Annotated in this window: 107 protein-coding genes, 4 tRNA genes, 1 pseudogene and 1 riboswitch (1 of these 113 only partly in view); of the genes and pseudogenes, 61 read left to right on the forward strand and 51 right to left on the reverse strand. The window is 70.3% G+C overall.

The window, feature by feature from the left end:
* Positions 1–289 (forward strand): annotated as a pseudogene (locus ABT300_RS00005) (dehypoxanthine futalosine cyclase); the annotation flags it as partial.
* 20 nt (positions 290–309) lie between these two features.
* On the forward strand, positions 310–972 hold the full coding sequence (locus ABT300_RS00010) for an amidohydrolase family protein (RefSeq protein WP_351669689.1): 663 nt from the start codon (positions 310–312) through the stop codon (positions 970–972).
* 114 nt (positions 973–1,086) lie between these two features.
* On the opposite strand, the gene ABT300_RS00015 is transcribed toward ABT300_RS00010, so the two are convergent.
* A complete protein-coding gene (locus ABT300_RS00015) occupies positions 1,087–2,157 on the reverse strand; it encodes a chitinase (RefSeq protein WP_351669692.1) in 1,071 nt (356 codons plus the stop codon).
* Positions 2,158–2,488: 331 nt separating this feature from the next.
* Here ABT300_RS00015 and ABT300_RS00020 point away from each other — a divergent pair, with 331 nt between their 5' ends.
* Entirely contained in the window at positions 2,489–3,184 is a 696-nt protein-coding gene (locus ABT300_RS00020; RefSeq protein ID WP_351669695.1) for a demethylmenaquinone methyltransferase, read from the forward strand.
* A 33-nt stretch (positions 3,185–3,217) separates the two neighbouring features.
* Here ABT300_RS00020 and ABT300_RS00025 read toward each other — a convergent pair whose 3' ends face one another.
* Both ABT300_RS00025 and ABT300_RS00030 read right to left on the reverse strand, forming a co-directional pair.
* Complete coding sequence (locus ABT300_RS00025; RefSeq protein WP_351669698.1) at positions 3,218–3,532, reverse strand: PASTA domain-containing protein; 315 nt, start codon at positions 3,530–3,532, stop codon at positions 3,218–3,220.
* Positions 3,533–3,664: 132 nt separating this feature from the next.
* Positions 3,665–4,171: a GNAT family N-acetyltransferase gene (locus ABT300_RS00030; protein ID WP_351669701.1), complete on the reverse strand. Its 507-nt coding sequence runs from the start codon at positions 4,169–4,171 to the stop codon at positions 3,665–3,667.
* Positions 4,172–4,269: 98 nt separating this feature from the next.
* Here ABT300_RS00030 and ABT300_RS00035 point away from each other — a divergent pair, with 98 nt between their 5' ends.
* Positions 4,270–5,577 (forward strand): geranylgeranyl reductase family protein, encoded by a 1,308-nt coding sequence (locus ABT300_RS00035; protein ID WP_502977848.1) that lies wholly within the window; start codon positions 4,270–4,272, stop codon positions 5,575–5,577.
* Positions 5,578–5,918: 341 nt separating this feature from the next.
* Here the strand turns inward: ABT300_RS00035 and ABT300_RS00040 are convergent, their stop codons facing one another.
* On the reverse strand, positions 5,919–6,719 hold the full coding sequence (locus tag ABT300_RS00040) for a C40 family peptidase (protein WP_351669704.1): 801 nt from the start codon (positions 6,717–6,719) through the stop codon (positions 5,919–5,921).
* Between the two features lie 739 nt (positions 6,720–7,458).
* On the opposite strand from ABT300_RS00040, the gene ABT300_RS00045 reads away from it, so the two are divergent.
* The 15 genes from ABT300_RS00045 (at position 7,459) to recQ (ending at position 25,796) form a co-directional block, all read left to right on the forward strand.
* A complete protein-coding gene (locus tag ABT300_RS00045; RefSeq protein ID WP_007383963.1) occupies positions 7,459–7,818 on the forward strand; it encodes an NADH-quinone oxidoreductase subunit A in 360 nt (119 codons plus the stop codon).
* A 14-nt stretch (positions 7,819–7,832) separates the two neighbouring features.
* A complete protein-coding gene (locus ABT300_RS00050; protein WP_057584832.1) occupies positions 7,833–8,387 on the forward strand; it encodes a NuoB/complex I 20 kDa subunit family protein in 555 nt (184 codons plus the stop codon).
* Positions 8,384–9,157: an NADH-quinone oxidoreductase subunit C gene (locus ABT300_RS00055; RefSeq protein WP_351669708.1), complete on the forward strand. Its 774-nt coding sequence runs from the start codon at positions 8,384–8,386 to the stop codon at positions 9,155–9,157. The genes ABT300_RS00050 and ABT300_RS00055 overlap by 4 nt, the downstream gene beginning before the upstream one ends.
* Positions 9,154–10,491, forward strand: coding sequence for an NADH-quinone oxidoreductase subunit D (locus ABT300_RS00060; protein ID WP_351669711.1), 1,338 nt, complete (start codon positions 9,154–9,156; stop codon positions 10,489–10,491). Before ABT300_RS00055 ends, ABT300_RS00060 begins: the two co-directional genes overlap by 4 nt.
* Positions 10,488–11,360, forward strand: a complete 873-nt coding sequence (gene nuoE / locus ABT300_RS00065) for an NADH-quinone oxidoreductase subunit NuoE (RefSeq protein WP_351669714.1) — start codon at positions 10,488–10,490, stop codon at positions 11,358–11,360. The genes ABT300_RS00060 and nuoE overlap by 4 nt, the downstream gene beginning before the upstream one ends.
* Positions 11,357–12,709, forward strand: a complete 1,353-nt coding sequence (nuoF, locus tag ABT300_RS00070) for an NADH-quinone oxidoreductase subunit NuoF (RefSeq protein ID WP_351669717.1) — start codon at positions 11,357–11,359, stop codon at positions 12,707–12,709. The genes nuoE and nuoF overlap by 4 nt, the downstream gene beginning before the upstream one ends.
* A complete protein-coding gene (locus ABT300_RS00075; protein WP_351669720.1) occupies positions 12,706–15,210 on the forward strand; it encodes an NADH-quinone oxidoreductase subunit G in 2,505 nt (834 codons plus the stop codon). The genes nuoF and ABT300_RS00075 overlap by 4 nt, the downstream gene beginning before the upstream one ends.
* Positions 15,207–16,568, forward strand: a complete 1,362-nt coding sequence (gene nuoH, locus ABT300_RS00080; protein ID WP_351669723.1) for an NADH-quinone oxidoreductase subunit NuoH — start codon at positions 15,207–15,209, stop codon at positions 16,566–16,568. The genes ABT300_RS00075 and nuoH overlap by 4 nt, the downstream gene beginning before the upstream one ends.
* Positions 16,561–17,202, forward strand: coding sequence for an NADH-quinone oxidoreductase subunit NuoI (gene nuoI / locus ABT300_RS00085; RefSeq protein ID WP_351669725.1), 642 nt, complete (start codon positions 16,561–16,563; stop codon positions 17,200–17,202). The genes nuoH and nuoI overlap by 8 nt, the downstream gene beginning before the upstream one ends.
* Positions 17,199–18,053: an NADH-quinone oxidoreductase subunit J gene (locus ABT300_RS00090; RefSeq protein ID WP_351669728.1), complete on the forward strand. Its 855-nt coding sequence runs from the start codon at positions 17,199–17,201 to the stop codon at positions 18,051–18,053. Before nuoI ends, ABT300_RS00090 begins: the two co-directional genes overlap by 4 nt.
* A complete protein-coding gene (nuoK, locus tag ABT300_RS00095) occupies positions 18,050–18,349 on the forward strand; it encodes an NADH-quinone oxidoreductase subunit NuoK (protein ID WP_003974374.1) in 300 nt (99 codons plus the stop codon). Before ABT300_RS00090 ends, nuoK (ABT300_RS00095) begins: the two co-directional genes overlap by 4 nt.
* Before the next feature lie 15 nt (positions 18,350–18,364).
* Positions 18,365–20,278 (forward strand): NADH-quinone oxidoreductase subunit L, encoded by a 1,914-nt coding sequence (gene nuoL, locus ABT300_RS00100; protein WP_351669733.1) that lies wholly within the window; start codon positions 18,365–18,367, stop codon positions 20,276–20,278.
* A gap of 5 nt (positions 20,279–20,283) precedes the next feature.
* Positions 20,284–21,855, forward strand: a complete 1,572-nt coding sequence (locus ABT300_RS00105; protein ID WP_351669736.1) for an NADH-quinone oxidoreductase subunit M — start codon at positions 20,284–20,286, stop codon at positions 21,853–21,855.
* Entirely contained in the window at positions 21,852–23,510 is a 1,659-nt protein-coding gene (gene nuoN / locus ABT300_RS00110) for an NADH-quinone oxidoreductase subunit NuoN (RefSeq protein ID WP_351669739.1), read from the forward strand. Before ABT300_RS00105 ends, nuoN begins: the two co-directional genes overlap by 4 nt.
* A 219-nt stretch (positions 23,511–23,729) precedes the next feature.
* Entirely contained in the window at positions 23,730–25,796 is a 2,067-nt protein-coding gene (gene recQ / locus ABT300_RS00115) for a DNA helicase RecQ (protein WP_351670232.1), read from the forward strand.
* Positions 25,797–25,939: 143 nt separating this feature from the next.
* Here recQ and ABT300_RS00120 read toward each other — a convergent pair whose 3' ends face one another.
* The 8 genes from ABT300_RS00120 to fahA all read right to left on the reverse strand — a co-directional run bounded on the left by ABT300_RS00120 (position 25,940) and on the right by fahA (position 35,902).
* Positions 25,940–28,798 carry a fumarate reductase/succinate dehydrogenase flavoprotein subunit gene (locus ABT300_RS00120; protein ID WP_351669742.1) on the reverse strand — a complete coding sequence of 953 codons (2,859 nt, stop codon included), beginning with the start codon at positions 28,796–28,798 and terminating at the stop codon, positions 25,940–25,942.
* An 11-nt stretch (positions 28,799–28,809) separates the two neighbouring features.
* Entirely contained in the window at positions 28,810–29,733 is a 924-nt protein-coding gene (locus ABT300_RS00125; RefSeq protein WP_351669745.1) for an ABC transporter ATP-binding protein, read from the reverse strand.
* A complete protein-coding gene (locus ABT300_RS00130) occupies positions 29,717–30,649 on the reverse strand; it encodes an ABC transporter permease (protein ID WP_351669748.1) in 933 nt (310 codons plus the stop codon). The genes ABT300_RS00125 and ABT300_RS00130 overlap by 17 nt, the downstream gene beginning before the upstream one ends.
* A complete protein-coding gene (locus ABT300_RS00135) occupies positions 30,646–31,989 on the reverse strand; it encodes an ABC transporter substrate-binding protein (RefSeq protein ID WP_351669751.1) in 1,344 nt (447 codons plus the stop codon). Before ABT300_RS00135 ends, ABT300_RS00130 begins: the two co-directional genes overlap by 4 nt.
* Positions 31,990–32,005: 16 nt before the next feature.
* On the reverse strand, positions 32,006–32,233 hold the full coding sequence (locus ABT300_RS00140) for a 4Fe-4S dicluster domain-containing protein (protein WP_020130156.1): 228 nt from the start codon (positions 32,231–32,233) through the stop codon (positions 32,006–32,008).
* Positions 32,234–32,372: 139 nt separating this feature from the next.
* Entirely contained in the window at positions 32,373–33,161 is a 789-nt protein-coding gene (locus ABT300_RS00145) for a GntR family transcriptional regulator (protein WP_351669754.1), read from the reverse strand.
* Between the two features lie 142 nt (positions 33,162–33,303).
* On the reverse strand, positions 33,304–34,242 hold the full coding sequence (locus tag ABT300_RS00150; RefSeq protein ID WP_351669757.1) for a M56 family metallopeptidase: 939 nt from the start codon (positions 34,240–34,242) through the stop codon (positions 33,304–33,306).
* Between the two features lie 448 nt (positions 34,243–34,690).
* A complete protein-coding gene (fahA, locus tag ABT300_RS00155; protein WP_351670235.1) occupies positions 34,691–35,902 on the reverse strand; it encodes a fumarylacetoacetase in 1,212 nt (403 codons plus the stop codon).
* A gap of 399 nt (positions 35,903–36,301) precedes the next feature.
* On the opposite strand from fahA, the gene ABT300_RS00160 reads away from it, so the two are divergent.
* Positions 36,302–37,126: an HAD family hydrolase gene (locus ABT300_RS00160; protein WP_351669760.1), complete on the forward strand. Its 825-nt coding sequence runs from the start codon at positions 36,302–36,304 to the stop codon at positions 37,124–37,126.
* Positions 37,127–37,328: 202 nt separating this feature from the next.
* Here ABT300_RS00160 and ABT300_RS00165 read toward each other — a convergent pair whose 3' ends face one another.
* Complete coding sequence (locus ABT300_RS00165) at positions 37,329–37,811, reverse strand: transglycosylase SLT domain-containing protein (protein ID WP_351669763.1); 483 nt, start codon at positions 37,809–37,811, stop codon at positions 37,329–37,331.
* Positions 37,812–37,815: 4 nt separating this feature from the next.
* Positions 37,816–38,017, reverse strand: a riboswitch (cyclic di-AMP (ydaO/yuaA leader).
* A 758-nt stretch (positions 38,018–38,775) separates the two neighbouring features.
* Between ABT300_RS00165 and ABT300_RS00170 the strand changes: the two genes are divergently transcribed.
* The 4 genes from ABT300_RS00170 to ABT300_RS00185 all read left to right on the forward strand — a co-directional run bounded on the left by ABT300_RS00170 (position 38,776) and on the right by ABT300_RS00185 (position 43,679).
* Positions 38,776–39,786 carry a polyprenyl synthetase family protein gene (locus ABT300_RS00170; RefSeq protein ID WP_351669766.1) on the forward strand — a complete coding sequence of 337 codons (1,011 nt, stop codon included), beginning with the start codon at positions 38,776–38,778 and terminating at the stop codon, positions 39,784–39,786.
* A 378-nt stretch (positions 39,787–40,164) separates the two neighbouring features.
* A complete protein-coding gene (locus ABT300_RS00175; RefSeq protein WP_351669769.1) occupies positions 40,165–41,448 on the forward strand; it encodes a LolA family protein in 1,284 nt (427 codons plus the stop codon).
* A 148-nt stretch (positions 41,449–41,596) separates the two neighbouring features.
* Positions 41,597–42,592, forward strand: a complete 996-nt coding sequence (locus ABT300_RS00180) for an ABC transporter ATP-binding protein (RefSeq protein ID WP_351669772.1) — start codon at positions 41,597–41,599, stop codon at positions 42,590–42,592.
* A 154-nt stretch (positions 42,593–42,746) separates the two neighbouring features.
* Complete coding sequence (locus ABT300_RS00185) at positions 42,747–43,679, forward strand: ABC transporter permease (RefSeq protein ID WP_351669775.1); 933 nt, start codon at positions 42,747–42,749, stop codon at positions 43,677–43,679.
* A gap of 45 nt (positions 43,680–43,724) precedes the next feature.
* Here the strand turns inward: ABT300_RS00185 and ABT300_RS00190 are convergent, their stop codons facing one another.
* The 3 genes from ABT300_RS00190 to ABT300_RS00200 all read right to left on the reverse strand — a co-directional run bounded on the left by ABT300_RS00190 (position 43,725) and on the right by ABT300_RS00200 (position 46,275).
* Positions 43,725–44,312 (reverse strand): flavodoxin family protein, encoded by a 588-nt coding sequence (locus ABT300_RS00190; protein WP_351669778.1) that lies wholly within the window; start codon positions 44,310–44,312, stop codon positions 43,725–43,727.
* Positions 44,313–44,471: 159 nt separating this feature from the next.
* A complete protein-coding gene (locus tag ABT300_RS00195) occupies positions 44,472–45,701 on the reverse strand; it encodes an amidase family protein (protein WP_351669781.1) in 1,230 nt (409 codons plus the stop codon).
* Positions 45,702–45,756: 55 nt separating this feature from the next.
* The gene (locus tag ABT300_RS00200) at positions 45,757–46,275 is read right to left on the reverse strand and encodes a DUF6668 family protein (protein WP_351669784.1); all 519 of its coding nucleotides are present in this window, start codon (positions 46,273–46,275) and stop codon (positions 45,757–45,759) included.
* Positions 46,276–46,488: 213 nt separating this feature from the next.
* Between ABT300_RS00200 and ABT300_RS00205 the strand changes: the two genes are divergently transcribed.
* A complete protein-coding gene (locus ABT300_RS00205; protein ID WP_351669787.1) occupies positions 46,489–48,102 on the forward strand; it encodes a tetratricopeptide repeat protein in 1,614 nt (537 codons plus the stop codon).
* 106 nt (positions 48,103–48,208) lie between these two features.
* Here the strand turns inward: ABT300_RS00205 and ABT300_RS00210 are convergent, their stop codons facing one another.
* From ABT300_RS00210 to ABT300_RS00225, 4 genes are all read right to left on the reverse strand, one after another.
* Positions 48,209–49,162 (reverse strand): M28 family metallopeptidase, encoded by a 954-nt coding sequence (locus ABT300_RS00210; RefSeq protein ID WP_351669790.1) that lies wholly within the window; start codon positions 49,160–49,162, stop codon positions 48,209–48,211.
* A 213-nt stretch (positions 49,163–49,375) separates the two neighbouring features.
* Positions 49,376–49,906, reverse strand: a complete 531-nt coding sequence (locus ABT300_RS00215; RefSeq protein WP_452988131.1) for a VOC family protein — start codon at positions 49,904–49,906, stop codon at positions 49,376–49,378.
* Positions 49,907–49,969: 63 nt separating this feature from the next.
* Entirely contained in the window at positions 49,970–50,920 is a 951-nt protein-coding gene (gene rarD / locus ABT300_RS00220) for an EamA family transporter RarD (RefSeq protein WP_351670241.1), read from the reverse strand.
* A gap of 145 nt (positions 50,921–51,065) precedes the next feature.
* A complete protein-coding gene (locus ABT300_RS00225) occupies positions 51,066–51,923 on the reverse strand; it encodes an SDR family oxidoreductase (RefSeq protein WP_351669793.1) in 858 nt (285 codons plus the stop codon).
* Between the two features lie 95 nt (positions 51,924–52,018).
* Here ABT300_RS00225 and ABT300_RS00230 point away from each other — a divergent pair, with 95 nt between their 5' ends.
* Positions 52,019–52,408, forward strand: coding sequence for a winged helix-turn-helix transcriptional regulator (locus ABT300_RS00230; RefSeq protein WP_351669796.1), 390 nt, complete (start codon positions 52,019–52,021; stop codon positions 52,406–52,408).
* 74 nt (positions 52,409–52,482) lie between these two features.
* On the opposite strand, the gene ABT300_RS00235 is transcribed toward ABT300_RS00230, so the two are convergent.
* From ABT300_RS00235 to ABT300_RS00255, 5 genes are all read right to left on the reverse strand, one after another.
* Positions 52,483–53,565 (reverse strand): 2-oxoacid:ferredoxin oxidoreductase subunit beta, encoded by a 1,083-nt coding sequence (locus tag ABT300_RS00235; RefSeq protein WP_351669799.1) that lies wholly within the window; start codon positions 53,563–53,565, stop codon positions 52,483–52,485.
* Entirely contained in the window at positions 53,558–55,501 is a 1,944-nt protein-coding gene (locus ABT300_RS00240; RefSeq protein WP_351669802.1) for a 2-oxoacid:acceptor oxidoreductase subunit alpha, read from the reverse strand. Before ABT300_RS00240 ends, ABT300_RS00235 begins: the two co-directional genes overlap by 8 nt.
* Before the next feature lie 282 nt (positions 55,502–55,783).
* Entirely contained in the window at positions 55,784–56,443 is a 660-nt protein-coding gene (locus tag ABT300_RS00245; protein WP_502977853.1) for a LuxR C-terminal-related transcriptional regulator, read from the reverse strand.
* Positions 56,444–56,801: 358 nt separating this feature from the next.
* Entirely contained in the window at positions 56,802–58,241 is a 1,440-nt protein-coding gene (locus tag ABT300_RS00250; protein ID WP_351669808.1) for a sensor histidine kinase, read from the reverse strand.
* Between the two features lie 148 nt (positions 58,242–58,389).
* Positions 58,390–59,613: a sensor histidine kinase gene (locus ABT300_RS00255; RefSeq protein WP_351669811.1), complete on the reverse strand. Its 1,224-nt coding sequence runs from the start codon at positions 59,611–59,613 to the stop codon at positions 58,390–58,392.
* A 200-nt stretch (positions 59,614–59,813) separates the two neighbouring features.
* Here ABT300_RS00255 and ABT300_RS00260 point away from each other — a divergent pair, with 200 nt between their 5' ends.
* From ABT300_RS00260 to ABT300_RS00320, 13 genes are all read left to right on the forward strand, one after another.
* Complete coding sequence (locus tag ABT300_RS00260) at positions 59,814–60,221, forward strand: NADH-quinone oxidoreductase subunit A (RefSeq protein ID WP_057584717.1); 408 nt, start codon at positions 59,814–59,816, stop codon at positions 60,219–60,221.
* On the forward strand, positions 60,212–60,880 hold the full coding sequence (locus tag ABT300_RS00265; protein WP_351669815.1) for an NADH-quinone oxidoreductase subunit B: 669 nt from the start codon (positions 60,212–60,214) through the stop codon (positions 60,878–60,880). Before ABT300_RS00260 ends, ABT300_RS00265 begins: the two co-directional genes overlap by 10 nt.
* The gene (locus tag ABT300_RS00270) at positions 60,877–62,604 is read left to right on the forward strand and encodes an NADH-quinone oxidoreductase subunit C (RefSeq protein WP_351669818.1); all 1,728 of its coding nucleotides are present in this window, start codon (positions 60,877–60,879) and stop codon (positions 62,602–62,604) included. Before ABT300_RS00265 ends, ABT300_RS00270 begins: the two co-directional genes overlap by 4 nt.
* On the forward strand, positions 62,601–63,569 hold the full coding sequence (locus ABT300_RS00275; protein WP_351669821.1) for a complex I subunit 1/NuoH family protein: 969 nt from the start codon (positions 62,601–62,603) through the stop codon (positions 63,567–63,569). The genes ABT300_RS00270 and ABT300_RS00275 overlap by 4 nt, the downstream gene beginning before the upstream one ends.
* A 2-nt stretch (positions 63,570–63,571) precedes the next feature.
* Entirely contained in the window at positions 63,572–64,240 is a 669-nt protein-coding gene (locus tag ABT300_RS00280; protein ID WP_351669824.1) for a NuoI/complex I 23 kDa subunit family protein, read from the forward strand.
* Positions 64,237–64,914 (forward strand): NADH-quinone oxidoreductase subunit J family protein, encoded by a 678-nt coding sequence (locus ABT300_RS00285; RefSeq protein WP_351669827.1) that lies wholly within the window; start codon positions 64,237–64,239, stop codon positions 64,912–64,914. Before ABT300_RS00280 ends, ABT300_RS00285 begins: the two co-directional genes overlap by 4 nt.
* Positions 64,914–65,315 (forward strand): NADH-quinone oxidoreductase subunit NuoK, encoded by a 402-nt coding sequence (nuoK, locus tag ABT300_RS00290; RefSeq protein ID WP_351669830.1) that lies wholly within the window; start codon positions 64,914–64,916, stop codon positions 65,313–65,315. The genes ABT300_RS00285 and nuoK (ABT300_RS00290) overlap by 1 nt, the downstream gene beginning before the upstream one ends.
* A complete protein-coding gene (locus ABT300_RS00295; RefSeq protein WP_351669833.1) occupies positions 65,312–67,306 on the forward strand; it encodes an NADH-quinone oxidoreductase subunit 5 family protein in 1,995 nt (664 codons plus the stop codon). The genes nuoK (ABT300_RS00290) and ABT300_RS00295 overlap by 4 nt, the downstream gene beginning before the upstream one ends.
* A 6-nt stretch (positions 67,307–67,312) precedes the next feature.
* Positions 67,313–68,887, forward strand: a complete 1,575-nt coding sequence (locus ABT300_RS00300; protein ID WP_351669836.1) for a complex I subunit 4 family protein — start codon at positions 67,313–67,315, stop codon at positions 68,885–68,887.
* Positions 68,884–70,419 (forward strand): NADH-quinone oxidoreductase subunit N, encoded by a 1,536-nt coding sequence (locus tag ABT300_RS00305; RefSeq protein WP_351669839.1) that lies wholly within the window; start codon positions 68,884–68,886, stop codon positions 70,417–70,419. Before ABT300_RS00300 ends, ABT300_RS00305 begins: the two co-directional genes overlap by 4 nt.
* Before the next feature lie 200 nt (positions 70,420–70,619).
* Positions 70,620–71,483 (forward strand): zinc metalloprotease HtpX, encoded by an 864-nt coding sequence (gene htpX / locus ABT300_RS00310; RefSeq protein WP_351669842.1) that lies wholly within the window; start codon positions 70,620–70,622, stop codon positions 71,481–71,483.
* Positions 71,480–71,872, forward strand: a complete 393-nt coding sequence (locus ABT300_RS00315) for a YccF domain-containing protein (protein ID WP_351669845.1) — start codon at positions 71,480–71,482, stop codon at positions 71,870–71,872. Before htpX ends, ABT300_RS00315 begins: the two co-directional genes overlap by 4 nt.
* A gap of 229 nt (positions 71,873–72,101) precedes the next feature.
* Complete coding sequence (locus ABT300_RS00320; RefSeq protein ID WP_351669848.1) at positions 72,102–72,368, forward strand: GlsB/YeaQ/YmgE family stress response membrane protein; 267 nt, start codon at positions 72,102–72,104, stop codon at positions 72,366–72,368.
* Positions 72,369–72,435: 67 nt separating this feature from the next.
* Here the strand turns inward: ABT300_RS00320 and ABT300_RS00325 are convergent, their stop codons facing one another.
* Positions 72,436–72,924: a YajQ family cyclic di-GMP-binding protein gene (locus ABT300_RS00325; RefSeq protein WP_351669851.1), complete on the reverse strand. Its 489-nt coding sequence runs from the start codon at positions 72,922–72,924 to the stop codon at positions 72,436–72,438.
* A gap of 226 nt (positions 72,925–73,150) precedes the next feature.
* Here ABT300_RS00325 and ABT300_RS00330 point away from each other — a divergent pair.
* A tRNA-Tyr gene (locus ABT300_RS00330) sits at positions 73,151–73,232 on the forward strand.
* Between the two features lie 154 nt (positions 73,233–73,386).
* Here ABT300_RS00330 and ABT300_RS00335 read toward each other — a convergent pair.
* The 13 genes from ABT300_RS00335 to ABT300_RS00395 form a co-directional block, all read right to left on the reverse strand.
* Positions 73,387–74,751 carry a tyrosine-type recombinase/integrase gene (locus tag ABT300_RS00335; RefSeq protein ID WP_351669854.1) on the reverse strand — a complete coding sequence of 455 codons (1,365 nt, stop codon included), beginning with the start codon at positions 74,749–74,751 and terminating at the stop codon, positions 73,387–73,389.
* Complete coding sequence (locus tag ABT300_RS00340; RefSeq protein ID WP_351669856.1) at positions 74,748–74,957, reverse strand: helix-turn-helix transcriptional regulator; 210 nt, start codon at positions 74,955–74,957, stop codon at positions 74,748–74,750. The genes ABT300_RS00335 and ABT300_RS00340 overlap by 4 nt, the downstream gene beginning before the upstream one ends.
* Before the next feature lie 187 nt (positions 74,958–75,144).
* Positions 75,145–76,407 carry a DUF3631 domain-containing protein gene (locus ABT300_RS00345; RefSeq protein ID WP_351669859.1) on the reverse strand — a complete coding sequence of 421 codons (1,263 nt, stop codon included), beginning with the start codon at positions 76,405–76,407 and terminating at the stop codon, positions 75,145–75,147.
* Entirely contained in the window at positions 76,404–76,829 is a 426-nt protein-coding gene (locus tag ABT300_RS00350) for a hypothetical protein (protein WP_351669862.1), read from the reverse strand. Before ABT300_RS00350 ends, ABT300_RS00345 begins: the two co-directional genes overlap by 4 nt.
* Complete coding sequence (locus tag ABT300_RS00355; protein WP_351670244.1) at positions 76,826–77,734, reverse strand: bifunctional DNA primase/polymerase; 909 nt, start codon at positions 77,732–77,734, stop codon at positions 76,826–76,828. Before ABT300_RS00355 ends, ABT300_RS00350 begins: the two co-directional genes overlap by 4 nt.
* 29 nt (positions 77,735–77,763) lie before the next feature.
* Positions 77,764–79,041 (reverse strand): DNA cytosine methyltransferase, encoded by a 1,278-nt coding sequence (locus ABT300_RS00360; RefSeq protein WP_351669865.1) that lies wholly within the window; start codon positions 79,039–79,041, stop codon positions 77,764–77,766.
* Between the two features lie 89 nt (positions 79,042–79,130).
* Entirely contained in the window at positions 79,131–79,586 is a 456-nt protein-coding gene (gene ssb, locus ABT300_RS00365) for a single-stranded DNA-binding protein (RefSeq protein WP_351669868.1), read from the reverse strand.
* A 20-nt stretch (positions 79,587–79,606) separates the two neighbouring features.
* Complete coding sequence (locus ABT300_RS00370; protein WP_351669871.1) at positions 79,607–79,912, reverse strand: hypothetical protein; 306 nt, start codon at positions 79,910–79,912, stop codon at positions 79,607–79,609.
* Between the two features lie 222 nt (positions 79,913–80,134).
* On the reverse strand, positions 80,135–82,318 hold the full coding sequence (locus ABT300_RS00375; protein WP_351669874.1) for an ATP-binding protein: 2,184 nt from the start codon (positions 82,316–82,318) through the stop codon (positions 80,135–80,137).
* A gap of 3 nt (positions 82,319–82,321) precedes the next feature.
* Entirely contained in the window at positions 82,322–83,866 is a 1,545-nt protein-coding gene (locus ABT300_RS00380; protein WP_351669876.1) for a hypothetical protein, read from the reverse strand.
* A 276-nt stretch (positions 83,867–84,142) separates the two neighbouring features.
* Complete coding sequence (locus ABT300_RS00385) at positions 84,143–85,195, reverse strand: hypothetical protein (RefSeq protein ID WP_351669879.1); 1,053 nt, start codon at positions 85,193–85,195, stop codon at positions 84,143–84,145.
* A 40-nt stretch (positions 85,196–85,235) separates the two neighbouring features.
* Positions 85,236–85,565 (reverse strand): hypothetical protein, encoded by a 330-nt coding sequence (locus tag ABT300_RS00390; protein WP_351669882.1) that lies wholly within the window; start codon positions 85,563–85,565, stop codon positions 85,236–85,238.
* Entirely contained in the window at positions 85,562–85,855 is a 294-nt protein-coding gene (locus tag ABT300_RS00395; RefSeq protein ID WP_351669885.1) for a hypothetical protein, read from the reverse strand. The genes ABT300_RS00390 and ABT300_RS00395 overlap by 4 nt, the downstream gene beginning before the upstream one ends.
* A 755-nt stretch (positions 85,856–86,610) precedes the next feature.
* On the opposite strand from ABT300_RS00395, the gene ABT300_RS00400 reads away from it, so the two are divergent.
* Together ABT300_RS00400 and ABT300_RS00405 are read left to right on the forward strand one after the other, a co-directional pair.
* A complete protein-coding gene (locus ABT300_RS00400) occupies positions 86,611–87,336 on the forward strand; it encodes an XRE family transcriptional regulator (protein WP_351669888.1) in 726 nt (241 codons plus the stop codon).
* Between the two features lie 3 nt (positions 87,337–87,339).
* Entirely contained in the window at positions 87,340–87,813 is a 474-nt protein-coding gene (locus ABT300_RS00405; protein ID WP_351669891.1) for an NUDIX domain-containing protein, read from the forward strand.
* Here the strand turns inward: ABT300_RS00405 and ABT300_RS00410 are convergent.
* Both ABT300_RS00410 and ABT300_RS00415 read right to left on the reverse strand, forming a co-directional pair.
* The gene (locus tag ABT300_RS00410; RefSeq protein WP_351669894.1) at positions 87,801–88,367 is read right to left on the reverse strand and encodes an HD domain-containing protein; all 567 of its coding nucleotides are present in this window, start codon (positions 88,365–88,367) and stop codon (positions 87,801–87,803) included. The two genes, ABT300_RS00405 and ABT300_RS00410, sit on opposite strands and share 13 nt — an antisense overlap.
* A gap of 1 nt (position 88,368) precedes the next feature.
* Complete coding sequence (locus tag ABT300_RS00415) at positions 88,369–88,830, reverse strand: GntR family transcriptional regulator (protein ID WP_351669897.1); 462 nt, start codon at positions 88,828–88,830, stop codon at positions 88,369–88,371.
* Between the two features lie 226 nt (positions 88,831–89,056).
* Here ABT300_RS00415 and ABT300_RS00420 point away from each other — a divergent pair, with 226 nt between their 5' ends.
* Together ABT300_RS00420 and ABT300_RS00425 are read left to right on the forward strand one after the other, a co-directional pair.
* On the forward strand, positions 89,057–89,641 hold the full coding sequence (locus tag ABT300_RS00420; RefSeq protein ID WP_351669900.1) for a hypothetical protein: 585 nt from the start codon (positions 89,057–89,059) through the stop codon (positions 89,639–89,641).
* A gap of 11 nt (positions 89,642–89,652) precedes the next feature.
* Positions 89,653–90,273, forward strand: a complete 621-nt coding sequence (locus ABT300_RS00425) for a hypothetical protein (RefSeq protein WP_351669903.1) — start codon at positions 89,653–89,655, stop codon at positions 90,271–90,273.
* 452 nt (positions 90,274–90,725) lie between these two features.
* On the opposite strand, the gene ABT300_RS00430 is transcribed toward ABT300_RS00425, so the two are convergent.
* From ABT300_RS00430 to ABT300_RS00455, 6 genes are all read right to left on the reverse strand, one after another.
* Positions 90,726–91,169, reverse strand: a complete 444-nt coding sequence (locus ABT300_RS00430) for a hypothetical protein (RefSeq protein WP_351669906.1) — start codon at positions 91,167–91,169, stop codon at positions 90,726–90,728.
* Complete coding sequence (locus ABT300_RS00435; RefSeq protein ID WP_351669909.1) at positions 91,159–92,202, reverse strand: hypothetical protein; 1,044 nt, start codon at positions 92,200–92,202, stop codon at positions 91,159–91,161. The genes ABT300_RS00430 and ABT300_RS00435 overlap by 11 nt, the downstream gene beginning before the upstream one ends.
* Before the next feature lie 289 nt (positions 92,203–92,491).
* Positions 92,492–93,550: an HNH endonuclease gene (locus ABT300_RS00440; protein ID WP_351669912.1), complete on the reverse strand. Its 1,059-nt coding sequence runs from the start codon at positions 93,548–93,550 to the stop codon at positions 92,492–92,494.
* A 183-nt stretch (positions 93,551–93,733) separates the two neighbouring features.
* Entirely contained in the window at positions 93,734–94,099 is a 366-nt protein-coding gene (locus ABT300_RS00445; RefSeq protein ID WP_351669915.1) for a hypothetical protein, read from the reverse strand.
* Entirely contained in the window at positions 94,099–96,090 is a 1,992-nt protein-coding gene (locus ABT300_RS00450; RefSeq protein WP_351669918.1) for a hypothetical protein, read from the reverse strand. The genes ABT300_RS00445 and ABT300_RS00450 overlap by 1 nt, the downstream gene beginning before the upstream one ends.
* A 586-nt stretch (positions 96,091–96,676) precedes the next feature.
* On the reverse strand, positions 96,677–96,973 hold the full coding sequence (locus ABT300_RS00455) for a hypothetical protein (RefSeq protein ID WP_351669921.1): 297 nt from the start codon (positions 96,971–96,973) through the stop codon (positions 96,677–96,679).
* 107 nt (positions 96,974–97,080) lie between these two features.
* On the opposite strand from ABT300_RS00455, the gene ABT300_RS00460 reads away from it, so the two are divergent.
* Positions 97,081–97,293 carry a hypothetical protein gene (locus ABT300_RS00460; protein ID WP_351670247.1) on the forward strand — a complete coding sequence of 71 codons (213 nt, stop codon included), beginning with the start codon at positions 97,081–97,083 and terminating at the stop codon, positions 97,291–97,293.
* 186 nt (positions 97,294–97,479) lie between these two features.
* Here the strand turns inward: ABT300_RS00460 and ABT300_RS00465 are convergent, their stop codons facing one another.
* Positions 97,480–98,136 (reverse strand): SDR family oxidoreductase, encoded by a 657-nt coding sequence (locus ABT300_RS00465; RefSeq protein ID WP_351669924.1) that lies wholly within the window; start codon positions 98,134–98,136, stop codon positions 97,480–97,482.
* A gap of 186 nt (positions 98,137–98,322) precedes the next feature.
* Positions 98,323–99,588: an amidohydrolase family protein gene (locus tag ABT300_RS00470; RefSeq protein ID WP_351669927.1), complete on the reverse strand. Its 1,266-nt coding sequence runs from the start codon at positions 99,586–99,588 to the stop codon at positions 98,323–98,325.
* A gap of 289 nt (positions 99,589–99,877) precedes the next feature.
* Between ABT300_RS00470 and ABT300_RS00475 the strand changes: the two genes are divergently transcribed.
* From ABT300_RS00475 to ABT300_RS00500, 6 genes are all read left to right on the forward strand, one after another.
* Positions 99,878–99,950 (forward strand) — tRNA-Thr (locus ABT300_RS00475).
* A gap of 46 nt (positions 99,951–99,996) precedes the next feature.
* Positions 99,997–100,069 (forward strand) — tRNA-Met (locus ABT300_RS00480).
* A gap of 89 nt (positions 100,070–100,158) precedes the next feature.
* A complete protein-coding gene (gene rpmG / locus ABT300_RS00485; protein ID WP_003948671.1) occupies positions 100,159–100,323 on the forward strand; it encodes a 50S ribosomal protein L33 in 165 nt (54 codons plus the stop codon).
* 121 nt (positions 100,324–100,444) lie between these two features.
* Entirely contained in the window at positions 100,445–100,915 is a 471-nt protein-coding gene (locus ABT300_RS00490; RefSeq protein ID WP_351669930.1) for an FAS1-like dehydratase domain-containing protein, read from the forward strand.
* An 8-nt stretch (positions 100,916–100,923) separates the two neighbouring features.
* On the forward strand, positions 100,924–101,352 hold the full coding sequence (locus ABT300_RS00495; RefSeq protein WP_319277185.1) for a MaoC family dehydratase: 429 nt from the start codon (positions 100,924–100,926) through the stop codon (positions 101,350–101,352).
* 107 nt (positions 101,353–101,459) lie between these two features.
* Positions 101,460–102,515, forward strand: coding sequence for a UDP-N-acetylmuramate dehydrogenase (locus tag ABT300_RS00500; RefSeq protein WP_351669934.1), 1,056 nt, complete (start codon positions 101,460–101,462; stop codon positions 102,513–102,515).
* Positions 102,516–102,589: 74 nt separating this feature from the next.
* Here the strand turns inward: ABT300_RS00500 and ABT300_RS00505 are convergent, their stop codons facing one another.
* A complete protein-coding gene (locus ABT300_RS00505) occupies positions 102,590–103,621 on the reverse strand; it encodes an adenosine deaminase (protein ID WP_351669937.1) in 1,032 nt (343 codons plus the stop codon).
* Between the two features lie 123 nt (positions 103,622–103,744).
* Positions 103,745–104,971, reverse strand: coding sequence for a pyridoxal phosphate-dependent aminotransferase (locus tag ABT300_RS00510; RefSeq protein WP_351669940.1), 1,227 nt, complete (start codon positions 104,969–104,971; stop codon positions 103,745–103,747).
* 227 nt (positions 104,972–105,198) lie between these two features.
* Between ABT300_RS00510 and ABT300_RS00515 the strand changes: the two genes are divergently transcribed.
* The 10 genes from ABT300_RS00515 to rpoB all read left to right on the forward strand — a co-directional run.
* Positions 105,199–105,271 (forward strand) — tRNA-Trp (locus tag ABT300_RS00515).
* A gap of 114 nt (positions 105,272–105,385) precedes the next feature.
* A complete protein-coding gene (secE, locus tag ABT300_RS00520; protein ID WP_351669943.1) occupies positions 105,386–105,670 on the forward strand; it encodes a preprotein translocase subunit SecE in 285 nt (94 codons plus the stop codon).
* A gap of 80 nt (positions 105,671–105,750) precedes the next feature.
* Positions 105,751–106,614, forward strand: a complete 864-nt coding sequence (nusG, locus tag ABT300_RS00525; RefSeq protein WP_319277177.1) for a transcription termination/antitermination protein NusG — start codon at positions 105,751–105,753, stop codon at positions 106,612–106,614.
* Between the two features lie 170 nt (positions 106,615–106,784).
* Positions 106,785–107,219 (forward strand): 50S ribosomal protein L11, encoded by a 435-nt coding sequence (rplK, locus tag ABT300_RS00530; protein WP_005481290.1) that lies wholly within the window; start codon positions 106,785–106,787, stop codon positions 107,217–107,219.
* Between the two features lie 84 nt (positions 107,220–107,303).
* Positions 107,304–108,029, forward strand: coding sequence for a 50S ribosomal protein L1 (rplA, locus tag ABT300_RS00535; protein ID WP_319277175.1), 726 nt, complete (start codon positions 107,304–107,306; stop codon positions 108,027–108,029).
* A 149-nt stretch (positions 108,030–108,178) separates the two neighbouring features.
* Positions 108,179–109,093 (forward strand): SCO4651 family lipoprotein, encoded by a 915-nt coding sequence (locus tag ABT300_RS00540; protein WP_351669949.1) that lies wholly within the window; start codon positions 108,179–108,181, stop codon positions 109,091–109,093.
* 93 nt (positions 109,094–109,186) lie between these two features.
* The gene (locus ABT300_RS00545; protein ID WP_351669952.1) at positions 109,187–109,978 is read left to right on the forward strand and encodes an SCO4651 family lipoprotein; all 792 of its coding nucleotides are present in this window, start codon (positions 109,187–109,189) and stop codon (positions 109,976–109,978) included.
* 318 nt (positions 109,979–110,296) lie between these two features.
* Entirely contained in the window at positions 110,297–110,827 is a 531-nt protein-coding gene (gene rplJ, locus ABT300_RS00550; RefSeq protein WP_057584693.1) for a 50S ribosomal protein L10, read from the forward strand.
* Between the two features lie 126 nt (positions 110,828–110,953).
* A complete protein-coding gene (gene rplL / locus ABT300_RS00555; RefSeq protein ID WP_351669956.1) occupies positions 110,954–111,334 on the forward strand; it encodes a 50S ribosomal protein L7/L12 in 381 nt (126 codons plus the stop codon).
* A 579-nt stretch (positions 111,335–111,913) separates the two neighbouring features.
* Positions 111,914–112,563, forward strand: the 5' end (the start) of a protein-coding gene (gene rpoB, locus ABT300_RS00560) for a DNA-directed RNA polymerase subunit beta (protein ID WP_351669959.1). The gene runs 2,836 nt beyond the window's last position; only the first 650 of its 3,486 coding nucleotides appear in the window; the start codon lies at positions 111,914–111,916; its stop codon lies beyond the right edge, outside the window.

Below are 112,563 nucleotides of genomic sequence, written 5' to 3' on the forward strand. Positions count from 1 at the left end.
CCAGCTCTCCCTGCACTACGGCGCCGACGACCTCGGCTCGATCATGCTGGAGGAGAACGTCGTCTCCTCGGCCGGCGCCAAGCACCGCTCCAACCGCCTGGAGATCATCGACCTGATCAGGAAGGCGGACCGGGTCCCGGCCCAGCGCGCTACGACATACGAGCACCTCGTCGTGCACGACGACCCGGCGAACGACCCGGTCGACGAGCGGGTGATGTCCCACATCTCGTCCACGGCGATCGAGGGCGGCACGGCTCACCCCGAGCTGAAGCTGCTCGCTTCCAACTAGCCGCCGCACCCGCCTCTCGCATGCTGACGATCCACGCCGCGCCCCTGGTCCTGCCGGTCGGCGCGGCGCCCCTCCCGGACGGCGCCGTCGCCGTGGACGGCGGCCGGATCGCGGCCCTCGGTCCGTACGACGAGGTCGTCGCCGCGGCCCCCGGCGCCCGCGTCCGCCGCTGGCCCGGCGTCCTGACCCCCGGACTGCGCCAGTGGCACGGCCTGTGGCTGCTGCGCCGCTGCTACCACCCCGACCCGCGTGAGTACGACGAACTCGGCGAACTCCCGCTGTGGGGCGAGCGCCTGGCAGCCCTGGACCTGACCGAGACCCGCTGGTCGGGCAGTGTCCGCCGCGGCCTGCAGCGGATGCTGAGGCACGGGACCACGGCACTGGCCTCGCCCGGCGCCCGCTTCACCGACCCCCTGGTGGCGCAGGCGGTGGCCCGCTCCGGCCTGAGCGTCGTCCCGGTCACCGGCGCTCCCGGCGGGATGCTCCTGGGCGACCACCCCGACCTGGACCCCTTCTCCGAGGGCCTCGACCTGGCGGGCACGGTCCACGGCCCCCTGGAGGTCGGCGCCCGGGCCGATCTGGCGGTCTTCGACGCGCAGGACGAGGCGACCCTGACGGCGAAGGGCGCGGGCGCCTGTGTGGCCACCGTGATCGAGGGCAGGCTGCTGTACCGGTCCAGGTGAGCCGCCGAAGGGGCGCGGGCGCCTACGCGACGCACCTGCCCCGGCGGCGACGCACCAGCTCCCGCGGCGACGCACCTGCACCCTGCGCACCACAGGCGCCCTCGCCACCGCCCCCTACCTCGAGAACGCCTCCGCGAACGCCCCCGCATGCTGCGGCACCCCGCTGCAATTGGTCAGGGCGTCATCCGTGTCCGTCCCGGCGGCGCACTGCCGATCCCGGAACGTCGACCACATCGACACCCATGCGATGCCCTTCTCCTCGGCGAACGCCCGCACCTGGGCCGCGTCGGCGAGCGTGAACGTCTCGTTGTCGACGTCGTTCGTGCCGATCATCGACGTCAGCGCCATCCCGCGCCACGCGGCGGAGTCGTCCGTCCCGAACGCCTTCTTCAGCTGCGCCTGCGCGGCGGTCGCCGAGGCGATCGCGTAGCCGCCCATGTCGCCGGCGTACGACTCGGCGTAGTTCATCGTCATGAGGTTGACGGTGGAGACCTTGACGTCGTACCTGTTCGCCGAGGCCAGCAGCGCCAGGCCGGCGGAGTCCAGTCCGGAGGGCATCACCGGGAGGGTGAAGGTGACCTCCAGGTCCGGGCGCTCCTTCTGCAGTGCCGCGATCGCCGCGGAACGCCGGGCGACCGAGCCGGAGTCCGTCAACTCGTCGCCCTCGACGTCGAAGTCGGCCTGTGTGGAGCCGGCCGCGTCGAGCGCGTCCCCGTACGCCTTCGCGAGGGCCGGCGCGTTGTCGCAGGCGGCCGCCAGTTCCGTGCCGGAGGCTCCGCCGAAGGAGACCCGCACCGTGGCGCCCGTCCTCTTCAGCGTGGAGACACGGGACTTCACCGCCTTGTCCCCGAGGGCGTGGACGCCGTTCCACTTCGGCGTGCAGTCACGGCCGTCGGCGATGACGAACGCCAGGTTGTACGTCGTCGGCGAGCCGGCGGCATCGTTGGCGGAGGCCTCGTCCGCGCTCACGTAGGGCGCGTAGGCGGTGCCGGCGCGGGCGCCGGGCTTCCCGGCACGCATCGACGGCGAGGCGTCCGCGGACTGTCCTCCTGCCCGATCGGCGGCCCGGTCGGCGGCCACGGGCGCCGCGTCGTCCGGCGCGCCCCCGGACTGCGCGGAGCACCCCGTCAACGTCAGGGATATCAGGCAGGCGACCCCGGCCGTCGGCACCAGGAGACTCCTCATTGTGTCAGCACCCGCTTTCGTGATTTCCGCCCCGGCCGGGAAACGCCGTGCGTTCCCGAACGGGGAATGTCCCACATCCCGGCGGGCCGCGCGGGAATCGCGGGAACACAGTCGGATCAGGGCTGCAAGCGTGCAGGACGCGACATCCGTCCGCCGGACAAAGCCTTTCTGAGACCTGGTGAATGCCGTCCGAGCCCGCAATCGAAAGACGATCGGGTCACGCCGGAGGACGACGGGAGGCGGTCGCCCTCGTCGAGCGGGCCGTGGCGGCGCGCGGGAGGCCGAGGCTCCTGCCGTGAGCCGGCGGGGGAGGGGCTGACACAATGACCGGGTGACCCGTGCTTCCCTGAACAAGCAGCCCCACGAAGTCGCCTCGATGTTCGACCGCGTGGCGGAACGGTACGACCTGACCAACGACGTCCTGTCGCTCGGCCAGGACCGGCGGTGGCGCAAGGAGGTCGCGAAGGCGGTCGACGCCCGCCCGGCGCAGAAGGTCCTGGACCTCGCCGCCGGCACGGCGACCTCCTCCCTCCCGTTCGCGCAGACCGGCGCCTACGTCGTCCCCTGCGACTTCTCTCTCGGCATGCTCCAGGTCGGCAAGAGGAACCACGCCTGGCTGCCCTTCACCGCCGGGGACGCGACGAAGCTGCCTTTCAAGGACGACTCGTTCGACGCCGTCACCATCTCCTTCGGCCTGCGCAACGTGCAGGACTTCGACGCGGCCCTGCGCGAGATGCACCGGGTGACCCGGCCCGGCGGGCGCGTCGTGATCTGCGAGTTCTCGCACCCGACCTGGGCGCCTTTCCGGACCGTCTACACCGAGTACCTGATGCGCGCGCTGCCCCCCGTCGCCCGCGCGGTCTCCTCGAACCCGGACGCCTACGTCTACCTCGCCGAGTCCATCCGCGCCTGGCCCGACCAGCCCGCCCTCGCCGAGCACCTGCGCAAGGCAGGCTGGTCGAAGGTCGCCTGGCGCAACCTGACGGGCGGCGTGGTGACCCTGCACCGGGGCTTCAAGGAAGCCTGACGGGCCTGACGGCCCTGACGGGCCCGACGGCCGTCACCCGGTGATCGCCGCGAAGGGGGCCTTCGGCCGGTCCAGCTCGCGCTCCAGCCCGCCCCCGCCGGGTCGCGGCACGCGCGGTTCGCGCACGCCCGCGCCTCCGCCGCCCTCCCCGTCGCGGAACTCGAACCACACGGTGACGACGGCGCCCCGAGGCACCTCGACGCCCGGCGGGGGGTACTGCCGTACGACGTAGTCGACGACCGTGCGATGGAAGTCGGGCCGGTCCGGCGCGGCCAGCAGCACACCGTGCGCCGCAGCCGCCTCGCGCGCGTCCACGGCCATCAGACCGACGAACCTGGGCACACGCACTTCGGGTGTTTTGGGTGGTATGAGCACAGATGTCACCCCCAGCGGTACTGGAAGGGTAACCGCCCGGGGGCGCCGTCCGGAAGCGTCAGGTGTCTTTCCGTAGCCGACGACTGCGGGGAGTGACCGACGTCGTCACCAGGCGAGGCGGTAGCAGTGTGACTCCCGCGTCGACTGCGGCCTCGCGTACGTCTCCGCGAGCCGCATCCCCAGCCGCTCGGCGACGGCGATGGACCGCTGGTTGCCCGCGTCGACCATGGCCACCACTTCCGGCACCCCGGCCGCCCGCACCCGCTCCAGCGTCGACCGGGCGGCCGCCGTCGCGTACCCCCGGCCCCAGTGCTCCCGCCCCAGCCGCCACCCGATCTCGATCTCTCCCCGGGGACCCCAGTCCCGCGGCCACGGCTGCGCGCCGGTGAACCCGATGACCCGGTCGTCCGCGTCCAGCAACGTCCACAGGCAGAAACCGTGCTCGGCGTCGTGCCGGCGCTGGCGGGCGGTGAGCTCCTCGTAGACCGAGAGCTCCGCGGATCTCCCGCCGAAGAACTCCATGACGTCCGGATCGTCGAAGACCCGGTGCCAGGCGACCGCGTCCTCGTCCGTGGGGACGCGCAGCCGTACGACGGGGAGAGCTCGGTTCACGGGGGCAGCCCTTCAGCCGGGTGATCAATGCTGCTGAATAGACTGCCCGTGTCCAGTGCCGGTCGGCACGCAGATTCCGAACTTGGGGAGATCCCGCCGTGACCGCCGTGACCGAGCCCCACTCCGAGCCCTTCACCGCGAACACCGCCGACGTCATCGTCGTCGGCGCGGGACCGGCCGGCTCCACGACCGCCTACTACCTCGCCAAGGCCGGACTCGACGTACTCCTGCTGGAGAAGACCGAGTTCCCGCGCGAGAAGGTCTGCGGGGACGGCCTCACCCCGCGCGCCACCAAGCAACTGGTGGCCATGGGCATCGACATCTCCGAAGAGGCCGGCTGGCTGCGCAACAAGGGTCTGCGCATCATCGGCGGCGGCGTCCGGCTCCAGCTGGACTGGCCCGATCTGGCCTCCTTCCCCGACTACGGCCTCGTCCGCAAGCGCGACGACTTCGACGAGCAGCTCGCCCGCCAGGCCCAGAAGGCGGGCGCCCGCCTCCACGAGCGCTGCAACGTCGGCGCCCCGATCGTCGACGACCGCACCGGCCGCATCACCGGCGTGCACGCCAAGCTGGGGGAGGACAAGCGCGAAGTCACCTTCCACGCCCCGCTCGTGGTCGCCGCCGACGGCAACTCCACCCGCCTCTCCCTGGCGATGGGCCTGCACCGCCGTGAGGACCGTCCGATGGGCGTCGCCGTCCGCACCTACTTCACCTCCCCGCGCCACGAGGACGACTACCTCGAGTCCTGGCTGGAGCTGTGGGACCGCCGCGGCCCCGGCGAGGACCGGCTGCTGCCCGGCTACGGCTGGATCTTCGGCATGGGCGACGGGACGTCGAACGTCGGCCTCGGCGTGCTCAACACCTCCGACTCCTTCAAGGAGCTCGACTGGCGCGAGGTCCTCAAGGCGTGGTGCGCGTCCATGCCGGAGGACTGGGGCTACACCCCCGAAAACATGACCGGCCCGATCCGCGGCGCCGCCCTCCCCATGGCCTTCAACCGCAAGCCCCACTACACCAAGGGCCTGCTGCTCGTCGGCGACGCCGGCGGCCTGGTGAACCCGTTCAACGGCGAGGGCATCGCCTACGCCATGGAGTCCGGACAGCTCGCCGCCGACGTCATCGTGCAGGCCCACGCCCGCGCCACGCCCGGCCAGCGCGAACTCGCCCTGCAGCGCTACCCGCAGATCCTCGCGGACGCCTACGGCGGCTACTACACGCTGGGCCGCGCCTTCGTGAAGCTCATCGGCAACCCGAAGGTCATGAAGATCGCGACCCAGCGCGGCCTGACCCACCCGATGCTGATGAAGTTCACGCTGAAGATGCTCGCCAACCTGACGGACCCCACCGGCGGCGACGCGATGGACCGCATCATCAACGGCCTGAGCAAGGTGGCCCCGAAGGCCTGACCGGCCGGTGAACGCGGCGGGCCCGACCACAGGGCGGGGGCCCGCCGTTCGGCCGCCGCAGCGGGGGGCCGCTCCCCCCTCGTCCGCCTAATGCTGAAGTGCCCGACATGTCGGGCATCTTGGCCGCCTCGTCGGTCGTGAACGAACGGCCGTGCGTCGACGCCCCGTCCGGCGGCGCCGTGACGCGCGCTCCCGCGGCGGCGCACCGGATGACGGGCCGGCCGCTCGTGCCGCCCGGGCGAGCGCGCCCGCAGAGCCCGGGAACAGCCCGAAGGGCCGCTGCCCCCGAGCGGCTGCGGCCCTTGCGTGCGTGAGGCGCCCTCAGAGGCGCCCGGGAGCGGTCAGAGCACCCTCACCGCGCCGCTCGGCGGGTCGTACGACAGCGGCTTCTCGGCCACGCCGGTGGACGGGTTCTGCGCGCCGACGAACATGCCGTCGCCGACGTAGACCGCCACGTGGTAGGCGCTGCCCGCGCTGCCCCAGTAGAGGATGTCGCCGGGCTGCAGGTTGTCCAGCGACACCCGGGTGCCGGCCGTCGACTGGTCCTGCGAGACACGCGGCAGGTCGATGCCGACCTGCTTGAAGGCGGTCTGCACCAGGCCCGAGCAGTCCCACGAGTTGGGTCCGGTGCCGCCGGACACGTAGGCGTCGCCGATCTGCGCCTTCACGAAGGCGATGACGGCCGCGGCCGAACCCGTCGCCGTGGAGGAGCTCGTGCTGCTGAAGGCCTTGGCCGACGTCGAGGTCAGCGTGGTGCGCTCGGCGGAGCGCGTGGCCCGCTCGGCGGCGGCCCTGCGGGCGGCCTCCGCCTTCTTCTTCGCCTCGGCCTTGGCCTCGGCGAGGTCCTTCTTGGCTTCCTTGGCGGCGGACGCGGCAGCCGCGTCACGCTCCGCGTGGAGCTGGTAGTTCGCCGCGGCCTGCTGCGTGGCCTGGGCGGACTGCGCGACCTGGGCGGCCAGGTCGCCGGTGAGCACGGGCAGTTCGAGCGTCTGCGTCACCGGTTCGGCGGCGTTGGCCGAGCCGGCTGCTGTGGCGACGGCCAGCGTGCCGAGAACACCACTGGCGACTCCGGCCCGCATCGCGATCGTCGACGCGCTGCGGCGGGGTTTCCGGTGGCTGCGTATGTGAGCGGTGAGGGACATGGGTACAACCGGTATCAGGGGCTCCTCCATACCTTCAAGAAACGTGTGGTGCGCCACAGTTGTTCAACGGACGCCCCAAATTCCCCGCCTCGGGTTCTTTATTGACGCCGTAACGGACATTGCGGACGCACGTGATCAAGCCTGTGATCATGGTGTTTCGCGGTTACGCCCGAATTGTCATGCGCCTACCACCGGTCGAGACAGTTGGCCAAGCCCCGCTCTTGGGGGCCCTCGCGGGTGTGGCGGAGGTCACGGAACGGTTACCGGGACGCCCGCGTCTCGCGCCCGCGGCATGACGGCTTCCGCTCGTGAACGCGTGCACGCGTCCATGTCCGGCCCCTCCCTCCCCCTGATGTGTGAACGCGGTCCTCTATCAGCCCTTCGCGTCCAGCTCCAATTTGCATGCAAGGGAAGCCTCTTGATATGGAGACGCCTCTCCGGCCTGCGATGACGAGCGCAAATGTCACTTCTTGTGATCACTCTGACGCTTCGCGTACGAAGATCACCGCTGATACGACTTCATGATCGTTCGTCAGGTGGTGGAGATCACAAAGCTTGTGTAATACCCCGTGTCGCAGATCACAGAGCGGCGGGCATAGGATGCGAGGCAGTTGGGCTTGTGACCTGCTTCACATGTTCGCGATCTTCGTCTGGACGGGCGGTGTTCGCGGGCCTGCGGGCCAGCGCGAGTCCGATGTCATCGCCAGCAGTCAGTGCCGACTGAGAGGAGCGAGGAGCGGTGAACGCGTATGCGCCCATCCTCGTACTGGGAGCCCTCGGGGCAGGCTTTGCGATCTTCTCCGTGGTCATGGCCACGCTGATCGGGCCGAAGCGGTACAACCGCGCCAAGCTCGAGGCCTATGAGTGCGGTATCGAGCCGACCCCCACGCCGGCCGGCGGCGGGCGCTTCCCCATCAAGTACTACCTGACGGCGATGCTCTTCATCGTCTTCGACATCGAGATCGTCTTCCTCTACCCCTGGGCCGTCACCTTCGACGCCCTGGGTGTCTTCGGGCTCGTGGAGATGCTGCTCTTCGTGCTCACCGTCTTCGTGGCGTACGCGTACGTGTGGCGGCGCGGCGGCCTGGAATGGGACTGAGGGGCCTTTAAGTCATGGGACTCGAAGAAAAGCTGCCGAGCGGTTTCCTGCTGACCACCGTCGAGCAGGCCGCGGGCTGGGTGCGCAAGGCGTCCGTCTTCCCCGCCACGTTCGGTCTGGCCTGCTGCGCCATCGAGATGATGACGACCGGCGCCGGCCGCTACGACCTGGCGCGCTTCGGCATGGAGGTCTTCCGCGGTTCGCCCCGCCAGGCCGACCTCATGATCGTCGCCGGCCGGGTGAGCCAGAAGATGGCTCCGGTGCTCCGCCAGGTCTACGACCAGATGCCCGCTCCGAAGTGGGTCATCTCCATGGGCGTCTGCGCGTCCTCGGGCGGCATGTTCAACAACTACGCGATCGTCCAGGGCGTCGATCACATCGTGCCCGTCGACATCTACCTTCCGGGCTGCCCGCCGCGGCCCGAGATGCTGATGGACGCGATCCTCAAGCTCCATCACAAGATCCAGAACTCCAAGCTGGGCGTGAACGCCGAGGAGGCGGCCCGCGAGGCGGAGGAGGCGGCGCTGAAGGCCCTGCCCATGATCGAGATGAAGGGGCTGCTGCGGTGAGCGACGCGAACGGCGCCCAGGGCGCGAACGGCGCGAACGGCTCCTCGAACGGGGTGAACCCCGAGAAGGACCTCTCCGCGTCCAACCTCCCCGGCCAGCGTGGCCAGGGCGGGGAGGAGGTCCGCGTCCAGCGCGGCATGTTCGGCGCCGACAACGGCGGCGACACCTCCGGCTACGGCGGCCTGGTGCGGTCGATCCGGCTCCCGGGGGCGGCGAGCCGGCCCTACGGCGGCTGGTTCGACGAGGTCGCCGACGAACTGGAGGGCGCGCTGGAGGAGCAGGGTCTCCTCCCCGGCAACGCGATCGAGAAGACGGTCGTCGACCGCGACGAGCTCACCTTCCACATCGAGCGCGAGCACCTGCTCCGCGTCGCCCGCACCCTGCGCGACGACCCGGCCCTGCGCTTCGAGCTCTGCACCGGCGTCAGCGGCGTGCACTACCCGCACGACAAGGGGCGCGAGCTGCACGCCGTCTACCACCTGCGCTCGATCACCCACAACCGGCTGATCCGCCTGGAGGTCAGCGCCCCGGAAGGCGACCCGCGCATCCCGTCCCTGGTCCCCGTGTATCCCACCAACGACTGGCACGAGCGCGAGACCTACGACTTCTTCGGGATCGTCTTCGACGGTCACCCGGCCCTCACGCGGATCATGATGCCGGACGACTGGCCGGGCCATCCGCAGCGCAAGGACTATCCCCTCGGCGGCATCCCCGTCGAGTACAAGGGCGCCCAGATCCCGGCTCCGGACCAGCGGAGGTCGTACTCGTGAGCAGCACGCAGTCATCAGCCGCGTCCGCCTCGGCGCGCGAGACCACAGAGGGCACCGTCTACACGGTCACCGGCGGCGACTGGGACGAGGTCGTCCAGTCAGCGGCCCGCGCCGACGACGAGCGCATCGTCGTCAACATGGGCCCCCAGCACCCCTCCACCCACGGGGTGCTCCGGCTCATCCTGGAGATCGAGGGCGAGACCGTCACCGAGGCCCGTTGCGGCATCGGCTACCTCCACACGGGCATCGAGAAGAACCTCGAGTACCGCACGTGGACGCAGGGCACCACGTTCGTGACGCGCATGGACTACCTGACGTCCTTCTTCAACGAGACCGCGTACTGTCTCGCCGTCGAGAAGCTCCTCGGCGTCGAGGACCAGATCACCGAGCGAGCCAAGATCATCCGGGTGCTCCTGATGGAGCTGAACCGGATGTCGTCGCACCTGGTGTGCATCGCCACGGGCGGCATGGAACTCGGCGCCACCACGATCATGATCTACGGATTCCGTGATCGTGAAATGATTCTCGACATCTACGAGCTCATCACGGGCCTGCGGATGAACCACGCGTACATCCGCCCCGGCGGACTCGCCCAGGACCTGCCGCCCGGCGCGGTGGACCAGATCCGCGAGTTCGTGAAGAAGATGAAGAAGAACCTCCCCGAGTACGACAAGCTCGCGACCGGGAACCCCATCTTCAAGGCCCGCATGCAGGACGTCGGCTACCTCGACCTCGCGGGCTGCATGGCCCTAGGCGCCACCGGCCCCATCCTGCGTTCCACCGGTCTGCCACACGACCTGCGCAAGACCCAGCCCTACTGCGACTACGAGACGTACGACTTCGACGTCCCGACCGCCGACTCCTGCGACTCCTACGGCCGCTTCCTGATCCGGCTGGAGGAGATGCGCCAGTCGCTCGGGATCGTCGAGCAGTGCCTGGACCGGCTGCAGCCCGGCCCGGTCATGGTCGCCGACCGGAAGATCGCCTGGCCGGCCCAGCTGGCCCTGGGCCCCGACGGTCTCGGCAACTCCCTCGACCACATCAAGAAGATCATGGGCACGTCCATGGAGGCCCTGATCCACCACTTCAAGCTGGTCACCGAGGGCTTCCGCGTGCCGCCGGGCCAGGCGTACGCGGCGGTCGAGTCGCCCAAGGGCGAGCTCGGGGTGCACGCCGTGTCCGACGGAGGCACCCGCCCCTACCGGGTCCACTTCCGGGACCCGTCCTTCACCAACCTGCAAGCCATGGCGGCGATGTGCGAGGGCGGCCAGGTCGCCGACGTCATCGTCGCCGTCGCGTCCATCGACCCCGTGATGGGAGGCGTCGACCGGTGACCACCTCTTCTTCCGAGCGGGGCGTCAGCCTGGGCATGCCCGAACTGCCCGCGCCCGCCTACCCGGACGACGTCCGAGCCCGGCTGGAGGCGGACGCGCGCGAGATCATCGCCCGCTACCCCGACTCCCGGTCCGCGCTCCTGCCGTTGCTGCACCTCGTGCAGTCGGAGGAGGGGCACGTCACGCGCACCGGAATGCGCTTCTGCGCCGACGTGCTGGACCTCACCACCGCCGAGGTCACCGCGGTCGCCACCTTCTACACCATGTACCGGCGCCGACCCAGCGGCGACTACCAGGTGGGCGTCTGCACCAACACGCTGTGCGCGGTGATGGGCGGCGACGCGATCTTCGACGAGCTCCAGGAGTACCTGGGTGTCGGCAATGGAGGCACCACCGACGACGGAAAGATCACTCTGGAGCACATCGAGTGCAACGCGGCCTGCGACTTCGCGCCGGTCGTGATGGTCAACTGGGAGTTCTTCGACAACCAGACCGTCCAGAGCGCGAAGCGCCTGGTGGACGACCTGCGCAGCGGCGCCACGGTGTCCCCGACGCGCGGGGCGCCGCTCTGCTCCTTCAAGGAGACCGCCCGCATCCTGGCGGGCTTCCCCGACGAGCGGGAGGGGGCCGTCGAGGCGAGCGGCAGTGCGGGACCGGCGTCACTGGTGGGTCTTCGCCTGGCGAAGGGAGAGACCGCACCCGCGCGCGTGGTCCATCCGCGAGACGGCGGGCCGCACGACGAGCCGCGGGACCGGGCCGTCCACGAGCCGTCGCCCACCGAGCACCTGAGTTCGCACGACGCGCCACAGGACACGTCGGCCTCCGACCCGGCTCACCCGGCAGGGCCTACCGCCGAGGAGGGGGAGTGATGACCTTGGCACCCGAACTGAAAGGCGGCAGCCCCGAGAAGCTGCTCGCACCCGTGCTGTCGGCCTTCTGGGACGAGGACAGGGCCTGGAGCCTGGACGTCTACCGAAGGCACGAGGGATACGAGGGCCTGCGCAAGGCGCTCGCCATGTCGCCGGACGAACTGATCGCGTTCGTCAAGGACTCCGGTCTGCGCGGACGGGGCGGCGCGGGATTCCCGACGGGAATGAAATGGCAGTTCATTCCCCAGGGGGATGGAAAGCCGCACTATCTAGTTGTCAACGCCGACGAATCGGAGCCCGGGACCTGCAAGGACATCCCGCTCCTCTTCGCGAACCCGCACAGCCTCATCGAGGGCATTGTGATCGCGTGTTACGCCATCAGGTCGTCTCATGCCTTCATCTATCTGCGTGGCGAAGTCGTCCCCGTTCTGCGGCGGTTGCACGAGGCCGTGCGCGAGGCCTATGCGGCGGGCTACCTCGGCGAGAACATCCTGGGCAGCGGACTCGACCTCCAGCTCACCGTGCACGCCGGCGCCGGCGCGTACATCTGCGGTGAGGAGACCGCGCTGCTCGACTCGCTCGAAGGCCGCCGTGGTCAACCGCGGCTTCGTCCCCCCTTTCCTGCGGTCGCGGGCCTCTATGCGTGCCCGACTGTGGTGAATAACGTCGAGTCGATCGCGTCAGTTCCCGCCATCCTGCAAAAAGGCAAGGAATGGTTCAGGTCGATGGGAAGCGAGAAGTCCCCGGGCTTCACGCTCTACTCCCTCAGCGGCCACGTCGCGAGCCCCGGCCAGTACGAGGCCCCGCTCGGCATCACCCTGCGCCAGCTCCTCGAGATGAGCGGCGGCATGCGACCCGGGCACCGGCTCAAGTTCTGGACGCCGGGCGGCTCCTCGACGCCGATGTTCACCGACGAGCACCTCGACGTCCCTCTTGACTACGAAGGAGTGGGCGCCGCGGGTTCCATGCTCGGCACGAAAGCACTGCAGTGCTTCGACGAGACGACCTGCGTGGTGCGTGCCGTGACCCGGTGGACCGAGTTCTACGCACACGAGTCCTGCGGCAAGTGCACACCGTGCCGCGAAGGCACGTACTGGCTCGTGCAGCTGCTGCGCGACATCGAGGCCGGCAAGGGCGCGATGTCCGACCTCGACAAGCTCAACGACATCGCCGACAACATCAACGGCAAGTCCTTCTGCGCCCTCGGCGACGGCGCCGCATCGCCGATCTTCTCCTCGCTCAAGTACTTCCGCGAGGAGTACGAGCAGCACATCACGGGCCGCGGCTGCCCCTTCGACCCGGCCAAGTCGACGGCGTGGGCGGACAAGCACACGGAGGTGAACGCATGACGGTGACCACCAGCGCTCCCTCCGGAGGCGGCGAGGCGGCGGTCCCGCCGGAAGATCTCGTGACGTTGACGATCGACGGCGCCGAGATCAGCGTGCCCAAGGGCACCCTGGTCATCCGGGCCGCCGAGCAGCTCGGCATCGAGATCCCCCGCTTCTGCGACCATCCCCTCCTCGACCCCGCAGGCGCCTGCCGCCAGTGCATCGTCGACGTCGAGGGCCAGCGCAAGCCGATGGCGTCCTGCACGATCACGTGCACGGACGGCATGGTGGTGAAGACGCACCTCACCTCGCCGGTCGCCGAGAAGGCGCAGCACGGCGTGATGGAGCTGCTCCTCATCAACCATCCGCTGGACTGCCCGGTCTGCGACAAGGGCGGCGAGTGCCCCCTGCAGAACCAGGCCATGTCGCACGGCCAGGCCGAGTCCCGCTTCGAGGGAAGGAAGCGGACCTACGAGAAGCCCGTGCCGATCTCCGCCCAGGTGCTCCTCGACCGGGAGCGGTGCGTGCTGTGCGCCCGCTGCACCCGGTTCTCGAACCAGGTGGCGGGCGACCCGATGATCGAGCTGATCGAGCGCGGGGCGCTGCAGCAGGTGGGCACCGGCGAGGGCGACCCCTTCGAGTCGTACTTCTCCGGCAACACCATCCAGATCTGCCCGGTGGGCGCGCTGACCTCGGCGGCGTACCGGTTCCGCTCCCGGCCGTTCGACCTGGTCTCCTCCCCGTCGGTGTGCGAGCACTGCTCCGGCGGCTGCGCCACCCGCACCGACCACCGCCGCGGCAAGGTCATGCGACGGCTGGCCGCCGAGGACCCCGAGGTCAACGAGGAGTGGCTGTGCGACAAGGGACGCTTCGCGTTCCGCTACGCGCAGCAGCGGGACCGGCTCGACACGCCCCTGGTGCGCAACGCCGAGGGGGACCTCGTACCGGCTTCCTGGCCGGAGGCCCTGCAGATCGCGGCTCAGGGTCTGCTGGCGTCACGCGGCAGGACCGGCGTGCTGACCGGCGGCCGTCTCACCGTCGAGGACGCCTACGCGTACAGCAAGTTCGCGCGCGTGGCGCTCGACACGAACGACATCGACTTCCGCGCGCGGGTGCACAGCAGCGAGGAGGCCGACTTCCTGGCCGCCCACGTCGCCGGCCGCGGCCGCGATCTCGACGGTACGGGCGTCACGTACTCCTCCCTGGAGAAGGCGCCCGCCGTCCTGCTGGTCGGGTTCGAGTCGGAGGAGGAGGCGCCCGGCGTCTTCCTGCGACTGCGCAAGGCCTGGCGGCGGCACGGCCAGCGAGTGTTCTCGCTGGCCACGCATGCCACCCGTGGCCTGGAGAAGGCGGGCGGCACCCTGCTGCCGGCCGCTCCGGGCACCGAGACGGAGTGGCTGGACGCGCTGGCGAGCGGCTCCGGCCTGGCGGACGCCGGCGCCACGGCCGCACAGGCGCTGCGGGCCGAGGGCGCGGTGATCGTCGTCGGCGAACGGCTGGCGGCGGTGGCGGGCGGGCTGACCGCCGCGGCCCGGACCGCCTCGGCGACCGGCGCCCGGCTGGTGTGGATTCCGCGCCGGGCGGGGGAGCGGGGCGCGATCGAGGCGGGCGCCCTGCCGTCGCTCCTGCCGGGCGGCCGTCCGGCGACCGACCCCCGCGCGCGTGAGGAGGTCGCCGCGGCCTGGGGCCTGGCCGAACTCCCGCACCGGTACGGCCGGGACACCGGGCAGATCGTCGAGGCCGCCGCCTCCGGCGAACTGCAGGCGCTGCTCGTCGCCGGCGTCGAGATCGCGGATCTGCCCGACCCGGCACGCGCGCGTGAGGCGCTGGCCGAGGCCGGCTTCGTGGTGTCGCTGGAGCTGCGGCCAGGTGAGGTCACCGAGCACGCCGACGTCGTCCTCCCGGTGGCCGCGGTCGCCGAGAAGCCGGGCGCCTTCCTCAACTGGGAGGGTCGGGTCCGCTTCTTCGAGGCGGCACTGAAGCCCGACCAGATGACCCGCCGTGTGGCGCCCGCCGACGCCCGCGTGCTGCAGATGCTCGCCGACGCCATGGACGTCCATCTCGGCCTGCCGGATCTGCGCACCGCGCGTGCGGAGCTCGACCGGCTCGGGGCCTGGGAGGGTCCCGGGGCCGCCGAGTCCACGGAGCAGGCCGCGCAGTTGCCGCGGCCCGCCGCCGGGGAGGCCGTCCTCGCCGGGCACCGTCTGCTGCTCGACCAGGGCGTCCTCCAGCAGGGGGACGAGGCGCTCGCCGGGACCCGGCACGCGGCACGCGCGCGTGTCTCGGCCGCCACGGCAGCCGAGGCGGGTGTCGCGGACGGCGACCTGCTCGCCGTCACCGGACCCGCCGGAACGGTCGCACTGCCGCTGCAGATCACCGTGATGCCCGACCGGGTCGTCTGGCTCCCGCTGAACTCCACCGGCCGGGGCGTCGCCTCCGACTCCGGGGCCACGCCCGGCTCCCTCGTACGCATCGGCCCGGCGAAGCTCACCGCCGACGCCCCCAAGGAGGTGGAGGCATGAGCCCGTACTTCGCCGCTGAGGACCTCTCGATGTTCGGCCGCGACCCCTGGTGGCTGGTCGTCGTCAAGGCGGTCTTCTGCTTCGCCTTCCTGATGGTGACCGTGCTGTTCTCCATCGTGTGGGAGCGCAAGGTCGTCGCCTGGATGCAGTTGCGCATCGGTCCCAACCGGCACGGTCCCTGGGGCATGCTCCAGTCCCTCGCCGACGGCATCAAGCTGATGCTGAAGGAGGACCTCGTCGTCAAACGCGCGGACAAGGTGGTGTACATCCTCGCGCCGATCGTCGCGGCCATCCCGGCCTTCATGGCGATCGCGGTGATCCCCTTCGGTCCGGCCGACAACGAGGTCTCGATCTTCGGTCAGCGCACCACGATGCAGCTGACCGACCTGCCGATCGCGATGCTCTACGTCCTCGCGGTCGCCTCCGTCGGCATCTACGGCATCGTGCTGGCCGGCTGGAGCTCCGGCTCCACGTACCCGCTGCTGGGCGGCCTGCGGTCCTGCGCGCAGATGATCTCCTACGAGATCGCCATGGGCGCGGCGTTCGCCTCGGTGTTCCTCTACTCGGGGTCGATGTCGACCTCGACCATCGTCGAGCAGCAGCAGGACCGCTGGTACATCCTCCTGCTGCCGGTCTCCTTCGTCCTCTACATCATCACGATGGTCGGCGAGACCAACCGCGCCCCCTTCGACATGCCGGAGTCCGAGGGCGACCTGGTCGGCGGCTTCAACACCGAGTACTCGTCGATCAAGTTCGCGATGTTCATGCTCGCCGAGTACGTGAACATGGTGACGGTCTCCGCCGTGGCGACCACGCTCTTCCTCGGCGGCTGGCGCGCCCCCTGGCCGATCAGCGGTTTCTGGGAGGGCGCGAACCACGGCTGGTGGCCGATGCTCTGGTTCGTCGTCAAGGTGCAGCTGCTGCTGTTCTTCTTCATCTGGCTGCGCGGCACGCTTCCCCGCGTCCGGTACGACCAGCTGATGAAGCTGGGCTGGAAGGTCCTGATCCCGGTGTCGGTGACGTGGCTGATGCTCGTCGCGACCGTACGGACGCTGCGCAACGAGAACTACGACTTCACCGACATCGCCCTCTACGTGTGCGGCGGCGTCCTGGTCCTGCTGTTGCTGTCCTTCGTCGCGGACATGTTCCGCAACGCGCGGAAGGAGGCTCAGGCCCCCGCCGAGCCGGCCGACTTCGACCCGATGGCGGGCGGATTCCCCGTGCCGCCGCTGCCGGGGCAGGAGCTGCCGCCGGTGCCGAGGCGTCGCCCGAGCCGGGAGCGGGAGCTCATTGTCAGTGGTGGAGTGGACACTGTGAGTGACGGATCGCTGGATGGAAAGGAGGCGTCCGATGGCTGAGGAGCCCAAGGAGACCAAGCCCGGTTTCCAGAACCCCGTGGCCGGCTTCGGCGTGACCTTCAAGGCCATGTTCAAGAAGCGGCTGACCGAGCAGTACCCGGAGCAGGAGAAGACCACAGCTCCCCGGTTCCACGGACGGCACCAGCTCAACCGTCATCCGGACGGCCTGGAGAAGTGCGTCGGCTGTGAGCTGTGCGCCTGGGCCTGCCCGGCCGACGCCATCTACGTGGAGGGCGCGGACAACACCGACGAGGAGCGCTACTCCCCGGGCGAGCGGTACGGGCGCGTCTACCAGATCAACTACGCCCGCTGCATCCTGTGCGGCCTGTGCATCGAGGCGTGTCCCACGCGCGCGTTGACGATGACCAACGAGTTCGAGCTGGCCGACTCCAGCCGCGCCAACCTGATCTACACCAAGGAGCAGCTGCTCGCCGGCCTCGACGAGGGCATGGTCGACTCGCCGCACGCCATCTACCCGGGCACCGACGAGCAGGACTACTACCGGGGGTTGGTGACGGAGGCCGCGCCCGGCACGGAACGCCAGACGGCCGTCTCCAAGGGCGAGGGCCCGCAGGAGGCCGCGTCCACGTCCGGACCGGGCGAGTCGGCGTCGGAGGAGGTGGTGGGCCGATGAGCGCGCAGCTCGCCGCCTACGCCACCTCGACCGGCGAGGCCTTCCAGTTCTGGGTGCTCGGCACGGTCGCGGTGGCCGGCGCCCTGTGCACCGTCTTCATGAAGAAGGCCGTGCACAGTGCGCTCTGTCTCGCCGGCACCATGATCGTCCTGGCGGTGTTCTACCTCGCCAACGGCGCCTATTTCCTCGGCATCGTGCAGATCGTCGTCTACACCGGCGCGATCATGATGCTCTTCCTGTTCGTGGTGATGCTCGTCGGCGTCACCGCGGCGGACTCGCTGAAGGAGACCATCAAGGGGCAGCGCTGGCTGGCGCTGCTGTGCGGCCTCGGCTTCGGCGTCCTGCTGATCGCCGGCATCGGCAACGCCTCCCTGACGGAGTTCAACGGCCTCACCGAGGCGAACGCCCACGGCAACGTGGAGGGCCTCGCCGCCCTCATCTTCACGAAGTACGTCTTCGCCTTCGAGATCACCGGCGCCCTGCTCATCACGGCGGCCGTGGGCGCCATGGTGCTCACCCACCGCGAGCGCACCGAGCGGCCCAAGACCCAGCGGGAAATGGCCGAGCAGCGCGTCCGCGAGGGCAAGCACGTTCCGCCGCTGCCGGCCCCCGGCGTGTACGCACGGCACAACGCGGTGGACGTCCAGGGCCTGCTGCCCGACGGCACCCCGTCGGAGCTCACGGTCAGCAGCACGCTGCGCGAGCGCGGCCAGATCAGGGACGTGTCCGCCGAGGCGCTGAGCGACCTCAAGGCCATCGAGCAGCGTGCCGAGGAGCGTCTGGAGCGGGCCGCGGTCGAGCCGCCCCGCCTGGGGCCGAACTCCCGGCGGACGGAGGAGGCGTCGAAGTGAACCCCGTCAACTACCTCTACCTCGCAGCCCTGTTGTTCACGATCGGTGCGACGGGCGTGCTGATCAGGCGCAACGCGATCGTCGTCTTCATGTGCATCGAGCTCATGCTCAACGCCTGCAACCTCGCGTTCGTCGCCTTCTCCCGGATGCACGGCAATCTCGACGGCCAGATCATCGCCTTCTTCACGATGGTGGTCGCCGCCGCGGAGGTCGTGGTCGGACTCGCGATCATCGTGTCGCTGTTCCGTTCCCGCCACTCGGCCTCGGTCGACGACGCCAGCCTGATGAAGCTGTAAGGGGTCGGAAGAATCGTGGACAACCTGATTGCGCTGCTGATCGCGGCGCCCCTGCTCGGAGCGGCCGTCCTGCTGGTCGGCGGTCGCCGGCTCGACGCCGTCGGCCACTGGATCGGCACGCTGCTCGCGGCCGTCTCCTTCGTGATCGGCGTGGTCCTCTTCAGCGACCTGCTGAGCAGGAGCGCCGAAGACCGCACGCTGACACAGCACCTGTACAGCTGGATCCCGGTCGAGGGATTCCAGGCGGACGTCGCCTTCCGCCTCGACCAGTTGTCGATGACGTTCGTGCTGCTGATCACGGGCGTCGGCTCGCTGATCCACCTGTACTCGATCGGGTACATGGAGCACGACGAGCGGCGGCGCCGCTTCTTCGGCTACCTGAACCTGTTCCTCGCGGCGATGCTGCTGCTCGTCCTCGCCGACAACTACCTGCTGCTGTACGTCGGCTGGGAGGGCGTCGGTCTCGCGTCCTACCTGCTCATCGGCTTCTGGCAGCACAAGCCCAGCGCCGCGACCGCCGCGAAGAAGGCGTTCCTGGTCAACCGGGTCGGCGACATGGGTCTGTCCATCGCCATCATGCTGATGTTCACCACCTTCGGGACGTTCGCCTTCGGCCCGCTGCTCGGTTCGGAGGGCGAGCCCGGCATCGCCGGCGACGCGTCGGAGGGCAGGCTCACGGCCATCGCCCTGATGCTCCTGCTCGCCGCCTGCGGCAAGTCCGCCCAGGTGCCGCTGCAGTCCTGGCTCGGGGACGCGATGGAGGGCCCGACCCCCGTCTCGGCCCTCATCCACGCCGCCACCATGGTGACCGCGGGCGTCTACCTGATCGTCCGGTCGGCCGCCGTCTTCAACGGCGCGCCCGACGCGCAGCTCGTCGTCACCGTCGTCGGCGCCGTCACGCTCCTGTTCGGTGCGATCGTCGGTTGCGCGAAGGACGACATCAAGAAGGCGCTGGCCGGTTCGACCATGTCCCAGATCGGCTACATGGTGCTGGCCGCGGGCCTCGGTCCCATCGGCTACGTGTTCGCGATCATGCACCTGGTGACGCACGGCTTCTTCAAGGCCGGGCTGTTCCTCGGCGCCGGCTCGGTCATGCACGGCATGAACGACGAGGTCGACATGCGCAAGTACGGCGGTCTGCGCACGTACATGCCGGTCACCTTCGTCACCTTCGGTCTCGGTTACCTGGCGATCATCGGCTTCCCGGGGCTGTCCGGGTTCTTCTCCAAGGACAAGATCATCGAGGCGGCGTTCGCCAAGGGCGGCGCCGAGGGCTGGATCCTCGGCGGGTGCGCCCTGCTCGGCGCGGCCATCACCGCGTACTACATGACGCGCGTGATGCTGATGACGTTCTTCGGGGAGAAGCGCTGGCAGCCTGACGCGGACGGCCACGAGCCGCACCCGCACGAGTCCCCGAGGTCCATGACGATCCCCATGATCGTGCTGGCGTTCGGATCGGTGTTCGCCGGCGGGTTCTTCAGCATCGGCGACCGCTTCCTGCACTGGCTGGAGCCCGTCACGGGCCACTCCCACGGCGACTCGCCGGTCAGCGCCCTCACCGTCACCCTCGCCACGATGGTGGTGCTGGTGATCGGCGTGGCCATCGCCTACGCCCAGTACGGCCGCCGCCCCGTCCCGGTCGTCGCCCCGCGCGGATCGCTGCTCACCCGGGCCGCCCGACGGGACCTGTTCCAGGACGACTTCAACCACGTCGTGCTGGTCCGCGGCGGCGAGCACCTCACGCGCTCCCTGGTCTACGTCGATCACACCCTGGTCGACGGAGTCGTCAACGGCACGGCGGCCTCGGTCGGCGGCCTCTCCGGGCGACTGCGCCGACTGCAGAACGGCTTCGCGCGGTCGTACGCGGTCTCGATGTTCGGCGGTGCGGTGGTCCTCATCGCCGCCACCCTGCTGATGAGGGCGGTCTGATACCGATGTCCTTTCCTCTGCTGACAGCGACGGCGGCGCTCCCGGCGATCGGGGCGGTGGCCACGGCCGCCGTGCCGGCCGCCCGGCGCAACGCCGCCAAAGCGCTGGCGTTGCTGTTCTCCGTCGCCACACTCGTCCTCGCGATCGTCGTCCTGGTCCGCTTCGACCCGGACGGCGCCCGCTACCAGCTGACCGAATCCCACTCGTGGATCGCCGACTTCGGCGTCCGGTACGAACTCGGCGTGGACGGCATCGGGGTCGCCCTCGTGGCGTTGACCGCGCTGCTGATCCCGTTCATCATCCTCGCGGGCTGGCACGACGCCGACCCGCTGGAGACCGGCAGCAAGCGCTGGCGGCCCACGCAGGGCTTCTTCGCCCTGATCCTGGCCGTCGAGGCGATGGTGATCATCTCCTTCGAGGCCACCGACGTCTTCCTCTTCTACATCTTCTTCGAAGCCATGCTCATCCCGATGTACTTCCTCATCGGCGGCTTCGGGGACCGTGCCCACGCGCACGGCGAGGAGACGGCGGCCACCCAACGGTCGTACGCGGCGGTCAAGTTCCTCCTGTACAACCTGGTCGGCGGTCTGATCATGCTGGCCGCGGTGATCGGCCTCTACGTGGTCGCCGGGAACTTCTCGCTCACGGAGATCGCCGCGGCCCGCGCCAACGGCACACTCGACATGGCGACGAACACCGAACGCTGGCTGTTCCTCGGCTTCTTCTTCGCCTTCGCGGTGAAGGCCCCGCTGTGGCCGCTGCACACCTGGCTGCCCAACGCCATGGGCGAGGCCACCGCCCCCGTCGCGGTGCTGATCACGGCGGTGGTCGACAAGGTGGGCACCTTCGCGATGCTCCGGTTCTGCCTCCAGCTCTTCCCGGAGGCCAGCAAGTGGGCGACGCCCGCGATCCTCGTCCTGGCGCTGATCAGCATCATCTACGGGGCGCTGCTCGCCGTCGGCCAGCGGGACATCAAGCGCCTGGTGGCGTACGCGTCGATCTCGCACTTCGGGTTCATCATCCTGGGCATCTTCGCGATGACCAGCCAGGGTCAGTCCGGCGCCACGCTCTACATGGTCAACCACGGCATCTCGACGGCCGCCCTGATGCTGGTCGCCGGATTCCTGATCTCGCGGCGCGGTTCGCGGCTCATCGCCGACTACGGCGGTGTGCAGAAGGTCGCCCCGGTGCTGGCCGGCACGTTCCTGATCGGCGGTCTGGCGACGCTGTCGCTGCCGGGGCTCGCGCCCTTCGTGAGCGAGTTCCTCGTGCTGGTGGGCACGTTCGCGCGCTACCCGGCCGTCGGCATCATCGCCACCTTCGGCATCGTCCTCGCCGCCCTCTACACGCTGGTCCTCTACCAGCGGACGATGACAGGGCCGGTCAAGCCCGAGGTCTCCGCGATGCCGGACCTGCGCGCGCGTGAGCTCGCCGTCGTCGCCCCGCTGATCGTGTTGCTGATCTTCCTGGGCGTCTATCCCAAGCCCGTCACGGACATCGTGAACCCGGCGGTCAAGCAGACCTTGTCCGACGTGCACAAGAAGGACCCCCGGCCCGAGGTGGAGGCGGCCAAGTGAGCGCATCAGCCGTCCACAGCCTGTGGACAACGGCGGCAGCCGCGACCGAACCGATCTCGAAGATCGACACGCCGAAGATCGAGTACGGGCAACTGTCGCCCACCTTGATCGTCGTGGGCGCGGCGATCATCGGGGTGCTGGTCGAGGCGTTCGTGCCGCGCAAGCACCGCTACTACGCACAGCTGTTCGTGTCCGTCGTGGCGCTGGTCGCCGCGTTCGCCGCCGTCATCGCGCTGGCGGCGGGCGGCTACGGCACCACGAAGGCGCGCATCGCGGCCATGGGCGCGATCGCCGTCGACGGACCCGCCCTCTTCCTGCAGGGCACGATCCTGCTGGCCGCGCTGGTCGGCGCGTTCACCTTCGCCGAACGGCGCCTCGACCCCGCGGCGCACGGCAACCGGGTCGACTCCTTCGCCGCCCAGGCGGCCTCCGTACCCGGCAGCGACAGCGAGAAGGCCGCCGTCAAGGCCGGCTTCACGACCACCGAGGTCTTCCCGCTGCTGCTGTTCGCGGTCGCCGGCATGCTCGTCTTCCCGTCGGCCAACGACCTGCTGACGCTCTTCATCGCCCTGGAAGTCTTCTCGTTGCCGCTGTACCTCCTGTGCGCCGTGGCCCGCCGCAAGCGGCTCATGTCGCAGGAGGCCGCGGTCAAGTACTTCCTCCTCGGGGCGTTCGCCTCCGCCTTCACCCTCTTCGGCATCGCCCTCCTGTACGGGTACGCGGGATCGGTGTCGTACGCGACGATCGCGCAGGTCGTCGACGGGACGGTGCAGAACGTGAACCCGGCGCTCGCCGACACCATGGGCAACGACGCGCTGCTGCTCATCGGCGTCGCGATGATCGTCATGGGTCTGCTGTTCAAGGTCGGCGCGGTGCCCTTCCACATGTGGACGCCCGACGTCTACCAGGGCGCGCCCACCCCCGTCACCGGCTTCATGGCCGCAGCGACCAAGGTGGCCGCGTTCGGCGCGCTGCTCCGCCTGCTCTACGTCGTCCTGCCCGGCCTGCGCTGGGACTGGCGGCCGGTGATGTGGGGCGTCGCGATCGTCACCATGCTGGGCGGCGCCATCGTGGCGATCACACAGACCGACATCAAGCGGCTGCTGGCGTACTCCTCGATCGCGCACGCCGGCTTCATCCTCGCCGGCGTCATCGCGACCACGCCCGACGGCGTCTCGTCCGTCCTCTTCTACCTGGCCGCGTACTCGTTCGTGACGATCGGCGCGTTCGCCGTGGTCACGCTGGTGCGCGACGCCGGCGGTGAGGCGACGCACCTGTCCAAGTGGGCCGGGCTCGGCCGACGGTCCCCGCTGGTGGCGGCCGTGTTCGCGGTGTTCCTGCTGGCCTTCGCGGGCATCCCGCTGACCTCCGGCTTCGCCGGTAAGTTCGCCGTGTTCAAGGCGGCGGCGGAGGGCGGCGCGGCGCCGCTGGTCGTGGTCGGCGTGATCTCGTCCGCGATCGCCGCCTTCTTCTACATCCGGGTGATCGTGCTGATGTTCTTCAGCGAGCCGCGTCCCGAGGGCCCGACCGTCGCCGTCCCCTCACCGCTGACGATGACGGCCATCGGCGTGGGCGTGGCGGTCACGCTCGTGCTCGGTGTGGCGCCGCAGTACTTCCTGGACCTGGCGAACCAGGCAGGAGTGTTCGTGCGCTGAACCGGCGAGGCCGCGCCGGTGTGCGCCCGCCGACACGATGGGCCCGGTCTCCCCAGGGGAGCCGGGCCCATCGTCGTCGCCCGGGTGAGCGAGCCGGCCCGAGAACCGGCGGCGTCACGCCGGGTCACCGGATCGGGTCTGTGGATAACTCCGGCGGTGTCGGTGCGGACCCCTATCGTGGAGGCAGTGGTCGAAGGGCGACGTACGGGGGACCAGACGATGGGCGCGACGGGCGGGATCAGCGAGATGACAGGGACCACCGGGACACCGGAGCGGACCGACAGCGAGGCATTGGCCACGCTGCACCGGATCTTCGGATACGAGGCCTTCCGCGGCGCGCAGGAAGAGGTCATCGAGCACGTGGTGGCCGGCGGGGACGCGGTGGTCCTCATGCCGACCGGCGGCGGCAAGTCGCTCTGCTACCAGATCCCCGCCCTGGTCAGACCCGGCACGGGAATCGTCGTCTCCCCGCTGATCGCGCTGATGCAGGACCAGGTGGACGCGCTGCGGGCGCTCGGCGTGCGCGCCGGGTTCGTCAACTCCACCCAGGACTTCGACGAGCGGCGCGTGGTCGAGGCCGAGTTCCTGGCCGGCGAGCTGGACCTGCTGTACCTCGCGCCGGAGCGGCTGCGCCTGGAGTCGACCCAGGAGCTGCTCTCGCGCGGCAAGATCGCGGTGTTCGCGATCGACGAGGCGCACTGCGTGTCCCAGTGGGGCCACGACTTCCGCCCCGACTACCTCACCCTCGCCGTGCTCGGCGAGCGCTGGCCCGACGTCCCGCGGGTCGCCCTCACGGCCACGGCGACACGCGCCACCCACGACGAGATCACCCAGCGGCTCAACATGCCGTCGGCCCGGCACTTCGTGGCGAGCTTCGACCGGCCCAACATCCAGTACCGGATCGTGCCGAAGTCCGACCCCAAGAAGCAGTTGCTGAACTTCCTGCGGGAGGAACACGCGGGCGACGCGGGCATCGTGTACTGCCTCTCGCGCAACTCCGTGGAGAAGACGGCCGAGTTCCTCTCCCGCAACGGCATCGAGGCGGTCCCCTATCACGCCGGTCTGGACGCGGGGACGCGCGCGGCCCACCAGTCCCGGTTCCTGCGCGAGGACGGCCTGGTGGTCTGCGCGACCATCGCCTTCGGCATGGGCATCGACAAGCCGGACGTGCGGTTCGTCGCCCACCTCGACCTGCCGAAGTCGATCGAGGGCTACTACCAGGAGACCGGGCGCGGCGGCCGCGACGGGCTGCCGTCCACGGCATGGATGGCGTACGGCCTCAACGACGTCATCCAGCAGCGCAAGCTCATCCAGTCCGGTGAGGGCGACGAGGCCTTCCGGCGGCGGGCCGGCGCCCATCTGGACTCGATGCTGGCACTGTGCGAGACCGCCCAGTGCCGCCGTGGACAGCTCCTCGCCTACTTCGGCCAGGAGCCGGACGCGGCGGGCTGCGGCAACTGCGACACCTGCCTCACCCCGCCGCAGACGTGGGACGGCACGGTCGCGGCCCAGAAGGTCCTGTCCACGGTGGTGCGTTTGCAGCGCGAGCGCGGCCAGAAGTTCGGCGCCGTGCAGATCGTGGACATCCTGATGGGCAAGCGCACAGCCAAGGTGATCCAGTTCGACCACGACCAGCTGTCGGTGTTCGGCATCGGCGAGGATCTCACCGAGGGCGAGTGGCGAGGGGTCGTCCGTCAGCTGCTGGCGCAGGGGCTGCTGGCGGTCGAGGGCGAGTACGGCACCCTCGTGCTGACCGAGGCCAGCGGGGCGGTGCTGCGTCGCGAGCGGGACGTACCGCTGCGCAAGGAGCCGAAGAAGCCGGCCACGTCGTCCAAGGCGTCGGGCGGGTCCTCGTCCGGCCGCAAGGGGGCCAAGGCGGCCGCGGCCGAGCTGCCCGAGGAGCTGCAGCCCGCGTTCGAGGCGTTGCGCGCCTGGCGCGCGGAACAGGCCCGTGAGCAGGGCGTTCCGGCGTATGTCATCTTCCACGACGCCACGCTTCGGGAGATCGCCACGGTGTGGCCGACATCGGTGCGGGAGCTCGGCGGGATCAGCGGGGTCGGCGAGAAGAAGCTGGTGACGTACGGAGAGGGCGTGGTCGCGGTCCTGGCCTCATTGGGCGGGCCCCCGGTCGGCAGCGCGGCCGCCGGCAGCGCCGAGGGCCCGGCTGCCGACGTCGGGGCTGGTGGGCGCGGCGCCGCGGCCGCTGCACCCACCGACCCGAACGCGGGCGCCGCGGATCTCTGGCCCGACGTGGACGAAGAGCCCGCGCCCGAGGACTGGATATAGGCAACCGAGGCCGAAGCAGGAGGCCAGCCGGACCAATCGGAGCCGGACGAATCGGAGCCGGACGAGCCTGAGCCGGAGGCGTCGCCTGTGCCGCGTTGGTCCTCGGCGTGCCCGGCCCGCGGTCACCGCCGCGGGCATGTTCCTCAGAGGGCGCGGCCCGCGTAGGCCCTGACGTCGGCGTCCGAGTCGGTCGTCGCCGTGGCGAGGGCGGCGCGGGCGGCCTCGGAGGCGCGCAGGCGGGTCAGGGCCAGGACGGCGGCCTTGCGGACGTCCGCGTTCGGATCCGCCAGGGCCTTGGCGAGGACGGGCACGGCCGTGTCCGGGTGGGTCACCGACAGCGCGGTGGCGGCGCCGGCGCGGACCTGCCAGGCCGGGTCCGCCAGGGCCTGCACGGCTCGGGCGACGAGCGGCGCCGGGCAGCCGGTCGTGCCCAGCGCCCCATAGGCGGCGGCACGGACCAGGGCGTCGGGGTCGTCGACCAGCCGGACGAGCGCCGCATGCACGGCGTCCGGCGCGAGATCCACGCCCGTGCCGGCACCCGTATCCGCGCCGGCGCCGTGGCCGACGCCGGGTCCCGTCGGCGTGTCGTCGCTGAGGCGTCCGGCAGCCACGGTGGCGAGGGACTTGGCGATCGTGACGCGGACCTCGCGGGAGGGGTCGGCGGTCGCCGCGCGGGCCAGTTCGTCGGCGGCGTCGACGGAGACCAGGGCACGGACGGCCTCGATCCGGACGGCGATGTCCGCGTCGGTGAGGGCGTCGGCGAACAGGGCCGCGTCCCCGAGACGCAGGGCGCGCAGCACGTCCAGCGCCGCCGCACGGACGACGGGGTCGGACTCGGCCAGCGCGGCGGCGAGGCCGTCCCGAAGGGCGGGCTCCGCGGGCAGGGTCTCGACGAGCTCTCGGAGGGAGGCCGCGGCCGCGGAGCGTACCGCGGCGGCGGGGTCGCGCAGCGCCTCGGCCAGCGCGGGCCCGGTGCCCGAAGGGAGGGTCTCGGTGAGGACGGCGACGGCCTCGCGCCGGACGGCGGGCGCGGCGTCGGACAAGTAGGGCAGCAGGGCGTCGAGTTCGGGCTCCTCCTCGGCGAGGGCGACGAGTTCGAGCAGACGGGATGACGACCGGAGGGAGGAGGCGTGGTCGAGGGCGGGCTCGGGCCCGGCGGGCGCGGGGGCGTCCGTCCGCGCGGCGAAGGCGTCGACCCCAGCGGCGACCGGGGCCACGTCCCGTGAACCGGCCGTCGCCACGTTCTCGGCATGGACCTCGCCGATGTGCCGCGACGGGCCGCCGACGGGGGTGAACTCCTCGATCGGCACGAGATACGGAGCCACGGGCCGGGCCGTGAACTCCATGGCGCCGGAAGGGGACTTGTGCAGATCCAGGTGGTGGAACCAGGAGGAGTCGTCACGATGAGGATGGTCGAGACGGTCGTGGTAGAGGCCCCAGCGGGACTCCGTGCGGGCCAGCGAGGCGCGCGCGGCCATCTCCGCGCAGTCGCGGATGAAGGTGACCTCGGCGCAGCGCATCAGCTCGTGGGCGGTACGGGCGCCCATCTCGGCGATGTCGTCGCGCATCCGCTCGAAGGACTCCAGGGCGAGCGACAGTCGCGCGCCCGACTTCGGCGGGGCGACGTAGTCGTTCACGAAACGGCGCAGCTTGTACTCGACCTGGGGCTGCGGCGGGCCCTGCGGGTTGCGCAGCGGGCGGTAGATCAACTCGTGCGCCTGGCGCAGCTGATCGGCGGGCAGCTCGCCGTCGTACGCCCGGTACTGGGCGGCGTCCGAGCCGGCCAGGTCGCCGAAGACGAATGCGCCGATCATGTAGTTGTGCGGGACGCAGGCGAGGTCGCCCGCCGCGTACAGCCGGGGCACGGTGGTGCGGGCGTGCTCGTCCACCCGGACGCCCGACGCGGAATGGCCGCCGCACAGGCCGATCTCCGAGATGTGCATCTCGATGTCGTGGGTGCGGTAGTCGTGGCCGCGGCCGGAGTGGAAGGTGCCGCGGGAAGGGCGCTCGGTGGAGTGCAGGATCGACTCCAGGGAGGTGATCGACTCCTCGGGCAGGTGGCTGAGCTTCAGGTAGACGGGGCCGCGGTCGCTGGCGACCTCCGCCGCGAACTCGGCCATCATCTGCCCCGACCAGTAGTCGGAGTCGACGAACCGCTCGCCGTGCCTGTTGACCTGGTAGCCGCCGAAGGGGTTCGCGACGTAGGCGCAGGCAGGGCCGTTGTAGTCCTTGATGAGCGGGTTGATCTGGAAGCACTCGATGCCGGTCAGCTCGGCGCCCGCGTGATAGGCCATCGCGTAGCCGTCGCCCGCGTTGGTGGGGTTCTCGTAGGTGCCGTACAGGTAGCCGGAGGCGGGCAGGCCGAGGCGGCCGCACGCGCCGGTGGCGAGGATGACGCCGCCCGCGCGGACGGTGACGAACTGCCCCGTGCGGGTGTTGAAGCCGACCGCGCCGATGGCCCGCCCGTCGTCGGGTGCCGTCAGCACGCGTACCGGCATCACCCGGTTCTCGATGCGGATCCGCTCCCGCATCTCGCGTCGCCGCAGCTGCCGGTACAGGACCTTCTTGACGTCCTTGCCCTCCGGCATGGGCAGTACGTAGGAGCCGGAGCGGTGGACCTGGCGGACCGCGTAGTCGCCGTGCTCGTCCTTCTCGAACTTCACGCCGTACGACTCCAGGCGCTGCACCATGGCGAAGCCGCGGGTGGCGGTCTGCCGGACGGTGGACTGGTCGACGATGCCGTCGTTGGCGCGGGTGATCTCGGCGACGTAGTCGTCCGGCTCGGCGCGGCCGGGGATGACGGCGTTGTTCACGCCGTCCATGCCCATGGCGAGCGCGCCCGAGTGGCGGACGTGGGCCTTCTCCAGGAGCAGCACGTCCGCGCCGCGCTCGGCGGCGGTCAGGGCGGCCATGGTGCCTGCGGTGCCGCCGCCGATGACGAGGACGTCGCAGGTCAGTTCTTCGGCGTCGGTGAGCGCGGGGATCTGCAGGGGGGTGTCCACCGGGGTGCCTTTCAGGTGCTCAGGGAGGTCAGGACGTCGCGCCGCAGGGCCGCGCGCGCGGGGTCGTCGTGGGCGGTGCGGTCGCGGGGGCGGGGCACGTCCCGTACGGCGACGAGGCGGCCCGCGCCGAGCAGGGCCACGCGGTCGCCGAGGAACAGGGCCTCGTCCACGTCGTGCGTGACGAAGACGACGGTCGCCCCGGTCCCGTGCAGCACCTCCACGAGCAGGTCCTGCATGCCGGCGCGGGTCTGGGCGTCGAGGGCGCCGAACGGCTCGTCCATGAGGACGGCGCGCGGGCCCGTGGCGAGGGCGCGGGCCAGCTGCGCCCGCTGGCGCTGTCCTCCGGAGACGCGGTGCGGCAACTGCCGTGCGCGGTCGGCGAGTCCGACCCGCTCGAGCCATCCGGCGGCCTTCTTCCTGCGTTCCGCGCGCCGAAGGCCCTGGATGGCGAGGGGCAGTTCGACGTTGGCCTGCAGGGTGCGCCAGGGCAGCAGGGCGTCCTCCTGGAAGACCAGCGCTCGGTCCGCCGCGGGTCCGCCGATCGGCAGGCCGTCCTGCTCCACGGCGCCGCCCAGCACCGGCAGCAGCCCGGCGAACGTGCGCAGCAGAGTCGACTTGCCGCAGCCCGAAGGGCCGACGACGGTGAGGATCTCGCCCGGGGGGACGTCCAGGTCGACGTCGGCCAGGGCGGCGGCGTCCGGGCGGCCCAGAGCGGCCGCCCGGAGGGTGAGCCGGGTGCCCCGTGCGGGTGGGCCCGTCGCCGTGCCGTCCGCCTGCGTCCCGCTCGTCCGCCCGCCGCCCGTCGCCGTGCCGGCGGCTTCGGCGGAGACGGCGGGTTCCGCGGCGGAGGAGGTGGGGGCGGAGGTGCGCGTGGCGTCGGCGGCCGTCCCGGTCGCGGGGCCGGTGGTCTGGCGGGTGTCAGACGAGGTGCTCATGGCGCGTCCCCTCGGGCTCGGGTCCGGTGCGGACGGCGTCGTGGGCGGCGCCGCCCGAAGAGTCGGAGAGGGACGCGGCGGAGGCGGACGAGGCCGGCGCCGGCGCCGGTGCGGGCGTCCCGGGGCGCCGTGGACGCGGCCGGCCCGCGGGGACGTACGACGTGCGCGGCAGCCAGCGCGTCAGTCGGCGACCGAGGAGTTCCACGGCCGTGGAGGTGGCCCAGCCGAGCACGCCGATCGTGACCATGCCGACGAAGACGCCGGGGTAGTCCACGACCGTGTAGTCCTGCCAGGTCCGGTATCCGACGCCGTACTGACCGGAGATCATCTCGGCGGAGATCACACAGATCCACGACACGCCGATGCCGACCGAGAGCCCGCCGAAGATGCCGGGCAGCGCGCCCGGAAGGACGACCGAGCCGAGGATCCGCCACCTGCCGCCGCCCATGGTGCGCACCGCTTCCTCCCAGCCGGGGCTCAGCGCGCGGACCGCGTGCCGGGTGGAGACCATGACGGGGAAGAAGGCGGCGGTGAAGGTGATGAAGACGATGCCCTGTTCGTTGGAGGGGAAGAGGAGGATCGAGACGGGCACGAGGGCGATCGCGGGGATCGGCCGCACCACCTCGAGGACCGGTCCGAGCAGGTCCTCGGCCAGCCGCGAGCGCGCCACGAGCACGCCCGTGGCCACGCCCACGACGGCGGCCAGCAGGAAGCCGCTGAGGATGCGGGTGAGGCTGTCGGTGAGATCGGTCCAGTAGTCGTCGCCGGCCATGCGGTCTGCGAAGGCCCGGGCCACGTCGGCGACGGTCGGGAACTGCGAGAACCGCAGCCACAGGTCGACGTTCAGGCTGGTCAGCAGTTGCCAGACGCCGAGGGCGCCGGCCACCGAGGCGACTCGCAGCGCATACCGGGTCATGACGCCCGCCCCAGGGCGTCGGCATAGGTGACGACGCGGGCGCCGCCGTGTCCGGCGACATACGCCTGCGCGGTGGCCGGGGTGACGAAGGGCAGGAGGGTCGTGCCGTCGGCCACCCAGACCGCCTTGTCGGCGAACCACAGGGTGCCGGTGGTGGCGTCGGGCACGTAGGCGGCGCGGATCTCGTCCTTGTGCCCGGCGACGTACGTCAGCAGCTCGGCGGGCGTCTTGAAGGCGAGGGTCTTCGTGGCGTCGCCCTTGGGCCAGATCTCGCTCGCGGCGGGCGGGGGAGCGGCGGCGAGTTGCCGGGCGTAGGACGAGCCGAGCGCCTTCTTGACGTACCCGTCGTCGACGAAGGAGTCCACGTCGACGTCGCCGGTCAGCTTCGCCCCCTTGAGGATCGACACGTCCTCCTTGAGGGCGGAGATCAGCTGCGGCTTGACGGCCGGGTCGAACGTGGAGATGCCGTGGGCGCCGTTGTAGAGGTAGACGACCTCGGCAGGCAGCTTGGTGGCCTTGGCGACGCTCTCTGCGGCGGCCACGGGGTGGTCGTTCAGATAGGCGGTGGCCTCGGACTGCGCCTTGAGGAACGCCTCCAGCACCCCGGGGCGCTCCTTGGCGAACCTCTCGCGGACGGTGACGCCGTGGAACGTGGCCAGGTTCAGCTGGGCGCCGTCGTAGAGGGCCTTGGCCTTGCCCTGGTAGGCGAGCAGGCCGGGCCAGGCGACGAACTGAGAGAGGGCGTCGGCGCTGCCCGCGGAGAGCGCCGAAGCGCCCACGGCAGGCTGCTGGTTGAGCTTCTCGATGCCCTTGTCCGGGTCGATGCCGGCCCGCTGGAGCGCGCGCACGAGGGTGCCGTCCGCGGCGGAGCCCACACTGGTGGAGACCTTCTTGCCCTTCAGGTCCTGGAGCGAGGCGAGCTGGGAGTCGGGCGCGGTGACGATGGTGTTGAGGCCGCCGCGGAGGTTGTATCCGGTGATCGACACCAGGTGGGTGGGCTGGTTCAGCTGCTTGCCGCGGGCCGCGTTGATGAGGAGCGGGAAGTCGCCCATCGAGCCGATGTCGATCTTCCCGGCGGTCATCTGCGCGGTGATGGGAGCGCCGGTGGCGTAGTCCTGCCAGTCCACCTTGTAGGTCTTGCCGTCGCCGAGCGCGTTCAGTTCCTTCTCGAAGTAGCCGAGGGAACGCAGGAGGGTGCCCGCGGTGACCGTGTTGATGGTCTTGGACTGGTAACCGACGGTGACGGTGACCGTGGAGCCGCTGCCGGCCTCGGCGCTGCCGCACCCGGCGAGCGGGAACAGCAGGAGGGCGGCGGTCGCGGCGGCTGCTTTGGTTCTCATCGGGGATGCGGGCCTTTCACCGGAGCAGGTAGGGCATGTTGACCGTGACGGCTCCGGTGGGACAGCGGGCCGCGCAGGGGCCGCAGTACCAGCACTCGTCGACGTGCATGTAGGCCTTGCCGTTGCTCTCGTCGATGGCGAGGGAGTCCAACGGGCACATGTCCACACAGAGGGTGCAGCCGTCGATGCACTTCGACTCGTCGATGGTCACGGGCACGTCGGCCCGCTGGGGCGCCAGGGTCATGGCTGTCTCCGAAAAAGTCCCGAGAAATTCTGAGAAATCCCGCGCGGCAGCGAACCGATGGGGCCTTGCCGAACGATGAAGGGGTGAGAGCGGGGAAGCGGGGCGGAAAGGCTGGAGGAGGGCGGCGGGAGATGGAAGGTCACAGCGAGCGGTGCAGTCGGCCGCTCATCGAGATGCGGTCGCCGCGGAAGCGGATGAACTCGAGGTCCACCGGGCGTCCGTCGGCGAGATGCGTGAGGCGTTCGAGCATCAGGACGGCCGCCCCGCGCGGAGCCTCCAGCACGGCGGCGGAATGGGCGTCCGCGTTCACCGCCTCCAGGGTGATCTCGGCGTGGCCGAGGCGCTGCCCGGTGAGAGCCTCGAGGAGACGGAAGACGTCGGTGTTCTCCAGATCGGCGCCCAGCAGATCGACGCCGATGTCGATCGGCACGTAGGTGAGATCGAGGGAGAGGGGCACGCCGCCCAGGCGGCGCAGACGTTCGATGTAGAGGACGTCGGAGCCGGACGGCACGCGGAGGCGGTCGGCCACCGGCGCGGGTGCGGCTACGGGACCCATCGTGCGGACCTCGTTCGTGACGTGGCCGTGTTCGTGCAGGGTCTCCGCGAGCCCCATCAGACGGTCCAGTCCATGGGGGTACTTCTGCGCCACCACGATCGTGCCGACGCCGGGCAGGCGTTCCACCAGGCCTTCGGCCCGCAGGAGGTCGAGGGCCTCGCGGACGGTGTTGCGGGAGGCGCGGTAATCGGCGGCGAGGGTCGCCTCGTGGGGGAGCGTGCCGGCCGGGAAATCGCCGCCGAGCAGTTGGCGACGGAGAAGATCGGCCAGCTGACGGGCCTGGTCCGCGCGCAGCCGACGCCGCGCACGGTGGGCGGCGACGGTGGTCGCGCCCTGGCCGGCGTGGTCTCGGATGCGGTCGGTGGCTGGCATGTTTTGAACCATACCGACCCACTAGGAAAAGCAGTGTTGCCGGAATGTTGCGCCATCTGCGGCACCGTCAGACACGACGTTGACCTGGGGAAACAGCCGTTCGTCGAGGCAGATCCGCCAGTTCTGGGGGAGATCCGCCGGATCAGGACAGCGCCGTCAGCCCCGGGGCGAAGGTGATCAGCAGCGGCAGCAGCGGCACCAGCGTGGCGACGGTCGTCGTCAGCGCCCGGTGTCGGCGCAGCAGGCGTGGCGGCGGCTCGAGGAGGCGGTCGACGCGCTCGCCCAGCAGGCGGTGACTGGACGCGCAGGACAGGACGCCGCGGTGTTGGTTCAGCTCGATCAGGGCCAGCGCCGTGGTCAGGTGCCCGCAGCGGCGTGACGCCGTGTCGTCGGCGGCGAGTTCGACCAGGCGGTGCGTCTGGTCGCAGAAATGGGAGAAGAGCGGAATGCGGGGGAAACCGGTGGCGAGGGCCGTGGACAGGTGCAGCAGCCAGTCGTGGTGGGCGCGGGCATGGCCACGCTCATGGGTGAGGACGGCGTCCAGCTGGTGGGAGGTGAGGCGGTGCAGGGCCCCGGTGGTCACGATCAACTGGGGAGGGTTGCCGGGCATCCACCAGGCGTCGGGGTATTCGTCCTCCAGCACGAGCAGCGGGCCCCGGGCGGGCGGCAGTCCCGCGGGCAGGTCGGGGGCGCGTTCGCGCAGGTGGGCCCGCGCCCGGTCACGGCGTCGGCGCGCCTCGACGAGTTCACGGGCCAGCATGGCGGTGGTCCACGCGGCCCCGCAGGCCAGCAGCAGGGTCAGGGCCGTCGCCCACAGCGGGGCGGCGGAGAGGTCGTACGCCTCGGTGACCGACGCCGGGGCAGGTGCGAAGACCCGCGAGCGGACGGTGTGGAAGACGGCTGCGGCGCCCAGCACCAGGGCCGTCAGGCAGCACAGCAGGACGGTGGCGACCAGGCACTGCCACACCCACAGTCCCACCACCGGCTCCCGCTCGGGCCAGGCGGCGCGGGTCAGTGCACGGGGGGCCGGCACCGCGGCGGTCAGGCCGACGATGCTCAGCAGGAGCAGGCAGACGGTCATGCCGGGGGCTCCGGATCCTGGTCGGGAAGGCGGCGCGCGCCACACGGGCGCGACGTGTGTGCCGTCGTCGCGCACACCTGCGGCCTGCCACGGGCGGCGGGCCCGGTACAAGGACCGCGCCCGCCGCCAGTATGACGGCGGTTCCCCCGGGAGTCAGCCCAAGTCGACGCCCGGATTCGGCGCGGGCCGACCTGGCCGGGCGCGGACCCGGATGTCGGCCGGCGCACCGCCCGTCCTCCCGTCGCCGGACACGGCACTGCCCGGCATGCAATCCCCCGTCGCGGCGCTGCCTGTCGTCGCACCGCTTGGCGTGCAAGCGCCTGTCGTGGCGCTGCCTGTCCTCGCACGGCTCGGCGTCCCATCGCCCGCCGTGCCGCGGCCTGTCGTGCCATCGCCCCCTGTCGCGCTGCCCGTCATCGAGCCCGGGGCCGGGAGTGTGAGCGGGGTCTCAACCGGCGACCACCCGGCCGCTCACCTCGCCCAGACCCACCCGCACTCCGTCGGGGCCGGGAGCCCACGCCGAGAGGGTCACCACATCGCCGTCCTCCAGGAACGCCCTTTTGCCGTCGGGGAGTTCCAGCGGGTCACGGCCGTTCCAGGTCAGCTCCAGGAGGGAGCCGAGCTGGTCCGGGTTCGGTCCGCTCACGGTGCCCGAGCCGTACAGGTCGCCGGTGCGCAGGGACGCCCCGTTCACCGTGAGGTGGGCCAGTTGCTGGGCGGCCGTCCAGTACATGGCGGAGAAGGGCGGCTCGGAGACGACGTGACCGTTGACCGCGACGGAGATGCGCAGGTCGTAGCCGGCGGGTTCGGCGTCGGAGTCGTCCAGGTAGGGAAGGAGGGGGTGGGTCCGCTCCGGGGGAGTCGTCCGGGCCTCGTCCAGAGCTTCCAGCGGGGTGATCCACGCCGACACCGACGTGGCGAACGACTTGCCGAGGAAGGGGCCGAGGGGCACGTACTCCCAGGCCTGGATGTCACGGGCGGACCAGTCGTTGAGCAGACACAGCCCGAAGACGTGCTCGCGGTAGTCGGACAGCGCGACCGGGGCGCCCTGCTTCGACGGCACGCCGACCACGAAGCCGACCTCGGCCTCGATGTCGAGCCGCACGGACGGGCCGAAGACGGGGGCGGGGTCGGAGGGCGCCTTGCGCTGGCCCGAGGGGCGCACCACGTCCGTTCCGGAGACGACGACCGTGCCGGCGCGGCCGTGGTAACCGATCGGCAGGTGCTTCCAGTTGGCGAGGAGGGTGTCGCCGGCGTCCGGGCGGAAGATCGCGCCGGCGTTTCGCGCGTGATGTTCGGAGGAGTAGAAGTCGACGTAGTCGGCGACCTCGAAGGGGAGGTGCAGGGACACCGCGGACAGGGGATGCAGCAGCGGTTCGACGGTGGGCCGGTGAGCGGGGTCGGTGACCCACTCCGTGAGCGCATGCCGCACCTGCGACCAGACGACGCGGCCCGCCGCGAGCAGCGGGTTCAGCGTCGGCGCCGACAGCAGCTCCGCGTGGGGCGAGCCGAGCGCCCGGGCTGCCGCGCCCGCGTCCAGCACCTGCTCGCCGAGCCGGACGCCGACGGTCCGTCCGGTGGAGCCCGAGAGGGAGAACACGCCGTACGGGAGGTTGTGCGGGCCGAAGGGATCGCCCTCGGGAAGGTCGAAGGGGGGCATCGGGTACTGCCTCTCTTTCCTGCACTCTCTGGTGCTCGCCATGTCGTGCTCACCGGACACCGGGCGGATGTCGCGCGGGTGCGGCGAGCCGGGCCACACGTTACGGCTGACCTGGCGAAAGCGACATGGGGGACGGGCCGGCGAGGCGTTTCGGCGCGCAACACCGTCCGTCCGGCCGCCTGCCCCCGGGCGGTTCGGGATCCGGCACGCGATCTCCGACCGGTGCGCGGGACGTTGACCGTCCACCACCCGGCGATGCGTCAGAAAGCCGCTTCATTGGACCAGTCCCGGGACGGCACGAGGCCAGTCCCGCAAGGAGAGTTGGCAGAACAGGGCAGGACCTGGCCGTGGTTCGCTTCGCGTCGAACCCGGGGGGTACGGGATCCGTATTCTCTGATCATGGCCGCACCCACCGCATATGCCGCGCGCACCGCGTACTCCCTGATCGCCACCGACCTGGACGGAACGCTGCTCCGCGGCGACGACACCTTCTCCGACCGGTCGCTCGACGCACTCGCGCGGGTGGCCGCCGCCGGCGCACGCCACCTGGTGGTGACGGGACGGCCCGCGCCCCGGGTGCGGCCGCTGCTCGAGCGCCTGCACAGCAGGGGGCTCGCGGTGTGCGGACAGGGCGCGCAGCTGTACGACGCCGGCGCGGACCGGCTGCTGTGGTCGGTGACCTTGGACCGGGAGCTGGCGGAGACCGCGCTCGGCAAGATCGAAGCGGAGGTCGGGCAGCTGTACGCGGCGGTCGACCAGGACGGGGTCGACGGGCTGACGCTCATCGAACCGGGCTACCGGATGCCCCACCCGACGCTGCCGGCGCTGCGCGTGGGCTGTCGCGACGACCTGTGGTGCGAGCCGATCAGCAAGGTGCTGTTGCGCCATCCCGCCCTGTCCGACGACGAGTTGGCGGCGACGGCCCGCTCGGTGGTGGGCTCTCTCGCCACGGTCACCATGTCGGGTCCCGGCACGGTCGAGCTCCAGCCCTGTGGGATCACCAAGGCGACGGGGCTGGCGCTGGCCGCGGAACATCTCGGGCTGCGACCCGAGGACACCGTGGCCTTCGGGGACATGCCCAACGACATCCCGATGTTCGACTGGGCGGCGCACGGCGTCGCCATGGCCAACGCCCACCCCGAACTCAAGGCGGTGGCCGACGAGGTGACGACGTCGAACGAGGACGACGGCGTGGCCGTCGTCCTCGAAAGACTGTTTCCGTGAGTCCGCCCCGGCCCGGACGGCGCGGCGGAGCCCCCGTCGGCCGACCGACCCGCAGCCGACCCGACGTCGACCGGCAGCCGTTCGCCGACTGACCCCCTGCCGACCCCCTACCGACCCGCTACCGACCGGCAGCCGTTCGGCTGTCGGTCGGCGGCGGGGGCGTCGGTCCCGGTCGGGTCCCGCTGTCGGTCGGGCCGGATCGTCAGTAGGCGCCGAAGACGTTGTCGATCGAGCCGTAGCGGGCGGCCGCGTAGTTGCAGGCGGCGGTGATGTTCGCCACCGGGTCGTAGGAGTCCCAGGAGGTGCCCTCGACGTGGTAGGCGCGGAAGGTCGGGTCGATGACCTGCAGCAGGCCCTTGGACGGGATGCCCGCGGCGGCGTTGGAGTCCCAGAGGTTGATGGCGTAGGGGTTGCCCGAGGACTCGCGGATGACGTTGCGGTAGATGCCGTTGTACGACCCCGGGATGCCGTGCTGCGACATGACCTGCAGGGAGGCGCGGATCCAGCCGTCGAGGTTGTCGGAGTAGCCGAGGCTGGTCGCGGTGGCGACGGTCGGCGTGGTGGCCGCGGAGGCGGTGGTCGCGCCGATGAGCGGGAGCGCCAGCACGGCGACTCCGGTGCCGGCGACGGCGAGCTTGCGGACGAGGCGGGACGTGCGGGTGGAACGCTGAGCGGCAGCGGACATGACGAGTTTTCCTCTCCGTCGCCTGCGAGGTGAGCTGTCGGGTTCGGGCGGGAGCTGCCCGGTCGCGTCCTGACGGTCGCGACTTCACCCCAAGCCGTAACGGATTGCCTGAAAAGCTCTGGATGTCCAGAACGTCAGGGCAATGCGCTGCGGCGACCTACCTGGTTCCCCCGCTCCTGCCATGCGTTTCTCGGTGGGTGTTACGGGCGGCGGCAGGATTAGGCGTCCGCCCGACAGGCCGGGAACGTATGCGAGAGCACATGTCCGGAACAAGTGCCGGATTCACAGATGACCCCTATTGACCTTGGTCTGTGCCGTATGGGGTACTTGATCCTTTGTGGGTGCAAACCGTCAACTCACTTGGCGGGTGCGGCGGATCGAGCGGTGGCGGACGTCGGTCGCCGCGTGGACGTCAGTGAGCCATGTCACGCGAGATCGCAAGACTCGTAAATCGGGCATTAGCCTCAACTGGCTTGTTATGGCACAGGGGAGAGGAGGGGCGGTCTCCGTCGCGCCGTCGGTCGCGCCGGCTGTGGCGCTCTCGGCCGCGTGGGGCGCCCCTGGCCGCGGTCGATGTCGCGCCGGATGGCTGCGTCGGGCGGCTGTGCCGGGCGGCCGCGTCCCGCGGATGCGTCGCGCCGGGGTCACTCTCTGTAGACGCGACGGCGAGACCGTGCCGCCACGGCGGACCCGGCCGTGCGCCGGCCTCGGAGGGAACATGATTCGGTACTTCGCGGCAACCCGATGAATATCTCTTCGTATGGGCTGATCAGAAACATCATGGATGTGATCGGATACGGTCTGGCCCGATGCGCGCACCTCGCGGGCGAGTGCATTCGCCCCCGGGGGACGTGGGGGCTATCGGTGATCGAAACGTGACCGGATACGCTGACTCGAGTGATGGCAGCGACCTATCGACAAACCGCGTAATCGCCAGTAGACACCAGCAGACAGGAGACCCCTCGTGACCGTCGTCGGGCCGTTCGGGCTGAGCGTGCGGGACCAGGCTCTGGAAGCCGATGTCCAGGCCGGATTGGCGGCTGTCGAGGAAGGCTTGCTCGAGGCCACCAAGAGTGAGGTTCCGTTCATCACGGAGGCCGCCCAGCACCTGGTGCGGGCGGGCGGGAAGCGGTTCCGCCCGCTGCTCGTGATGCTCGCGGCGCAGTTCGGGGACAGGCACGCGCCGGGCATCGTGCCGTCGGCCGTGGTGGTGGAGCTGACGCACCTGGCCACGCTGTACCACGACGACGTGATGGACGAGGCCGCCGTACGGCGCGGGGTTCCCAGCGCGAACGCCCGCTGGGGCAACTCGGTGGCCGTCCTCACCGGTGACTTCCTCTTCGCGCGCGCCTCGCACATCCTGGCCGATCTCGGTCCGGAGGCGGTGCGGGTGCAGGCGGAGGCGTTCGAGCGGCTGGTCACCGGCCAGATCCTGGAGACGGCGGGGCCCACGGACGGACGGGACCCGGTCGACCACTACCTCGACGTGCTCGGTGGCAAGACGGGTTCGCTGGTCGCGGTGGCCTGCCGGTTCGGCGCCATGATGTCGGGCGCCGACGACACGGTCGTCGACGTGCTGACGCAGTACGGCGAGCGGCTCGGCGTCGCCTTCCAGCTGGCGGACGACGTGTTGGACATCGCGTCCGACTCGCACGAGTCCGGCAAGACTCCCGGCACCGATCTCCGCGAGGGCGTGCCCACCCTGCCCGTGCTGCGACTGCGGGAGCGGGCCGCGCGTCTGTCCCTGCCCGAGGACATCGCACTGTGCGAGCTGCTGGACTCCGACCTGAGCGACGACGCCCGGCTCGCCGAGGCCATCGAGGCGCTCCGGGCCCACCCGGCGCTGGAGCAGGCCCGCCGGGACACCGTGCGGTACGCGAACGACGCGCGGGCCGCACTGGCGCCGCTGCGCGAGTGCGACGCGAAGGCGGCGCTGATGGAACTCTGTGACGCGGTGGTCCACCGCGCCGGCTGAACCCTCCCCGCGCGTCCCGCCCCCTGATCGCCGAACCGCCGAGGTCCGGCTGCCGACCCACCGAGCCGTCCCACTGCCGAGCACCCCTGCCGCTGCCGCTGCCGCTGCCGCTGCCGCTGTCTCTGCCTCCGACTTCGGCTCCGGAGGGTTGTCGATCCGTGGCTACCCCTACGGGTCCGCGGTCGTCCTGACGCTCCCGTGTCATACCGCAGGTGTATGCGGAGTTGAGCCCTCGGGTTGACGCTTCCCAGGAGTCGATTTGGTCAGATGGGAACCACGGAAAACACCACTCCTCACCGATTCGGGTGAGAATGGCGGCTCGGGGTGGGACGTTCAGCGTGATGACCAGCCGCCGCCGACGACGGAGGTAAGGGACACATGGCACCGAAGGCATCCGACGACACCATGACCGGCGGGGACGCCACCGGCGGGGAGGCCGACGACCTGCGCGTCGGACGGCGCAAGGCCGTGCGGTACGTCGTTCCGGTCACCGTGATCGGTGTCGCGGCCGCGACGATCGGGCTGGTCCCGGCGCTCGCCGACTCCGGCGACCCCGACCTGCCGAAGATCACCGCACAGCAGCTCCTCGACAAGATCGCCGCTTCGGACGTGCAGCAGCTGTCCGGCACGGTGAAGATCACCACGGACCTGGGGCTGCCCGACCTCGGCGGTCTGGAGAGCGGCCTCCTCTCGGGGGCGACCAAGGGCGACGACGGCTCGGCCGCCGATCCGTCCGCGAAGCTCACCGAACTCGCCTCCGGCACGCACACGTTGCGCGTCGCCGCCGACGGCCCGGACCGGCAGAAGCTCTCACTGCTGGAGAACGCCGCCGAATACAGCGTCATCCACAACGGCAAGAACGTGTGGGGGTACGACAGCGGGTCCAACGAGGTCTACCACTCCACCGTCGAGGAGGGCGCGGGGAAGAAGGCGGAGTCCCCGGTTCCCGCGACGCCCAAGGACCTCACCGAGGACGCCCTGAAGGCGGTCGACGACACGACGTCGGTCACCGTCGACGGCACGGTGCAGGTCGCCGGCCGCGACGCCTACAAGCTGCTCGTGAAGCCGAAGCAGTCCGGGTCCACGGTGGGCGCGATCAGCGTCGCGGTGGACGCGAAGACGGGCCTGCCGCTGAAGTTCACGCTGACCCCGGCGAGCGGCGGCGCCGCCGTCGTCGATGCAGGCTTCACCCAGGTCACCTTCGCCAAGCCCGCCGCCTCCACCTTCGACTTCACCGCTCCCAAGGGGGCGAAGGTCACCGAAGGCGACGAGGGAGGCAAGCGCGGCAAGGACGGCAAGGACGGCAAGGACGGCAAGGCTGACGAGGGAGGCATGCCGGTCCCCGGGCGCGGCGGCTCCGACGACTTCGCGGAGGCCTTCGGCGGTCCGGGCGGTCCCGGGGGCCTGGACGTCATCGGCGAGGGCTGGACCTCGGTCGCCGTCTTCGGCGCCGGCGGTGAGGGCGCGCCCTCGGGCGCCGAGGCCGGCGGCGACCTCGGCGGGTTCCTCGGCTCCTTCGGCGACAAGGTGAGCGGCAAGTTCGGCTCAGGGACCGTCTTCTCCACCCGTCTGATCAACGCCCTGATGACGGACGACGGCAAGGTCTACGTCGGTGCGGTCACCAAGGACGCCCTGGTGAAGGCCGCCGACGCGGGCAAGTGAGCGGCGCAGACGCAGCGGTGCGGGCCCCGGCAGCGGCGCAGGCGTAGCGGCGCGGTCGTAACGGAGCACGCACCGACTGGGTGCACGAACAGCGCGGTCGGCGCCCTCGGGTGAGGGCGCCGCGGGGAGGAAGCCGGTGAGGGAGTCCATGGACGACGTCGACGCAGCCACCCTGGACGACGATGAAGCCGCCGCCGACGACGCCGGAGCCGACGTCATCCGCACCCGCGCCCTCACCAAGCGCTACCGCGGCGGTCAGCTCGCCGTGGACGGTCTCGACCTCACCGTCCCGGCGGGCAGCGTCTTCGGCTTCCTCGGGCCCAACGGCTCGGGCAAGACGACCACCATTCGCATGCTGATGGGGCTCATCGAGCCCACGTCCGGCACGGCCCGCGTCCTGGGGCAACCCATGCCGCGGGCCGTCCGGGCCGTGCTGCCGCACGTCGGCGCCCTCATCGAGGGGCCCGCCCTCTACGGCTTCCTCTCCGGCCGGGACAACCTGCTGCGGTACGACGCGGCCGATCCGACGGCCGACCCGCGCACCCGGCGTGCCCGGGTCGGGGCGACGCTGGACCGGGTGGGACTGACGGCCGCCGCGGGCAAGAAGGCGAAGGCGTACTCCCTCGGCATGAAGCAGCGTCTGGGGCTCGCGGCGGCCCTGCTGCAGCCCCGCCGGCTGCTGGTCCTCGACGAGCCGACGAACGGGCTGGATCCGCAGGGCATGCGGGAGATCCGTTCGCTCGTCCGGGAGTTGGCCTCGGAGGGCACGACCGTCTTCCTCTCCTCGCACCTGCTCGACGAGATCGAGCAGGTGTGCACCCACGCGGCGGTCATGGCCCAGGGCCGGTTGATCGTGCAGGGTCCGGTGGCGGAACTCGCGTCGGGGACCCGCGGTCGGCTGGTCGTCACGACCCCGGACCCGGCGGACGCGGCCCGGGTGCTGAAGGAGCAGGGCGCGGCCGACGTCGTCGTCGGCGAGGACCGGGTGAGCGCGGAGGCGCCGCCGCCGGACCGCGATCCGGCCGACCTGAACACCGCGTTGGTGACGGCGGGCGTTCGCGTCCGCGGCTTCGCCGTCGAACGGGCCTCCCTGGAGGACGCGTTCGTGGCACTCACGGGGGAGGGCTTCGATGTCGCGGGCTGAGACGGAACCGTCGGACGACGACCACCGCCCCCGCTCCCGAACCGCCGGTACGAACCCGACGGCCCCTCAGCCGCAAGCGTCCGGGCAGCCGTCCCTCTCCCCGTCCCGAACTCCCTCGCCGGCCGCGTCCCGGACCTCATTGCCGTCCCCGTCCATGCCCCCCTCGCCGTCCCCGACCCCGTCCCGGACCCCGTCCCCGTCCCCGTCCTCGGCCGAGCCTCAGCCCCGGCCGCGTTCGTGGACCTGGACTCTCGGACTGTTCCGCAGCGAGCTGCTGACGACCTTCCGGCGCTGGCGCACCCTGGCCCTGCTGGGCGTGCTGGCGGCCGTGCCGATCCTGGTCGGGATCGCGGTGAAGCTCGAGACCGGTGACGGCGGGTCGGGCGGCTCTGGCGGCAGGGGAGGAGGCGGCGAAGGGCCCGCGTTCATCGCGCAGGTCACGAACAACGGCCTGTTCCTGGTCTTCACCGCGCTGGCCGTGACCCTGCCGTTCTTCCTGCCCATGGCGATCGGCGTCATCGCGGGCGACTCGATCGCCGGCGAGGCGAACGCGGGCACGCTGCGCTACCTCCTGGTCGCCCCGGCCGGCCGCTCCCGCCTCCTGCTGGCCAAGTACGCGACCGTCATGGCCTTCTGCCTCGTCGCCACCCTCGTGGTCGCGCTCTCCGCGCTGACGGTCGGCGCGCTGCTCTTCCCGCTCGGCGATCTGACGACGATCTCCGGCACCCGGATCGGCTTCGGGGACGGACTGCTGCGGGCGCTGCTGATCGCCCTGGTCGTGGCGGTCTCCCTGATCGGCGTCGCGGCGCTCGGCCTGTTCGTCTCGACGCTCACCGGCAGCGGCATCGCGGCGATGGCGACGACCGTCGGCCTGCTGATCACCGTCCAGATCCTCGACCAGATCCCCCAGCTCGACGCGCTGCAGCCGTACTTCTTCTCGCACTACTGGCTGTCCTTCGCCGACCTCATGCGCGAGCCGGTCTACTGGGACGACCTGCAGAAGAACCTCGGCCTCCAGGCGCTGTACGCGGCGTTCTTCGGCTCGGCGGCCTGGGCGCGCTTCACGACGAAGGACGTCACGGCGTAGCGGCCGCGTCGCCAGCGGTGTTCCGACGCTCCCTCCGGCGGTCCTTCAGCGGGTCTCGTCCGGGAAGCGGGCGAGCGGGGTGTCCTGGGCGAAGAAGGTCTTCGCCCGTGCCAGCGCCTCCGTGTCGTTCAGGACGTCGCCGGGCGCGCTGCCGTTGCCGAGCAGCACTCCGCCGAAGCGCATCCCCAGGTACGCGGCCGAGTTGTGGAGCGTTCCGACGAGCGGGTCGGCGACCGAGGGACGGTCGTCCGCCAGCACGGTGACGCCCCACAGGGTGCGCCCCGCCAGCGTCGCCTTGAAGTCGAGGCCGGGGGTGCGCAGCCAGCCCGACCAGTGGTCGAGATAGCGCTTGGTCTGCGCGGAGACCGAGTACCAGTACAACGGGGACGCGATCACGATGTCCGTCGCGGCCAGCGTGGCGTCGAGCAGCAGGGCGGCGCTGCCCTCGGTCGGACGGACGTGGTCGACGTCGTGACGCTGGTCGGCGAAGTCGGGCAGGGGATGCGCCGCGAGGCTGATCCATGTCTGCTCCACGTCGGACGGCAGCTGCTCCGCCGCCGCGCGGGCCAACGACTCGGTGTTGCCGTCCGGGCGGCTGCTGCCCAGCACGAAAAGGACGTTGCGTCGCGTCATGGCTGATCCCCCAGTGATCGGTGTGCGGTGCAAGGCGCAGGATGTGGGTTTCGGCGCCCCCCGGGCAACAGTATGCGCCTGCATTAAATGTGCACGCAAGTATGTGCGGTGGATGTGGTCGAGTGGGCGTGTGGGCGTGTGGATGTGAGCGTGTGGGCGTCAGCTCTCGGCGGCTCGGGCGACGGCCAGCAGCGCCGCTTCGCCGCCGTGGGCCGCGATCACCTGGAGTCCCAGCGGACAGCCGTCCGTGCCGATCCCCGCCGGGAGACTGACCGCCGGGTGACCGCTCAGGTTGAACGCCCAGGTGAGCGCCGTCGAATACCGGTCGCCCGGACCCTCGTGACCGTGCGCCGGGTTCGGGGTGGTGGGCGTCAGCAAAAGGTCCGCCCGGGAGAAGAACGCGGCCAGCAGCCGGTCGTTCGCCGCGCGGACCTGTTCGGCGGGGCCGCGGTCCGCGCCGGATGTGCGCAGCGCCAGCCAGGCCGGAGCCGGGTCCTCCAGGCGCGGCGGGGCCACGGAGGGCGACAGCCGGACTACTCCGGCTGCGCCGAGACGCGCAGCGGCGGCCCGGGCCAGGGCGACCGGCTCGGGGTCGGGGCCGGCGAAGCCCAGATCGGGGCAGAAGACGGCGACGGGCGGTTCGGGGTTCGCTCTTTCGGGCATTTCGGAAGCGGTTTCCCCGGCGGTGATCCGCCAGTACGCCGCGGCGTCCACCGCGTACCGGACGATCACGCCGGGCGCCGCCAGCCCTGTACGGTCCCCGGCCCGCCCGTCCGTACGCGCTCCCGCTCGCCCTTTCCCGCGCTCCCCGGCCCGCCCTTCCGTGAGCGCCCGCCCCTCCGGCGGTCGACGGGCGTTGGTGGTCTTGAGGCCGGTCACCCCGCACCACGCGGCCGGGATGCGGATCGAGCCGGCGCCGTCGCTGCCGGTCGCCAGCGGGACGAGGCCGGCGGCCACCGCAGCCGCCGCGCCCGCCGAGGAGCCGCCGGGCGTGCGGTCGGCCCGCCAGGGGTTGACCGTGCGGCCGTGGGCGCCGAGTCCCCACGTCTGCCAGGGCGTCCCCGCGCCGGGCACGGCGGTCGCGCCCACCGGCACACAGCCGGCGGCGATCAGCGGGCCCGCCGTTCGCAGCCCGTGCCGCCCCTTCACGCCGATCGGCACCCCGGCCAGCGGAGGCCGCTCACCCGCGGCGATCCGCGCGTCGACCTGACGCGCCGTCGCACGGGCCCGTTCCTCCCACACCTCGGCGAAGGCGCACAGGGAGCGGTCGGCTCGGGTGATCCGGTCGAGCGCCTCGCCGACGACGTCCGCCGCCCGAAGCCGCCCGGCCCGTACGGCCTCGGCGAGCTCCACGGCCGCAGGCCACTCCCAGGAACCCGCCGCCCTCATCCCGGTCCCCGCCTGGCCGTCCCGCGCCCGCTCGGAGGGGCCGACCCGCGTCGGCTCAGCGGGCTCGTCCGGCCACCGCCCCGGTGAGGCGGGACAACGGCTGGGTCTCCCGCGGCGGGCTGCCGGCCAGGTCGCCGAGCCGCCAGTCCGTCACCCACGGCACGCGGTACACGTCGATCACCGATTCGATCGTCCGGATCCGCTCGGCGAGCGGCCGCGGCAGCCGTCCCGGCGCGTCCGCCACGAGGACCGCCGCCTCCAGGTCGAGCCCCTGCGGGGCGTCCCCGCACCGGAACGCCTCCAGCGCGCGCAGGGCGGACTCGAGCCCCGTCGCATGGGTGCGGGCGACCAGCAGGACGGACGGGGGATCGCCGGGGCCGGGCCACCCGCGCCCGCAGTCGTGGCCGCCGTAGACCGCCGCGAGCGTGGTGCTCCCCGCCCCGCCGTGCGCGGCGACCCAGGAGAAGCGCCGGGGCGTGGCGACCGCGGGGTGGAGCGGCGGCGCCGGATCCGGTGCGGGCACCGGACCGCGGATCCAGATCTCCGGCCCGCGCTGCCCGTCCGTCGTCCACATCCCCGTGTTCCTCCCGGTCGTCGCCGCTCCTTCGAGCCGCTCGGGTCCGGCCGGTTCCCGGCGTGCCCCGAGAGGGGGCGTGGGTTCCTGGAACGAGGCTGTGACGTCGTGGTGACGTGCGGACCGGGAGCGCTCGGAGAGACTCAACAGTACGTGTACATGTATGCGTACGTGGACGACCGGAGCGTGACGGCGCATCCGAGTGAGGAACCGATGTCTCGACTCAGCCGCGAGAAGAAGCGCGAACAGAAGCACGCCGGCCACCCGGTCGTCGTGGCGCCGCTCGACGTCCACGTCCGCGGGGGCGGAGGCGGGGCGGCGACGATAGGCGGTGTGCCGGTCGCGGCGGTCGACGGCGAGGAGATCCAGCGCGCCGTCCTCGGCCACCTGCACCGCATCGCCCTCGCCACCGGTCAGTCGGTGCTCGCCACCGTCCACGACGAACGCATCGGTTACGTCGTCCCCCTGCGCGTGGACCCGGACGGCTCCAGCCACTTCGCGGCGGAGCCCCTGCGCGCACCGGCGGCCCCGACTGCGGCTCCGGTGGTCATGGCCCCGCCTCCCGTGGCCGAGGCCTCCGCTCCGGCGGCCGAGGCCTCCACTCCGGCGGGCGGGACCACGGCTGCGCCGACCGCGCCCGAGGAATTTCCGCCGGCGACTTCCGCGCCGGTCGAGCCCGTCGCGCCTGCTGCTTCCGCCGTCGTCCAGGACGGCCGGCCGTCCGAGCCCGGGCGGGACGATGGCACGCATCCCCTGCGGTCGGTGTCCGGGCCAGTGCGTGACATGACCCCCACGTTCCCCTTGCGCACGGTGCCGGAGACGGCGACAGAGACGGAGACCGGGACGGGGGAGTTGCGGACGCCGGGGTCGGATTCGGCCCCCACGTACGCACTCCGGGCCGTTCCGGAGTCGGCCTCCGAGCCGGCAGGCGCGACGCGTTCCGGACCGGACCACGGGGACGGCCTGGGCGAGGTTCCGGCCCCCGGCACGGTCGCCGCCCCGACCGGTGTGTTCGGCCCGCCCCCGGCCATGGACGAGCAGCCGGTCCCGGAAGCCGTCACCTCGTCCCCGTCCCCGTCCCCGTCCCCGTCCGCGACTGCGTCCCCGGTCGCGTCACCGACCCAGACGCCGACGTCACCCCCGGCGCCGAACCCGCCCTCGGCTCCGATTCCGCTCCCGCTTCCGGTCTCCGCCGCCCCTTCGGCCTTCACCTCGACCGCCGGCCCCACGCCGCTCGTCCCCGAGGGCCTCCTCTCCGTCCCGGGCCTGGACCCCGACCCCAAGCCCACCCCCGCCCGAGGCTTCGACGCGGTCGCGGAGGCGGTGCTCGGGGACGATCCCCGCACCCTTGCGGGCGCTGACGGAGCGCCCGCACTCCTCGCCGAGCCGATCGCGCGGATCAACGAGGCCGTGCGGGCGGGCCGGACGGACGTCGCGTCCGACCTCGCGGAGCGGACCGTGCTGGAGGCGTCCGGGACGCTGGGGCCGGAGCACCCCGAAGTGCTCCGGCTGCGCGAACTCAACGCCTACATCTCGTACTTGGCGGGCGACCCGCTGCGGGCCTTCCACCTCTCCCTCGAACTGGCCCGCATCCACCGCCGGGCCCGGGACGCGGAGGGCGCGTACGGCAACGTCCAGAGCGCGGCCACGGCCTGGCGTGCCGTGCGCGACCCCTTCCAGGGCCTCAACCTGGGGACGGAACTCCTCGGCCTGTGGACGGAGCTCGCCGCAGAGGCGGGCCCGGCCGCGGACGACGTCGAGGAGCTGGAGTCGGCCCGCGCGCGCATGCTCCGGCTGGCCGCACGCGCCCGCAGGTCGGGCGCGTAGCGACCACGGCCGGCCAAGCCGTGACACGGCCTGCCGAGGCGTGACACGGCCGGGCAGAGCGCGACACGCGCCGCGCCCCGGTCAGGACGGCGGGGCCGGAACCCGGTCAGGACGACAGCGTCCAGACGGCGTACGCGGCTGCGTCCGCGTTGCGGTTCAGGGCCGTGTCGTCGATGTTGGCGGAGGTGTCGCAGGACGAGTGGTAGCAGCGGTCGAAGGCCCGACCGGCCGTGCCGCCCCACTTGGCCGCCTGCGCCGTCGTCTTGGTGTAGTCGGCCCCGCTGAACAGACCGCCCACCGGCACGCCGACGTTCTTGAAGGGGGCGTGGTCGGAGCGGCCGTCGCCCTCGGTCTCGATCTCCGTCGGGACGCCGATGCCTGCGAAGTAGTCCTTGAAGGTCTTCTCGATGGTCGGATCGTCGTCGTAGACGAAGTAGCCGGGGTTCGGCGAACCGATCATGTCGAAGTTGAGGTAGCCGCTGATACGGGCGCGGTTCGCCGAGGACAGGTTGTTGACGTAGTACCGGGAGCCGACCATGCCCAACTCCTCCGCGCCCCACCAGGCGAACCGCAGGTGCTTGGTCGGCTGGTAGCCGGTACGGGCCACGGTCAGGGCGAGCTCCAGCACGGCCGCCGAACCGGAGCCGTTGTCGTTGATGCCCGCGCCGGCCGTGACGCTGTCGAGGTGGGAGCCGGCCATGACGACCTGGCCGGTGTTGCCGCCGGGCCAGTCGGCGATCAGGTTGTAGCCGGTGCGCCCGGACGACGTGAACTGCTGGACGACGGTGGTGTACCCGGCGGCGTCCAGCTTGGCCTTCGCGTAGTCGAGCGAGGCCTTGTAGCCGGCCCGGCCGTGAGCGCGGTTGCCGCCGTTGGCGGTGGCTATGGACTGCAGCTGGGCCAGATGCGCCTTGACGTTGGCCACGGGGATGTCGGGAGCGGCGGCGAGGGGCGCGGGCCCGGGTGCGGGGGCCGCGCCGGCCGTCGATCCTACGGTCAGGAGCATGACAATCGAGGCTGCGCCGGCGACCGCCGCGCGGCCGGAGACGGGGAGCTTCATGTGGGGGCTCCGAATTCCTCGGGAATCACCGGATCACAGGGATTCCACAGTGAGTGGGGTCCCAGGATCGTGAACGCTCACTGACTACGCGTCAAGAGCGCACGACGGGACACCCGGCCCCGCCATGCGCTCTCCTGCACGCGAAAGCGGCTCTCCTGTACGCGGAAGCGTTCTCCTGCGTGCGGACGAGGCTCTCCTGTACGCGGAAGCGATCTACTGCACGCAGAACTCGTTCCCCTCGGGGTCGGCCATCACCACCCACGCTCCGGACGGCTCCTTCACCTCCCGCAGCACGCTCGCCCCCAGCGCCGTCAGTCGCGCGACCTCCTCGGCCCGTCGTTCCGCGCCGGGATGCAGATCCAGATGGAGCCGGTTCTTCGCCGTCTTGGCTTCTGGCACCCGCTGGAACAGCAGCCGCCGCCCGAGGCCGGTCCCGCTCTCGGGGTCGTACGGGTCGTCGGGGTGGCGCACCGCGACCAGGTCGCGGAAGGCGGGCCGGCCGTGGAACTCCACCGTCGCCGCGCCCGGCAGCGCGCCCAGCTCCAGCAACCGCTCGATGAGAGCGCCGTTGTCCTCGGCCGTGTAGTGCAGCGCGGCGGCCCAGAAGTCGGCCTGCGCGTGCGGGTCGGCGGCGTCGATCACGAGCTTCCAGTGCACGGGCGTGGGCGCGGCCGCCCCCGTGGCGGCCGCCCCGGCGGAGGCGGCAGGTGCGGGGGAGGCCGGCGATGCGGGTGTCTGCGTCATGCCGTCCACTCAACCAGCGAGTACGCCGCCGCGCTCGAGGATCGCCCGGAAGGGAGCCGGTCGTCAGGCGTCTGCGGGTGCGGGCGTCGCCATCGACGCCTCGGTCACCTCGACGTGCCTCTTCGGGCGGCGTGCGAAGCGCCATGCGTCCGCCGTGAGCAGCACCAGCGCGAGCCAGACCAGGCCGAAGCCGGCCCAGCGCTCGGCCGGCATCGCCTCGCCGAAGTAGACGACGCCGAGCAGGAACTGGAACACGGGAGCCAGGTACTGCAGCAGGCCCAGCGTGGACAGCGGCACGCGGATCGCCGCCGCGCCGAAGCAGACGAGGGGGAGGGCGGTGACGACGCCGGTGGAGGCGAGGAGCGCCGCGTGCCCGGCCCCCTCCGTCGAGAAGGTGGCGCGGCCGTGCGCGGAGAGCCAGATCAGGTAGGCCAGCGCGGGCAGGAACTGGACGGCGGTCTCGGCGGTCAGCGACTCGACCCCGCCGAGGTTGACCTTCTTCTTCACCAGCCCGTAGGTGGCGAACGAGAAGGCGAGACAGAGGGAGATCCACGGCGGGCGGCCGTAGCCGACGGTCAGCACCAGCACCGCCGCGACGCCGACGCCGACCGCCACCCACTGCACGGGCCGCAGCCGTTCCTTGAGGATCAGCACGCCCATGGCGATGGTGACCAGCGGGTTGATGAAGTAGCCGAGGGACGCCTCGACGACGTGGCCGCTGTTGACGGCCCAGATGTAGACACCCCAGTTCACGGTGATGACGGCCGCCGCGACCACCACGAGCGCCAGCCGACGAGGCTGCCGCAGCAGCTCTCCGGCCCACGCCCAGCGTCGCACCACGAGCAGAGCGACGCCGACGAAGGCGAGGGACCACACCATGCGGTGGGCGAGGATCTCGGTCGCCCCGGCCGGTTTGAGCAGCGGCCAGAAGAGCGGCACGAGGCCCCACATCCCGTAGGCCGCGAAGCCGTTCAGCAGACCTATCCGGCCCTCACTCCTCGACGTCCCGACCACCACGGGCCCCTCTCTCTCGCGTCAGGCCCTCCCACGTCAGGCATGCGTGGACGACGGTAACGCCGAGCACCCCCGCCTGTCATGTCCGTATCGCCATACGGTCATGACAGGCGGGGGTTCGGTGGTGCCGTGTTCTCGAGGCGCGTCAGCCCTTGAGCGCGAGCGCGATCGAGTCGGCGATCGGCGTCGTCGGACGGCCGGTCAGCCGGGACAGGTCGCCGCCGGCGCCGGCCAGCTCGCCCTTCGCGATGGAGGCCTCCACGCCGCCCAGGATCGCGGCGAGCGGGCCCGGGAGGCCGGCGTGGGTGGTCAGGATGCCGACGAAGTCGTCGACCGAGACGGCGTTGTAGGCGATCTCCCGCCCGGTCTGCCGGCTCAGCTCGGCGGCGTACTCGGCGAAGCTCCAGGCGGTGTCGCCGCTCAGCTCGTAGGTCGCGTTCTCGTGTCCCTCGCCGGTGAGGACGGCCACGGCGGCAGCGGCGTAGTCGGCCCGGGCGGCGGAGGCGACGCGGCCCTCGCCGGAGGCCTGGGTGACGGCGCCGGTCTGCAGCACGGGGGCCAGCTGCTCGGTGTAGTTCTCGTTGTACCAGCCGTTGCGCAGCAGGGCGTAGGGGACGCCGGACTCGAGGAGCGCCGCCTCCGTGCCCTTGTGGTCGTCGGCGAGGGCGGCGGTCAGCGAGCCGGGGGCGCTGGTGTAGGCGAGGAGGGCGACGCCGGCGGCCTTGGCGGCCTCGATGACGACCTTGTGCTGCCCGACACGGCCCTTGTCGAACTCGTTGCCGGAGACGAGGAGGACCTTGTCGCCGGCGGCGAAGAGGCCGTCGAAGGTCTCGGGGGCGTTGTAGTCGGCGACGGCGAGCTTGACGCCGCGGGCCGCGAGGTCGGCGGCCCTGGCCTCGTCGCGCACCACGGCTGTTATCTGCTCTGCGGGAACCTTCTCCAGCAGCTGCTCGACGACGTGACGGCCGAGGTTTCCGGTGGCTCCGGTGACGACGATGCTCATGTCTCAGACACTCCTGGTGGGGGTAGCGGGGATGCACTAACCCTAAAGAGTGCGCTAACTGAGCGAAAGTACCCACTTTGAAGTAAGGTACTGGCATGGCAGTAAGTGCCCCGAGGGGTGACGACGACAGGATGTGCCCGCACCGTCGGGTCCTGGAGCACCTGACCAGTCGCTGGGGCGTTCTCGTGCTGATCCGCCTCCTCGACCGCTCGTACCGGTTCAGCGAACTGCGCAGGGCGATCGGGCAGGTCAGCGAGAAGATGCTGACCCAGACCCTGCAGAACCTGGAGCGCGACGGCCTGGTCCACCGCGACGCCAAGCCGGTGATCCCGCCCCGCGTCGACTACTCCCTCACCGACCTCGGCCGCGAGGCTGCGGAGCAGGTGCGCGCCCTGTCCGACTGGACGCACCGGCGCATGCCCGACGTGGAGAAGGCCCGCGAGGCCTACGACGAGGCCCGGGACCACCGGTCCCGGGCCCGCTAGCCGCTCACCGCGTCCGCTCGCGGTCGCGGCGTCCGCTCGCACGGATCGCGCCGCGTCCGCCCGCGTCGGACGCCTCAGCCGGTGACGGTCCAGGTGTCGCTGCCGGTGAGCAGCGCGCCGAGGTCGCCCTTGCCGTGCTGCTCGACGGCGGTGTCGAGCTGGTCCGCCATCAGCGTGTCGTAGACGGGACGCTCCACTGAGCGCAGCACGCCGATGGGCGTGTGGTGGAGGGTGTCGGGGTCGGCGAGGCGGGAGAGGGCGAAGGCGGTGGTCGGGGACGCGGCGTGCGCGTCGTGGACCAGGACGTCGGCCTCGTTCTCCGGCGTCACCGCCACCGCCTTCAGATCGCCGGTCGCCCGGTCGCGGACGACGCCCTTGGCCAGATCCGCCCCGAACCGGATGGGCTGCCCGTGCTCCAGCCGGATCACCGCCTCCTCGGCGGTCTCCCGGTCCTTCAGGGCCTCGAAGGCGCCGTCGTTGAAGATGTTGCAGTTCTGGTAGATCTCGACGAGGGCGGTGCCGGGGTGGGCGGCCGCCTGGCGCAGCACGTCGGTGAGGTGTTTGCGGTCGGAGTCGACGGTGCGGGCGACGAAGGAGGCCTCCGCGCCGATGGCGAGGGAGACCGGGTTGAAGGGCGAGTCCAGCGAGCCCATGGGGGTGGACTTGGTGATCTTGCCGAGCTCGGAGGTCGGGGAGTACTGGCCCTTGGTGAGGCCGTAGATCCGGTTGTTGAAGAGCAGGATCTTCAGGTTGACGTTGCGGCGCAGGGCGTGGATGAGGTGGTTGCCGCCGATGGACAGGGCGTCGCCGTCGCCGGTGACGACCCAGACGGACAGGTCGCGGCGGGAGGAGGCCAGGCCGGTCGCGATGGCGGGGGCGCGGCCGTGGATGGAGTGCATCCCGTAGGTGTTCATGTAGTACGGGAAGCGGGAGGAGCAGCCGATCCCGGAGACGAAGACGATGTTCTCCTTGGCCAGGCCCAGTTCGGGCATGAAGCCCTGCACGGCGGCGAGGATCGCGTAGTCGCCGCAGCCCGGGCACCAGCGCACCTCCTGGTCCGACTTGAAGTCCTTCATGGACTGCCGGGCCTCGGCCTTGGGCACGAGGGCGAGCGCCTCGGTCGTGCCGTGCGGGCGGTGCGTCGACGTCTCAGTCATCGATGGCCTCCTTGAGCGCCGCGGCGAGCTGCTCCGCTTTGAACGGCATGCCGTTGACCTGGTTGTAGGAGTGGGCGTCGACGAGGTAGCGGGCGCGGATGAGGGAGGCCAGCTGGCCGAGGTTCATCTCGGGGACGACGACCTTGTCGTACCCCTTCAGCACCGCTGCGAGGTTGCGCGGGAAGGGATTCAGATGGCGCAGATGGGCCTGCGCGATCGGCGTCCCGGCGGCGCGCAGCCGTCGTACCGCCGCGGTGATCGGCCCGTAGGTGGAGCCCCAGCCCAGTACCAGGGTCCGGGCGGAGTGCGGGTCGTCGACGTCGAGGTCCGGGACCTCGATGCCGTCGATCTTGGCCTGGCGGGTGCGGACCATGAAGTCGTGGTTGGCCGGGTCGTAGGAGATGTTGCCGGTGCCGTCCTGCTTCTCGATGCCGCCGATGCGGTGCTCCAGGCCGGGCGTGCCGGGGATCGCCCAGGGGCGGGCCAGGGTGTGCGGGTCGCGCTTGAAGGGCCAGAAGACCTCGGTGCCGTCCGCCAGGGTGTGGTTGGGCCCCTGCGCGAACTGCACCCGCAGATCCGGCAGCTCGTCGGGCGACGGCACGCGCCACGGCTCGGAGCCGTTGGCCAGATAGCCGTCGGAGAGGAGGAAGACGGGGGTGCGGTAGGCAAGGGCGATGCGGACGGCGTCCAGCGCGGCGTCGAAGCAGTCGGCCGGGGTGCGCGGAGCCACGATCGGCACCGGGGCCTCGCCGTTGCGCCCGTACATGGCCTGCAGCAGGTCCGCCTGCTCGGTCTTGGTCGGCAGTCCCGTCGACGGCCCGCCGCGCTGGATGTCGATCACGAGCAGCGGCAGCTCCAGCGACACGGCGAGACCGATGGTCTCCGACTTGAGCGCCACGCCCGGACCGGACGTCGTGGTGACGGCGAGCGACCCGCCGAAGGCCGCGCCCAGCGCCGCGCCGATCCCGGCGATCTCGTCCTCGGCCTGGAAGGTGCGCACGCCGAAGTTCTTGTGCTTCGACAGCTCGTGCAGGATGTCCGACGCCGGCGTGATCGGATACGAGCCCAGGAACAGCGGCAGATCGGCCTGCCGGGAGGCGGCGATCAGGCCGTAGGACAGGGCCAGGTTGCCGGAGATGTTGCGGTAGACGCCGGCCGGGAAGGCGGTCGTGGCGGGGGCGACCTCGTAGCTGACGGCGAAGTCCTCGGTCGTCTCCCCGAAGTTCCAGCCGGCCCGGAACGCGGCGATGTTGGCGGCCGCGATGTCGGGCTTCTTCGCGAACTTCGACTTCAGGAACTTCTCGGTGCCCTCGGTCGGCCGGTGGTACATCCACGACAAGAGACCGAGCGCGAACATGTTCTTGCTGCGCTCGGCCTCTTTACGGGTGAGGTCGAATTCCTTGAGAGCCTCGACGGTCAGGGTGGTCAGCGGGACCGGGTGGAGCTGATAACCGTCGAGGGAGCCGTCCTCCAGCGGCGAGGCCGCGTACCCGACTTTCTGCATGGCGCGTTTGGTGAACTCGTCGGTGTTGACGATGATCTGGGCCCCGCGCGGCACATCGGCGATGTTCGCCTTGAGCGCGGCCGGGTTCATCGCGACCAGCACATTCGGTGCGTCGCCCGGAGTGAGGATGTCGTGGTCGGCGAAATGCAGCTGGAAGGACGACACCCCGGGCAGCGTTCCTGCGGGCGCGCGGATCTCGGCCGGGAAGTTCGGCAGTGTGGACAGGTCGTTGCCGAACGACGCCGTCTCCGAAGTGAAACGATCACCGGTCAACTGCATGCCGTCGCCGGAGTCTCCCGCGAACCTGATGATCACCCGGTCGAGGCGGCGGACGTCCTTCGTCCCGCCGGGCTTGCGCTGCTCTCCCACGACGGCCGCATCCGCTCCGTCGGTTCCGTCGGCCTGTTCTGCTGGGCTGACCTGACTGGTCACTGAACTGGACCTCCCTCGAGGCGGCTGTCCCGGAGCGCCCTTCCCGAAGGCCCTCCACGGATCAACCCTACGTCGGTAAGGGTCGCCTTCCTTCGGCCATTCGCATGACGGTCACTGTCCCGAGACGGCCCGGCACCCCCGCTAACCATGATTTCCCGCTCCCCGGCGCTGCTCCGTCAGACGCTCCGGAATCCCGCCGCGGTTCTGTGGTGTTTCTCCGCCGCTTCCTCCGAGTTCCCCCCTCTGATTTCCTCACCCGACGCACGGCACAGTGCCATCCGTTTATGAATTCAGGTAGGTGAGAACTGCTAGTACACGGCGGTGATCTCCGTCACTCGGAGACAGGCCGAGCTTCAGAAAGATATTGCTGACGTGCTTCTCGACGGCCCCGTCGCTGACCACCAGCTGCCGGGCGACCGCCGAGTTCGTCCGCCCCTCGGCCATCAGCCCGAGGACCTCCCGCTCCCGCGGGGTGAGCCCGGCCAGCACGTCCTGCTTCCTGCTCCGCCCGAGCAGCTGCGCCACGACCTCCGGGTCCAGTGCGGTGCCGCCCTCGGCGACCCGCACCACGGCGTCCACGAACTCCCGCACCTCGGCCACGCGGTCCTTGAGCAGATATCCGACCCCGCGACTGGAACCGGCCAGCAGTTCGGTGGCGTATCTCTCCTCCACGTACTGTGACAGCACCAGCACGCCGAGTCCGGGGTGCGCCTTGCGCAGTTGGACGGCGGCCCGCACGCCTTCGTCGGTGTGGGTCGGCGGCATCCGCACGTCGGCGACGACGACGTCGGGCAGCGCACCCTCGTCGTTCAGCTCGGTGATCGTCTTGACCAGGGCGTCGGCGTCGCCGACCCCCGCGACCACGTCATGCCCCCGGTCGGTGAGCAACCGGGTCAGCCCCTCCCGCAACAGCACCGAATCCTCGGCGATGACCACCCGCACCCTGTCCTCCACGATCCTCGGCCCCCCAGCCGTCCACCCGTCGGTCGAACCAGTCAAGCATTTCAGCAACAGGCTCGTCTCTACCGGGCGAGAGTCGGGCCCGGCTGGAGGACGACGTGAAAACGGCCCCGACCCACTGCCTTTCGGCCGCCGATCGGGGCGACGCGAGGCAGGGGCCGGGAGCCGGGGCGAGGGGGAGGGACCGGGAGCCGGGTGGCGGGAGGGGAGGGACCGCGAGCCGGTTGGCGGGAGGCTGGGACCGCGAGCCCGTCGGCGGGAGGCCGGGGGCGAGATCCGGAGGGGCGAAGGAGCGAGGCCGGCAGCCCGGAGCCGGGCGGCGGGGGAGCGGGCGGTGGTCTCAGAGCTGGCCGCCCCGCCAGGGCAGTTCCGCGGTGATCCGGGTGGGGCCGCCCACCGGTGAGTCCACGACGAGGATCCCGTCCACCGAGTCCAGCCGTCCGGCGAGCCCGGCCAGCCCCGACCCCCCGCCGGAGGCGTCCGCTCCACCCACCCCGTCGTCCGCCACCTGCAGCATCAGCCGGTTCTCCGACCGCCACACGTCGACCGAGGCCGACCGGGCCCCGCTGTGCTTGCTGACGTTCTGCAGCAGCTCCGAGACGGTGAAGTAGGCGATGCCCTCGATCGCCGGGGCCGGCCGCTCGGTCAGGTCCACGTCCACGTTCACCGGGACCGTGCAGCGCGAGGCCACCGAGGACAGCGCCGCGTCCAGCCCCCGGTCGGTCAGGACGGCCGGGTGGATGCCGCGCGCCAGGTCCCGCAGCTCCTGCAGGGCCGTCTTCACCTCACCGTGCGCCTCACCGACCATCCGTGCCGCCGTCTGCGGGTCCTCCCGCAGCTTCTCCTTCGCCATCCCGAGATCCATCGCCAGCGCCACCAGCCGGGCCTGCGCCCCGTCGTGCAGATCACGTTCGATGCGCCGCAGGTCGGCGGCCGCCGTGTCCACCACGACCCCCCGGTCGGACTCCAGCTCCACCACCCGCGCCCCCAGCGACGACGGCCCGAGCAGCCCCTGCACCAGCAGTCCGTCCACCGTCGTCAGCGCCCGCACGATCCACGGCGTGGCCAGCGTGATCAGCAGACCCACCAGTGCGGTCACGCCGATCTCGAACGGGTTGTCGAGGTAGACGGCGTGGTGATCGCCGCCGTACAGCTGGATGCCGTCCTGGCCGGCGTACATCGGGAAGACCCAGAACCACAGCGGATACGTCAGCATCGACCAGCCGACCGACCACACCGTCACGACGACGCCGAAGGTGAACACCGCCCACGGGAAGTGCAGCACCGCGTACAGCGCGTTCCGCCAGGACGTGCCGCTCTTGAGGACGGCCGCCGTCCACGCCATCGCGCCGGTGCCGCGCGGCCGCAGCGGCTCGGGCTCGGCCACGTCCAGAGCGAGCAGCCCGCGCGCCCGAGCCCGCTCCACCGCCGCGAAGCCCCGGCACGCCGCGAGGCCCGCCGCCAGCACCGGGATGCCGAGGAACGTCACCAGCAGGCCCGCCCCGACCGAGAGCATCGTCACCGCGAAGGTGAACAGCACGATGCTGATCGGCAGGCTCAGCAGGACGTACAGGAGCTCACGCCAGTGGCGCGCGGTGAGCGGCTCACGCAGTCCCGCCGGAAGCGGATGCCGACGCTCCCGGGCCCCGCGCCCGGCCTCGGCCGCGCGACCCTGCCCGCGCCCGTCCTGCCCACGCCCGTCGCGCCCTGCGTACCCGTCGTAGTGGTCGTACTGCCGGTACTGGTCGTAGTGCCCGTACTGGTCGTACTGCGTGGCCATCGGCGTCGTCCGTTCTGCTCGGCCCTGCTCATCGCCCGGTTGTCGATCCGTGCCTCCCAGCCTCCCCGGCGGCCGCCGCGCGGACCATGGAGTCCGTCGGCCTCTCGGAAGGGGGGTTTTCCCTACCCCGCGCCGTCACGGCTTCCCGTCACCGCTTCCCGTCCCGGTCCCGCCAGGGGAGCTCCGCGGTCACCGTCGTCGGACCGCCGTCCGGCGACTCCACGACGAAGAGCCCGTCGACCGCGTCCAGCCGTTCCGCGAGCCCCCGCATCCCCGATCCGCCGTCGAGCCGCGCGCCGCCCCGGCCGTCGTCCCAGACCTGGATGAGCAGCCGGTCGTCCGACCGCCACACGTCGACCGAGGCCGACCGGGCCCCGCTGTGCTTGCTGACGTTCTGCAGCAGCTCCGAGACGGTGAAGTAGGCGATGCCCTCGATGGCCTGCGCCGGCCTGCTCGTCAGGTCGGCGGTCACCTTCACCGGGACCGTGCAGCGCGAGGCCACCGAGGACAGCGCCGCGTCCAGCCCCCGGTCGGTCAGGACGGCCGGATGGATGCCGCGCGCCAGGTCCCGCAGCTCCTGCAGCGCGAGCTTCACCTCGCCGTGCGCCTCCTCCACCATCGCCGCCACGACGTCGTCGGCCTGCCCCTCCAGCAGCTTCTCCTTGGCCAGACCCAGCCCCATCGCCAGGTTCACCAGCCGGGCCTGCGCCCCGTCGTGCAGATCGCGTTCGATGCGCCGCAGGTCGGCGGCCGCCGTGTCGACCACCACCCCGCGGTCGGACTCCAGCTCCGCGATGCGCCTCTCCAGCTCGTCGGAGGGGGAGAGCAGACCCCGCACCATCGCCCGGTCCGCGTTGGTGAGGCCGCGCACCAGGAACGGCAGCACTGGCCACAGCACGAACAGCGACGGCACCACCACGCTGAACGTCACCACGCCCCACGGCAGCCGGATCAGGTCGTACAGCACCGTGCGCCAGGCCACCGGGTCCTTCAGCACCAGCCACATCCGCTGCAGAAGGCCGCCCGCTCTGCGCAGCGGCAGCGGGCTCGGCTCGTCGATCCGCACCCCGAGCAGCCTGCGCGCCCGCGCCCGTTCGAACCGGCCCATCAGCCGTGCCCCGCCCAGCCCGAGCGCCAGCAACGGGAACCCCACCACCGTGACGGTCATCGCCGCCCCGGTGACGATCACCGTCATCACATAGGTGAACCCGACCAACGCCGTCGGCAGATTGGTCAGCAGATGCGCGATCTCCCGCCACGTCTGCGGCTCGAACGCGAGACGGGCCGGAGGCGGACGGTCGTCGTCGTGCCCCGAGCCCGATGGTCCGGAGTAGCCCGGAGGAACGGCGGAACGGCTGGCGGAAGCGGTCATACGGGCCAGCCTGCCGCCCCGCCCGACCCCGCGCCATGAGGTCTGCTGCCTTCCGCTACCGGGGGAAAACCCCCGCCTCACGTCCCGACCTGTGACGGGCTGCTTACCGGTTCTTTATCAGGGCCTAGACTCCCGTGCGTACAGATCGTCGAACCGGCCTGCCGTCGAAGAGGCTGAGGTCAGGGAGCGAGGGGACGGACGTGCGGGAACCGACCGTCGATGTCGCGGCGGACTATGCGGCCGACTACTTCCAGTCCTACTCCGTCGTCGGGCTGCTCGCCGTCGTCGGCGTGCTGTTCGTCGCCGTCGCCTTCGGCGCGGGACGCCTGCTGCGTCCGGTGGTCCCCACCCCGGAGAAGCTTCTGACGTACGAGTGCGGAGTCGACCCCGTCGGCGAGGGCTGGGCCCACACCCAGGTCCGCTACTACGTCTACGCCTTCCTCTACGTGATCTTCGCGGTCGACTCGATCTTCCTCTTTCCCTGGGCGACGGTCTTCGCCGCCCCCGGCTACGGCACGACCACGCTCGTCGAGATGTTCGTCTTCCTCGGCTTCCTCACCGTGGGCCTGCTGTACGCATACAAGAAGGGCGTCCTGACATGGGCGTGACGCCGGAATCGAACGCGCCCCGGCCGGCCACGACGGAACAGGCGGCCGCCGAGCCCGTCCTGCTGCCCGAGCCGAAGCGGCTCGGCACGCTGGCCCGGCTCGCCCCCGAGCCGATGAAGGTGATCCTCAACTGGGGCCGCCGCTACTCGCTCTGGGTCTTCAACTTCGGCCTCGCCTGTTGTGCGATCGAGTTCATCGCCGCCTCTATGGCCCGCCACGACTTCATCCGCCTAGGCGTCATCCCCTTCGCGCCGGGCCCGCGCCAGGCCGACCTGATGATCGTCTCCGGCACGGTCACGGACAAGATGGCCCCGGCCGTGAAGCGCCTCTACGAGCAGATGCCCGAGCCGAAGTACGTCATCTCCTTCGGCGCGTGCAGCAACTGCGGAGGCCCCTACTGGGACTCCTACTCGGTGACCAAGGGCGTCGACCAGATCATCCCGGTGGACGTCTACGTGCCGGGCTGCCCGCCGCGCCCGGAAGCCCTGCTCCAGGGCATCCTCAAGCTCCAGGAGAAGATCGCGCGCGAGTCCCTCGACGAGCGCTACGCCGCGACCCCTGCCCGCCCGGCCCCCTCGCGCCCCTCGACCGCGGCCCTGCAGAGCGGCCTGGTACGCCCCCCGGCGGCGCCGACGGAGACCGCCGAGGAGGACCGATGACCACGACCGGGTGGCTCCCCGCCTCCGCCGAGGACCTCTTCGGCCCGGACTCCACAGCCGAGGAGTCCTACGACGTCCTGACCGTGGACGTCCCGCCCGCCTCCTGGACCGCCGCCCTGCGCGTGGCCCGCGACCGGCTGTCCTGCACCTACTTCGACTGGCTGAGCGCCGTCGACGAACCGGGCTCCGGCTTCCGCGTCTCCGCGCACGTCGTGGCACTGTCCCCGGTGCGCCGTCTGCTGGTGCGCACGACGATCCCGCACGACGCCCCGACCCTCGCCTCCGCCGTGGACGTCTACGCGGGGGCCGCCTGGCACGAACGCGAGACGCACGAAATGTTCGGCGTCGCCTTCGAGGGCCACCCCGCACTCGACCACCTCCTCCTTCCCGAGACCTTCGAAGGCCACCCCCTGCGCAAGGACTTCGTCCTGGCGGCCCGCGTCGCCAAGGCCTGGCCCGGCGCGAAGGAGCCCGGCGAGTCCGAGCACGGCGGCCCCAAGCGCCGGCAGATGCTCCCCCCGGGCGTCCCCGACCCCAACGAGTGGGGACCCCTGAAGGGTCAGCTCCCCCCGGCCCCGGCCCGCCCCGCCCGAACCCCGGCCGCACGTGCTGCGGGCGACCGCCCCGTCCGGCGCGCCCGCACGGCATCGCAGGGCTCAGCCAGCCAGACGGCCCCGACGGCGACACCGCCCCCCGCGCCCGCGCTGCCGACGACAGCGCCCGACGCCGCAGGCGACCCCGGCACGGCTCCCGCCCCGCCCGCGACAGCACCCCCCGCCGCCGCGCCGACCCCGGGGACCCCGGCGGGACCGCGCCGCGCCCGCAGCGCCTCCCAGGGCTCCGCCTCCCAGCGCCCCCAGCCCCCGGCGACGCCTTCCGACCCCCCGGCCCGCCCCTCCACGATCCCTCGCTCTTCCGACGCCCCCTGGCACCACGCCCGCCCCGCCTTCGACGACCCGCAGACGAGCGAAGCCCCGAAGCCGACACCGGCCCAAGCCCCCTCACCCGAGCCGACCGGGACGGCGGACGCCGAGCCGACCGCCGCCGAGCCGAGCGGGACGGCTCACGCGGAGCCGACCGCCGCCGAGCCGAGCGGGACGGCGGACGCCGAGCCGACCCCCGCCGAGCCGAGCGGGACGGCGGACGCCGAGCCGACCCCCGCCGAGCCGAGCGGGACGGCGGACGCCGAGCCGACCCCGAAGTCGACCGCCGGGCCCACCCGGACTGCGGACGCGGAGCCGACCTCCGAGTCGAAGCCGCAGGCGGAGAACCGGCCGAGGACGGAGTCGGAGCCGACGGCGGAGCCCCAGCCCTCGGCGGAGTCGGAGCCGACGGCGGAGCCCCAGCCCTCGGCGGAGCCTCGACGCACGGCGGGCAGCACGCCTCGGGCGGAGGCCGCGCCGAGCCCTGCGACAGAGGCGCGTCCGGAACGAGAGCGCGAGCCCCAGCCCGAGCCGGAGTCCGAGTCGCCTTCGGACCCGAGCCCTGAGCCCGACGCGAGCCCTGCACCGGACTCTGACGCGGGCCGAGGACCGAACGCCGACGTCAGCCCTGCACCCGACCCTGACGCGGGCCCGAAGCCGAGCGACCGTGCGTCCGGCCCGGAGCGCCCTACCTCCGAGCGTCCGGCCTCCGAGCGTCCGAACCCGGAGCGCCCCAACCCGGCGCGTCCCAACGCCGAGCGCCCCGCCCCCGATGACGACCCCGCAGGAGGCCCGCAGTGAACGACGCTCTCGACGTCGCCCTGCGACTCTTCGTCGTCTTCGTCGTCTTCCTCACTTTCCCCTTGATCGTCGGTCAGACCGAGCACAAGGTGATGGCCCATATGCAGGGCCGCCTGGGCCCGATGTACGCGGGCGGCTTCCACGGCTGGGCCCAGCTCGTCGCAGACGGCGTGAAGTTCGCGCAGAAGGAGGACATCGTCCCCGCGGGCGCGGACCGCCGCATCTTCCAGCTCGCGCCGGCCGTGGCCCTCCTGCCGTATCTCCTCGTCCTCCTCGCCATCCCCATCGGGCCGGGCGAGGGGGCCGTGGGCCAGGTTTTGGACGCGGGGATCTTCTTCGTCCTCGCCGTGATGGGCGTCGGCGTGCTCGGCTCCCTCATGGCCGGCTGGGCCAGCGCCAACAAGTTCTCCCTTCTCGGCGGCCTGCGCACCGCCGCTCAGCTCCTCGCCTACGAACTGCCGATGCTGCTCACCGCTGCCTCGGTGGCGATGGCGGCCGGGACGGTCTCGCTGCTCGGCATCGTCGACGCGTTCGAGTGGTGGTGGCTGCCCTGGCAGATCACCGGAGCGATCGTCTTCTTCATCGCCGGTCTGGCCGAACTCCAGCGTCCTCCCTTCGACATGCCGGTCGCCGACTCGGAGATCATCTTCGGTGCGTACACCGAGTACACCGGCCTGCGCTTCGCTCTCTTCCTCCTCGCCGAGTACGCCGGGATCGTCGTCCTGTGCGGGCTGACCACCGTGCTCTTCCTGGGCGGCTGGCACGGCCCCTGGGGAAGCGAAGGCCTCGGCTGGGTCTGGACCCTCCTCAAGACGGCCGTCCTCGCCTTCGTCGTCATCTGGCTGCGCGTCACCTACCCCCGCCTGCGCGAGGACCAGCTGCAGAAGTTCTCCTGGACTCTCCTCGTCCCCCTCTCCCTCGCCCAGATCGCCCTCACCGGCATCGTCAAGGTGGTGATCCAGTAGCCATGTCCCGCCCGTCACCCGACCAGCACACCCCGGCGGCGCCCTCCGGGCGGCCCCGTCTGCCGATCCCCGGCAGCGGCCTCGCCAAGGGCCTGGCCGTCACCCTCCGCACGATGACGAGGAAGACGGTCACCCAGCAGTACCCGGACGCCCAGCCCGAACTCCCGCCCCGCACCCGCGGGGTCATCGGACTGTTCGAGGAGAACTGCACGGTCTGCATGCTGTGCGCCCGTGAGTGCCCCGACTGGTGCATCTACATCGACTCCCACAAGGAGACGGTGCCGCCCGCCGCTCCAGGCGGACGCGAGCGCAGCCGCAATGTGCTCGACCGCTTCGCCATCGACTTCTCGCTCTGCATGTACTGCGGTATCTGCATCGAGGTCTGTCCTTTCGACGCGCTGTTCTGGTCCCCGGAGTTCGAGTACGCGGAGACCGACATCCACGAGCTCACCCACGAGCGAGACAAGCTCCGCGAGTGGATGTGGACCGTGCCGGCCCCGCCCGCCCTCGACCCGGCTGCCGAGGAGCCGAAGGAGCTCGCGGCCGCCCGCAAGACGGCAGAGAAGCTGGCGGCGGCCGCCCGAGCCGAGTCCACCGAGCCTGAGTCCACCGATCCCGGGTCCACTCAACCCGGCTCCAAAGAAACCGAACCCGAGGGAGGAGACGCGTGACCCTCGCCGAGGCCCCGCAGGGCTTCCTCTCCCCGACCGGCGTCGAGATCGCCTTCCTCCTCGTCGGACTGGTCACCTTCGGCGCCGCCCTCGTCACCGTCACCACGAGGCAGCTGGTGCACGCGGCCCTGTGGCTCGTGGTCGCCCTCGGCGGCCTCGCCGTCGAATACCTGCTGCTCACCGCGGAGTTCATCGCCTGGGTGCAGGTCCTCATCTACGTCGGTTCCGTCGTGGTGCTCCTCCTCTTCGGTCTGATGCTCACCAAGGCCCCCATCGGCCGCTCGCCGGATGCGGACTCCGGCAATCGCTGGGCCGCGCTCACGGTCGCCGTCGCCGCGGCCGCCGCCCTGGTCTGGGTGGTCGTCGACGCCTTCCGCAGCACCTGGATCGAGCTGGACGGCCCGGCCGCCGGCTCGACCGAGGTCACCGGCGCGAGCCTCTTCCAGAACTGGGTCCTTCCCTTCGAGGCCCTCTCCGTCCTCCTTCTCGCGGCGCTGGTCGGCGCGATCGTCCTGTCCCGCAAGGCGAAGGCCGAATCGGGCCCGCCCCCTGTGAACGCCCGGACCGTCACCGATGGTTCCCGACCCGTCACGGACAGTTCCGGAAATTCCGAAAGCTCACCCACCGTCCCGGACGCCCGGCAGAACCCGGCCGAGCAGGAAGGCGCCCGCTGATGCACCTCGCCTATCCCGCCGTCCTCTCCGCCCTCCTCTTCTGCACCGGCCTGTACGGCGTCCTCGCCCGCCGCAACGCGATCCTGGTCCTGATGTCGGTCGAGCTGATGCTCAACGCCGTCAACCTCAACCTGGTCGCGTTCGACGTCTGGCTCAGCAGGACCGCCGAGGAGACCCTGCACTCCGGTCAGGCCCTCACCCTGTTCACCATCGCCATCGCCGCCGCGGAGATCGGCATCGGCCTGGCGATCGTCCTCGCCGTGCACCGCAACCGCGGCACCGCGGACATCGACCGGCTCCGCGACACCGCCGAGGGCCACGAGACGTCCGCCTCCGACGGCTTCGACGACGACGCCCCCGCGACCGGAGCGGCCGCCGAGAAGGCTGAGGCCACCGCGTGACCACGACCACCCTCGCCGTCCTCGTCCCCCTCCTTCCGTTCCTGGGCGCAGCCGCCGGCCTGCTCCTGGGCCGGACCGCGCCCGGTTTCGTCCGCCCGCTCGCCGTCCTGCCGACCCTCGCCGCGCTCGTGCTGGCCGCGGTCGTCGCGGCGCGCCAGGGCGGGGACGCAGCCGTCGACGCGGCCGCCGAACTGACCCCCACCGGCTCCGTCCCGATCGAACTCGCCCTGCACATCGACGGGTTCGCCGCCCTCGTCGCCGTCCTGGTCGCTCTCGTGGCGAGCTGCGTGCAGATCTACTCGACCGGCTACCTGCGCGACGACCCGCGCTACGCCTCGTACGCCGCTCTGGTCTCCCTCTTCACCTCCGCCATGCTGCTGGTCGTCTACTCCGGCGACCTGATCGTGCTGCTGGTCGGCTGGGAGGTCATGGGCATCTGCTCCTACTTCCTGGTGGGCCACTACTGGGAGACCCCGGAGGCCCGTACCGCCTCGCTCAAGGCCTTCCTGGTCACCAAGCTCGGCGACGTCCCCTTCCTCATCGGCCTGTTCGCCCTCGGCGCCGACGCCGGCTCCTTCCGCATCACTAAGGTCCTCGGCGCCGTCGCGCACGGCGACCTCGACCACCCGACCGTCGTCGCCCTGCTGCTTCTCGCGGGCGTGGCCGGAAAGTCCGCGCAGTTCCCCCTGCACACCTGGCTCCCGGACGCCATGGCCGGCCCCACCCCCGTCTCCGCGCTGATCCACGCCGCGACGATGGTCGCCGCCGGCGTCTACTTCGTCGCCCGCCTCCTCCCGGTCTTCGAGGCCTCCGCGGCCGCGATGGTCGTGCTCGCGGTGATGGCCGGCGTCACGATGGTCGGCTCCGGTCTGTCCGCGCTCGCCCAGGACGACATCAAGCGCGTCCTCGCCTACTCGACGATCGGCCAGCTCGGCTACATGACCGGCGCCCTCGCCGTCGGAGACCGCAGCGCCGCCGTCTTCCACCTCCTCTCGCACGGCGCCTTCAAGGCGCTGCTCTTCCTCGCGGCCGGCGTGGTGATCCACGCCGCCGGCACCAACTCACTGGCCGCCATGTCCCGCATGAGCCACCTGCGCGACCGTGTCCCCGACGCCTACTGGACGATGACCGTGGCGCTCCTCGCGCTCGCCGCGATCCCGCCGTTCAGCGGCTTCTTCTCCAAGGAGTCGGTCCTCGGCGCGGCCGAGCACGCGTCCAGCGGCCACACCGCGCACATCCCCGACGCCGCCGGCTGGGTCGTCCTCGTCGCCGGGCTGTTCGCCGCCCTCCTCACCGCCGCCTACGCGACCCGTCTGTGGCTGCTGACCTTCCGCGGGGACGGGGCCGAAGCACCCGATCACGGTCGCCAGCCGCTGACCATGACGGTGGTGCTGTGGGTGCTCGCGGCGCCCTCCCTCGCCCTCGGCGCGCTCGCCTACCGCACGCTTCCCGACTGGTTCGACGGCGACGACCTGACCCCGACGCTCACCACCTCCGTCGTGGGCACCGGCCTGGCTCTGGCAGGCGGACTCGTCACGTTCGCCGCCTGGCGGCGCCTCGCCGGACTCGCCGCCCGCACCCCCCTGGGCGCGGTGGCCGCGCACTCGGAGGCCGACGCGGCGCAGGTCGAGGCCGAAGCCATCGCGACGCACGCCCCCGCCTACGGCGACGTGGCCTCCGCCCCCGACCCGGCGGATCCCGGACGGCTTCTGCTCGGCCCGCTGCACCGCCACGCGGCCGTCGGCTTCCACCTGGACGCCGTGTACGACGTGCTGTTCGTGCGCCCCGTGCAGGCCGCCGCCGGGCTCGTCCGGTTCCTCGACCGCGAGGTCGTCGAGACGTACGTCCGCGGCGCGGGCGCACTGCCCCGCTGGCTGGGATTCGCCGTGCGGCGCGCCCAGACCGGCAACGTCCAGACCTATGTGAGCGCGCTGCTCGCCGGCGCCGTCGTCCTGGCGGTCGCCGCCCTTCTCGTCGCCTCGGGAGCGTGAGCAGGCGTGATCCCTATCAGTGAGTCCGTGATGCAGGTTCTCCTGGCGTTCATCGTGGTCGGTCCGCTCCTCGGCGCCGCCGCCGCACTGCTGCCCGCCCCGCCCGGGCTGAAGGGGAAGTCGCCCGAGCAGGCCGTCCTCCGGCACGGAGTGACCGTGACCGGCGTGATCCTCGTCGCCGCGATCGCCCTGGCGGTCGGCTTCGACCACGACCAGCCGTCGAAGATGCAGGCCACCACGGACATCAGCTGGATCCCCGCACTCGACGTGCGCATCCACCTCGGCATCGACGGCATCTCGCTCCCCCTGCTGGTCCTGACCGCGCTGCTGACCTTCCTCTGCGCGCTCTACTCCTACTTCAAGCTGCCCGCGGGCCCCTCGCCCAAGGCGTTCGTCGCCCTGGTGCTCGTGCTCGAGTCCGGCACCCTCGCCACCTTCGCCGTCCTCGACCTGCTGCTGTTCTTCCTCGCCTTCGAGACCGTGCTCATCCCGATGTACTTCCTCATCGCCCGCTGGGGCGGCGCCGGCCGCACCCGGGCGGCCTGGAGGTTCATCCTCTTCACCCTGCTCGGATCCGTGGTCATGCTGCTCGGCCTGCTCCTGATCGGAATCAAGGCGGGCACCTTCGACATGGTGGCACTCGCCACTGACAACGGCCGGTCGCTGACCACGTCCGTGCAGGTCGTGGCCGTTCTATCGATCGGCCTCGGGCTCGCGGTCAAGACCCCGATGTGGCCCCTGCACAGCTGGCTGCCCGACGCGCACACCGCCGCCCCGACCGTCGGCTCGGTCCTGCTGGCGGGCGTGATGCTGAAGATGGGCACGTACGGGTTCGTCCGGATCCTGCTGCCGGTCGCACCGGACGGCTTCCGCGTCTTCGCGCCCTACCTCGCCGCCTTCGCCGTCGTCGGGATCATCTACGGGTCCCTGGCCTGCCTGGCCCTCGCCAAGCAGGGAGCGAAGGGCGACCTCAAGCGCCTCATCGCCTACTCCTCCGTCGGCCACATGGGCTTCGTCCTCCTCGGCATCGCGACCATGACGCCGACCGGCGTGAACGGCGCCCTGTTCGCCAACATCGCCCACGGCCTCATCACCGGCCTCCTCTTCTTCCTGGTCGGAGCCCTGAAGGACCGCACGGGCACGACAGACCTGGACACCCTCGCCGAGCAGACGGGCGCCGCCCTGTACGGCAGGACGCCCCGCCTCGGCGGTCTCCTCGCCTTCGCCGCGGTCGCCTCGCTCGGCCTTCCGGGCCTCGCCGGATTCTGGGGCGAGATGCTCGCCCTGTTCGGCGCGTTCGACCCGGCCGAAGGCCTCAGCCGCCCCGCCTTCCTCGCGTTCACCGCGATCGGCGCGTTCGGCACCCTGCTGACGGCCGCCTACCTGCTCGTCGTGGTCCGACGGGTCTGCATGGGCACGGTCCGGCAGGACGCCCCGCGCCTCGCCGACGTGCAGACCTACGAGTTCGTGGCCTGGACCCCGCTCGTCGCCCTCACCGTCGTCGCCGGCCTGTGGCCGAGGACCCTCCTCGGCCTCACCGACCCGGCCGTGCAGCAGCTCCTCGCAGGAGGCACCCGATGAGCTCCGTGGCCCACCCCCCGGCCCAGGTCCTGGCCGAGTCCGTGGTCCAGTCCGTCGACTGGCCGGCCATCGCCCCGCCCACCCTCGCGGCGATCGTCGCCCTGGCCGTCCTCGTCGCCGACCTCTTCGTCGGCGAGGCGCGCAAGCCGCTGCTGGGCTGGTTCTCGGTCGCCGGCCTCGCCGCCTCCACGGCCCTTCTGCTGCCCCTCCTGGACGGCGACCGCGCCACCTTCTGCCTGACCGGCGACACGCGCGCGTGCAGCTACGTTGCAGACCACTTCACCCTGGTCGTCCAGTTCCTGGTGCTCGGAGGAGCCCTGCTGGCAGCCCTGCTGTCGGTCACCGCGCTCAAGGACGCGCGCGGGCGCCTCCCCGAGGGCGAGTACTGGTTCCTGCTGCTGTCCTCCGCGGCCGGCGCCGCCCTGCTCCCCGCCTCCCGCGACCTCGCCACCCTGATCGTCGCCCTGGAGGTCGCCTCCCTGCCGGCCTTCGCCCTCGTCGGCATCCGGCACGGCGACCGCAGGTCCTCCGAGGCCGCCCTCAAGTTCTTCCTGTCGTCCGTGACGGCCACCGCGGTCAGCCTCCTGGGCATCAGCTTCGTGTACGCGACGACCGGCACCCTCTACCTCACCCAGGTCGCCGACCGCATCCAGCGCGTCGACGGCCAGCTGCACACCCTGGCCCAGACGGGCGTGGTGCTCACCCTCGTCGGCTTCGCCTTCAAGACGGCCGCCGTCCCCTTCCACTTCTGGGTTCCCGACACCTACGTCGGCGCCCCCCTGCCCATCGCCGCCTACCTGTCGGTCGTCGGCAAGGCCGTCGGCTTCTCCGGCCTCATCCTCGTCACCGTCGTCGGCTTCCCGTCGTACGCGGACGTCTGGGGCCCCGCCCTGGCCGCGCTGGCCGCCCTCACCATGACCGTCGGCAACGTCGGGGCGCTCCGCCAGCAGGCCACGCGCGCGTACAGCGCCGTACGCCTCCTCGCCTGGTCCTCCGTCGGCCAGGCCGGCTACCTCCTCGTGCCGATCGCAGCCGCCGCGTACACCGACGACGCCGAGCACGCCGTCGGCTCCACCGTCGCGTACGCCCTCATGTACGCCGCGGTGAACCTCGGCGCCTTCGCCGTCGCGGCCCTCGTGGGGCGGACCAGCACGGCGAACCGGCTCACCGACTACCGCGGCCTCTACGCCAGGAACCCTCTCGCCGCCCTCCTGCTGGCCTTCTTCCTGCTCTGCCTCGCCGGACTGCCGCCGGGCGTCATCGGCCTCTTCGCGAAGGTCACCGTCTTCTCGGCGGCCGTCGACGCCGGACTCGGCTGGCTCGCCGTCGTCATGGCCGTCAACGTGGTCGTCGCCCTGTACTACTACCTGCAGTGGACGGCGCTGCTCTTCCGCGCGCGTGAGGGCGAAACCGAGAAGCATCCCGTCCCCGCCCCCCTCACGGCGGCGATCGCCCTCACCGCGGCCGTCGGCGTCGCCCTCTCCGGAGCGCCGCAGCTGATCCTGCGCTTCGCCGACACCGGTCTCTTCTGATCCCACACGCGCGTGCGGGCCCGCCCTCACCCGGACGGCCCACACCCCGCCCCCGCGCACAAGGGAACTCGTGCCTCCCGCCTGGCGTTGACCAGTACGGGAGGGTGCACTGGAGGTGGCATCACGGCACCAGTGCCACCGGAGAACAGGAAGATCCGCAAGCAAAGGGTTCCCCTGCTGCACGACTTGGAGGGCGTACCGTGCACCGCCGGCACAACGGGCTCAGGACCGCAGTACTCCTCGGGGGGCTGTCGGCACTCATCATCGTCATCGGCAGCTTCTTCGGCCGCGTGGGGCTCGTCGTCGCGGTCCTGGTCGCGCTAGGCACCAACGCGTACGCGTACTGGAACAGCGACAAGCTGGCTCTACGCGCGATGCGCGCCCGCCCCGTGAGCGAGTTCGAGGCCCCCGCCCTGTACCGGATGGTCCGCGAGCTCTCCACCCAGGCCCGTCAGCCCATGCCCCGCCTGTACATCTCCCCGACAGAGGCGCCCAACGCCTTCGCGACCGGCCGCAACCCGCGCAACGCCGCCGTGTGCTGCACGGAAGGCATCCTGCGCCTCCTCGACGAGCGCGAGCTGCGCGGGGTCATCGGCCACGAGCTCAGCCACGTCTACAACCGCGACATCCTGATCTCCTCGGTCGCCGGCGCCCTCGCCTCCGTGATCATGTTCCTGGTCAACTTCGCCTGGCTGATCCCGATCGGCCGCTCCGACGACGACGACGGCCCCGGCATCCTGGGCATGCTTCTGATCATGATCCTCGGGCCGCTCGCCGCCAGTCTCATCCAGCTCGCCATCAGCCGCTCCCGGGAGTACGAGGCGGACTCCTCGGGCGCCCAGCTCACCGGGGACCCCCTGGCGCTCGCGAGCGCCCTGCGCAAGCTGGAGACGGGCACCAAGCAGCTTCCGCTTCCGCCGGAGCCCCGTATCGAGACCGCGAGTCACATGATGATCGCGAACCCCTTCCGCCCGGGCCAGGGACTCTCCAAGATGTTCTCGACGCACCCGCCGATGGCGGAGCGAATCGCCCGGCTCGAGAAAATGGCAGGTCGCCCCCAGTGAAGACCATCCTGAACGTCATCTGGCTGATCCTGAGCGGCTTCTGGCTGTTCCTCGGTTACCTGCTCGCAGGAGTACTGCTCTGCATCACGGTGATCGGCATCCCCTTCGGCGTCGCCGCGTTCCGCATCGGCGTCTTCGCGCTGTGGCCGTTCGGCTACACGACCGTCGAGCGGCGTGACGCCGGCGCGCCCTCCTGCCTCGGCAACGTGCTGTGGCTGGTGCTCGCCGGCTGGTGGCTGGCCCTCGGGCACATCGTCACCGGCTTCCTGCTGTGCCTGACCGTGATCGGCATCCCGTTCGGCATCGCGAACTTCAAGCTGATCCCGGTCTCGCTGTTCCCGCTGGGCCGCGAAATCGTGCCCACCGACCGGCCGTTCGCCTCACGCTGACCGCACCGGTCTGCACCGGCCCGCGCCGGTCCGCGCCGGTCCGCAACGATCACTACCGATCCATGCCGGAACCGCCGCCCCCGGTCATGCGTCGTTCCGATCAGCACGGCACGAACCCGCGTGCGACGAAGGACGCGGGGCGGGCCGGAGAGAGCGCGGCCCGTCCGGAGCGAGTGACATCACACTGCCCGGACAGCACAGGCACAGCACGGAGGGGCAGGTTCACGGCATGAGCATCATCAGCTGGATCATCCTGGGGTTGTTGGCCGGAGTCATCGCCAAGGTCCTGCTGCCCGGGCGCGACCCGGGCGGTTTCGTCGGCACGACCCTGATCGGCGTCGCGGGCGCGTTCATCGGCGGCTGGATCTCGGCCCGCTGGCTGGACCACCCCATCGCGAAGGACTTCTACGACGGCGCCACCTGGGCCGCCGCGATCGGCGGCTCGCTCGTGCTCCTGATCGTCTACCGCGTGCTGTTCGGCAACTCACGCGACTGAGCCCGCTGCGGCCCGGCCGAGCGCGAGGGCGGACGCCGAGAGGCGCCCGCCCTCGCCCGTGCGTCGGCTAGCGGTAGTTCACGAACTGCAGTGCGAAGTCGAAGTCCTGACCCTTGAGCAGTGTGATGACGGTCTGCAGGTCGTCGCGGCTCTTCGAGCTGACCCGCAGTTCCTCGCCCTGCACCTGGGCCTTCACGCCCTTGGGGCCCTCGTCGCGGATGAGCTTCGCGACCTTCTTCGCGTTCTCCTGGGAGATGCCCTCCTTGATGTCCGCGAAGAGCTTGTACTCCTTGCCGGAGAGCTGCGGCTCGCCCGCCTCCAGCGCCTTCAGCGAGATGCCGCGCTTGATCAGCTTGGACTGGAAGACGTCGAGAACGGCGTTCACCCGGTCCTCGGAGTTCGCCTCCATGAGGATCTTCTCACCGGACCACGAGATCGAGGCGCCCACGCCCTTGAAGTCGTAGCGCTGCGAGATCTCCTTGGCGGCCTGGTTGAGGGCGTTGTCGACCTCCTGCCGCTCGACCTTCGAGACGATGTCGAAACTGGAGTCGGCCATGTCCTGTGGCTCCTTGTATCGGGGTGCGTGTCAGGGTGCGTATCGGCGCACGTGGGGGTGACCGCCGAGCCCGGTGTGATCCCGGGCCGCATCCGCACAAGCCTAGCCACCCCGCCCCCTCCGGGCGGCGCGGAATCAGGTGGCGAAGCACCCCCGCGCATCGGGTATCGTTTACGTCGTTGCCAGGGAGCACCGCCGAAAAGCGGTTCGAATAGGCAGCGAACCCGGCGGTGTGCCCGAGCGGCCAAAGGGAGCAGACTGTAAATCTGCCGGCTCAGCCTTCCCAGGTTCGAATCCTGGCGCCGCCACGCTGAGAACGAAGGGTCCGTGACCTGCTAACACAGCAGGTCACGGACCCTTCGTCATGCTTCCTGGCGAGCGGCGCACTGTCTCACGCTGTCTCGTGTTCGAACGCCCTGTCTCGGGGTGTGTGGACGGGGCGTGGACGGGATTTTCAGCCCCTTACCCGCGTTGCTCCAACCGCGCGGAGATCTTGGCGTTGGCTGCGTCGTCACCGTCCTTCAGGAACTTCGCATACACCCGGAAGAGCACAGCCACACTGTGGCCGGCGCGCTCCGCTACGAGCTGAGGTTCCACCCCGGAACTGAGCCAGGTGGATACCGCGGCGTGGCGAAGATCATACGGACGCTTGGCCAAAGTCGACTCGAACTCCGACGGGGTGAGGGCACGTGAACGGGCCACGGCCCATACCTCGCCGTAGCCCGTGTCCTGGACCAGCCCACCGCGCATGGTCTGGAAGACGCGACCATCCGGAGCGGTGCCGTACGCGGTGATGTGCCAGCGGAGCAGGGCGACCAATTCCGGCGGGATCGGAACGGGCCGGACCGCCTTGCGTGGACGGTGCTTCAGCCCCCGCCGGTCGTGGGACTCCCCGCTATCCGTCCAGGCCGCGCCCGACCGGGGTCGGGTCTCTCGGAGGCGGAGCGTGCCCCACCCTCGGCGCGGTAGGTCGCAGTCCTTGAGTAGTAGCCCGATGACTTCCGCCGGCCGGGCTGCGGCGTAGTACATGCAGCCGAAGAATGCCACCAGCCGACGGCCGCGCGGACTCTGGTCCCGCACGGCGACCAGCAACTTGGCCGCCTGCTCAGGGTTCGGCGCACAGGCCGGGTCCACCTCCTCCACCACCTGCTCCGGGGCTTTCCACTTGATGCGGGTGAGCGGGTTGTCGGTGAGGAGTTCGGCCTCTACCGCGTACTCAAGGGAGTTGTAGAAGATCGCGCGCTTTCGACTGATCGTTCCCGGAGCGGCGGTCGTGCCGTCCAGCTTCCTGGAGATCGCTCGGAGGCTGGTCCGTACGAGAACCAGGTCAGAGAGCGAGGACGTGGGGAGCGACTTGCGCTTGAACCAGTCCAGCACCTTGGCCACCTCGGCGGGGGGCTCCTCATCCCAACGGTTCTTGTTGAAGGCCCAGCCGTAGAGCGCCGGCCGGACGACTCTGGGATCCGGCATGCCCTTCGTGTCCTGCACGAAGGTGGGCGTCACGGTGGCCATGGCTTCGGCCAGCGTACGGCGGGTCGACGCGGGGGAGTCGTCCCACTTTATCTCTATGTAGTTCCGGGCGTGCTCGTACCACGAGATGTCCCGCTTCTTCGCGACCATGGACTTTGGCAGTCCGCTGTCGACGTCGAACGGTTCACCCTCGCGGGAGGCGGTGATGAACTGGGCCCGGCGGCTCTCCGCCAGGCCCAGCGTTTGGAAGGTCTCCGAGTGGGGGCGGTTGCCCACCTTCCAGCGGAGTTGGTAGGGGTTCCGGTATTCGCGCTTCCGGATGGCCCAGATCTTGACGGTGTAACTCCACTCGGTCACGCGGCATCCATTTCGTTCATGAAGGCGTCCAGGACGCTGCGGCGCACGCGCACGCGACCGGTCGGCGTGAGCTTCGCCTCGGGACCGAGTCCACGATTGCGCCAGCGGTACCAGGTGGCGCGGGTGATGTTGAGTTCGGTGAGTACTTCGCTGAGCGGCAGCCACTCGTCTATGGGGGAGTGGCGGCTACGGGCAGGGGCGGCCATGGCGGCGTCTCCTCGGATCAGCAGTGGGGAGAGCAGGGAAGGCGTTTCCGCGCCTCTGGGGGATCCGCAACATCCGCCACGCCGCAACATTGCTGGTCAGCGGCTTGAATCTGTGGCGGATGCCGTTTCTGTTGCGGATAAGTCCGGCCGCACCTACGTGCGGCGACACCTATGCGGGCGGGTGGTGTCAGCCGACACTGCGCAGGGTGCGTGTGTCGGATTCCACGAACATGTGGCGGGTCTCGGAAGGGTCTTCCGCCACAGATTCACCGCTGTTGACCTGGGGTGTTGCGGATGTTGCGGATGTTGCGGATTTCCCGGGGTCGGGGCGGCAGTAGCGGTTCCACGCGTCGGTGAGGTCTTCGGCGTAGTAGCCCTTGGGGGTGGTGCTGCCGACCCGGATCCCCTTGGGCTTGATCGGGGTGTTGTCGGGGCGCACGTACTGGCTGAGGAGCTTGGACAGTCGGCGGGCAGTGAGCGGCTTGATTGCCTGTCCGTCCTCGCTCATATCGGCCCATGGGGCGTCGTCGAGGGAGAGGAGGACTTCGAGGATGGCCGCGGTGGGCATCTTGTCGACTCCGCAGAACACCTTGTCGCGCAGGTCGGTCAGCAGCCGTACGCCGAGGGAGGCTTCGTCGTTGCTGCTCGCCGACTTGATGAGTTCGATGCACGCCGCGCGGGCCCGGGCCGGCCAGTGCCCGCCGGCCGCGTCGGCGACCGCGAGCAGCGGTTCCCACACGTCCGCCGGCCGGTCCGTGACACCCTCGGGCATCTCGGGCCACGCCTCGGCTACCTGATCGTGCAGGGTGGCGGTCCAGTCGGCGAGCCGGTCCCGCAGGACGTGACCTTGCTTCTCGTGGACGCGGCGCCGGTAAGGCTCACACTTCTCGTTGGGCGCCTTCTTCCGCATGCGGATGATGACTGACCTGGTCAGGATCGTGTCCGGCAGCGTGCCGAGTCCGGCCATGGCGACCGCGCAGAACGACGGGAAGAAGCCTGCTTTCTGGTCGGATCCGTCCCCGATGCAGCGCAGGGACTTGGCGCCGCGCCGGTAACCGGAGTTGAGGAAGCCGCGGACTTCCTCGTTCCCGCCCGCCTTGGGACCGAAGACGGTGTCAATCTCGTCGAAGAGGAGGGTGGGTGTGCCCTCGTCTGCGGAGACGAGCCGGAACAGGGCGTTCGCGGAGGCGTTGACGGTGGTCGCAGCGCGCGGCGTGAGCGTCTCAATGATCTCCAGTGCACGCGACTTTCCGGAACCCGGTTCGGGGCTGAGGAAGGCGATGCGGGCGGTGCCGTCCAACGCGTCCATCAGGTGGGCGTGGGCGTCCCACAGGGCGACGGCGACGTAGGCGTGTTCGGTGGGGAAGATGTTGAAGCGTCGGTGGAACGCTTCGACCTCGTCGAGCAGGGCGGCGCCGTCGATGGACGGAGCGGGCGCGGTGTGGGTCATGCGGCGTTCCTCCTTTCGGTGTGCGGAGCGGCCGTGCCGGTGCAAACGTCCTTGTGGCCGTCGTACTCGGCGACCAGGGCGGCGACGGCGTGCTGTCCGGTGGCCGCGCCGGTCTGCCCGCAGGCGCAGACGTAGGCGGCGGTGGGGGTGTCGCTGTAGCGCTTAGACCAGCGGGCTCCGTCGTAGTGGTGGCGGCAGACCGGCGGGGCGCAGATGCGGATCCCCGGCCGGTCCGGCGTCGGATCCTCAGCGCTGCTGCGCAGGGGGCCGGTTGGGCGCTGTTCGGCGGGAAGGGCTGAAAGGACGCCCTGACGGGCGGCTTTCCTTCGGCCGCACTCGGGAGCCGGGGGTGTGGTCGTGTTGGCGGTGTCCGGCTGGTCGGCGGTGTCGGGATGGCTTTTCAGGGCGGCGGGGGTGGTCATGCGGTTTCCCGCGGTCGGCAGGTGCGGATGGACCAGTTCAGGGCGCTGCGGATGGTGGCCCGGCACTCGGCCGCGGGCAGTCCGGCCGCCTCGCCGGCCGCCTGAAAAGCCTCCTCCACCACGCTTCGGGGAATCTCGCCCCATGCGACGAAGCGGCCCAGGGCGCGTGCGCCGGCCAGTAGCCGGGTGTTGCGGCCGCCCTCCGACGTGGCCCGGACGGCGGCCGTCTCGCGTTCCAGGGCCGCTTGGGCGGTCCGTGTGCCGTCGCGTACCGGCGTGACGGCCATGGGCTTGGCGCGCTGTGGCGATTCGACGAGTAGGGCGGTGAGCCAGTGCGGGAGTGCGGCTACGGAGGCGTCGTCGAGGATCTCGTATGCGCCTTGGGGGGTGGTGCTGCCGGGGGCGACGACGTAGCCGCCCCAGGCGCGGGTGTCGATGTGCGCTCCGAGTCGGCCCGCGCTGCACTTCAACCGTCCGCCGGTCGGGGCGGTGAAGTACAGGTGGCGGCCTCCGCTGGGAGTCCGCACCTGGTAGGTGGCCGGGAGGGTCTGTCCGGCGCGCTCGCAGAGCGCTGCAAGAGAAGCGGCACCGTCAGGCGCTCCTTCTGGCTCTTGCGGCTTGCATACGTCCAGGTCGACGACGACCAGGCCGGCCGGACCGGTCGCGATCCCCACGTTGTACGGCCGCCGCGCCCATGCCGCCTGGATCAGGTGGGGGTCGGTGGTGGCGCCCTCCTCGGGGGTGCGGTGCCCGTCCTCGCAGCGCCCGATGCCGGGGCAGGAGCGTTCGGGGTGTCCTGCGGGCCGCTTGCTTCCGGGGTGCAGCGGGATGACGGGCCAGCCGCGCTCTGCGGGGCACAGAGCGGCGGCGAGCAGATGCAGATGGCCCAGGTCGACGGTGGGCATGTCGAGCACATTGACGAGCGGGACGCCGGTCATGCCGCGGCCCTCCCGTCCCGCCGCGCGGCCGTGTCGGCTCCGAGGAGCAGGCCGTAGGCGTGGCAGGCCTGTTGGGGGACTACGCCGTTGCCGAGGATCTTGAGCTGTTCCTTGCGGGGGATGCCGGGCACGGCGGTGACCCACCCCTCGGGCAGGCCCATCATCCACTCGACGAACGCGGGTGAGAGGCGCCGGTTGCCGCGGGTGCCGGGCTCGGTCGGGCAGGGCGCGGGGCGGCCGGTGACGTGCTCCCAGCGGCGGACGGCGGGGCCGAAGTCGACGCCGTTGTGCCCGATCCAGCGTGGGTCGAGGCGCACGGCCTGGCCGGGCAGGTAGTAGGTGCCGTGGCTGTTGTGCGCGCCGGTGCTGTCGTAGGGGCCGTCGGAGGCCTTCGGCGTGGGCAGCAGGTCGCGGACCAGGTACTCGATCGACGGGCGGGAGCTCGCTCCGTGCGACGCGGACCGGTTACGGCCGTACCTGCTCGCGGTGGGCGTGGGCAGCAGGCTGACGGCCAACTCGTTCAGCGGGCGCGCGTTGCGGCCGAGGAGGTTCGAGGCGTCGCCCAACTTCCAGTCCCGGGCTGCCGGGGTGGGCAGCAGGCTCAGCTGTCCGTCGGCCACAGGGGGAGCAGGAAGACCGCTTCGTCCTCCAGCGTCGGCCCGTGCCCGCCCGCCTTGCGCTTGGCCGGGGGCTGCGGGCCGCCGTTGACCCCAAGCTGGGAGGTGGGGGTCTTCAGCAGCGGGATGGGCGACTGCGAACCAGCGGTCGCGCTGGTGCGGGGCGCCGACTTCGGGGTCACCAGCTCGTAGACATGTCCACCGCGCGTCATACCCGAGCGCGGCCAGGTCCGCGGCGACGACGTCCAGCCCCCGCGAGCGGATCGCCGCCACGTTTTCCAGGAACACGAGACGCGGTCGAAGGACGCCCACAGCCTCAGCGACGTTTTTCCAGACTCGCGACCACTGGCCATTGATCCCGTCCCTTCGTCCGGCGCTGGAGATGTTGCGGCAGGGGAAGCCGGCGGCCACGGTGTCCGGCCGGTGCAGCTCCCGCACCCGGTGCCAGTCCACGGCGGTGATGTCCCCGAGGTTCGGCGTGTTCGGGTGGCGTGCGGCGAACACGGCCGCGGCGTGCGGGTCGTTCTCCGCGAACGCGACCGGCGCGCCGCCGGTCCCGGCGCGGATCGCCGCTTCGAGTCCGCCGTAGCCGGCGCACAGCGCCACGATGCGGGGCGGCGAGCCGGGGGCTCGCCGGATGTCGGTGCGTTGGGTCATGCTGGATGTCTCCAGTTCCTTGACGGGTGCTGGCTGACAAGGGCGGCCCCGGTTCTTTGGCGAGATTGCGGGGGCCGCCCTTGGCGTAGCTAGAACGGGGGTTCGGCGTCGGTCCCGTTGGCCGTGGTGCTGTCGGCAGTGGCCCATGCGTCGTCCCCGGCGGGGGCGGGGCGGGCCGGGCGCTTGCCATTGACGGTCACGGTGGTGAAGCGCAGGGACGCGCCGATCTCGTCGACCTCGACGGCGAGCATCGAGCGGTTCTCGCCCTCCGGGGTCTTCCAGTCGTGCTGACGGATCCGCCCGGACAGCACCACCCGCGAGCCCTTCGTGAGCGATTCGGCGACGTGTTCGGCCAGGGCGCGCCAGGCGGCGCAGCGGAAGAACGTGGACGTGCCGTCCTTCCACTGATTCGAGTCGCGGTCGAAGGTGCGCGGGGTGGCGGCGACGGTGAAGCGGGCGAGCGCGGCGCCGCCCTCGGTGAACTTCAGTTCCGGGTCGGCGGTCAGGTTGCCGATGACGGTGATCGGGGTCTCTCCGAACGACATGCTGATCTCCTGACGAAAGGTCACTTGGAGCGGGCGAGTTTGAGGGTGATGCCGCCGACGCCGATGGGTCCGGCGGCGCCGGCGATGACGGTGGCGGTGTGGGCGGCGAAGTCGAGCAGGTAGCACAGGGCGGCGACCAGTCCCCAGCCGCCGGCGACGGTCGCGCCTGCGATCGCGAACGGCAGTAGTAACCGCCGCCACTCGACGCCGGCCGGGGGGCGGTCGTTGACGACGATCACGACCGGCTGCCCGGTGGCCTGGGCGCGGTGGTAGACGTCGGCGGGGATGTGGGGGGCGATGTTGCCGTGCGGTTCGCGGTGGTGCATGCGGTGCTCCTTCCGGCGAGCCGTTCACGTGCGGGAGCCCGTCCGGAACGGTTCCGGGCGGGCTCCCGCTGGTCACGGTGTGTGGTTGTAGTGGTCAGTGGCTAGTGGCTACTGGCAAGCGGAAAACACCTGTCAGAGGCCGCTGTTGGGCAGTAGTAGGGCGTTCTAGTGGCTAGTGGCAAGTTTCCGGTAGCCAGTAGCCGGTAGCCGTCTGTGAGCGATTCAGGCGTGGTCGGGGTGGACGTAGACCGAGTGCGGTCCGTTGTCCCGGTAGACCAACTCCCCTCGCTCCGCCGCCGCCTTGAGTGCCTCGCGCACGGCCTGTCGGCTGCGGTTGACTCGGTCGGCGACGGCGGACGGCTTCATGCCCGCCGTGCCGGCGTCGCCGATGGCGGCGATCGCGTCCGCGAGCCAGTCCGGCCCGCCGTCCCGGCCGGCCGCCGCCTGCTGCGGGGTGCTGTCGTGGTTGTCGCGCAGGGCGGACAGGTTCAGTCCCGGACGCTGCGGCCGTTCCTGCTCGGGGCGGGAGCGGTCGGGTTCGGCGGTGGTGCCGAAGTGTTCGTCGATCTCGCGCATGAACGCGTCCGCGAGCCGGTCGACGTCCGAACCCGACCCCTGCTCCGGTCCGGGCTGGTCTGTGGGCTGGTCGCGCAGGGCGGATAGGTTCAGCCCCCGCCGCGACTCCCCGGCCACACTGTCGGCGGGGGTGAGGGGGGTGGGCTCGGGGTGGTGCATCCAGTCGATGCGGTCGGCGTCCCACCGCCGCGCGTACGCCTCCCCGGCCGCCTTGGCGGAGACGTCGTCCAGGACGGGGTGGCGTTCGCTGGTGGTGGCGACGATCTCGCGGATCTGGCTGGGCAGGATCCGCCAGCACTTGAACAACGCTGCAGGCGACTCTGGAGTGCCCATGAACCCGGCCCCCTTGTAGGGGGCTTGGTCGACCTTCAGGCCGCGGGCGCCGGGGAACAGCTTGCTGAGGTCCATGCCCTCCTTCTCTCCGCCGGTCAGCGCGACCCGCACTTTGGCTTCGCGGCGGATCATGAGGTTGCCCAGCACCGCGCCGGTGGAGCCGAGGGCGGTCAGGACGGTGCGGATGCCCATGGCGCGCAGCATGCGGATCACTTCGAGGATCTTCTTCGCGAGTTCCTTCAGCGTCTTGTCGGTGCTGGTGAGGATCTCGGCGCCCTCGTCGATGACGAGCATGATCTGCGGGATCGACGGGCCGACCGGCAACAGGTCGGTGTCCTCGCGCGCCATCAGCGCCTGATAGACGATCTTGCGTTGCTTCCCGATCCGCAGCACCGCGTCCAGCATGACGAGGGCTTCTTCGACCGTTCCGGCGAGCCAGTCGATGCCGGGCCGCATCGGACGCTCGCCCTCGCGGGGCTGGTGGTTGAGGGCGGGCAGCACCCACGACAGGCCTGCCGATCCGGCGTTCAGGTCGATCACGAACGTGAGCACGTCCGTGGCGCGGGCGAACCCGGCCAGGATCACGTGCACCATGTTCGTCTTGCCCGACCCGGTCGGCCCGACGACCAGCGCGCACTGCTCACGCAGGTAAGTCTGGATGTGCTCGGCGTTCGAGCGGTAGCCCCACGGGATCCCCGTGTGCAGCGAGAGCGGCGCGTAGTCCGACGGGTAGGGCGTCTCCGTCTCCAGGGCGTTGACCGTGGAGACGTCGATGAGGGTGCGGCCCTGGTGGACACCGGGGCCGGCGGTGGCGGTGCAGCCGTGCGGCAGGTGCGCGTCCGCAGACAGCCCCGCCGCCCGCGCGGCGATCTGGTCGAAGGTGGTGGCGCCGGGGAGCTCAGCGTCGATCGTGAACCCGGTACCGGTCGGCCAGTGCTCCACCGCCAGCACCCGCACGCTCACGCCGCACACCCGCCGGATGCGGTCCACCCATTCCTCGGCGATCGCCCGCCGCTCCTGCGACAACTCCAGCGCCACCGCCCGCTCCTCGGCGTGCAGCGCCTCCTCCTCGCGGGCCTCCTCGTAGAGGTTCGTCGAGCGGGTGACGGTCGCCGTCCCGACGCCGATGACGGCGAGGGAGCCCAGCGCCTGCCAGGTGAGCGGCCCGTGCATCATGGCCCACGTCGTCCACCCGGCACCGACCAGCCAGGAGGCGGCGCGGGCGGCGATCGTGCGGCCGGCGTTCCTGAGGCGGATGCCGGCGGCGGTGTGGCCGATCGCGCCCGCCGCGCCGACGGCGAGCGCCCAACCGGGCGGCATGCCGGTCGCGGCGCCGGTGGTGGCGACGGCGAACGCCCCGGTGGTGGCGGACAGGGCACCGGTCACGGACCCGTGACCGGCCGCCCAGTCCCACACCGGACCACCGCCGTGCTCGGCCGGCTGCTGCTTGGACGTGCTGTTCTTGCTGCTGGACATGGTGGCCTCGGTGGTGGTCATGGCTTAGACGTTCCAGCCCTTCTCGGCCTCGGTGCCGTTGCGGGGGTCCTCGTGGCGGGCGATGTCCTGCTCGTGCACGTTGCGGAACAGCGGTACGAGGGTCTCGGCCGCGTCGACCGCGTTCAGCAGGGTCTGGTGGATGTCGTCGAAGCCGGCGGCGACGTCCTTCTCGAAGGCGAACTCGTCGTCGGAGCGCTCGGCCAGGATGCGGAAGGTGTTGGCGATCGACAGCAGCGCCGTGGGCAGGTTGTCGATCATCGCGAGAACTTCCATGTTCCCGTCGGGCTCGTAGGTGCGGGCCGCGTTCTCCATCTCGGCCGCGGCCTCTTCGAACTTGAAACCAGACACGTGAATCTCCTGACCAGCCGTGGGAGCTGAGGGGATGAGGTGGGCGGGACGCTCGACGCGGTCCCCGATCTCGTTCGGGTCTTCCTCGGTCGCGGCCTCTTCCTCCGCCTGCAGCGCCCGGATCGCAGCGTCACGAGCGGCACGCTGGACGTGGGCGGCTTCCATCAGCCGCCGGTACAGCCTCCGGCCGGGGTGCATCAGCCACCGCCACCCGAGCTTGCGACCGAGCGGCGTGGTCAGGCACCCGAGCACCCCGGCCGCACCGGACACGAGCGCGGCGAGCAAGCGGCGGCCCTGGAAGCGGGCGGCGGACTTCAGCAGGCCCCAACGGGCCTTGCGGCGGGCGGGCGCCTTGCGCACCTGCCCCCGCTTGGCGTCGACCTGCGCGTTGGTGCTCCGGTCACGCGCCTTACGGGCCTTGTCGACCAGGGCACGCGTGCCGGACGCGGCCTTGCCGCCCGCCCATCCGGCCGCGCGGCCCGCCCACCCCTTCGAGCCGGCGGTCTTGTTGACGCGGGCGGCGGCACGGGCGTCACGGCGGGCGTCCGCGACGGCGCGGCGGGCTGCAGTGGTCTGCTGCCGGGCCGCGGAACGCGTCGGAGCCTGCTCCTTGCCCGCCCGGCGCAGCGCTCGCACCTGCCCGACACGGCCCGCACCGGGCCGCGTAGTCGCCGTGCGGCCGACGCTGGCCGCGCCCGCGGCACGTGACGTGGTGGGGCGTGACGCGTGACGGGCGGCGTGACGGCCGCCCGTCACGCCCATGCCGCGCAGCGAGCCGGACCTCCCCGCCCCGTTGCGCAGCTTAGAACGGGTCCCGCGTCCCCGGCCGCCCGCGGAAGTGCCGCCCGTACTGCGGGACGCAGCAGCGCTGCGGCGGCCGGACTTGCCGACGGTCGCCTTACCGCGCTCTCGGTTGCTGCGGCGCGCGCGGACGGCGGCGGCCGTGCCGAGGACGGCCGCGCCGCCCGCGGCCACAGCCAGCGCCACGGGACCGCCACCCACCAGGGCAACGGTGCTCACCGCGCTGACGGCGCCGTTGGTGCCGGACAGGGCCAGCGGCAGCACAGGGATACCACCCGGCGTATGGACCGGCGTGGGCTGGGCGGCGGGCGCTGGCGTCGTCTCGCGGGGCGGTATCGGGGTGGGCGGGGGTGCTGTGGCCGTCGGGTGGGCTACCGGTTCGGTGGTGGTCTCGGTCATGCTGAGGGTCACTCCTTCGCGGAGGAGAGCAGGACCCGGACGCATTGCTTTCCAGGGCTGGGCGTCCGGGTCTCTGCGTTGAAAGAAGCGGAGTTCAGGCGGTGTGCTGTCGTGATGTCGGCTCGCCGGGTCTGCTTTCCAGGTCTGCGAGGGTGCCGCTCGCCGGGGCTTTCCGGGTCTGCTTCACTGGTGCGGTCGACTGCTTCCGGCAGTCGCAACGACGGCCAGCCCACTAGTCCTGGGCTGGCCGTCATTGGTGTATGCCGGACTGGTCGGTCAGGTGCCGGTTTCCTCGTGGGACATCAGCGAGCCCCACGCCCGGCGCACCCGCTCTTCCCCGCCCACGAAACCGGCCTCGCGGAACGCTGCGACGGCTTGCCGGTAGGACAGCGGCGGGTCGTCGGAGTAGCGCAGGTGCCGTAGGACGACCACAAGTTGAGCGTCTGTCAGCGGCTCCCCCGCTACCGGCGTCGCCACCCCGGCCACGACGGCGATCTCGTCCAGCGTCACGGGCGTGACGTCGTCCGTCACGGGCGTGACGGGCACAGCCGGGACGGTCTCCAGCAGGGGAGTGACCTGCGTGTCTTCCTCCGTCACGGGGGGTGTGACGGCCGTGACGGCTCCATCCTCGACGGCGGCCGACTCCGGGGTCGCTGGGGCGTGAAGCGCGGGGGCCGTGACGGGGAGGTGGAACATGCCCGCAAGGGCCGCGTCCGCGCCGACCGTCATCCGCTCGCGCTGGACGTCGACCAGGTGTGCCCCGAGCAGGACATCACCCGCGCCGACCTTCTTGGCGAGCTTCCACGACTCCAGCTCCGAGCTCTTGCGCGCCTTCTTGTCGGGGTGGTTCGCGGCGCGGGCGCGATGGTAGGCGAGGCGCTGCAGAACGGCCGCGTTACGGCGCTGTGCTTCCGCATCCACACCCGTGCAGAAGACCACGATCCGGCGCGCCACCAGACCCAGCCCCTCGGCGGAGGCGGACATGGCGATCGGTGTCACGGCGAACACCACCGCGTCCCGGATCGACTGCGCCACTGTTGCGCCGGTCAGGGACGCCACCGCCGGCAGCATCCACAACCCGAGCCGCACGGCCAGCGGGGAGGACTGCCCAAGCGCGGTCAGGGCAACCAGGGTCAGGGCGAGGACCAGCGTTGCGCCCTCACCGGCTGCGACCACACCCAGCGCGGTCGCAGAACGGTGGAACACGGAAGTGATGTTGCTGTAGGTGCCCCACGCGCCCATGCCGCCGAAGCCGACCATGGGCACTGCGGCGAGACTCAGCAGGATGATCTGTCCCCTGCTCAGGGACCTTTCCGGGGGATGAATCACTGCTTCACTCCTTCTCGGGAGAATGCCTCCGTCGGCGACATCAGACCGCCGCCGCAGCCTGCGCCGCGGTGGGAACCTCGGCGTAGGCCACCAGCTCCAGCGCGGCACCCGCGTACTGGGCGGATGCGCGCAGAACGTGCGTGTGGCCCCCGCTCTGAACGTTGTGGGACACGGCGGCCGGGGCAATCCCCAGCGCGTCGCGCCATGCCTCGAAGTCGGCCAAGTCCCCGTGAAACCCGAGTTCCAGACGGTCGGGCCAGATGGTCGACACCCGCACGGCCGGCGCCGCCAGGTGCCCGAAGTCACCGGCCAGCAGGCGCAGCGCTCGCAGCGGCACGGACAGGTCGTCCAGCGTCAGCCCGTCGCTCATGCCGCAGCCCCCCGGCGTGCCGGACGGCGACGGGCGGGGCAGGCCAGCGGGATCACGTTGAACAGGTCCGGGTGGTCCTCGACCACCCGCGCGGCCAGACGGACCAGGTCGTCCGGCAGGCTGTGGTACTCGGGGTCGGCCAGGATGTCGCGCGCCGCGTCCAAGCGGGCTGCGCGCTCCTCTGCCGTCTCGCCCTCGACCCCGAGCCACAGCTCGACCGGGGTGCCCAGCGCCAGTTCCGCGAACTCGATTGTGGTGACGGCCTGATGACCGGCAACGATGCACTTCATGGACGTCTCTCCTCACAGGGGACGGCTCGAACGCGTCCGGAGGTGCCTCTACGGGGCGCGCGCCGTGGGAAAGGAACCGCACCGGGACGCGGTGTGGGTGGGACCTTCGATAGTCCTCATCAAACGGGCAGGACACCGACGTGAAGCCGACGTCCTGCCCGCATGACGAGTGACGGGAAAGCCCGTCACTGTCGTCTCGCGGCTCCGTACGCGCCTTGCTCCCTTCGCTTGGCCGGCGCGCGGTCACCGCGGCCACTCAGTCGTCACTCGCTGAGTGGTTGCTCCCTGGATGCCATGGGCTGGGTGCGGCCCAATCAACGGGATCCCCGTGATCCGGTCCCTGGGTCTACGCCCGAGGGTCAGACCAGCGGCTTAGCCGATGACACCGATCGATCCGTGAAGACGACGGACTTTTACGTCTCCCCTGCCGCTCGAACCGCGTGTAAGCGGGTCCGGCGGGGTCCTGCTGCGCATGCGACATGAAGCCGCCTTCAGCCGAGTTGTTGCGTTCGGCTGTTGCAGTACCTGTTTTACAGGTACTGCATGAGGGTCCGTCAAGTACATCGACGGAACCTCTTGGTCTTTGCTCCGGGACTTCTTGGCGCACATTCAGAATCGCCGCAGGTCAGGGGAGTTGGTTACCCCGCACGTAGACAGCTTGGGGACTTCTGGCTACGGTCAAGAAGTCCCTAGACGTCCCAACGGGGGTGCAGATGTCGAACGAGCGCTTACGGTCCGCTCTCCTGGCCCGTGGCATGACCGTGCAGAGCCTCGCTGAACAGATCAACGTCAACCCGAAGACAGTCGAACGCTGGATCACGCAGGGCAAGTCTCCCTATCGGCGCCACCAGTACGCGACGGCGGCGGCGCTGAGGGTCGACGTTACGACCCTGTGGGACGACGAACGCAATGTCGACAGCGCGGCGGACCTGACCAAAGCCGAGATAGCGGCCGTCTACCCGCATCGGCACACTGTGCCGTCGGGGCTGTGGCGAGAGATCTACGGGCGGGCTGAGCGGAACCTGGACGTGCTTGTCTACTCCGGGCTATTCCTCTCGGAAGATCCGCTGTTCCACGACCTGGTGAGAGCGAAGGTGAAGGCGGGGGCCCAGGTCCGCATCCTGCTCGGAGACCCTGGTTGCGCCGCCGTCCGGCAGCGCGGCATCGACGAGGGTCACCAGATCATGGACGGGAAAATCCGCAACGCCCTGGTGCTCTACCGGCCCCTGATGCGCAGTCACCCAGACATCGGCTTCAGGCTGCACGACTCCACGCTCTACAACTCCATCTACCGGGCCGATGACGAGATGCTGGTCAACCCGCACGTCTACGGCTTCGGCGCCTACATGGCGCCCGTTCTGCATCTGCGCCGACTCCCCGGCGGAGGCCTCTTCGACACGTACGCGCATAGCATCGAACACACCTGGGAGAACGCCCGACCGATCGCCGAGCAGGACATAGAGAGCATCACGGGAGCCTGAGTCATGGGACGTATCGACTACCTGCACGACCCCGACGCCCCGCCGGCCAACTCGGTCGTGCCGTCCGTCGTCGCGTTCGTGCAAAACGACGTGGGACAGGTGCTGATGATCCAGCGATCCGACAACGGGCGCTGGGCACTGCCCGGCGGCGGTCACGACGTGGGGGAGTCGATCAGTGACACCGTCGTGCGCGAAGTCTGGGAAGAGACCGGGATCAAGGCGGAAGTCGTCGACGTGTCCGGGCTCTACACGGACCCTGGGCACGTGATGCAGTACGACGACGGCGAGGTACGCCAGCAGTTCAGCATCTGCTTCCGCGCGCGGCCGGTCGGCGGTGCACTCCGTACGAGCAACGAGACGACACAGGTCCGCTGGGTAGACCCGGCGGACCTGATGACGCTGGACGTGCACCCCACCATGCGGCTCCGTATCGAGCACGCCATGGACAAGACGCGCACGGCTCCCTACATCGGCTGACGCTTGGCGGCGGCGACGCGTTCGAGGACGCGATACGTGCAGGCGAGAATCTCGGGTTCGGCTCGGCGGATGAACGTCCCGATCAGACTGTCGGGCCCGTACCGTCCCGTGATCTCGTTGATCCGGTCGATCGGGTTCGTGGGCGTGCCGTCGGGCGTCGTGTTCATGTCGCAGTAGCAGAGCGCGTCGTTCAGGTGCGCACTCTCGCGGGGAAATTCGCCCTCCAACTCTTCGCGCATGCCGCGCGCTTCCGCCTCCATCCAGGCACAGGAGTGGTGAGCAACCAGGTTGATTACTCGTGCGTCGGCGCCGGCCACGTCCCGGAGGTAGCGCGCACCATCCAGCGGATGAAAGCCCGTCTTGGCCAGGTCCGGCGCGTACCCGATGTCGTGCAGCACCGCTGTGGCCTCCAGCAGGTCCGCGTCCTGGTCGAGAACGAGGGCGATCGTGCGCGCTCTCTCCGCAACCCCAAGGCAGTGCTTCCACCGTCGGGGTAGCGGTTCAGCGAGCAGGGACTCAGCTAGGGGGTAAGCCCACTCCGTCAACTTCGGCAAGCTAGAAACGCTCCTCTCGCGTCGGCACGGCGCGGACCGTCCGCACCTTGCCTTGTCCTCCCCCCGCCAGCACGCCGGCGGTTTCCAACTTCTCCAGCGCCTTGGCTACCGTGGGACGTGATACCCCAAACCGTTCAGCCAGCGCGGAAGCACTCAGGAACGCTTCCCCCGCTTCGAGCCCATCAGCCGTGATGATGTCCGCGATCCGCTGATCGAGCGGGCGCCGGTCGGACCGCTCACCGACCCGTACGACGCGCCACCGTCCACCGGGGACCGATTCGGCCACGCCATCGCGCTGGAGAACACCGAAGGCGCGCAGCGCAACACCGCGCGAGATCTTGTAGTCGCGCATGAGATCAGCCGCGGAAGGAAGCTCCGTCATCTCGGGGTCCGCCTCAATGCGAGCCTTGATCGCTTCCGCGACTTTCAGATAGGTCCCCCGAGCGCTGGCCGATTGCGACACCCATCTACCTCCGTGTGTGGCTGGCACCTCGTTCAAGCTTCCCACGGCTGCAACAAGCCGATGAGCGTACGCACCTGCAGGAGACGTGCCCTCACGCCCGACGCCATGGCGTCCCTCCATGGGCAAGGACGCCCTTCTCGGGGCCGAGTGGCAGCGCATCGGGGGTTGGCGCAACATGGAGAGGTCCCCATTGACTTCCCGACTCGCCAAGCCGCGAGGAGGACGCATGGCAATAGGGCAGGTACAGCCGCAGCAGCAACATGATGCCTGGACGCATCTTCTCGGGTGGGCGAGCCTCGTCGGAACGCTCCTTGCTGCTGGCGCCACCGCGTTCTTAGCTGTATTGGGCGTTGACGCCAGTCTTGTCGCAGCAACAGGTATCCTTAGTGGTTTTATCTGCTTCTTCTTCTCCGTCCAGGCATGGTGGGGGAGGATATCTCGACAGGATAAAGCGGAAAACGCTGCCCAGCAGCCTGCCGCTCAGCAAGGCGCTGCCCAGCAGCCTGCCGCTCAGCAAGGCGATGACAAGTTGCCTGGGATCGTGACGACGGGTGCCGGCCTTGCAGTCACTGTCCAAGGTGTCGTCCTGGGTTTCATTTTTGCATTCTTTAAAGCAGGATCCATGACCCCGACGGTCAAGGTCGCCGTAACCTCTCTCGCCTTTGGGGTGGCGATAGGGCTTCTGCTCGTTAATGTTGCATCTATTTCAATACCTGGGCGTCGGACTCGCAAATTTGCATCATTGCTCTTCACCGTCACCATGTGGACGTTCACGTACGGGCTAGCCTGCCTGGTTAGCTCGGTCATGTAAGGGGTGCATAGATGGCGGGTGCAGCAAGAGAGGCACTGCAGCGAAGCGGATTTTTCACCTTTACCGACGGTGCGCAGGATGCGAAAGTCATAGAGGGGTTGGTGGACCTCAATCAGGCCTACCGCTATGGTGGTCCGCGTCCCCTTGTTGATCATATCGGGATTGCGGCTGCGGAGTTTGCCACTGTAGAGAATGGGGTGATGGAAGACTGGGGCGGATATCCTGTGATCGTGTCGAGTCGACACCTGAAGATGGCGTCCTTTAAATTCAATTGCACTCTCGGGGATATTTGCGTACCATCTGTGCCGCCAGAGGGTCTGGTTCTCGACCGGATTTCGGTGTTTTCGGCCGATGTTGTGAGGCTCTGGCGTATTCTGGAGCGTCATGGCGGGCTAGTTAAATTGAGTAACGGGCCTCAAGAGTTGCATTCTGTAGTTCGTGAACTTGAGATATATTACGCAGACCACCCGTCTGAAACTGTCAGGGTATTCTTGGCGAGAAAATTCGTCAGAGTCCAAGGTCTATTGTGGAGGTTGCAGCTAACCACAGCGTCGTATCCTGGCTTTGAGGGCGACCCTTATCGGGCCTTGCTTGAGTCGAGTGAGGCGCTCGGTCTATCTCGTGAGGGGTAGAGGGGCACCAGTTCGCGCGGTCCAGGTGTGCACACCACCCCGGTCTCAATCTGCCCCCAGTCCGTGCGCATCCGTTGTTGTCCGCTGAATTCCGGAAGCCTCTGCGAGCGGGTAGGGAGGGAGTAGCCGATCAATCTTGAGGGGAGCTCGCGGCTGCCGACCTCTGCCGACCTCTGCCGACCTCTGCCGGAACACCCATTCTGCGGCACGGACCTGGCCGCTGTATCGGTTGCCGGCAGGTACGAGGCGGGCAAGGGGCCCGATCAGCACCCCAGTGAGGCGGTTCCGGGGAAGACCTGGGGTCGAAGCCACGGACGGATCCTGCGGGGCGTCGCTGGCCGCGCTACAAGTCGGGCTACGACGCCTCAGTTGCGTTCTGCCAGTGGTGATTCAAAGGGAGGGCAGTGAGTCGAGGCGACACGGATGCGTGCTGTTGCACTTCGCCCTGGTGGCTAGCGCGTCATAGGACCGTACTGCCAGCCATGTTTCTCTGCCTTGTCACGCAAGGTGCTGGCGCGCTTGTGTTGGTCGCCCTTGCTCTGTACTGCCTTGAAATCGACGTAGGCGTGAGCCGGAGGTCGTTCGAAACCGTCGTCAACCTGGGAATCATCGACGACTCTTAGGCCGACCTCGTGCACTTCTGCGACATCCACGTAATAGACACCAACGGAAGAGTAACCCAGTACCTCAGTGTGATGGCGGTACGACTCTTCTGGCGTGACCAGGGAAGACCTTGTTACCGATACTTCGCCGGTGTCTTTGGGTGTGGGCCGGAAAAGCTGACTGCTGACCCGTCCGTCGTGGACCCAGCTAGGGTTCACTTGACGCCATAGCTTTTCTTCCTGGTTCGTTATTTCGGACTCGCCAGGTCGGAGGGTAGAGTCATCAGTCGGCATATTGGGTGATCCCCCCGGTCACAAAATCTGTAATTTCTTCTAGCTGGCGCCAGTGGAATTGCTTAGTGATCTCTTTGTCGTCCTCCTTCGAAAAGGCGTAGGCCTCCGCCTTGTCTTCAGGTAGGACGATCACAGTGACCTCACCCCTCGTGAAGGGCCATTCGAGCTGTACGCCCCCCTCTTCCGTGGGGTAGATGTAAGGCCGCTCAATCTGAGCATCGAGGAATTCAAGCAGAAGAGACTCAACTTCGCGTAGTAGTTTGCGACTCACCTCCTTCCCCACGCCATCAAGCCAGCCTTTCTCAAGCGCCTGCAAGGTCACCAAGCGTTCTGACCATTCGGGCGGCAGGACGGGTTCGATGGATAGAACGTCTTGGATTTCGATAGTCTCGCCATCAATTGACTGGATGGCGACAACATTGACGGCGACTGTGGGGGCCATCGTTGATCGATCTAGATATTGCCTGAGATCTGCAACAATGTCATCGGACGAGAAGCGTCCTGGAACCGATTTTCCGCTGGTTAGACGGAAGTCGAAAGTCCCTTTTTCTGCATTAACGCCCACCACTTGACCTGAGGTGAGCGTCTCAATCTCAAACCTCTCCAGGCGGGCCTGCTCATGGATCAGGCGACGGACCGGCTGCGAGTAAATTGCAGCGGACTGTTTCCCGCTATCAAATTCGATGAATTCGCCGTCTTGTAGGCTTCGTCCGAATCGGGAGAACTCGCGGAGCGCGTGAGGGGGGAAAGTCCGAGGGATTCCTGAGCCAGACTGGATGGATCGCAAAGTGTCCTGGATCAGGATGCGCGCTTCGTCGAAAATCCCCGCGTCTGTATCGTCGAACAGGGCATCAGAGTCGGCTCTGGCTCGCTCAAGAACAGGAATCACGCTTCCTGTTTGAATGCCGGAAAGTCGAAGGGAGAATGAAGACGCGAAGCCCCGCGGTACGCGCTGGCGTGTGGCGTGCCGCTGCTTGTACAGGCCGCGCGCAACGTCGACTACGAGGCGCTCGTACCTCGCGAACTCGGCCAAGACCTCTACGGGAAGGCCGTGTTGCTCGTATCGGCCACCTCGTAGGCGCCAAGATCCAAAATTTCGACTATCCGTCCCCATGCCCCCACCCTACTGAGACGGCATCCATGCTCATGCTGTCCACTCCAATGGAACAAGTTTCCTCCCGAGCGACTCTTGATGCAATCGAACAGCAACCTTGGCCTCACGGAGCGTGCCTGTTGCTCGGACGTGATGAGCAGGGCGGGGGATCGCCAGCGCGGCAGGGCTCCCGTACTGGGAGCCTTGCCGCTCTTGGGGGGAGACGGCTCTACTCGAGGTTAGTGGGTTCCTCGGCAGCTGACCCGCTCCGCTGCTGCGCAGGGATGCGGTTCTGGCCCACCCGGCGGGTCTCGACCAGCACGCGGAGTTCCTTCGGTGTAGGCCAGGGCGCACGACGGTGGACCATTCGATGGCAGTTCGCGCAGATGAGTGCGAGGTCGCCGAGTCTGGTGCGGCCCTCGCCGGCCTCGTGCAGCGGGACGACGTGGTGGCACTCGATGTAGCCGTCTCCCCGCTCGCCGTAGACCTCTTCGAAGTCGAAGCCGCATACCTCGCAGCTCAGCCGTCCGCCCTGTCGAAGAACCGCGGCGATCTTCTGCTTGCGCAGGGACTTGTTCCGCTCCCGGCTCAAGTGCCGACGCATCAGGAGTCGTCCCTCAGGCGCGCTGTAGTCGTCCAGTGCCTCTTCGCCGTCTCGTGGGAGGCTCTGGAGGTCGCCTGTGGTGATGCCTTGCTGGATGAGCTGAGCCACCTCAGTCATCTCTGTCGGCTTGGCAAGGTAGTCGTTCAATACCTCAACATCGAGGGCTCCGCCGTTGGTGGGCTTGCCGTGATAGTCCGGATGCCGCGTGGCGATATCGAACGTCTTGCGAGCCACTCCGTTCGGGTTCCGGAACTTCTCGTTGCGGTCGACCTCAGAGTGAATTGGCATCAGTTGCAGGAGGTCGGACAACTCGATGACACGCTGGTCGTTCGCGTCGAGTCCCTTCCAGCCGTTGGCCATCACGAGACGGCAGGCCAGGATGATCTCGTCACGTGCCCAGTCGGGGTTCTTGACGGTCTTGACCGTGAACCCGGCGCGTTTGAGCCAGGCCGCTGCGTGGTCCTTGCCTCCGCTGAACTCTGCTGGAAGTAGTGCCCGGCCGTGGTCCCACTTGTGTGCCGCTCCGACGATGGCTTTGGAGTCGTACCACCGCCCCTCATGTATGAGGACGTATGAGAGGGACTCACTGAAGCCGTACGCCGCGAGGAACTCAGTCCGGCCCAACTGGTCGTACTCGGCGATGGCCCTGAGTACGGCGTCCCGTGTGATCGCACCTATGCGCATGGTGGAAGGCTACGGCCAGGCGCTGACGGCGAGACCTCGGTGATCGACACCCGGAGGTAGCGTGTCGCGGACTCGTCTTCGCACTCATGGCTCGCGTCCAGGGCAAGGCTTTGTCGACGCGCGGCTTCCCAGTGGGGGCCTCCGTGAAAACGTGGACGGCCCCCACTGGGCTGACGCGGATACTCAGCTTGCTGTCGGCCAGCGCTCCCGGTCGTACGGCAGCAGCCATCCGGTGAGGTCACCAGCGATACGCCGTACCTGCGGCTCCGGTGTCGAGTAGCGCAGCGGCAGGACGTAGAGGCCGTCCCACTTGTGGGCCTTCGGGAGGTCGTGGAGGTACTCCCTGATGTGGCTGGCAAGACCGTCCACATCGTGCGGCCGACAGACCGAGCCGATGTAGCAGACGGTCCCGCTGGGGTCCTCGGCGACATAGACCGCGCAGGACACCTCGGGCAGGAAGTCCGGGGCGACGGAATGCCTTTCGGGCGTCGCCTTGAGCAGGCTTGTCCCGCAGAGATCGGCGAGCGCCATGTAAGTGCCCTTCTTCATCAGGCCGTCTCGCTCTCGTCCTCGGTGCCGTCGTCCTCGTTCGTCCCGTCATCACTAGCCGAGGGGCCGGCGTCTACGGCCGCCTCCCACCAGTCCTCAGCGGTTCCCAGCATGTTCTTAAGCTGGTCCCTGAGCAGGCGGGCCTGAGCGCGGCCGCGCTGTTCGATCAGCGCCACCCCGTTCTCGTCCTTAACGCCTCCGAGGTTCCGCATCGCGTCAGCCAGAAGCCTGAGGGCACCTTGTGTGTCCTTGAGCCAGCGCTGGTACTTCGCTTCGAGGGCCGCCTCCTCGTCCAGGGGCTCCTGCTTCTCCTTGTCCTTCGGGGCCAGATCCTCGCGGAGGAACCTGTTGTCGATGTAGATGTCCGCACCCGCCGCACTAGCCTCGGGATGTCCCTGAGCGTCCACCTGCCGCGGCCGGAGACCGGCACGGTCATCCTCGACCGCCTGCCGCAGATGGTGCAGGCCGTGCTCGGTCTCGAGCAGCTCCTGCATGATGTCGGCCGGAGGGCGACGGTCGCTGCCTGCTCCGATGTCGTGTCTCGGGCCGCTGATTGCCTTGTGCTTTACGAGGACGTATGCCGCACGGACCCACAACTCGGTTCCCGCAGGTCCGCCAGCCTCGCCGTTCTCCAGCTCCTTGAGCGCAGCCTGGAACAGGGCTTCCGGCGTGCGCCGCGTCGGCTTCCACACGTTGGCCTGGCTCAGGTGCGACGGCAGGGCACTCTCCAGCGTCTTGCGGAAAGCCGCCAGGTCCGGCTCCGAGGCCTTGCCCCGCTGCTCCCGGGCGATCATCTCGACCCCGAGCGGAAGCTTGGTCCTCAGCGTCACGTTCTTGCGGCGCTGCCCGTTCAACGGCTCCCCATCGGCGAGAACCAGGGCGATGGGCTTGCGTACCGCGTCATGGATCTTGGGCTCACGCGTGGTGAAGAGGTGCACGATGCGCGCCGCCCGGTCGTCCAGGAAGGCCGGGATCTTGTTCTGCTCGGCCTCCTCCTGAGTCAGTCGGCCGGCCAGCCAGTCGGCTTCAACATCGCTCGGGACAACGGCTGCCGCACGTGCCGCGAGGAGGCACTCCTCTGCGAGCATCGTGTACTTCGCAGGGTCGCTCCAGGGTGTCTTCGTGTTGAGGTGGTCCTGGGCGACGCGGGCCTTGATCGCCTGCGCGAGATCCACCGTGCCGGGGGTATCTGGTACCACGCCGATGATGAGCTCGAAGTCGGTAACGGCGCACCGCACCGCTGACTTCTCCGTCTCCTCGATTTTGCTCTTCGGCTTGTCTGCGTAACTGTTGATCTTGTCGATGTGGGTCTGCATGGCAGCCGCGCCGCGAGGCAGCTGGAACAGGACCTCGTCGGCATTGACACGCAGACAGTAGAGACCGTGGCTCGTACGCGTCGATCCCTCGCGGACGAAGATGTGGGCGGTCGGGTTTTCGCCCTCCGCGTCGTACGACACAGTGGTGGCGACGCCGATCGGCGGGTCCATGATGCCCTGGTCGTCAATGCTCGGATTCGGGACGTTCTGGTTGCGCGTCGTCTCCATGGCCCACGTGAGCTGGGCCGCAAGCGCCGCGCGGCTCGCGACGCGTACGGACATCTCACCTACGCCTGCCTCGGCCGTCGGCGTGAGAGTGGCAGGGGGCGCTCCGGCGCTTCCGGCGAGAGGAAAGTTGATCCGGTCGGCGTTGCGAGGGTTCAGCGGGTCCGGCGCGAGGCGCGCGGTGTACACCTGTCCCGAGACGACGAGCAGATCCGCGCCGGGGATGCGGCGGCGCTGGGGGTTTTCGACCTGTGGCAGGACAGCGGCGGGATTGGTCCAGATCGTCGAGATCGCTCCCGCGGCCTGGTCACTCATGCCGTGCTTTTTCAGTGCGGCACGCAGATTCTTGTGCTGGACGGAGTCCGGGATGTCAGGCACTCGTCGAACAGGCTTGGGAAGCTCGGTCTTCTCACCGCGGATCGTCGCACCGGAATTGGGGCTGAGAGGCATTTGAGGCCCTCCTCGTGGTCCCCCCACGGGAACCACTCCCGCGGAGGCATACACGCGGGAGCCGGAATTGCCGATCCAGCCCTCGCACCCACGCTCTGCGGATCCTGGCCCGCATCACAGGGAGCGGTAGGAGCACATCCAGCCTGCGTAGTCCGGCCTCGGCGCTCAGTCAGTGCTGGCGCTGTACGGGCCTCGCTCTTCCTCCCTGCGAAGTCGGCGCTTCTTGGAAGGACGCAAGCACGCGTTTCCTACAACTAGAACCAGTCTCGGCCTGTCGGTGCCGAGTAGGCAAGCGAATAACCGGCGAAGACAGAAAATGATCATTCTGGCGCGGGTTTGGGGCCGGGCGGATCCATGATCAGGACGAGGTGTGGACGGAAACGGTCTGTGCGACGTCTGCACCCAGTCAAGCCGCAGGTCAGGCCCAGCGTGGCGCGGAAGTCCTGGTGAGGCTGTAAATCTGCCGGCTCAGCCTTCCCAGGTTCGAATCCTGGCGCCGCCACGCTGAGAGAGGAAACCCCTCCGAACTGCGGAAACGCAGAGCGGAGGGGTTTCTTCGTGTCCAGGGCCCGGCTCCGCGGGGGTTTCAGCCGTTCTCCGGGGTCTCGTCCGCGCCCTGGGGCGGCTTCGCCGCCCTCTTCACCTCCACCTCGACATCGGTGCGGGGCTTCTTCTCGTCCTTGGCGTACTCCGTCACCGAGGTCTGGGCGTCGCGGGCGAGGTCGCGCCAGGCGCGCCAGGCCGTCTCGTAGGTGTCCGTCTGGGTCTCCGACCAAGGAGCGGTCGTCGGCGCGCCGTACGCGTCCCGCAACTGCTCGACCCTCGCGTGCGCCTCGTCGGCCGCACGCTGCTTCTCCACGAGTTCCTCGAAGGTATGTGCCACGTGTACGGATGCTAGGGACGTGACGGCGGTTCCGCGCGGCGAGCGGGGCGCGTCCGGGCACGGGGTACCCGCGTGGCCCACTGGGGCACACTGACCTCATGTCCAGCCTGTCGAGCCGTCGCAGAAGCTGTCCGGAGTGCCGTCGCGAGATCGCCGTCGTCGCCGGACGCTTCGCCCGGCACGACCCGCCCGGGACCAGGGAGAGCGGGGACCTCGTCTCCTGCCCGGGCTCCCGGAGGACGGCGCAACTGGGCGCCGCCCAACCGTCGTTGGACGGGTACGTGGTCCCGAACTTTCCGGGACAGCTGCCGCTCTTCTAACGCGCCCGCACGCCGCACGTGCCCCCGCCCACGTGGCGCTGCCGCGCGCCCCCGCCGCGCGCGTGCCCGCGTGCGGCAGCGCCCCGCGCCCCCGGACAACCGCACGAAGGCCGCCCGACAGCCCCTGGACCGGCCTTTGCGGCCGCTCCGGCCCCGCCTCGGAGGCTGCCCCGGGCCGCCAGGGCCTCAGTTCCCCGCCACCGCCTTCACGGCGACCGAGACCGGCGTCGAGCCGCCGATCAGCTCCAGGGTGAGGCCCGACGTGGCCGGCGAGTCGAGGAGTTCCGCCAGCACGGCGGCCACGTCCTCCCGCGGGACGGGGCCGCGGCCCGTGCGGGCCTCCAGACGGACCAGGCCGGTCCCGGCGTCGTCCGTGAGCGCGCCCGGGCGCAGGATCGTCCAGTCGAGGGAGTCCAGTCCCCGCACGTACGCGTCCGCCGCGCCCTTGGCGCGCAGGTAGACGTCGAAGACCTCGTCGCCCCGGTGCTCAGCGTCCGCGCCCATGGACGACACGATCAGGAAGCGCCGGACGCCCGCCCGGACCGCCGCGTCCGCGAACAGCACCGCCGCGCCCTTGTCCACGCTGTCCTTGCGCTGCACCGCGCTGCCCGGGCCGGCGCCCGCCGCGAACACCGCCGCGTCCGCGCCCCGCAGCCGCTCCGCGACCTCTTCGACGGACGCCGACTCCAGGTCCAGGACGATCGGTTCGGCGCCGGCCGTCCTCAGGTCGTCGCTCTGTTCGGCTTTGCGGATGATCCCCGCGACCTCGTTGCCGCGCGCGGCGAGCAACCGCTCGAGCCGCAGCGCGATCTGACCATGACCACCAGCGATGACTATGCGCATGGTTCCGACCGTACGCCCGGGCGTCCCCGTCCGCCGCCGCACGCCCCCAACCGCCACCGCACAGCCCCAATCGCCACCGCATGCCCCCATCGGCCACCGCGCGACCGCGTGGACGGCGTCCGGGGCGGACCCTGCCGCCTCCGCCGCGCCGGGGCGCACGCCCCCGCCCCGCGGCCGCGACCGACGCTACGACGGGTCGCCCCGCCCCTGCCGTGGCAGGCCCAGCTCCTCGGCGGCCGCCGAGTTGCAGTACTCGCGCACAGCGCTCGTGCGGGCCACCACGCGCCCCCGGTGGATCACGATCCGGCTGTACGCCAGCGACAGGACCCCTGCCAGGCGGTCGCCGCGGACGGCGAGGAGGTCGGCCGGGAAGCCGGCCTCCACCCGGACCTCGGGCAGGCCCAGGGCGGCCCGCGCGGACGTGCTGACGGCGTCGTAGGCGTCCTCGGGACGCAGTCCGTGGCGCGAGGCGAGCAGATAGGCCGCCTCGAGGGGGTCCCCGCGACCCACCGGGTTGCAGACGTCCCGCAACGCGCCGCTGCCGGCGGCCAGCCGCACCCCGGCCGCACGCAACAGCCGTACGGGCGCGGGGCGCCGGTCCTCGACGGCGCCGCAGCCGCCCTGGGGCAGGCAGACCACCGTCACGCCCGCCGCGGCCAGTTGGTCGGCGGTGCGGGCGGCCGCCTCGGCCGGGAGGCGGCCGAGGCCGCCGCAGGGGCTGAGGGCGACGCCGGGCCGCAGCCCGCCTGCCATCGCGGCGAGGCGGGCGAGCCGAGCCGGGTCGGCGGCGTCGGTGTGCAGGTCGACGGGGCAGCCGTGCTCGGAGGCGACCTCGAGCACGGTCTCCACGTAGCCCGCGGGATCGGGGTCCAGGTCCGGGCAGCCGCCGACCACCGCGGCGCCCATCTTCACCGCGTCGCGCAGCATCGCGAGCCCGTCCGCCCCCGCCGCCCCGGTCAGCACCCGCGGCATCGCCACCGCCGACAGATCCGCCAGCCCGCGCAGCGAGCGCCGGGCCTGCAGGACGGCCGCCAGCGCGCCGAGGCCCTGGACGTCCCCCACGCGCACGTGGGCGCGCAGCGCGGTCGCGCCGTGGCCGAGCTGCAGCAGCGCCGCCTCGGTGGCGCGGCGCTGGACGTCGTGCGGGGCGTACGGGACGGGACCGTCGGCGTCCGCGGTGAGCGCGGTGTCGGGGTGTGCGTGCGGCTCTGCGGGGGCCGGGAGCAGGAGATAGCCGTCGAGGTCCACGCGTCCTCCGCCGCGGGCCGGGCCGGTGGCCAGACTCCCGGCGGTTCCGACCGCCTCGATGCGCCCGCGGCCCAGCCGTACGTCCACGGTGCGGCCGTCCGTCAGGCGCGCCCCGCACAACAGCAGGGCGGCCGGGTCCGGCGTGCCCGAGGAGGCGCCGGAGGAGGACCACGAGTGGGGCGGCTGCGGCCGGCTGTCGGGCATCGGGCTCCAGGGGCTCGGGACTGCGCGGGGCGCAGAGGACGCTGAGGATGCAGGCGTCCTGGCGGGACGCATGATCACGCAGAGTGAGTCGAGCCTAGGGCGGTGCTTCGGCGAGGGCGGGGAGGAGCGCAATAGTCGTACCGGCGTGGTCCGCTGTGCCGGAGGGGCTCGGGAGACCCTCGGGACCCGTGGGAAACGGACGCCCGTACGACCCCGGAAGAGGGGCCGGTGGGCCTCGCGAAACGGATTTGGGCGAACGGCTGCGGACCGTGTAATGTCTTCATCGCTCGCCCCAATAGCTCAGTCGGTAGAGCGTCTCCATGGTAAGGAGAAGGTCTACGGTTCGATTCCGTATTGGGGCTCTGGTGGGTGAGGTTCCCGTCGCGAGGCGGGGCCTGATCCCATCAAAGCGGTGTAGCTCAGTCGGTAGAGCAAGCGGCTCATAATCGCTGTGTCACCGGTTCAAGTCCGGTCACCGCTACTGACGGTAGCCGATTGTGGGGTCGGTCCTTCGATCGGCTACTCTTTTATGCGTTCATCTGTCCCATCCGTTCGTCAAGGAGCACTCACGTGGCTGCCACCGACGTCCGCCCGAAGATCACGCTGGCCTGCGTGGAGTGCAAGGAGCGGAACTACATCACCAAGAAGAACCGGCGTAACAACCCGGACCGACTGGAGATGAAGAAGCACTGCCCGCGTTGCAACGCGCACACCGCGCACCGCGAAACGCGATAAATCAGGCTCGTATGCGAGGCCGTCCCCGAGTGATCGGGGGCGGCCTCGCGTCGTTGAGCGACCCGTACCGGTCAGTAGAGCGACGCACAGCGACGCAGAGAACCAGGAGGTGCCGAGGCCCATGGCGCTCGACCAGTCCTTCGTCGGGCGGAGCTACCCGCCCACCGATCCCTACGAGGTCGGCCGCGAGAAGATCCGCGAGTTCGCCGAGGCCGTGGGGGACGACAACCCGGTGTACACCGACCCGGAGGTCGCCAAGGCGCTCGGGTACGCCGATGTGATCGCGCCGCCCACCTTCGTGTTCTCGATCACCTTCAAGGCGGCGGGACAGGTTGTCCAGGACCCTCAGCTGGGCCTCGACTACAGCCGTGTGGTGCACGGCGACCAGAAGTTCGCCTACCGGCGCCCGGTGCGCGCCGGTGACCGGCTGACCGTCACCTCGACCATCGAGGCCGTCAAGTCCATGGCGGGCAACGACATCCTGGACGTCCGGGGCGAGGTCCACGACGAGACCGGCGAGCACGTGGTGACCGCCTGGACCAAGCTGGTCGCCCGTGCGGCGGAGCCGGCGCAGACCGACGGGGAGGCGTGAGGAACCCGATGACGACGAAGATCGCTTACGACGACGTCGAGGTCGGCGCCGAACTGCCGGCCCGGTCCTTCCCGGTGAACCGGGCCGCCCTCGTCCGGTACGCGGGCGCCTCCGGGGACTTCAACCCCATCCACTGGAACGAGAAGTTCGCCAAGGAGGTGGGCCTGCCGGACGTCATCGCGCACGGCATGTTCACGATGGCCGAGGCGATCCGCGTCGTGACCGACTGGACCGGCGACCCGGGCGCCCTCGTGGACTACGGCGTCCGCTTCACCAGGCCGGTCGTCGTCCCGAACGACGACCAGGGCGCGGTGATCGAGGTCACCGGCAAGGTGGCCGCCAAGCTCGACGACAACACCGTGCGGGTGGACCTGACGGTGACCAGCGGCGGCCAGAAGGTCCTGGGCATGTCCCGGGCTGTCGTACGACTGGCCTGAGCAGCAGGCAACAAGCAGCGAGCGGTAAGGGGCGTCTTCCATGGGGAGGCGCCCCTTACGCGTGACGGGCGGGCCGGGCTGTCGGCGGTGTCTCGTAGGCTGGGCGGGTGCAGGAACTCCACGATGCCCCGCTCGCCCCGCTGACCACCTTCCGGCTGGGCGGCCCCGCCACCAGGCTGGTGACCGCCGCCACCGACGCCGAGGTGGTCGCCGCCGTGCGCGAGGCCGACGCCGGCGGCACGCCGTTGCTGATCGTCGGCGGCGGCTCCAACCTCGTCATCGGCGACAAGGGCTTCGAGGGGACGGCCCTGCGCATCGCCACCCGCGGCCACGACATCACCGGGACGCGGCTGGAACTGGCCGCGGGCGAGGTGTGGAGCGACGCCGTCGCCCGCACGGTTGCGGCCGGCCTGGCCGGCGTCGAGTGCCTGGCCGGCATCCCCGGTTCGGCGGGCGCCACCCCGATCCAGAACGTGGGGGCGTACGGCCAGGAGGTCTCCAGCACGATCACCGAGGTGGTCGCCTACGACCGCCGGGCGGGCGAGACGGTCGCGCTCACCAACGAGGAGTGCGCCTTCGCCTACCGGCACAGCCGCTTCAAGGCCGACCCGGAGCGCTACGTCGTCCTGCGCGTCCGCTTCGAGCTGGAGGACGCCGACGGCCTGTCGGCGCCCCTGAAGTACGCCGAGACGGCCCGCGCGCTGGGCGTCGGGCCGGGCGACCGGGTGCCGCTCGCCGACGCGCGCGACACCGTGCTGAAGCTGCGCGCCGGTAAGGGCATGGTGCTGGACGCCGAGGACCACGACACCTGGTCGGCCGGCTCCTTCTTCACCAACCCGATCCTCACCGACGCCGACTTCGCCGCGTTCCACGCACGCGTGAAGGAGCGGCTGGGCGACGGCGCGGAGCCGCCCGCCTACCCGGCAGACGAGGGACACACCAAGACCTCCGCGGCCTGGCTGATCGACAAGGCGGGCTTCACCAAGGGATACGGCAGCGGCCCCGCGCGGATCTCCACCAAGCACACCCTCGCCCTCACCAACCGGGGCGCGGCGACCACGGAGGACCTGCTGGCGCTGGCCCGTGAGGTCGTCGCCGGCGTGCGCGAGACGTTCGGGGTCACCCTGGTCAACGAGCCGGTGATGGTGGGCGTAGGGCTGTAGGGCACGGGGGCGCGGCCCCGGTCGGCTCGCGGAGCCCGGGACGCGGCCTCACCGCCCCGGGCTCAGCGGCGGGCTCAGGACGCCAGCCAGTCGTCCACGCCCGACAGCAGCTTTCGGCGTACGTCCTCGGGCGCCGCCGAGCCCCGCACCGACTGCCGGGCCAGTTCCGCCAACTCCTCGTCCGTGAAGGCGTGGTGGCGGCGGGCGATCTCGTACTGGGCGGCCAGGCGCGAGCCGAACAGCAGCGGGTCGTCGGCGCCCAGCGCCATGGGGACGCCCGCGTCGAACAAGGTCCGCAGCGGAACGTCCTCGGGCTTGTCGTACACGCCCAGGGCCACGTTCGACGCCGGACACACCTCGCAGGTCACCCCGCGTTCGGCGAGCTTGCGCAGCAGCCGGGGGTCCTCGGCCGCCCGCACGCCGTGCCCGAGCCGGTTCGCGTGCAGGTCGTCCAGGCAGTCGCGGACGGACGACGGGCCGGTCAGCTCGCCGCCGTGCGGGGCGGACAGCAGACCGCCCTCGCGGGCGATCGCGAAGGCCCGGTCGAAGTCCCGTGCCATGCCCCTGCGTTCGTCGTTGGAGAGCCCGAAGCCGACCACCCCGCGCTCCGCGTACCGCACGGCCAGCCGGGCCAGGGTGCGGGCGTCCAGCGGGTGCTTCATCCGGTTGGCCGCGACCAGCACCCGCATCCCGAGCCCGGTCTCGCGCGACGTCGTCTCCACCGCGTCCAGGATGATCTCCAGCGCCGGGATCAGCCCGCCCAGCCGGGGCGCGTACGACGTCGGGTCGACCTGGATCTCCAGCCAGTGCGAGCCGTCCCTGAGGTCCTCCTCGGCGGCCTCGCGCACCAGCCGCTGGATGTCCTCCGGCTCCCGCAGACACGAGCGGGCCGCGTCGTACAGGCGCTGGAAGCGGAACCAGCCGCGCTCGTCCGTCGCACGCAGCTTGGGCGGCTCCCCGCTGGTCAGCGCCTCGGTCAGCGCGTCGGGCAGGCGGACGCCGTACTTGTCGGCCAGCTCCAGCACGGTGGCCGGCCGCATCGACCCGGTGAAGTGCAGGTGCAGATGGGCTTTCGGCAGCTCAGAGACATCACGTACACGCTCCATCCATGGATCCTGCCGCATGCCCCGGGGGTCCCGGTAGCGCTTTCCCCGAACGTGGTCTTGCTCGCACAAAGCAGCGGGACCGCACGCCGGCTTCGGCATACGGTCCCGTGGCGGAAGCGGACGTCAGTCCCTGGCCTCCGCCAGCAGCTTCTGGATACGGCTCACGCCCTCGACGAGGTCCTCGTCGCCCAGCGCGTACGACAGCCGCAGATACCCCGGGGTGCCGAAGGCCTCGCCCGGCACCACCGCGACCTCGGACTCCTCCAGGATGAGCGCGGCCAGCTCGACCGAGTCCTGCGGACGCCTGCCGCGGATCTCCTTGCCGAGCAGCGCCTTCACCGAGGGGTACGCGTAGAACGCGCCCTCGGGCTCGGGGCAGACGACGCCGTCGATCTCGTTGAGCATCCGGACGATCGTCCTGCGGCGGCGGTCGAAGGCCTCGCGCATCGTCTCGACGGCCGACAGGTCGCCGGAGAGGGCGGCCAGGGCGGCGATCTGCGCCACGTTGGAGACGTTCGAGGTGGCGTGCGACTGCAGGTTCGTCGCGGCCTTGACGACGTCCTTCGGGCCGATGATCCAGCCGACCCGCCAGCCGGTCATCGCGTACGTCTTGGCGACGCCGTTGACGACGATGCACTTGTCGCGCAGCTCGGGGAGGATCGCCGGCAGCGAGGTGAACGCCGCGTCGCCGTAGACGAGGTGCTCGTAGATCTCGTCCGTCATGACCCACAGGCCGTGCTCGACGGCCCAGCGGCCGATCGCCTCGGCGTCCTCGGCGCTGTAGACCGCGCCCGTCGGGTTGGACGGGGAGACGAACAGGACGACCTTGGTGCGCTCGGTGCGGGCCGCCTCCAACTGCTCGACGGAGACCCGGTAGCCGGTCGTCTCGTCGGCCACCACGTCCACCGGGACGCCGCCGGCCAGCCGGATCGACTCCGGGTACGTGGTCCAGTACGGGGCCGGGACGATGACCTCGTCGCCCGGGTCGAGGATCGCGGCGAAGGCCTCGTAGATGGCCTGCTTGCCGCCGTTGGTGACCAGGATCTGCGAGGCCTCGACCTCGTAGCCGGAGTCACGCAGCGTCTTCGCGGCGATCGCGGCCTTCAGCTCGGGCAGACCCCCGGCCGGCGTGTACCGGTGGTACTTGGGGTTCTTGCAGGCCTCGATCGCGGCCTCGACGATGTAGTCCGGGGTCGGGAAGTCGGGCTCGCCGGCGCCGAAGCCGATCACCGGACGCCCGGCGGCCTTCAGGGCCTTGGCCTTGGCGTCCACGGCGAGGGTGGCGGACTCGGAGATCGCGCCGACTCGGGCGGAGACCCGGCGCTCGGTGGGAGGGGTTGCAGCGCTCATGGGGTCCATGGTTTCAGACCGGAAACCGGCCGGGCACACGGGTTTCACGGAGTGGTCAGCCGAGCGAACATCCAGGGGAACATCCGAAGGAATCCGATCAAGGACCCTTTCCGTTCGACGAGGCGCTCAAGACCACGTACACTCACACGTCGTTGGCCTTCGACAGCCGCGCCACAACCGGTGCACACCGAGCACCCGAGCGGATGCGGTACGTTGGGGACACACAAAGGGTCGTAGCTCAATTGGTAGAGCACTGGTCTCCAAAACCAGCGGTTGGGGGTTCAAGTCCCTCCGGCCCTGCTACACACTCCGTCACCAGGATGTGTGCGCAGCGCATGTACGTACAGCAATGCACTCGCCGTGCGGCTCAGACCGGGCGCGGCACGGCCACGACCCGGGAACAGGTGAGGACGAATGGCGGACGCCGTGGGCTCCATCGACACGCCTGATGCCCAGGACGAGGCGCCTGAGGCGAAGAAGACACGTAAGGGCGGCAAGCGCGCCAAGAAGGGCCCGCTGAAGCGCTTGGCGCTCTTCTACCGCCAGATCGTTGCGGAGCTCCGCAAGGTCGTATGGCCCACTCGCGGTCAGCTGACGACGTACACCACCGTGGTGATCGTGTTCGTCGTCATCATGATCGGCCTGGTGACCGTGATTGACTATGGACTCAGCCACGCCGCCAAGTACGTCTTTGGCTGAGCCTAGAGCGAAGGGCGCCGAGGTATCCGGCGCCCCTTTCGCATGTTCCACCCCTATGTATCCAGGAAGAAGCAGCCACCGTGTCTGACCAGAACCTGAACGACGCCATCGAGCCGGACGAGTCCGTGGACGACGAGCTCGACATCGTCGAGGGCTCGGACGAGGTGGACGAGTTCGAGGCTGCCGAGGCCGAGGCGGGCGAGCCCGCGGAGGAAGCCGCGCTGCACGTCGAGGACGAGGACGCCGCGGGCGCCGAGGACGATGACGCCGACGAGGCCGTCGCCGAAGAGTCCGAGGAAGCCGAAGAGGAAGAGCCGGCCGAGCCGGTCGACCCCGTCGCCGCCCTGCGTGAGGAACTGCGCACCCTTCCCGGCGAGTGGTACGTCATCCACACGTACGCCGGCTACGAGAACCGCGTGAAGACCAACCTGGAGCAGCGCGCCGTCTCGCTGAACGTCGAGGACTTCATCTTCCAGGCCGAGGTGCCGCAGGAAGAGGTCGCGCAGATCAAGAACGGCGAGCGCAAGACCATCCGTCAGAACAAGCTCCCCGGCTACGTGCTGGTGCGCATGGACCTGACGAACGAGTCCTGGGGCGTCGTCCGCAACACGCCCGGCGTCACCGGCTTCGTGGGCAACGCTTACGACCCGTACCCGCTGACCCTGGACGAGATCGTCAAGATGCTCGCACCGGAGGCCGAGGAGAAGGCCGCCCGTGAGGCCGCCGAGGCCGAGGGCAAGCCGGCTCCGGCCCGCAAGGTCGAGGTCCAGGTGCTGGACTTCGAGGTGGGCGACTCGGTCACCGTCACCGACGGCCCGTTCGCCACGCTGCAGGCCACGATCAACGAGATCAACGCCGACTCGAAGAAGGTCAAGGGTCTCGTCGAGATCTTCGGCCGCGAGACCCCGGTCGAGCTCAGCTTCGACCAGATCCAGAAGAACTAGCTCCTTCTGGAACACACGCCTCCGACCAGGTCAGGCGGGCTGTCACAGCTCGCCTGACCTGCTCGGTTTTTGGCCGCGCACAGATACCCGTTATCGTTGTGCGGTATGCCTCCATCCGGATCATCCGGACCGGAAGGCTGAAAAACTCTCACTAGGACCCGGAGAGAGCAATGCCTCCCAAGAAGAAGAAGGTCACGGGGCTCATCAAGCTCCAGATCAACGCCGGTGCGGCCAACCCCGCGCCGCCGGTCGGCCCCGCGCTCGGCCAGCACGGCGTCAACATCATGGAGTTCTGCAAGGCCTACAACGCCGCGACCGAGTCGCAGCGTGGCTGGGTGATCCCGGTGGAGATCACGGTCTACGAGGACCGCTCCTTCACCTTCGTCACCAAGACGCCGCCGGCCGCGAAGATGATCCTCAAGGCCGCGGGTGTCGAGAAGGGCTCGGGCGAGCCGCACAAGACCAAGGTCGCCAAGATCACCGAGGCGCAGGTCCGCGAGATCGCCACGACCAAGCTCCCCGACCTCAACGCCAACGACCTGGACGCCGCGTCGAAGATCATCGCCGGCACCGCCCGCTCCATGGGCATCACGGTCGAGGGCTGATCCCCCGCCCCGTAGCACCTTCGTAGCACCGTGGCAGGGCCTGCTCGGCCCGTACCACGACTCCTCAGACACACTGGAGCAGTAGTGAGCAAGCGCAGCAAGTCCCTCCGCGCTGCGGACGCCAAGATCGACCGGGAGAAGCTCTACGCCCCGCTCGAGGCCGTCCGTCTCGCCAAGGAGACCTCCACGAGCAAGTTCGACGGCACCGTCGAGGTCGCCTTCCGCCTGGGCGTCGACCCGCGCAAGGCCGACCAGATGGTCCGTGGCACCGTGAACCTGCCGCACGGCACCGGCAAGACCGCCCGGGTCCTGGTCTTCGCGACCGGTGACCGTGCTGCGGCCGCGGAGGCCGCGGGCGCCGACATCGTCGGCTCCGACGAACTGATCGACGAGGTGGCGAAGGGGCGTCTGGACTTCGACGCCGTCGTCGCCACCCCGGACCTCATGGGCAAGGTCGGCCGCCTCGGCCGCGTCCTCGGCCCGCGTGGTCTGATGCCCAACCCGAAGACCGGCACCGTGACCCCGGACGTGGCCAAGGCCGTGACCGACATCAAGGGCGGCAAGATCGAGTTCCGCGTCGACAAGCACTCGAACCTGCACTTCATCATCGGCAAGGCGTCCTTCGACGACGCCAAGCTGGTGGAGAACTACGGCGCGGCGTTGGAGGAGATCCTCCGTCTGAAGCCGTCCGCCGCCAAGGGTCGCTACATCAAGAAGGCCGCGATCAGCACCACGATCGGCCCCGGCATCCAGGTCGACCCGAACCGCACCCGCAACCTCCTCGTCGAGGAGGACCCGGCCGCGGTCTGAACCTGACGGTTCGCCCGAGTCGGCGACGAGCCCCGCAACCTCTCGAGGTGCGGGGCTCGTCCCTTTTTGTCGTACCGCCGCTTTCTTCGTACGACTGTCAGTGCTGTGCGTTAACGTCCAGTGACAGGCATTCCATGGGGGTGGGACGAATGAAGTGCACGGGCGTGCGTCGTGCGGGCCTCTCGATCGCGGCACTGGCCCTGCTGGCGGGGGCGACGGCCTGCAGCGGCTCCGGCAGCTCGGGCGGTCTGGGCGGCTCCGGCGGCTCGGGGAAGGGCCAGGAGGGCAGCCCGCGGCTCAGTCCCGTCGCGGCGCTGCGGAGCGCCGAGAAGTCGACCGACGGGGCGGACTCCGCGAAGGTCGAGTCCACCACGACCATGGGCTCGGTGATGTCGATGACCGCCGAGGGCGCCCTGGGCTGGAAGGACGGTCTCACCGGCGCCCTCACCATCACGTACACCGGCGGCGCCATGGCCGACACGATGCGGCAGATGGGCGCGACCTCGATGGAGGCCCGGTACCTGCCCGACGCCTACTACGCCAGGATGGGCGACTCGTTCGCGGGGCAGGCCGGCGGCAGACACTGGATCAAGTACGCGTACGACGACCTGGCGAGCCTCGGCGGCGGCTCCGGCGCGTATCTGAAGGACCAGCTGACCAACACCACGCCGCACCAGTCGGTGAAGCTGCTGCTGGCCTCCGGGGACCTCCACGAGGTCGGCGAGGAGAAGGTGCGCGGTCGGAACACCACGCACTACTCCGGCACCGTGAAGGTGGCCGACCTCGCCGAGAAGAACTCCCACCTCGACCGCGGCCGGCTCGACGAGCTGAAGAAGACGCTGGAACAGGCCGGCGTCACCACCGAGACCGTCGACATCTGGGTCGACGACCGGGACCTGCTGGCCAAGAAGGTCGAGAAGGGCGAGACCACAGCGGGCGCGTACAGCCAGACCGCCTACTACAGCGACTACGGGACCGAGGTCGCGGCCGAGGCGCCGCCGGCGGGAGACACGGCGGACTTCCGTGAGCTGGTGAAACAGCAGGGGGCGGCCGGCGGCTCGTAATTCACGGGACCTCCCTCGGGCTCCTGGGATACCTTCACGGTCTTGCTGTGCGTCGACCGTGTGTTCTGTGTACGGGGTTCTGGGGGAAATTGGATGAGGTCTGCCGTGGGTGTCCTCGGGCTGTCCGTGCTGCTCGTCAGCGGCTGTGCGGCGATGGGCGGTACGGAGAGCGAGGGTGACGCGTCCGCTGCGGAGGCGGTCACCAGGGCCGCGGAGAAGGCGGAACAGCCGGTCTCCCTGCGCTACCGCACGAACGGCCGGACACCGGAGGAGGGGCGGGTCCGAGGCGAGGCCGCGATCGGCACGAAACCGCAGGTCATGACTCTGAAGTCCACCGTGCTCAGCGGGCCCGACAAGGGCACGGGCGAATTCCGCTTCGTCGGCGGCGTGCTCTACATAGGCACCGACGAAGCCGACGAGGACGGCAAGCACTGGGTCAAGTTCGGCAAGCCCGGCGCCAACGGCGGGATGTCCGACAAGGTCCGCGACAACCCGGCGCACGAGACCGGCTTCCTGGCCGCCGCCGACGATCTGAAGAAGGCCGGCGCCGAGACCGTCGGCGGCGTCCGCACCGACCACTACACGGGCACGGCGACGGTCGACGAGATCCGCGCCTCCTTCGAGGGCCGGCCGACCAAGATCCGGCAGCGGACCGAGAAGAGCCTCGCCCAGTACGAGAAGCTGGGCGTCGACGAGCTCACCATGGACCTGTGGATCGACGCCGAGGACCGCACCCGGCAGCTGCGCATGCAGGGCTTCGGGCGGCGCGGGCCGCTCGACCTGACCATCACCTTCTTCGACTTCGGCAAGCCCGTGACGGTGAAGGCGCCCCCGGCCTCGGACACCGTCGACCTGGCCGAGCAGCTGAGGAAGGCCGCGGACTGACCTCCGCCGGACGTCCGTACGGGCACCCGGCCGGTCCCCGTACGGGCGGATTTGCTTGACGGCGACCGGTTCACGTACGCTCCTGCAGAAGCCAAAGACCGCTGGTCGTTGCCGTGCACTCAGCAGAGTGTGCGGTGGCCGAAGGATCCGCTGCAATGCGGACGACCCGCGCAGGTGTCAGTGGATGTGCTCCCGAACAGTAATCCGTCCGCGGAATTCTTTCGGTCGAGCTACGCCCCGTGCGCCTGCGCCGGGGCGTTTCGTCTGTCACAGCCCCTTCTGAGCGGTCCTCATCACCCGGAAGGAGGCCGACGCTCTATGGCAAGGCCCGACAAGGCTGCCGCGGTAGCCGAGCTGACGGACGCGTTCCGCAGCTCGAACGCCGCCGTGCTGACCGAGTACCGGGGTCTCACCGTGGCGCAGCTCAAGACGCTGCGTCGTTCGCTCGGTGAGAACGCCCAGTACGCCGTGGTGAAGAACACGCTGACCAAGATTGCGGCCAACGAGGCCGGGATCAACACGCTCGACGACCTTTTCAACGGTCCGACGGCGGTCGCCTTCATCACCGGTGACCCGGTGGAGTCGGCGAAGGGTCTTCGTGACTTCGCCAAGGACAACCCGAACCTCGTCATCAAGGGCGGTGTCCTTGACGGCAAGGCGCTGTCCGCCGACGAGATCAAGAAGCTTGCGGACCTCGAGTCCCGCGAGGTTCTGCTCAGCAAGCTGGCGGGCGCCTTCAAGGGCAAGCAGTCTCAGGCTGCTCAGCTCTTCCAGGCGCTTCCCTCGAAGCTCGTCCGCACCGTGGACGCTCTTCGCGCCAAGCAGGCCGAGCAGGGCGGTGCCGAGTAACTCGGCTCGCGAAATGACCGCTGCCTGAGGCGTTCCGCCTGAGGCAGAGGTCGTAGCGGGCCGACAGTACGCCCGCCACACATGTACATACCGGCACCAGCCGAATTAGTGGAAGGATCGCCCACCATGGCGAAGCTCAGCCAGGAAGACCTGCTCGCGCAGTTCGAGGAGATGACCCTCATCGAGCTCTCCGAGTTCGTGAAGGCCTTCGAGGAGAAGTTCGACGTCACCGCCGCCGCCGCGGTCGCCGCCGCCCCGACCGGCCCCGTCGCCGTTGCCGAGGCCGCTGAGGAGCAGGACGAGTTCGACGTCGTCCTCACCGGCGCCGGCGAGAAGAAGATCCAGGTCATCAAGGTCGTGCGTGAGCTGACCTCCCTGGGTCTGAAGGAGGCCAAGGACCTCGTGGACGGCGCTCCGAAGCCCGTTCTCGAGAAGGTCGCCAAGGAGGCCGCGGAGAAGGCTGCCGAGTCCCTCAAGGCCGCCGGCGCCTCCGTCGAGGTCAAGTAACACCCCGCGGTCGGCGACGACCGCACGCGAAGGCTGAAACTGCTCCCTCGGGAGCTGTAACGCCCACGCACCGAAGAGCGATCATCCATCTGGGTGGTCGCTCTTCGGCGTTCCTGGGAGCGCGGCCACGGTTGCCTCGTACCCCTCTGAGCGGGGGGTATGGTGATCTTCGTCGTGTCTCCGAGCGCCCCGGTTCGCGCCAGGGGGCCTTGACGAACCGCACGCAGCGCGCAATTCTCAGGACGCGTCGTCACAAGGATCCGTATCCGAGGCATGGATCGGCGGCGAAGAGGGCAGTATCACCGTGCGTTGAGGGCTACCGGACCGAGGGCGTTGAGAACTACGAGGGTCTCGAAGAACCCGCACTGGACATCAGTGTGCCAAGTGGCTACACTGACCCTTTGCGCTGCCTGTTAGCTGTCCCCTGCCCGTCACCAGGGGCATGCCCTCACTTGAGTCCGGACGACCAGATCATCTCCCACCTGGCCTTTTCGCCAATCGGGGAATATCTGTCTCCGTGCCCGGGACTGAGGGGCCGGTACGCGCGTAGTGAGTCCGAGCCCTCGGAAGGACCCCCTCTTGGCCGCCTCGCGCAACGCCTCGACCGCGAATACGAACAACGCCGCCAGCACTGCCCCGCTGCGCATCTCTTTTGCAAAGATCAAGGAGCCCCTCGAGGTTCCCAACCTGCTCGCGTTGCAGACCGAGAGCTTTGACTGGCTGCTCGGGAACACCGCCTGGCAGAGTCGGGTCGAGGCGGCTCTGGAATCCGGTCAGGACGTCCCCACCAAGTCCGGTCTGGAGGAGATCTTCGAGGAGATCTCCCCGATCGAGGACTTCTCCGGGTCGATGTCGCTGACGTTCCGCGACCACCGTTTCGAGCCGCCGAAGAACAGCATCGACGAGTGCAAGGACCGTGACTTCACGTACGCGGCCCCGCTCTTCGTGACGGCCGAGTTCACGAACAACGAGACCGGCGAGATCAAGTCCCAGACGGTCTTCATGGGCGACTTCCCGCTCATGACGAACAAGGGCACCTTCGTCATCAACGGCACCGAGCGTGTCGTGGTGTCGCAGCTGGTCCGTTCGCCGGGCGTCTACTTCGACTCCTCCATCGACAAGACGTCCGACAAGGACATCTTCTCGGCCAAGATCATCCCCTCCCGGGGCGCCTGGCTGGAGATGGAGATCGACAAGCGCGACATGGTCGGTGTCCGCATCGACCGCAA

The organism is Streptomyces sp. NPDC001027 (assembly GCF_040299045.1).
Lineage (GTDB): Bacteria > Actinomycetota > Actinomycetes > Streptomycetales > Streptomycetaceae > Streptomyces.

Bases quoted from the DNA above. Each gene is read 5' to 3' on its own strand.
- ABT300_RS00250 (WP_351669808.1), bottom strand. From the start codon at position 58,241: ATGGCCACGCAGTACGACCAGTACGGGCACTACGACCAGTACCGGCAG.
- nuoK (WP_351669830.1), top strand. From the start codon at position 64,914: ATGCACCTCGCCTATCCCGCCGTCCTCTCCGCCCTCCTCTTCTGCACC.
- nuoH (WP_351669723.1), top strand. From the start codon at position 15,207: ATGAGCCCGTACTTCGCCGCTGAGGACCTCTCGATGTTCGGCCGCGAC.
- ABT300_RS00200 (WP_351669784.1), bottom strand. From the start codon at position 46,275: ATGTGGACGACGGACGGGCAGCGCGGGCCGGAGATCTGGATCCGCGGT.
- ABT300_RS00015 (WP_351669692.1), bottom strand. From the start codon at position 2,157: ATGAGGAGTCTCCTGGTGCCGACGGCCGGGGTCGCCTGCCTGATATCC.
- ABT300_RS00405 (WP_351669891.1), top strand. From the start codon at position 87,340: ATGGGACGTATCGACTACCTGCACGACCCCGACGCCCCGCCGGCCAAC.
- ABT300_RS00445 (WP_351669915.1), bottom strand. From the start codon at position 94,099: ATGAAGAAGGGCACTTACATGGCGCTCGCCGATCTCTGCGGGACAAGC.
- ABT300_RS00205 (WP_351669787.1), top strand. From the start codon at position 46,489: ATGTCTCGACTCAGCCGCGAGAAGAAGCGCGAACAGAAGCACGCCGGC.
- ABT300_RS00185 (WP_351669775.1), top strand. From the start codon at position 42,747: ATGCCCCCCTCGCCGTCCCCGACCCCGTCCCGGACCCCGTCCCCGTCC.
- ABT300_RS00225 (WP_351669793.1), bottom strand. From the start codon at position 51,923: ATGAGCATCGTCGTCACCGGAGCCACCGGAAACCTCGGCCGTCACGTC.
- ABT300_RS00135 (WP_351669751.1), bottom strand. From the start codon at position 31,989: ATGAGAACCAAAGCAGCCGCCGCGACCGCCGCCCTCCTGCTGTTCCCG.
- ABT300_RS00440 (WP_351669912.1), bottom strand. From the start codon at position 93,550: ATGCGCATAGGTGCGATCACACGGGACGCCGTACTCAGGGCCATCGCC.
- ABT300_RS00380 (WP_351669876.1), bottom strand. From the start codon at position 83,866: ATGACCGAGACCACCACCGAACCGGTAGCCCACCCGACGGCCACAGCA.
- ABT300_RS00490 (WP_351669930.1), top strand. From the start codon at position 100,445: ATGGCGCTCGACCAGTCCTTCGTCGGGCGGAGCTACCCGCCCACCGAT.
- rplK (WP_005481290.1), top strand. From the start codon at position 106,785: ATGCCTCCCAAGAAGAAGAAGGTCACGGGGCTCATCAAGCTCCAGATC.
- ABT300_RS00215 (WP_452988131.1), bottom strand. From the start codon at position 49,906: ATGACGCAGACACCCGCATCGCCGGCCTCCCCCGCACCTGCCGCCTCC.
- ABT300_RS00105 (WP_351669736.1), top strand. From the start codon at position 20,284: ATGTCCTTTCCTCTGCTGACAGCGACGGCGGCGCTCCCGGCGATCGGG.
- ABT300_RS00140 (WP_020130156.1), bottom strand. From the start codon at position 32,233: ATGACCCTGGCGCCCCAGCGGGCCGACGTGCCCGTGACCATCGACGAG.
- ABT300_RS00305 (WP_351669839.1), top strand. From the start codon at position 68,884: ATGAGCTCCGTGGCCCACCCCCCGGCCCAGGTCCTGGCCGAGTCCGTG.
- ABT300_RS00145 (WP_351669754.1), bottom strand. From the start codon at position 33,161: ATGCCAGCCACCGACCGCATCCGAGACCACGCCGGCCAGGGCGCGACC.
- ABT300_RS00075 (WP_351669720.1), top strand. From the start codon at position 12,706: ATGACGGTGACCACCAGCGCTCCCTCCGGAGGCGGCGAGGCGGCGGTC.
- ssb (WP_351669868.1), bottom strand. From the start codon at position 79,586: ATGTCGTTCGGAGAGACCCCGATCACCGTCATCGGCAACCTGACCGCC.
- ABT300_RS00465 (WP_351669924.1), bottom strand. From the start codon at position 98,136: ATGCGCATAGTCATCGCTGGTGGTCATGGTCAGATCGCGCTGCGGCTC.
- ABT300_RS00090 (WP_351669728.1), top strand. From the start codon at position 17,199: ATGAGCGCGCAGCTCGCCGCCTACGCCACCTCGACCGGCGAGGCCTTC.
- ABT300_RS00150 (WP_351669757.1), bottom strand. From the start codon at position 34,242: ATGACCGTCTGCCTGCTCCTGCTGAGCATCGTCGGCCTGACCGCCGCG.
- ABT300_RS00395 (WP_351669885.1), bottom strand. From the start codon at position 85,855: ATGAAGTGCATCGTTGCCGGTCATCAGGCCGTCACCACAATCGAGTTC.
- fahA (WP_351670235.1), bottom strand. From the start codon at position 35,902: ATGCCCCCCTTCGACCTTCCCGAGGGCGATCCCTTCGGCCCGCACAAC.
- ABT300_RS00190 (WP_351669778.1), bottom strand. From the start codon at position 44,312: ATGACGCGACGCAACGTCCTTTTCGTGCTGGGCAGCAGCCGCCCGGAC.
- ABT300_RS00195 (WP_351669781.1), bottom strand. From the start codon at position 45,701: ATGAGGGCGGCGGGTTCCTGGGAGTGGCCTGCGGCCGTGGAGCTCGCC.
- ABT300_RS00545 (WP_351669952.1), top strand. From the start codon at position 109,187: ATGAGGTCTGCCGTGGGTGTCCTCGGGCTGTCCGTGCTGCTCGTCAGC.
- ABT300_RS00050 (WP_057584832.1), top strand. From the start codon at position 7,833: ATGGGACTCGAAGAAAAGCTGCCGAGCGGTTTCCTGCTGACCACCGTC.
- ABT300_RS00280 (WP_351669824.1), top strand. From the start codon at position 63,572: ATGTCCCGCCCGTCACCCGACCAGCACACCCCGGCGGCGCCCTCCGGG.
- ABT300_RS00390 (WP_351669882.1), bottom strand. From the start codon at position 85,565: ATGAGCGACGGGCTGACGCTGGACGACCTGTCCGTGCCGCTGCGAGCG.
- ABT300_RS00235 (WP_351669799.1), bottom strand. From the start codon at position 53,565: ATGACTGAGACGTCGACGCACCGCCCGCACGGCACGACCGAGGCGCTC.
- secE (WP_351669943.1), top strand. From the start codon at position 105,386: ATGGCGGACGCCGTGGGCTCCATCGACACGCCTGATGCCCAGGACGAG.
- ABT300_RS00165 (WP_351669763.1), bottom strand. From the start codon at position 37,811: ATGTCCGCTGCCGCTCAGCGTTCCACCCGCACGTCCCGCCTCGTCCGC.
- ABT300_RS00450 (WP_351669918.1), bottom strand. From the start codon at position 96,090: ATGCCTCTCAGCCCCAATTCCGGTGCGACGATCCGCGGTGAGAAGACC.
- ABT300_RS00125 (WP_351669745.1), bottom strand. From the start codon at position 29,733: ATGAGCACCTCGTCTGACACCCGCCAGACCACCGGCCCCGCGACCGGG.
- ABT300_RS00130 (WP_351669748.1), bottom strand. From the start codon at position 30,649: ATGACCCGGTATGCGCTGCGAGTCGCCTCGGTGGCCGGCGCCCTCGGC.
- ABT300_RS00175 (WP_351669769.1), top strand. From the start codon at position 40,165: ATGGCACCGAAGGCATCCGACGACACCATGACCGGCGGGGACGCCACC.
- ABT300_RS00540 (WP_351669949.1), top strand. From the start codon at position 108,179: ATGAAGTGCACGGGCGTGCGTCGTGCGGGCCTCTCGATCGCGGCACTG.
- ABT300_RS00345 (WP_351669859.1), bottom strand. From the start codon at position 76,407: ATGACCCACACCGCGCCCGCTCCGTCCATCGACGGCGCCGCCCTGCTC.
- ABT300_RS00350 (WP_351669862.1), bottom strand. From the start codon at position 76,829: ATGACCACCCCCGCCGCCCTGAAAAGCCATCCCGACACCGCCGACCAG.
- ABT300_RS00355 (WP_351670244.1), bottom strand. From the start codon at position 77,734: ATGCCCACCGTCGACCTGGGCCATCTGCATCTGCTCGCCGCCGCTCTG.
- ABT300_RS00340 (WP_351669856.1), bottom strand. From the start codon at position 74,957: ATGGCCGCCCCTGCCCGTAGCCGCCACTCCCCCATAGACGAGTGGCTG.
- ABT300_RS00360 (WP_351669865.1), bottom strand. From the start codon at position 79,041: ATGACCCAACGCACCGACATCCGGCGAGCCCCCGGCTCGCCGCCCCGC.
- ABT300_RS00370 (WP_351669871.1), bottom strand. From the start codon at position 79,912: ATGCACCACCGCGAACCGCACGGCAACATCGCCCCCCACATCCCCGCC.
- nuoI (WP_351669725.1), top strand. From the start codon at position 16,561: ATGGCTGAGGAGCCCAAGGAGACCAAGCCCGGTTTCCAGAACCCCGTG.
- ABT300_RS00510 (WP_351669940.1), bottom strand. From the start codon at position 104,971: ATGAGCGCTGCAACCCCTCCCACCGAGCGCCGGGTCTCCGCCCGAGTC.
- ABT300_RS00420 (WP_351669900.1), top strand. From the start codon at position 89,057: ATGGCAATAGGGCAGGTACAGCCGCAGCAGCAACATGATGCCTGGACG.
- ABT300_RS00230 (WP_351669796.1), top strand. From the start codon at position 52,019: ATGGCAGTAAGTGCCCCGAGGGGTGACGACGACAGGATGTGCCCGCAC.
- ABT300_RS00040 (WP_351669704.1), bottom strand. From the start codon at position 6,719: ATGTCCCTCACCGCTCACATACGCAGCCACCGGAAACCCCGCCGCAGC.
- ABT300_RS00400 (WP_351669888.1), top strand. From the start codon at position 86,611: ATGACCGTGCAGAGCCTCGCTGAACAGATCAACGTCAACCCGAAGACA.
- ABT300_RS00430 (WP_351669906.1), bottom strand. From the start codon at position 91,169: ATGCCGACTGATGACTCTACCCTCCGACCTGGCGAGTCCGAAATAACG.
- rplJ (WP_057584693.1), top strand. From the start codon at position 110,297: ATGGCAAGGCCCGACAAGGCTGCCGCGGTAGCCGAGCTGACGGACGCG.
- ABT300_RS00180 (WP_351669772.1), top strand. From the start codon at position 41,597: ATGGACGACGTCGACGCAGCCACCCTGGACGACGATGAAGCCGCCGCC.
- ABT300_RS00210 (WP_351669790.1), bottom strand. From the start codon at position 49,162: ATGAAGCTCCCCGTCTCCGGCCGCGCGGCGGTCGCCGGCGCAGCCTCG.
- ABT300_RS00320 (WP_351669848.1), top strand. From the start codon at position 72,102: ATGAGCATCATCAGCTGGATCATCCTGGGGTTGTTGGCCGGAGTCATC.
- ABT300_RS00425 (WP_351669903.1), top strand. From the start codon at position 89,653: ATGGCGGGTGCAGCAAGAGAGGCACTGCAGCGAAGCGGATTTTTCACC.
- rplL (WP_351669956.1), top strand. From the start codon at position 110,954: ATGGCGAAGCTCAGCCAGGAAGACCTGCTCGCGCAGTTCGAGGAGATG.
- ABT300_RS00255 (WP_351669811.1), bottom strand. From the start codon at position 59,613: ATGACCGCTTCCGCCAGCCGTTCCGCCGTTCCTCCGGGCTACTCCGGA.
- ABT300_RS00325 (WP_351669851.1), bottom strand. From the start codon at position 72,924: ATGGCCGACTCCAGTTTCGACATCGTCTCGAAGGTCGAGCGGCAGGAG.
- ABT300_RS00470 (WP_351669927.1), bottom strand. From the start codon at position 99,588: ATGCCCGACAGCCGGCCGCAGCCGCCCCACTCGTGGTCCTCCTCCGGC.
- ABT300_RS00495 (WP_319277185.1), top strand. From the start codon at position 100,924: ATGACGACGAAGATCGCTTACGACGACGTCGAGGTCGGCGCCGAACTG.
- ABT300_RS00265 (WP_351669815.1), top strand. From the start codon at position 60,212: ATGGGCGTGACGCCGGAATCGAACGCGCCCCGGCCGGCCACGACGGAA.
- ABT300_RS00505 (WP_351669937.1), bottom strand. From the start codon at position 103,621: ATGGAGCGTGTACGTGATGTCTCTGAGCTGCCGAAAGCCCATCTGCAC.
- ABT300_RS00010 (WP_351669689.1), top strand. From the start codon at position 310: ATGCTGACGATCCACGCCGCGCCCCTGGTCCTGCCGGTCGGCGCGGCG.
- ABT300_RS00375 (WP_351669874.1), bottom strand. From the start codon at position 82,318: ATGACCACCACCGAGGCCACCATGTCCAGCAGCAAGAACAGCACGTCC.
- ABT300_RS00270 (WP_351669818.1), top strand. From the start codon at position 60,877: ATGACCACGACCGGGTGGCTCCCCGCCTCCGCCGAGGACCTCTTCGGC.
- recQ (WP_351670232.1), top strand. From the start codon at position 23,730: ATGGGCGCGACGGGCGGGATCAGCGAGATGACAGGGACCACCGGGACA.
- ABT300_RS00160 (WP_351669760.1), top strand. From the start codon at position 36,302: ATGGCCGCACCCACCGCATATGCCGCGCGCACCGCGTACTCCCTGATC.